The organism is Comamonas flocculans (assembly GCF_007954405.1).
GTDB classification, from domain to species: Bacteria; Pseudomonadota; Gammaproteobacteria; order Burkholderiales; family Burkholderiaceae_C; genus Comamonas_C; species Comamonas_C flocculans.
Genome location: NZ_CP042344.1, coordinates 2,226,581 through 2,339,200, shown reverse-complemented (window position 1 = coordinate 2,339,200; position 112,620 = coordinate 2,226,581). Strand labels below are relative to the sequence as shown.

The 112,620-nt window shown below is 67.1% G+C and carries 101 protein-coding genes, 1 tRNA gene, 4 pseudogenes and 1 other annotated feature (2 of these 107 only partly in view); of the genes and pseudogenes, 58 read left to right on the top strand and 48 right to left on the bottom strand.

Annotation, left to right across the window (positions count from 1 at the left end; all coding sequences use genetic code 11):
• Positions 1 to 150, top strand: the 3' portion of a protein-coding gene (locus FOZ74_RS11230) for an energy-coupling factor ABC transporter ATP-binding protein (RefSeq protein ID WP_146913148.1). It extends 588 nt beyond the left edge of the window; only the last 150 of its 738 coding nucleotides appear in the window; its start codon lies beyond the left edge, outside the window; its stop codon occupies positions 148 to 150.
• Positions 151 to 152: 2 nt separating this feature from the next.
• Positions 153 to 749 carry a CbiQ family ECF transporter T component gene (locus tag FOZ74_RS11225; RefSeq protein ID WP_146913147.1) on the top strand — a complete coding sequence of 199 codons (597 nt, stop codon included), beginning with the start codon at positions 153 to 155 and terminating at the stop codon, positions 747 to 749.
• Between the two features lie 25 nt (positions 750 to 774).
• Here FOZ74_RS11225 and msrA read toward each other — a convergent pair whose 3' ends face one another.
• On the bottom strand, positions 775 to 1,335 hold the full coding sequence (gene msrA, locus FOZ74_RS11220; protein WP_146913146.1) for a peptide-methionine (S)-S-oxide reductase MsrA: 561 nt from the start codon (positions 1,333 to 1,335) through the stop codon (positions 775 to 777).
• Positions 1,336 to 1,439: 104 nt separating this feature from the next.
• On the opposite strand from msrA, the gene FOZ74_RS11215 reads away from it, so the two are divergent.
• The 11 genes and pseudogenes from FOZ74_RS11215 to FOZ74_RS11170 form a co-directional block, all read left to right on the top strand.
• Complete coding sequence (locus FOZ74_RS11215) at positions 1,440 to 2,147, top strand: protein-L-isoaspartate O-methyltransferase family protein (protein WP_146913145.1); 708 nt, start codon at positions 1,440 to 1,442, stop codon at positions 2,145 to 2,147.
• 17 nt (positions 2,148 to 2,164) lie between these two features.
• Complete coding sequence (locus tag FOZ74_RS11210; protein WP_146913144.1) at positions 2,165 to 2,503, top strand: rhodanese-like domain-containing protein; 339 nt, start codon at positions 2,165 to 2,167, stop codon at positions 2,501 to 2,503.
• 227 nt (positions 2,504 to 2,730) lie between these two features.
• Positions 2,731 to 3,993: a tyrosine-type recombinase/integrase gene (locus FOZ74_RS11205; protein WP_146913143.1), complete on the top strand. Its 1,263-nt coding sequence runs from the start codon at positions 2,731 to 2,733 to the stop codon at positions 3,991 to 3,993.
• 1,378 nt (positions 3,994 to 5,371) lie between these two features.
• Positions 5,372 to 5,998, top strand: a complete 627-nt coding sequence (locus FOZ74_RS11200; RefSeq protein WP_146913142.1) for a hypothetical protein — start codon at positions 5,372 to 5,374, stop codon at positions 5,996 to 5,998.
• 151 nt (positions 5,999 to 6,149) lie between these two features.
• Positions 6,150 to 7,133: an IS5 family transposase gene (locus tag FOZ74_RS11195; protein ID WP_146911817.1), complete on the top strand. Its 984-nt coding sequence runs from the start codon at positions 6,150 to 6,152 to the stop codon at positions 7,131 to 7,133.
• Positions 7,134 to 8,065: 932 nt separating this feature from the next.
• Positions 8,066 to 8,140: pseudogene (locus FOZ74_RS16565) on the top strand (hypothetical protein); the annotation flags it as partial.
• Between the two features lie 417 nt (positions 8,141 to 8,557).
• Positions 8,558 to 10,306, top strand: coding sequence for a type I restriction-modification system subunit M (locus FOZ74_RS11190; RefSeq protein WP_255437577.1), 1,749 nt, complete (start codon positions 8,558 to 8,560; stop codon positions 10,304 to 10,306).
• A complete protein-coding gene (locus FOZ74_RS11185; protein WP_146913140.1) occupies positions 10,303 to 11,718 on the top strand; it encodes a restriction endonuclease subunit S in 1,416 nt (471 codons plus the stop codon). The genes FOZ74_RS11190 and FOZ74_RS11185 overlap by 4 nt, the downstream gene beginning before the upstream one ends.
• Before the next feature lie 64 nt (positions 11,719 to 11,782).
• Positions 11,783 to 12,412, top strand: a complete 630-nt coding sequence (locus FOZ74_RS11180; protein ID WP_146913139.1) for a nucleotidyltransferase domain-containing protein — start codon at positions 11,783 to 11,785, stop codon at positions 12,410 to 12,412.
• The gene (locus tag FOZ74_RS11175) at positions 12,360 to 12,806 is read left to right on the top strand and encodes a DNA-binding protein (protein ID WP_186764583.1); all 447 of its coding nucleotides are present in this window, start codon (positions 12,360 to 12,362) and stop codon (positions 12,804 to 12,806) included. The genes FOZ74_RS11180 and FOZ74_RS11175 overlap by 53 nt, the downstream gene beginning before the upstream one ends.
• A gap of 86 nt (positions 12,807 to 12,892) precedes the next feature.
• Positions 12,893 to 15,325 (top strand): annotated as a pseudogene (locus FOZ74_RS11170) (type I restriction endonuclease subunit R); the annotation flags it as partial.
• Between the two features lie 21 nt (positions 15,326 to 15,346).
• On the opposite strand, the gene FOZ74_RS11165 reads toward FOZ74_RS11170, so the two are convergent.
• Positions 15,347 to 16,587, bottom strand: a protein-coding gene (locus FOZ74_RS11165; protein WP_432417458.1) for an IS3 family transposase whose coding sequence is annotated in 2 segments (ribosomal slippage) — positions 15,347 to 16,296 and positions 16,296 to 16,587 — 1,242 coding nt in all. Because the reading frame shifts where the segments join, the coding sequence is not laid out codon by codon here.
• Positions 16,196 to 16,309, bottom strand: a sequence feature (AL1L pseudoknot). (Overlaps the previous gene by 114 nt.)
• Here FOZ74_RS11165 and FOZ74_RS11160 point away from each other — a divergent pair.
• Positions 16,586 to 17,332: a hypothetical protein gene (locus FOZ74_RS11160; protein ID WP_146913136.1), complete on the top strand. Its 747-nt coding sequence runs from the start codon at positions 16,586 to 16,588 to the stop codon at positions 17,330 to 17,332. The genes FOZ74_RS11165 and FOZ74_RS11160 overlap by 2 nt on opposite strands.
• A gap of 592 nt (positions 17,333 to 17,924) precedes the next feature.
• On the opposite strand, the gene FOZ74_RS11155 is transcribed toward FOZ74_RS11160, so the two are convergent.
• Positions 17,925 to 19,613: a hypothetical protein gene (locus tag FOZ74_RS11155; RefSeq protein ID WP_146913135.1), complete on the bottom strand. Its 1,689-nt coding sequence runs from the start codon at positions 19,611 to 19,613 to the stop codon at positions 17,925 to 17,927.
• 83 nt (positions 19,614 to 19,696) lie between these two features.
• Between FOZ74_RS11155 and FOZ74_RS11150 the strand changes: the two genes are divergently transcribed.
• Entirely contained in the window at positions 19,697 to 20,680 is a 984-nt protein-coding gene (locus tag FOZ74_RS11150; RefSeq protein WP_146911817.1) for an IS5 family transposase, read from the top strand.
• A gap of 101 nt (positions 20,681 to 20,781) precedes the next feature.
• On the opposite strand, the gene FOZ74_RS11145 is transcribed toward FOZ74_RS11150, so the two are convergent.
• The 3 genes from FOZ74_RS11145 to FOZ74_RS11135 all read right to left on the bottom strand — a co-directional run bounded on the left by FOZ74_RS11145 (position 20,782) and on the right by FOZ74_RS11135 (position 25,546).
• Positions 20,782 to 23,274: a HigA family addiction module antitoxin gene (locus FOZ74_RS11145; protein WP_222434167.1), complete on the bottom strand. Its 2,493-nt coding sequence runs from the start codon at positions 23,272 to 23,274 to the stop codon at positions 20,782 to 20,784.
• A 577-nt stretch (positions 23,275 to 23,851) separates the two neighbouring features.
• Positions 23,852 to 24,265: a hypothetical protein gene (locus FOZ74_RS11140; RefSeq protein ID WP_146913134.1), complete on the bottom strand. Its 414-nt coding sequence runs from the start codon at positions 24,263 to 24,265 to the stop codon at positions 23,852 to 23,854.
• A gap of 15 nt (positions 24,266 to 24,280) precedes the next feature.
• A complete protein-coding gene (locus tag FOZ74_RS11135) occupies positions 24,281 to 25,546 on the bottom strand; it encodes an IS256 family transposase (RefSeq protein WP_146914178.1) in 1,266 nt (421 codons plus the stop codon).
• Positions 25,547 to 25,660: 114 nt separating this feature from the next.
• Between FOZ74_RS11135 and FOZ74_RS11130 the strand changes: the two are divergent.
• A pseudogene (locus tag FOZ74_RS11130) lies at positions 25,661 to 25,873 on the top strand (transposase); the annotation flags it as partial.
• Between the two features lie 69 nt (positions 25,874 to 25,942).
• Here the strand turns inward: FOZ74_RS11130 and FOZ74_RS16560 are convergent.
• The 11 genes and pseudogenes from FOZ74_RS16560 to cysS all read right to left on the bottom strand — a co-directional run bounded on the left by FOZ74_RS16560 (position 25,943) and on the right by cysS (position 35,197).
• Positions 25,943 to 26,854, bottom strand: coding sequence for a replication initiation protein (locus FOZ74_RS16560; RefSeq protein ID WP_489884448.1), 912 nt, complete (start codon positions 26,852 to 26,854; stop codon positions 25,943 to 25,945).
• A 95-nt stretch (positions 26,855 to 26,949) separates the two neighbouring features.
• A complete protein-coding gene (locus FOZ74_RS11120; protein WP_146913132.1) occupies positions 26,950 to 27,171 on the bottom strand; it encodes a helix-turn-helix transcriptional regulator in 222 nt (73 codons plus the stop codon).
• Positions 27,172 to 27,400: 229 nt separating this feature from the next.
• Positions 27,401 to 28,263 (bottom strand): annotated as a pseudogene (locus tag FOZ74_RS11115) (group II intron maturase-specific domain-containing protein).
• Between the two features lie 13 nt (positions 28,264 to 28,276).
• On the bottom strand, positions 28,277 to 28,594 hold the full coding sequence (locus tag FOZ74_RS11110; RefSeq protein ID WP_146913131.1) for a helix-turn-helix domain-containing protein: 318 nt from the start codon (positions 28,592 to 28,594) through the stop codon (positions 28,277 to 28,279).
• Positions 28,591 to 28,962 (bottom strand): type II toxin-antitoxin system RelE/ParE family toxin, encoded by a 372-nt coding sequence (locus FOZ74_RS11105; RefSeq protein WP_146913130.1) that lies wholly within the window; start codon positions 28,960 to 28,962, stop codon positions 28,591 to 28,593. Before FOZ74_RS11105 ends, FOZ74_RS11110 begins: the two co-directional genes overlap by 4 nt.
• Before the next feature lie 69 nt (positions 28,963 to 29,031).
• Entirely contained in the window at positions 29,032 to 29,457 is a 426-nt protein-coding gene (locus tag FOZ74_RS16365; protein ID WP_349291070.1) for a DEAD/DEAH box helicase, read from the bottom strand.
• A 754-nt stretch (positions 29,458 to 30,211) separates the two neighbouring features.
• A tRNA-Ser gene (locus tag FOZ74_RS11090) sits at positions 30,212 to 30,304 on the bottom strand.
• Between the two features lie 57 nt (positions 30,305 to 30,361).
• The gene (locus tag FOZ74_RS11085; protein WP_146913129.1) at positions 30,362 to 31,621 is read right to left on the bottom strand and encodes an aspartate kinase; all 1,260 of its coding nucleotides are present in this window, start codon (positions 31,619 to 31,621) and stop codon (positions 30,362 to 30,364) included.
• 55 nt (positions 31,622 to 31,676) lie between these two features.
• On the bottom strand, positions 31,677 to 32,636 hold the full coding sequence (gene tilS, locus FOZ74_RS11080) for a tRNA lysidine(34) synthetase TilS (RefSeq protein WP_146913128.1): 960 nt from the start codon (positions 32,634 to 32,636) through the stop codon (positions 31,677 to 31,679).
• Positions 32,637 to 32,687: 51 nt separating this feature from the next.
• Positions 32,688 to 33,665: an acetyl-CoA carboxylase carboxyltransferase subunit alpha gene (locus FOZ74_RS11075; protein ID WP_146913127.1), complete on the bottom strand. Its 978-nt coding sequence runs from the start codon at positions 33,663 to 33,665 to the stop codon at positions 32,688 to 32,690.
• A gap of 155 nt (positions 33,666 to 33,820) precedes the next feature.
• A complete protein-coding gene (cysS, locus tag FOZ74_RS11070) occupies positions 33,821 to 35,197 on the bottom strand; it encodes a cysteine--tRNA ligase (protein WP_146913126.1) in 1,377 nt (458 codons plus the stop codon).
• A 126-nt stretch (positions 35,198 to 35,323) separates the two neighbouring features.
• Between cysS and FOZ74_RS11065 the strand changes: the two genes are divergently transcribed.
• From FOZ74_RS11065 to FOZ74_RS11040, 6 genes are read left to right on the top strand one after another with little or no spacing between them, the layout of a single operon-like run.
• Complete coding sequence (locus tag FOZ74_RS11065) at positions 35,324 to 36,292, top strand: nuclear transport factor 2 family protein (RefSeq protein WP_146913125.1); 969 nt, start codon at positions 35,324 to 35,326, stop codon at positions 36,290 to 36,292.
• 52 nt (positions 36,293 to 36,344) lie between these two features.
• Positions 36,345 to 37,628, top strand: a complete 1,284-nt coding sequence (locus tag FOZ74_RS11060; RefSeq protein ID WP_186764582.1) for a L,D-transpeptidase family protein — start codon at positions 36,345 to 36,347, stop codon at positions 37,626 to 37,628.
• Complete coding sequence (locus tag FOZ74_RS11055) at positions 37,625 to 38,197, top strand: peptidylprolyl isomerase (protein WP_146913123.1); 573 nt, start codon at positions 37,625 to 37,627, stop codon at positions 38,195 to 38,197. Before FOZ74_RS11060 ends, FOZ74_RS11055 begins: the two co-directional genes overlap by 4 nt.
• Positions 38,198 to 38,206: 9 nt before the next feature.
• Positions 38,207 to 38,734 carry a peptidylprolyl isomerase gene (locus tag FOZ74_RS11050; protein WP_146913122.1) on the top strand — a complete coding sequence of 176 codons (528 nt, stop codon included), beginning with the start codon at positions 38,207 to 38,209 and terminating at the stop codon, positions 38,732 to 38,734.
• A gap of 2 nt (positions 38,735 to 38,736) precedes the next feature.
• The gene (locus tag FOZ74_RS11045; protein ID WP_146913121.1) at positions 38,737 to 39,516 is read left to right on the top strand and encodes a UDP-2,3-diacylglucosamine diphosphatase; all 780 of its coding nucleotides are present in this window, start codon (positions 38,737 to 38,739) and stop codon (positions 39,514 to 39,516) included.
• Positions 39,516 to 40,334: a M90 family metallopeptidase gene (locus FOZ74_RS11040; protein WP_146913120.1), complete on the top strand. Its 819-nt coding sequence runs from the start codon at positions 39,516 to 39,518 to the stop codon at positions 40,332 to 40,334. The genes FOZ74_RS11045 and FOZ74_RS11040 overlap by 1 nt, the downstream gene beginning before the upstream one ends.
• Here FOZ74_RS11040 and otnI read toward each other — a convergent pair.
• The 5 genes from otnI to hemN form a co-directional block, all read right to left on the bottom strand.
• A complete protein-coding gene (gene otnI / locus FOZ74_RS11035) occupies positions 40,300 to 41,121 on the bottom strand; it encodes a 2-oxo-tetronate isomerase (RefSeq protein WP_146913119.1) in 822 nt (273 codons plus the stop codon). The two genes, FOZ74_RS11040 and otnI, sit on opposite strands and share 35 nt — an antisense overlap.
• 4 nt (positions 41,122 to 41,125) lie before the next feature.
• On the bottom strand, positions 41,126 to 42,040 hold the full coding sequence (locus FOZ74_RS11030) for a DUF3014 domain-containing protein (RefSeq protein WP_146913118.1): 915 nt from the start codon (positions 42,038 to 42,040) through the stop codon (positions 41,126 to 41,128).
• 84 nt (positions 42,041 to 42,124) lie between these two features.
• A complete protein-coding gene (locus FOZ74_RS11025; RefSeq protein WP_146913117.1) occupies positions 42,125 to 42,835 on the bottom strand; it encodes a uracil-DNA glycosylase in 711 nt (236 codons plus the stop codon).
• Between the two features lie 65 nt (positions 42,836 to 42,900).
• Complete coding sequence (locus FOZ74_RS11020) at positions 42,901 to 45,552, bottom strand: diguanylate cyclase domain-containing protein (protein ID WP_186764581.1); 2,652 nt, start codon at positions 45,550 to 45,552, stop codon at positions 42,901 to 42,903.
• Positions 45,553 to 45,721: 169 nt separating this feature from the next.
• Positions 45,722 to 47,107 (bottom strand): oxygen-independent coproporphyrinogen III oxidase, encoded by a 1,386-nt coding sequence (gene hemN, locus FOZ74_RS11015; protein WP_146913115.1) that lies wholly within the window; start codon positions 47,105 to 47,107, stop codon positions 45,722 to 45,724.
• Positions 47,108 to 47,250: 143 nt separating this feature from the next.
• Between hemN and fnr the strand changes: the two genes are divergently transcribed.
• Positions 47,251 to 47,973 (top strand): fumarate/nitrate reduction transcriptional regulator Fnr, encoded by a 723-nt coding sequence (gene fnr / locus FOZ74_RS11010; RefSeq protein WP_146913114.1) that lies wholly within the window; start codon positions 47,251 to 47,253, stop codon positions 47,971 to 47,973.
• A gap of 61 nt (positions 47,974 to 48,034) precedes the next feature.
• On the opposite strand, the gene arfB is transcribed toward fnr, so the two are convergent.
• Positions 48,035 to 48,439, bottom strand: coding sequence for an alternative ribosome rescue aminoacyl-tRNA hydrolase ArfB (gene arfB / locus FOZ74_RS11005; protein WP_146913113.1), 405 nt, complete (start codon positions 48,437 to 48,439; stop codon positions 48,035 to 48,037).
• Between the two features lie 34 nt (positions 48,440 to 48,473).
• On the opposite strand from arfB, the gene FOZ74_RS11000 reads away from it, so the two are divergent.
• Positions 48,474 to 49,352, top strand: coding sequence for a DMT family transporter (locus FOZ74_RS11000; RefSeq protein WP_146913112.1), 879 nt, complete (start codon positions 48,474 to 48,476; stop codon positions 49,350 to 49,352).
• Between the two features lie 161 nt (positions 49,353 to 49,513).
• Here FOZ74_RS11000 and FOZ74_RS10995 read toward each other — a convergent pair whose 3' ends face one another.
• From FOZ74_RS10995 to FOZ74_RS10985, 3 genes are read right to left on the bottom strand one after another with little or no spacing between them, the layout of a single operon-like run.
• Positions 49,514 to 50,380 carry an alpha/beta fold hydrolase gene (locus FOZ74_RS10995; RefSeq protein WP_146913111.1) on the bottom strand — a complete coding sequence of 289 codons (867 nt, stop codon included), beginning with the start codon at positions 50,378 to 50,380 and terminating at the stop codon, positions 49,514 to 49,516.
• Positions 50,374 to 50,820 (bottom strand): type II 3-dehydroquinate dehydratase, encoded by a 447-nt coding sequence (gene aroQ, locus FOZ74_RS10990; protein WP_146913110.1) that lies wholly within the window; start codon positions 50,818 to 50,820, stop codon positions 50,374 to 50,376. Before aroQ ends, FOZ74_RS10995 begins: the two co-directional genes overlap by 7 nt.
• A gap of 60 nt (positions 50,821 to 50,880) precedes the next feature.
• Entirely contained in the window at positions 50,881 to 51,222 is a 342-nt protein-coding gene (locus FOZ74_RS10985; protein ID WP_146913109.1) for a hypothetical protein, read from the bottom strand.
• A 162-nt stretch (positions 51,223 to 51,384) separates the two neighbouring features.
• On the opposite strand from FOZ74_RS10985, the gene FOZ74_RS10980 reads away from it, so the two are divergent.
• Entirely contained in the window at positions 51,385 to 53,175 is a 1,791-nt protein-coding gene (locus FOZ74_RS10980; RefSeq protein WP_146913108.1) for a glutamine--tRNA ligase/YqeY domain fusion protein, read from the top strand.
• 28 nt (positions 53,176 to 53,203) lie between these two features.
• Here the strand turns inward: FOZ74_RS10980 and FOZ74_RS10975 are convergent, their stop codons facing one another.
• From FOZ74_RS10975 to FOZ74_RS10955, 5 genes are all read right to left on the bottom strand, one after another.
• The gene (locus tag FOZ74_RS10975) at positions 53,204 to 54,229 is read right to left on the bottom strand and encodes a serine/threonine protein kinase (protein ID WP_146913107.1); all 1,026 of its coding nucleotides are present in this window, start codon (positions 54,227 to 54,229) and stop codon (positions 53,204 to 53,206) included.
• Complete coding sequence (locus FOZ74_RS10970) at positions 54,222 to 54,680, bottom strand: hemerythrin domain-containing protein (protein ID WP_146913106.1); 459 nt, start codon at positions 54,678 to 54,680, stop codon at positions 54,222 to 54,224. The genes FOZ74_RS10975 and FOZ74_RS10970 overlap by 8 nt, the downstream gene beginning before the upstream one ends.
• Before the next feature lie 79 nt (positions 54,681 to 54,759).
• Positions 54,760 to 55,179 carry an organic hydroperoxide resistance protein gene (locus tag FOZ74_RS10965; RefSeq protein WP_146913105.1) on the bottom strand — a complete coding sequence of 140 codons (420 nt, stop codon included), beginning with the start codon at positions 55,177 to 55,179 and terminating at the stop codon, positions 54,760 to 54,762.
• A gap of 54 nt (positions 55,180 to 55,233) precedes the next feature.
• Positions 55,234 to 55,698, bottom strand: coding sequence for a MarR family winged helix-turn-helix transcriptional regulator (locus FOZ74_RS10960; RefSeq protein WP_146913104.1), 465 nt, complete (start codon positions 55,696 to 55,698; stop codon positions 55,234 to 55,236).
• 272 nt (positions 55,699 to 55,970) lie between these two features.
• On the bottom strand, positions 55,971 to 56,819 hold the full coding sequence (locus FOZ74_RS10955) for a 3-hydroxybutyryl-CoA dehydrogenase (RefSeq protein WP_146913103.1): 849 nt from the start codon (positions 56,817 to 56,819) through the stop codon (positions 55,971 to 55,973).
• Positions 56,820 to 56,918: 99 nt separating this feature from the next.
• Between FOZ74_RS10955 and FOZ74_RS10950 the strand changes: the two genes are divergently transcribed.
• On the top strand, positions 56,919 to 58,499 hold the full coding sequence (locus tag FOZ74_RS10950) for a GMC family oxidoreductase (RefSeq protein WP_146913102.1): 1,581 nt from the start codon (positions 56,919 to 56,921) through the stop codon (positions 58,497 to 58,499).
• Between the two features lie 100 nt (positions 58,500 to 58,599).
• Here FOZ74_RS10950 and FOZ74_RS10945 read toward each other — a convergent pair whose 3' ends face one another.
• The 4 genes from FOZ74_RS10945 to FOZ74_RS10930 form a co-directional block, all read right to left on the bottom strand.
• Positions 58,600 to 60,081 (bottom strand): AMP nucleosidase, encoded by a 1,482-nt coding sequence (locus FOZ74_RS10945; protein WP_146913101.1) that lies wholly within the window; start codon positions 60,079 to 60,081, stop codon positions 58,600 to 58,602.
• A gap of 109 nt (positions 60,082 to 60,190) precedes the next feature.
• Entirely contained in the window at positions 60,191 to 60,829 is a 639-nt protein-coding gene (locus FOZ74_RS10940; RefSeq protein WP_146913100.1) for a 3-oxoacid CoA-transferase subunit B, read from the bottom strand.
• Position 60,830: 1 nt separating this feature from the next.
• On the bottom strand, positions 60,831 to 61,538 hold the full coding sequence (locus FOZ74_RS10935; protein ID WP_146913099.1) for a CoA transferase subunit A: 708 nt from the start codon (positions 61,536 to 61,538) through the stop codon (positions 60,831 to 60,833).
• A gap of 121 nt (positions 61,539 to 61,659) precedes the next feature.
• A complete protein-coding gene (locus tag FOZ74_RS10930) occupies positions 61,660 to 63,084 on the bottom strand; it encodes a short-chain fatty acyl-CoA regulator family protein (RefSeq protein ID WP_146913098.1) in 1,425 nt (474 codons plus the stop codon).
• A gap of 160 nt (positions 63,085 to 63,244) precedes the next feature.
• Here FOZ74_RS10930 and prpC point away from each other — a divergent pair, with 160 nt between their 5' ends.
• The 4 genes from prpC to FOZ74_RS10910 all read left to right on the top strand — a co-directional run bounded on the left by prpC (position 63,245) and on the right by FOZ74_RS10910 (position 68,226).
• A complete protein-coding gene (gene prpC, locus FOZ74_RS10925) occupies positions 63,245 to 64,414 on the top strand; it encodes a bifunctional 2-methylcitrate synthase/citrate synthase (RefSeq protein ID WP_146913097.1) in 1,170 nt (389 codons plus the stop codon).
• Positions 64,415 to 64,572: 158 nt separating this feature from the next.
• Positions 64,573 to 66,024, top strand: a complete 1,452-nt coding sequence (locus FOZ74_RS10920; protein WP_146913096.1) for a bifunctional 2-methylcitrate dehydratase/aconitate hydratase — start codon at positions 64,573 to 64,575, stop codon at positions 66,022 to 66,024.
• A 4-nt stretch (positions 66,025 to 66,028) separates the two neighbouring features.
• Positions 66,029 to 66,892, top strand: coding sequence for an isocitrate lyase/PEP mutase family protein (locus tag FOZ74_RS10915; RefSeq protein WP_146913095.1), 864 nt, complete (start codon positions 66,029 to 66,031; stop codon positions 66,890 to 66,892).
• Positions 66,893 to 67,092: 200 nt separating this feature from the next.
• Entirely contained in the window at positions 67,093 to 68,226 is a 1,134-nt protein-coding gene (locus FOZ74_RS10910) for a GGDEF domain-containing protein (protein ID WP_186764580.1), read from the top strand.
• A 13-nt stretch (positions 68,227 to 68,239) separates the two neighbouring features.
• On the opposite strand, the gene FOZ74_RS10905 is transcribed toward FOZ74_RS10910, so the two are convergent.
• Positions 68,240 to 69,073: a TatD family hydrolase gene (locus FOZ74_RS10905; RefSeq protein WP_146913093.1), complete on the bottom strand. Its 834-nt coding sequence runs from the start codon at positions 69,071 to 69,073 to the stop codon at positions 68,240 to 68,242.
• A complete protein-coding gene (locus tag FOZ74_RS10900) occupies positions 69,070 to 69,771 on the bottom strand; it encodes an SDR family NAD(P)-dependent oxidoreductase (RefSeq protein ID WP_146913092.1) in 702 nt (233 codons plus the stop codon). Before FOZ74_RS10900 ends, FOZ74_RS10905 begins: the two co-directional genes overlap by 4 nt.
• Before the next feature lie 101 nt (positions 69,772 to 69,872).
• Here FOZ74_RS10900 and FOZ74_RS10895 point away from each other — a divergent pair, with 101 nt between their 5' ends.
• Both FOZ74_RS10895 and FOZ74_RS10890 read left to right on the top strand, forming a co-directional pair.
• Positions 69,873 to 70,241, top strand: coding sequence for a carboxymuconolactone decarboxylase family protein (locus FOZ74_RS10895; protein ID WP_146913091.1), 369 nt, complete (start codon positions 69,873 to 69,875; stop codon positions 70,239 to 70,241).
• Positions 70,242 to 70,246: 5 nt separating this feature from the next.
• Positions 70,247 to 71,221 carry a Bug family tripartite tricarboxylate transporter substrate binding protein gene (locus FOZ74_RS10890; protein WP_146913090.1) on the top strand — a complete coding sequence of 325 codons (975 nt, stop codon included), beginning with the start codon at positions 70,247 to 70,249 and terminating at the stop codon, positions 71,219 to 71,221.
• Positions 71,222 to 71,252: 31 nt separating this feature from the next.
• Here the strand turns inward: FOZ74_RS10890 and FOZ74_RS10885 are convergent, their stop codons facing one another.
• From FOZ74_RS10885 to FOZ74_RS10875, 3 genes are read right to left on the bottom strand one after another with little or no spacing between them, the layout of a single operon-like run.
• On the bottom strand, positions 71,253 to 71,843 hold the full coding sequence (locus FOZ74_RS10885; RefSeq protein WP_146913089.1) for a putative pterin-binding protein: 591 nt from the start codon (positions 71,841 to 71,843) through the stop codon (positions 71,253 to 71,255).
• Between the two features lie 53 nt (positions 71,844 to 71,896).
• Positions 71,897 to 72,571, bottom strand: a complete 675-nt coding sequence (locus FOZ74_RS10880; RefSeq protein WP_146913088.1) for an ABC transporter ATP-binding protein — start codon at positions 72,569 to 72,571, stop codon at positions 71,897 to 71,899.
• A complete protein-coding gene (locus tag FOZ74_RS10875) occupies positions 72,564 to 73,817 on the bottom strand; it encodes a lipoprotein-releasing ABC transporter permease subunit (RefSeq protein WP_146913087.1) in 1,254 nt (417 codons plus the stop codon). The genes FOZ74_RS10880 and FOZ74_RS10875 overlap by 8 nt, the downstream gene beginning before the upstream one ends.
• Before the next feature lie 62 nt (positions 73,818 to 73,879).
• On the opposite strand from FOZ74_RS10875, the gene FOZ74_RS10870 reads away from it, so the two are divergent.
• The 4 genes from FOZ74_RS10870 (at position 73,880) to FOZ74_RS10855 (ending at position 78,137) form a co-directional block, all read left to right on the top strand.
• Positions 73,880 to 74,806, top strand: coding sequence for a phosphoglycerate mutase (locus FOZ74_RS10870; protein ID WP_146913086.1), 927 nt, complete (start codon positions 73,880 to 73,882; stop codon positions 74,804 to 74,806).
• Complete coding sequence (gene recJ, locus FOZ74_RS10865) at positions 74,803 to 76,524, top strand: single-stranded-DNA-specific exonuclease RecJ (protein WP_146913085.1); 1,722 nt, start codon at positions 74,803 to 74,805, stop codon at positions 76,522 to 76,524. The genes FOZ74_RS10870 and recJ overlap by 4 nt, the downstream gene beginning before the upstream one ends.
• A gap of 94 nt (positions 76,525 to 76,618) precedes the next feature.
• Complete coding sequence (locus tag FOZ74_RS10860) at positions 76,619 to 77,482, top strand: 3',5'-nucleoside bisphosphate phosphatase (RefSeq protein WP_146913084.1); 864 nt, start codon at positions 76,619 to 76,621, stop codon at positions 77,480 to 77,482.
• 19 nt (positions 77,483 to 77,501) lie between these two features.
• The gene (locus FOZ74_RS10855; RefSeq protein WP_146913083.1) at positions 77,502 to 78,137 is read left to right on the top strand and encodes an L-threonylcarbamoyladenylate synthase; all 636 of its coding nucleotides are present in this window, start codon (positions 77,502 to 77,504) and stop codon (positions 78,135 to 78,137) included.
• A gap of 12 nt (positions 78,138 to 78,149) precedes the next feature.
• Here FOZ74_RS10855 and FOZ74_RS10850 read toward each other — a convergent pair whose 3' ends face one another.
• Entirely contained in the window at positions 78,150 to 78,617 is a 468-nt protein-coding gene (locus FOZ74_RS10850; RefSeq protein ID WP_146913082.1) for an Lrp/AsnC family transcriptional regulator, read from the bottom strand.
• 123 nt (positions 78,618 to 78,740) lie between these two features.
• On the opposite strand from FOZ74_RS10850, the gene FOZ74_RS10845 reads away from it, so the two are divergent.
• The 15 genes from FOZ74_RS10845 (at position 78,741) to FOZ74_RS10775 (ending at position 97,449) form a co-directional block, all read left to right on the top strand.
• Positions 78,741 to 79,988, top strand: a complete 1,248-nt coding sequence (locus FOZ74_RS10845; RefSeq protein WP_146913081.1) for a methionine gamma-lyase — start codon at positions 78,741 to 78,743, stop codon at positions 79,986 to 79,988.
• A 60-nt stretch (positions 79,989 to 80,048) separates the two neighbouring features.
• Entirely contained in the window at positions 80,049 to 80,969 is a 921-nt protein-coding gene (locus tag FOZ74_RS10840; protein ID WP_146913080.1) for a M14 family metallopeptidase, read from the top strand.
• 39 nt (positions 80,970 to 81,008) lie between these two features.
• Positions 81,009 to 83,675, top strand: a complete 2,667-nt coding sequence (gene mdeB, locus FOZ74_RS10835) for an alpha-ketoglutarate dehydrogenase (RefSeq protein ID WP_146913079.1) — start codon at positions 81,009 to 81,011, stop codon at positions 83,673 to 83,675.
• A 145-nt stretch (positions 83,676 to 83,820) separates the two neighbouring features.
• Positions 83,821 to 84,861 carry a phosphate ABC transporter substrate-binding protein PstS gene (gene pstS, locus FOZ74_RS10830; RefSeq protein ID WP_146913078.1) on the top strand — a complete coding sequence of 347 codons (1,041 nt, stop codon included), beginning with the start codon at positions 83,821 to 83,823 and terminating at the stop codon, positions 84,859 to 84,861.
• A complete protein-coding gene (pstC, locus tag FOZ74_RS10825) occupies positions 84,861 to 85,811 on the top strand; it encodes a phosphate ABC transporter permease subunit PstC (RefSeq protein ID WP_146914177.1) in 951 nt (316 codons plus the stop codon). Before pstS ends, pstC begins: the two co-directional genes overlap by 1 nt.
• 142 nt (positions 85,812 to 85,953) lie before the next feature.
• On the top strand, positions 85,954 to 86,826 hold the full coding sequence (gene pstA / locus FOZ74_RS10820; RefSeq protein WP_146913077.1) for a phosphate ABC transporter permease PstA: 873 nt from the start codon (positions 85,954 to 85,956) through the stop codon (positions 86,824 to 86,826).
• A gap of 5 nt (positions 86,827 to 86,831) precedes the next feature.
• On the top strand, positions 86,832 to 87,617 hold the full coding sequence (gene pstB, locus FOZ74_RS10815) for a phosphate ABC transporter ATP-binding protein PstB (protein ID WP_146913076.1): 786 nt from the start codon (positions 86,832 to 86,834) through the stop codon (positions 87,615 to 87,617).
• A 144-nt stretch (positions 87,618 to 87,761) separates the two neighbouring features.
• Complete coding sequence (gene phoU, locus FOZ74_RS10810) at positions 87,762 to 88,463, top strand: phosphate signaling complex protein PhoU (RefSeq protein ID WP_146913075.1); 702 nt, start codon at positions 87,762 to 87,764, stop codon at positions 88,461 to 88,463.
• On the top strand, positions 88,460 to 89,182 hold the full coding sequence (phoB, locus tag FOZ74_RS10805; protein ID WP_146913074.1) for a phosphate regulon transcriptional regulator PhoB: 723 nt from the start codon (positions 88,460 to 88,462) through the stop codon (positions 89,180 to 89,182). The genes phoU and phoB overlap by 4 nt, the downstream gene beginning before the upstream one ends.
• 27 nt (positions 89,183 to 89,209) lie before the next feature.
• On the top strand, positions 89,210 to 90,556 hold the full coding sequence (gene phoR / locus FOZ74_RS10800; RefSeq protein ID WP_146913073.1) for a phosphate regulon sensor histidine kinase PhoR: 1,347 nt from the start codon (positions 89,210 to 89,212) through the stop codon (positions 90,554 to 90,556).
• 43 nt (positions 90,557 to 90,599) lie between these two features.
• A complete protein-coding gene (locus FOZ74_RS10795; RefSeq protein ID WP_146913072.1) occupies positions 90,600 to 91,265 on the top strand; it encodes a site-2 protease family protein in 666 nt (221 codons plus the stop codon).
• A 10-nt stretch (positions 91,266 to 91,275) separates the two neighbouring features.
• The gene (locus FOZ74_RS10790) at positions 91,276 to 92,571 is read left to right on the top strand and encodes a tryptophan--tRNA ligase (protein WP_146913071.1); all 1,296 of its coding nucleotides are present in this window, start codon (positions 91,276 to 91,278) and stop codon (positions 92,569 to 92,571) included.
• 89 nt (positions 92,572 to 92,660) lie between these two features.
• Positions 92,661 to 93,374, top strand: a complete 714-nt coding sequence (locus FOZ74_RS10785; protein WP_146913070.1) for a response regulator transcription factor — start codon at positions 92,661 to 92,663, stop codon at positions 93,372 to 93,374.
• Between the two features lie 34 nt (positions 93,375 to 93,408).
• Complete coding sequence (locus FOZ74_RS10780) at positions 93,409 to 95,109, top strand: FecR family protein (RefSeq protein ID WP_146913069.1); 1,701 nt, start codon at positions 93,409 to 93,411, stop codon at positions 95,107 to 95,109.
• Between the two features lie 21 nt (positions 95,110 to 95,130).
• On the top strand, positions 95,131 to 97,449 hold the full coding sequence (locus FOZ74_RS10775) for a CHASE2 domain-containing protein (RefSeq protein ID WP_146913068.1): 2,319 nt from the start codon (positions 95,131 to 95,133) through the stop codon (positions 97,447 to 97,449).
• Here the strand turns inward: FOZ74_RS10775 and FOZ74_RS10770 are convergent.
• The gene (locus FOZ74_RS10770; RefSeq protein ID WP_146913067.1) at positions 97,439 to 98,017 is read right to left on the bottom strand and encodes a peroxidase-related enzyme; all 579 of its coding nucleotides are present in this window, start codon (positions 98,015 to 98,017) and stop codon (positions 97,439 to 97,441) included. The two genes, FOZ74_RS10775 and FOZ74_RS10770, sit on opposite strands and share 11 nt — an antisense overlap.
• A 276-nt stretch (positions 98,018 to 98,293) precedes the next feature.
• On the opposite strand from FOZ74_RS10770, the gene FOZ74_RS10765 reads away from it, so the two are divergent.
• The 6 genes from FOZ74_RS10765 to FOZ74_RS10740 all read left to right on the top strand — a co-directional run bounded on the left by FOZ74_RS10765 (position 98,294) and on the right by FOZ74_RS10740 (position 105,050).
• Positions 98,294 to 99,022: an ABC transporter ATP-binding protein gene (locus FOZ74_RS10765; RefSeq protein ID WP_255437569.1), complete on the top strand. Its 729-nt coding sequence runs from the start codon at positions 98,294 to 98,296 to the stop codon at positions 99,020 to 99,022.
• Positions 99,012 to 100,970, top strand: a complete 1,959-nt coding sequence (locus tag FOZ74_RS10760) for an AMP-dependent synthetase/ligase (protein ID WP_146913065.1) — start codon at positions 99,012 to 99,014, stop codon at positions 100,968 to 100,970. Before FOZ74_RS10765 ends, FOZ74_RS10760 begins: the two co-directional genes overlap by 11 nt.
• Entirely contained in the window at positions 100,967 to 101,845 is an 879-nt protein-coding gene (locus FOZ74_RS10755) for a branched-chain amino acid ABC transporter permease (RefSeq protein WP_146913064.1), read from the top strand. Before FOZ74_RS10760 ends, FOZ74_RS10755 begins: the two co-directional genes overlap by 4 nt.
• A gap of 13 nt (positions 101,846 to 101,858) precedes the next feature.
• Positions 101,859 to 102,932, top strand: a complete 1,074-nt coding sequence (locus tag FOZ74_RS10750) for a branched-chain amino acid ABC transporter permease (protein ID WP_146913063.1) — start codon at positions 101,859 to 101,861, stop codon at positions 102,930 to 102,932.
• Between the two features lie 64 nt (positions 102,933 to 102,996).
• The gene (locus tag FOZ74_RS10745; RefSeq protein WP_146913062.1) at positions 102,997 to 104,262 is read left to right on the top strand and encodes an ABC transporter substrate-binding protein; all 1,266 of its coding nucleotides are present in this window, start codon (positions 102,997 to 102,999) and stop codon (positions 104,260 to 104,262) included.
• Positions 104,259 to 105,050 carry an ABC transporter ATP-binding protein gene (locus tag FOZ74_RS10740; RefSeq protein ID WP_146913061.1) on the top strand — a complete coding sequence of 264 codons (792 nt, stop codon included), beginning with the start codon at positions 104,259 to 104,261 and terminating at the stop codon, positions 105,048 to 105,050. The genes FOZ74_RS10745 and FOZ74_RS10740 overlap by 4 nt, the downstream gene beginning before the upstream one ends.
• A 46-nt stretch (positions 105,051 to 105,096) precedes the next feature.
• Here the strand turns inward: FOZ74_RS10740 and FOZ74_RS10735 are convergent, their stop codons facing one another.
• The gene (locus FOZ74_RS10735; protein WP_146913060.1) at positions 105,097 to 106,224 is read right to left on the bottom strand and encodes an alcohol dehydrogenase catalytic domain-containing protein; all 1,128 of its coding nucleotides are present in this window, start codon (positions 106,222 to 106,224) and stop codon (positions 105,097 to 105,099) included.
• A gap of 158 nt (positions 106,225 to 106,382) precedes the next feature.
• Here FOZ74_RS10735 and FOZ74_RS10730 point away from each other — a divergent pair, with 158 nt between their 5' ends.
• Positions 106,383 to 107,855, top strand: coding sequence for an NAD-dependent succinate-semialdehyde dehydrogenase (locus FOZ74_RS10730; RefSeq protein ID WP_146913059.1), 1,473 nt, complete (start codon positions 106,383 to 106,385; stop codon positions 107,853 to 107,855).
• Positions 107,856 to 107,898: 43 nt separating this feature from the next.
• Here the strand turns inward: FOZ74_RS10730 and FOZ74_RS10725 are convergent, their stop codons facing one another.
• The 5 genes in view from FOZ74_RS10725 to hpaH are tightly spaced (at most 58 nt apart) and all read right to left on the bottom strand, a layout consistent with a single transcriptional unit that may run on beyond the window.
• On the bottom strand, positions 107,899 to 108,906 hold the full coding sequence (locus tag FOZ74_RS10725; RefSeq protein WP_146913058.1) for a 2-dehydropantoate 2-reductase: 1,008 nt from the start codon (positions 108,904 to 108,906) through the stop codon (positions 107,899 to 107,901).
• 6 nt (positions 108,907 to 108,912) lie between these two features.
• Entirely contained in the window at positions 108,913 to 110,550 is a 1,638-nt protein-coding gene (locus FOZ74_RS10720; protein ID WP_146913057.1) for a thiamine pyrophosphate-binding protein, read from the bottom strand.
• A gap of 58 nt (positions 110,551 to 110,608) precedes the next feature.
• On the bottom strand, positions 110,609 to 111,394 hold the full coding sequence (locus tag FOZ74_RS10715) for a class II aldolase/adducin family protein (protein WP_146913056.1): 786 nt from the start codon (positions 111,392 to 111,394) through the stop codon (positions 110,609 to 110,611).
• Positions 111,391 to 112,185, bottom strand: coding sequence for an aldolase/citrate lyase family protein (locus FOZ74_RS10710; protein WP_146913055.1), 795 nt, complete (start codon positions 112,183 to 112,185; stop codon positions 111,391 to 111,393). Before FOZ74_RS10710 ends, FOZ74_RS10715 begins: the two co-directional genes overlap by 4 nt.
• A 6-nt stretch (positions 112,186 to 112,191) precedes the next feature.
• Positions 112,192 to 112,620 carry the 3' portion of a 2-oxo-hept-4-ene-1,7-dioate hydratase gene (gene hpaH, locus FOZ74_RS10705; protein ID WP_146913054.1) on the bottom strand. 387 nt of this gene lie beyond the right edge of the window, so only the last 429 of its 816 coding nucleotides appear in the window; the start codon falls outside the window, past its right edge; its stop codon occupies positions 112,192 to 112,194.

The window sequence follows — 112,620 nt, the reverse complement described above, 5'->3', positions numbered from 1 at the left end:
ACCCATGTGCTGCATCCCGTGCGCGACTTTGCGCGCGTGATCTGGCTGGAGGATGGCCGGGTACGGGCCGACGGCCCTGGCCGGGAAGTCTGCCCGGCCTATGAAGCAGAGGCCCGGCGCAACTTTGCCAACGCAACCGGCGACGGGTGACCATGGGCAGTCTCTACAGCGAATACACCACCTGGCTGCACCATGGGAGCGCTGGAGCCAAGCTGCTGGCGCTGTCCCTGGCAGGCATGTTGTTGTTTGCCACCAGCCAGCCCGGTGCCCTGGCCGCCGCTTCCCTGCTGTGCGCGGCGCTCTACGCGAGCCTCGGGCAGGCCACGCTGGGCTCGCGGCGCCTGCTTGGGTCGGTCACCGCCGCCGCAGCGCTGGTCGCTGCGTTTCACGCCTGGATGGGCACCTGGCAGACGGGGCTGGCCAGTGCCTTGCGCCTGGCCAGCGTCTGCATGCTCGGCATCGCCTTCACCGTCACCACACGCAGCAGCGATATCGTCGAGGTGCTGCAGCGCCTGCTCGAGCCACTGCGCCCGCTCGGCGTCCAGCCCGAACAGCTGTCGCTGCAGCTGGCCTTGATGCTGCGCTTTACCGAGCATTTCTTCATCCAGTGGAAAAAGCTTGACGAGGCGCACCGCGTGCGCACCGGCCGCGCCGGCGGCTTGCGGCTGGTTGCGCCTCTCACGGTGCAGATGCTCAAGACCATGCGCAGCGCAGGCGACGCACTCTACGTGCGCCTGGGGCGGGACTGAAGCTGCGCGCAATGCCGCGTGAGCGCTACGCGCCTTCCTTCAGATGGGTGGCAAAGGCCTTGCGAAATTTCGCCACCTTGGGTCCCACCACGAAGCTGCAGTACGCCTGGTCGGGGTTGTTGCGGTAGTACTCCTGGTGGTAGGTTTCTGCCGGCCAGAAGGCGGCAAGCGGCACGATCTCGGTCACCACGGGCGCGGTGAATATGCCCTCGGCCTGCAGCTCGCGCACCATCTCGCGCGCAATCTGACCGTGCTCGGGCTCGCTGTAGTAGATGCCGCTGCGGTATTGCGTACCCACATCGTTGCCCTGGCGGTCAAGCTGGGTCGGGTCGTGCGTGGCAAAGAAGATCTCCAGCACGCTCTGCAGGCTGATCTGCGACGGATCAAAGCGCAGCTGCACCACCTCGACGCAGCCGGTGCTGCCCGAGCAGACCTCTTCGTAGCTGGGCGCACGCTCCACCCGACCATTGGCGTAGCCACTTTGCAGCGCGGTGATGCCGCGCACCCGCTCGAAAACCGCCTCCGTGCACCAAAAGCAACCGCCGCCCAGTGTGATGACTTGTTCATTCGCCACAATGCACTCCATGAAAACCGGTTGCGCCAGAGCGGATACAAGCGCCGCTGCGGCAACCGTACTGCCTAAAATAGCAGGTTTGCCACCGTGCCGTGGTCTGCCTTCGGAGTAACTGCATGAATCTGCCCTTGAACACGCTCGCCGACCCCAGCGATCGCCTCGAGCAGGCGCGCTACAACATGATCGAGCAACAGGTGCGCCCCTGGGACGTCTCCGACGCTCAAGTGCTGGAAGTGATGCAGCGTCTGCACCGGGAAGACTTTGTGCCCGCGCCCTACCGCGACATGGCGTTCACGGACATGGAGATCCCGCTGCACGACGATCCGGTCGAGGCCATCCGGCTGGGCCAGATCATGCTGGCGCCACGTGTCGAAGCGCGCATGCTGCAGGACCTCAAACTCAAGGCCAGCGACCGCGTCCTCGAGGTCGGCGCGGGCTCGGGCTTCATGGCCGCGATGCTGGCAAGCCTGACGGCGGACGTCACCTCACTCGAAATCGAAGAACGGCTGGCGCGCATGGCCGGCGCCAACCTGGCCCGGGCCGGCATCACCAACGCGCGCGTGCTGCATGCGAACGCCGCCGAAGCAATCGCGGGTGGCCCCTACGACGTGATCGTTCTCAGCGGTTCGGTCGCACAGGTGCCCCAAGCCTTGCTGGACCTGCTGGCACCGGACGGCCGGCTCGGCGCCATCGTCGGTTTCAAGCCGATGATGCGCGCGACCTTCATGGAGCGCAGCGGCAACGGGTTTTCCACCACCGAGCCGTGGGATGTGGTCACCGCACGGCTGCGCCACTTCCCGCAGCCGTCGCAGTTCAAGTTCTGAAAGCACGCCCGTCTGCCATGGTCCCGCAGGTACGCCCTCGCGATCTCGAGGCCTGGCTGGCCGCGCGCAGCGAGCGCGGTCCACTGCTGCTGGACGTGCGAGAACCCTGGGAGCTGAAGCTCGCGCACGTCGCCCCGCGCGGCCTGGAATGCATCAGCATCCCCATGGCAACACTGCCCGCCCGCCTGGAAGAGCTGGACAAGACCCGCCCGCTGGCCTGCCTGTGCCACCTGGGCGGGCGCAGCATGCAGGTGGCGCTCTATTTGCAGCAGCAAGGCTTCGAGGATGTCGCCAACGTGGCGGGCGGCATCCACGCATGGTCGCTCGAGCTCGATCCAGACATTCCCTGCTACTGAGCCGCAGGCGCGCAAGGCAAAAAAACGCACCACGAGGGTGCGTTCTTTGTCTTGGCGGAGACGAAGTCCGCCATAATGGGTTCTCAAGCATCGTCATGTGGCATCGTAAGTCGCTGATTTATATGAATAATATGAAAAATATCTTCCCGTGAGTTCCCGCGCATTTTCGCGCGTTCCAATGTTTTATGTGGGCGGGATGTGGTAATGTTGAGTTTGGCGGAGACTTCATGCCACGCATCGCAAAACAACTTTCTGAACGTGCAGTAGCTGCCATCAAGCAGCCGGGGCGCCGGGCCGTCGGCGGCGTTCAAGGATTGCATTTGCTCGTGTCGCCGACCGGCTGGCGGTCGTGGGTGCTGCGCGTCGTCGTCGCTGGCACGCGGAAAGATTGGGGGCTCGGAGCGTACCCCGGAGTCAGCCTCGCTGCAGCACGCGACGCTGCGCGCGCGGTGCATGACAGTATCCGCGCCGGCGAAGTGCCCGAGCCCGCGACGAGCAAGCGCAAGCGGCTTGCCGCCGAGCAGCTCGCAAACACAGAAAAAACGTTTGATTTTTGCGTTGAGCGATTTTTGGACGCGAAGGGCGTCGAATGGCGCAACGCGAAGCATCGTGCGCAGTGGCGCAGCACGCTCGCGCAGTACGCCTCTCCGGTGTTGGGAGCGCTGCCTGTTAGCGAGATCGAGCGCCGGCACGTTCTCGCTGTGCTGACTCAGCCGGTCGGCGGCGAGTCAACACTGTGGCTCGCAAAAAACGAGACAGCGTCTCGACTACGCGGTCGCATCGAGCGCGTGCTTGATTGGGCGGCAGCGAGCGGCTACCGCCGCAGCGGCGAGAACCCCGCGGCCTGGCGCGGGCATCTTGACGCGCTGCTGCCGGCCCCGGGCAAGATTCAAAAGACCGAGCACCACAGGGCGCTACCGTATGCTGACATCCCGGCATTCATTGCCGCATTGCGCAAGCGCGACGGCGCAGCAGCGCGAGCGCTTGAATTCGCGATTCTCACCGCTGCACGGAGCGGCGAAGTGCGAGGTGCGACATGGGATGAGCTCGACTTCGAAAATCGACTTTGGACTATCCCTGCGGGCCGCATGAAAGCTGGGCGCGAACATCGCGTGCCGCTCTCCGCAGCGGCGGTCACGCTTCTCAAAAAGCTGCCCGGCGTTGCCGACTCTCCCTACGTTTTTCCAGGCGCTCGGGGCCCGCTGTCGGACATGAGCTTAACGGCGGTGCTGCGCCGAATGAACGTCGATTGCGTGCCACATGGGTTTCGTTCGTCGTTTAGAGACTGGGCTGCAGCCGGCAATTGGCCGCGAGAGCTCGCCGAACTCAGCCTAGCGCATGTCACCAAGGGCAAAGTTGAAGCTGCGTACTGGCGCGCAGATGCACTTGACAAGCGTCGCGAATTGATGCAGGCGTGGGCAGAATACTGCCAAACGCACGAAGAAACGCCCCCGAAAAAAGGGGGCGTGAATCAAGCGAAAAAGACCTGACTGCGTGAAGAACGCAGTCGCCGAGCCATGCCGACGGGTGCCAAAAAAAAATAAGGATTTTTGGCATGGTCTTCGGCTGTATCGTCAATCTATCGCTCGCCCTCGATTCGTCAAAATCGAGTTCTTCGCCCCTGTGCTGCCAAGCACGTCGGGGCTATCACTGCAATGAGCTGCCACGCTCAAAACGCTCTCGCTTGCGAGAGCGCACACGCTTTTCAACCGCTGCCAGCTTTCGCCTGCATCTGCACGGGAATGCAGACGCTCGCTCACCCCTTGTTTGGTTAAAACTCGGAGGTCGCTCGAAGGCTAATCACCAGCGCTCCCTCTCTTGTGCTTGCGTCCCACGGACGCTGCGCGGTGCCACACGCGCTAGCCGTCAGAGATTCCCACGTTAGCTCAAATCGTCAAACCCGCCGCCAGCTTTTCACTGGCGATTTGGGGATACGGAGTCTCGAAGTAGCGACATCGCATACGCTTCGCGGCTTGCGCCGCTTTCGGCCTACGATGTTCCGTAGCTAGGCTTACCCGCCGCTACTTGTCTTCAACTCACCAAGCTTTCTGCAGCTCGTACCCAAGGGTTTTGACTCAGATGGGGGACTCACACCCCCACTTACAGGCTTAAGCTATCCAGAGACCTGCGCTTTCGCGCAGTGCCGAGCAGTCCAGGTTTCCCCTCATGCCCCTGCCGCATTTCTGCGGCCTCATCAGCCCACCTGCTGAGTCCGGGTTGCGCCGTTCGTCTTCCGAACGCCCCCCGGCGCGGATTCGCCACATCGTGGCCCACCGCTTCGATTTGAACAGGGACTGTCTGCAGTGCCGTCGCTCTCCCGAGCGCGCATCTGTGCAGACAGTATCAGTGCATTACTGCACCTCCCGTTTCCGTGTCGCCCAACAATCGATGCACAACAGCGTTGTGCAGAGAGATTGGGTCGAGGGGAGACTGTCGTCTCCCGGCGCCCGACTCAGCCGCACCAGCCAGCGTTACCCGGCATGCAGCTAAAGCGGTTTGCTCTCCCTGGCAAGGAAGAGCGTGGGGTTTCCCCCGCGTGTGTTTTGCAGTTGGCAGTCTGCCCGCTGTACCCGTCCGCGCCCGAGTACGGGTACAGGGGGCAGACTGCGCGCTGCGTGCGTGCGCGTCACATTTCTGTGTCGCGCGTCGCTCACTCGGCCCTGCCTCGTGTAGCGATTGATTGATGCCGCCGGCTGGCGGCATCAAGGAACATCTTTAAATGCAAGCTTGCTTACGCAAATCACATAACAACCACGCGCGCTAGCGCGGAAGTAAAGCGCTAACGCGCCTCACATTGCACGCGTCCGCTCGCAATGTGATTGGGTTGTCGCTAGACGGGTCATCAGCTCAAAAAAAAAGGATGTCGCGATGCCCGCATCGACCCCCATTTCTCGCTCGAAAACCGCGGCGCTCACGCGCGTTCTTGACGCCGCGGGTCGCGGCTATACGCGCTACGTGACTGGAAAAGTCGATGCAAAGAAAGTCGAGCGCGTCATCAAGAAGCTGCACGAGCGACACGCGATTGGCGCAACGCCAGCCCAGCGGCTGACCAGAAAGCAGCATGGTCAGGCAAATGCGATTCTTGCGCTGTACTGGCCAAAGGAAGAGGTGGAGGCCGACTGGGCGCTACTGTTCACCCCCGGCGAGCTCAGCGCGTCCGAGAAGCTAGAGGACGTGGCGAGCAAAAAGCGTCTTGTGTTTTTGGGCTACGAACTTGTGCGGCACGCCGCTCGCGGGCGCGCCGCGTGGACCTGGCGACGGCCGAAGGCGGAGATGAAGGAGCACTATGCGATGCTCGGCGACGCGAGACACCGGCGGCGTCCTGACGAACTCGCGGCGCACTTGCAGCGCCTGGCAAATCAGCCGGGATTTCACGGCGTGCGCGAGCAGTCAAAGACGCTGTTGGAATACGCGCGTCGGCACGGCTATGCAGGCGAGCTGCCGGCGCTTTACTACCTGCGCAAAGTTGCACACGGTGAGTGTTTCGCGCTGTAGCCTCCCCCTCTCTTGGGGGGGGCTGTGCCCCCTCGCTTCGCGAGCCTCCCCCCACCTCGACAAGGCGCTGTTACCTGATATGGCTTCGTGGGACACTTAAGGAAAGGTCTGCAAAAGTCCACCACCTGAGCCCCTCGGACGTTGAACACCCATGAAGCAAATGAGCCTTGCCACAAGCGGATTTGAACTTTCCCCCAAGAGGACGCGCAAGCGTGCATTCCTCGATGAGATGGATGCCGTCATCCCATGGCCTGATCTTCTGGCGCTGATTGCACCGCACGCGCCTGCAGGCAAGACGGGGCGCCCTCCCTTTGCGCTGGAGACGATGCTGCGCATTCACCTGCTGCAGCAATTCTTCGGGCACTCCGACCCGGCGATGGAAGAAGCCTTGCACGACGTTCCCCTGTACCGAGAGTTCGCCCACTTGGACGCGGGCATCACCCGCCTGCCCGACGAAAGCACCATCCTGCGCTTTCGACACCTCTTGGAGAGGAACGAGCTGGCAGCTCAAATCCTTGCCACCGTCAATGCCCAACTGGCCGCCCGTGGTCTGCTGCTCAAGAGCGGCACCGTGGTCGATGCCACCTTGATTGCCGCACCCAGTTCCACCAAGAACAAGGATGGGCAGCGCGACCCTGAGATGCACCAAACCAAGAAGGGCAACCAATGGCACTTCGGTATGAAGGCGCACATTGGCGTGGATGCCGATTCGGGCTTGGTGCACACCGTCACCACCACGGCCGCCAACGCCCACGACATCACGCAGGCAGCGGCGCTGTTGCACGGCGAGGAAACACAAGTCTTTGCAGATTCGGGCTACCGAGGTGTTGACAAGCGTGGCGAAGTACAGGATCAACACCCCGATACCCGTTGGCACATCGCCATGATGCCGGGCAAGCGCAAGAAGCTCGACAAGAACCGCCCCCTGGATGTGTTGCTCGATCAGATGGAGACCGTCAAGGCGCGTATCCGCGCCAAGGTCGAGCACCAGTTCCGAGTTCTCAAGTGCCAGTTTGGCCACCGCAAGGTGCGCTACAAGGGCCTGGCCAAGAACACCAGCCAGCTTCTGGTGCTGTTTGCGCTGTCCAATCTGTGGATGGTGCGCAAGCGCATTTTGCAGGGAGCGCGGGCATGAGTGCGCCTGCAGCACGGGCGAGAGCCCGCAATACGGCTGAAATTGGCCGAAAGAGCGGGAAATCTGACGCAAATTCGGCTTCGGTTTCACCATGTGAATGTTCACGCGTCAGCTTGCGCCATGAGGCGGGTTGTGCAGACCTTCCTAAGGCAATGCTGATTAAGGTCCACGGTCAGCGAGTGTGAGACGTTAGTTGGTAAAGAGAACTGAATTTCTTGATCCGTCGACGATGTGCGACGTGTCATCCAAGTTGGTCGGGGCAAGGCGATCACCGTGGCAGTGGGCCTCGTGGCTTCGTCTTTGCGCGCCCGCGTAGTCTCTTCGATTTTTACCTTGGGCTTATTCGATCTTTCCTTTTGGTAGGGTGTTATTTAGACGTTGTGCGGCTAGTGGGGCGCTGTCGCAGGGCGAAGCTCCCCCAAGGCTGCGGAGCGTGCCGTAGCCTCGAGCGCAGCCCGTGACGTTTGTCAGGGGCGCCGGTTGCGACGCATGCACCGGCGCTCGGTCAGACTGTTTCTCAAGGAAATTCGCATCCCTTGACGATCGTCTCGGGGCGGTTCAACCTGCTGTTTGCGCGGAATGCTGACGAGCCACCGTAGGCCGGACAGCGCACGCCGCTGCAGCAGTGACGAGCCAGAACATATAAAACTCCGCGCTATACACCCCACCAGCATCTACCTGATGCGGGTGGGCATTCGTGTGGCGGGGGCTGGCTCGCTCGTGTGCTCTACCTACCACCAGCGCAAGGTTCAACACCATGCATTTCAATCAAGCTAACTCCGCGCGAAAGGAGCTGCTGCAAACGGTCTGCACAAGCGACATTCTTGTGTCACCCGAGCCTCCCGTACGCTACGTTTGGGAAGGTCGCTGCCCTCGCGGCGTGGTCACGCTGTGGGGCGCATGGTGGTACTGGGAAGAGCCTGGTGGCTTTGATGCTCTCGGTCGCCGCCGCGACCGGGCGCCCACTGTTTGGCGTGCCCACTGAACGCACCTACGTGTTTTTCGCTTCGTTCGAGGATGCCACTCCTGTACTGCGCAGGCGTTTGGCAAACATTTGCCGCGCATGGCGGATTACCTCAGGGGCGCGATCGCGCCTGACGTCAGGTGTCCTGAGATGCGCGAGCGCTCTGCGTGGTCCTGCAGTCCCGAGACAGGCCGCTGCTGTAGGGCCCGCCGACTTCGCTCCCTCGCTTGCTATGCAGGCAAGACGTTTCTTTTTGCCGTGCGCTCGAAAGGTTTATCCGAGCACAGGCACCTCAGCACAGTGCGTTCGACTGGCTGATCCTGAGGATGGATGGCACCTCGATCCCCTGCCCTTCATCCTGGCTGCATTCGGGGTCTTGCGCCTCCCGCGAGGATGTAGCTTGATTGGTGGCGCTCCACTGCACCCTACGCATTCGAAATGCATCGATACACTCAATCACATGCCTCCTCAACCCGCGCTTTCCTCCTTCATCTGGTCCGTTGCCGATCTGCTGCGTGGTGACTACAAACAGTCGGATTACGGTAAGGTCATCCTCCCTTTCACCGTGCTGCGCCGCCTGGACTGCGTGCTCTTGCCTACCAAGGACGCCGTGCTGGCTGAACTGGCCGCCAAAGAAAAACTGGGCGTCAACCCCGCGCCATTTCTCAAGCGCAAGACCGGGCTGCCCTTCTTCAACCAGTCGCCGCTTGATCTGAACAAGCTGTTGGGCGACCCGTCCAACGTGGCGCAGAACCTGTTCGCCTACATCCAGGGCTTCGGGCCCGAAGTGCGCGACATCTTTGAGCACTTCGAGTTCCAGGCCCAGATCGAACGCCTGTCCAAGGCCGGGCTGCTCTACCAGGTTACCGAGAAGTTCTGCCAGGTGGACCTGCACCCCAGCCGCGTGAGCAACGCTGACATGGGGACGGTGTTCGAAGAGCTGATCCGCAAGTTCGCTGAACTCTCCAACGAAACCGCTGGCGAGCACTTCACCCCGCGCGAAATCATCCGCCTGATGGTCAACCTGCTGTACACCGAAGACGGCGATGCGCTGTCCAAACCCGGTGTGGTGCGCACCCTGTACGACCCGACTGCCGGCACCGGCGGCATGCTCAGCGTGGCGGGCGAATACTTGGCCGAACTCAACCCCAAGGCCAGCCTGAACGTCTACGGGCAGGAGCTCAACCCCGAGTCCTTCGCCATCTGCAAGGCGGACATGCTGATCAAGGGCCAAAACGTGGACAACATCGTCTTCGGCAACACGCTGAGCGATGACGGCCACCCCGGCGAGCACTTCGACTACATGCTCTCCAATCCGCCGTTTGGCGTGGAATGGAAGAAGGTCGAGAAGGAAGTGCGCCGTGAACACGAGACCCAGGGCTTCTCCGGGCGCTTCGGTCCCGGCCTGCCGCGCGTCTCAGACGGTTCGATGCTGTTCCTGCTGCACCTGATCAGCAAGATGCGACCCACGGGTGAAGGCGGCAGCCGCTTCGGCATCGTGCTCAACGGCTCGCCGCTGTTCACCGGCGGCGCGGGCTCGGGCGAATCGGAAATCCGCCGCTATGTGCTGGAGAACGACCTGCTTGAAGCCATCGTCGGCCTGCCCACCGACATGTTCTACAACACCGGCATCAGCACCTACGTCTGGATCATCAGCAACCGCAAGCCCGCAGCGCGCAAGGGCAAGGTGCAGCTGATTGACGCGTCAGGCATGTGGCAGAAGATGCGCAAGAGCCTCGGGTCAAAGCGCAAGGAACTGAGCGACGCGCACATCGACCGCATCACCCGCCTGTTTGGCGATTTTGTCGAGGCGCAGGAAGACGACGGCACCCCCATCAGCCGCATCTTCGACAACGAAGCCTTTGGCTACCACAGCATCACCGTCGAGCGCCCGCTGCGCGATGAAGCGGGCAACATCGTGCTGGGCCAGAAAGGCAAGCAAAAAGGCAAACCCCAGCCCGACGCCAGCCTGCGCGACACAGAGAACGTGCCCTACACCGAAGACGTGGGCGAATACTTCAAGCGCGAGGTGCTGCCCCACGCGCCCGACGCCTGGATCGACCCCGACAAGACCAAGGTGGGCTACGAAATTCCGTTCAACCGGCACTTCTACGTGTTCAAGCCGCCGCGCCCGCTGGCGAAGATTGACGCCGAGCTGAAGCAGACCACCGACCGCATCCTGGACATGATCAAGGGGCTGTCGGCATGAGTTTTCCGCGATACCCGGAGTACAAGGACAGTGGGGTGGAGTGGCTGGGGGAAGTGCCGGCGCATTGGGAGGTTGAACGAATTAAGCGTCGCTGCGAGGTTTTCCCAAGCAACGTAGACAAGAAGATGCATGAAGGCGAAAAGCCTGTGCTTCTCTGTAACTACACCGACGTGTACTACAACGACCTCATCGTCGCCGGATTGGATTTCATGGCGGCCTCGGCGACTGATGAGCAGATTGTTCGCTTCACGCTACAGCGTGGCGACACCATCATCACCAAGGATTCGGAGACAGCAGACGACATAGGCATTTCGGCTTTCGTGCCAGATGACCTTCCGGGTGTTGTCTGCGGTTACCACCTAACGATGATTCGACCGAGCGTTGGAATCGATGGCGCATTCGTGAAGCGCTTGTTCGATGCGCACTCAACGAAAGCGCATCTTGAGGTATCAGCCAACGGTTTGACACGCGTAGGGCTTGGGCAATATGCGTTGGACAACCTGACCTTTGCTTGGCCTCCGCTGAATGAGCAGAGGAACATCGCCACCTTCCTCGACCGCGAAACCGCCAAGATCGACGCGCTGGTGGCCGAGCAGGAAAAGCTGATCGCCCTGCTGCAGGAAAAGCGCCAGGCCGTCATCTTCCACGCCGTGACCAAGGGGCTGGACCCGAACGTGCCGATGAAGGACTCGGGCGTGGAGTGGCTGGGGGAGGTGCCAATTCACTGGGAGGTCAGTCCATTCAAATGGCTACTTGATCGAAATGATGGCGGTGTCTGGGGAGACGATCCAGATGGCACTGATGACACCTTGGTACTTCGATCAACCGAACAAACCGTAGACGGTCAATGGCGGCTGGAAAACGCTGCGACGCGCAAACTATCGGCAACGGAACGAGCGGCAGCTCTACTGGAATCGGGCGACCTCGTCGTCACCAAGTCAAGCGGAAGTTCATTGCACATTGGCAAGACCACCCTTGTCACAGATGAAATCGCGCAACTCGGCTGTTGCTATTCCAACTTCATGCAACGCTTGCGAATGAAGCCGTCGTTTAGCCCATTACTCGCTTGGTACATCCTGAACAACGACATTGCCCGACTTCAATTTGATCTGCTATCCAACTCCACGACCGGGCTTGCCAATTTGAACGGCACCATGATCGGCCAGATGATGTTGGCGATCCCACCCGGTGAGGAACAAACCGCCATCGCCACCTTCCTCGACCGCGAAACCGCCAAGCTCGACACCCTGATGACCGAAGCCCGCTCCGCCATCACCCTCCTGCAAGAACGCCGCACTGCCCTGATCTCCGCCGCCGTCACCGGCCAGATCGACGTGCGCGGGCTGGCGGGCGGCGCAATTGCTCCTAATTCAATAGCTGCCAGCGCTTATCCAGCAAGCGATGGTGGCTGATTTTGCTTCAAATTCACCTCTTTCCCTTGCCCCATGAAGCCTTAAAGGCAACAATCGTCGCCTTATGAGCAACACACAGGACGCCATGAACCTGCTGTTCCCCGCCAACCGTCAACAAGTGCTGGCGGCGCTGCTGCTGCAGCCGGGGCACAGCCTGCACCTGCGCGAACTGGCGCGGCTGACGGGCAGCCATGCGGGCACCCTGGGGCGCGAGCTGGGCAAGCTGGCCCAGGCGGGGCTGCTGCTGCGCAGCGACCAGGGCAACCAGGCGCGCTACAGCGCCAATGTGCAGCACCCGCTGTTCCCCGAGCTCTCCGCCATGTTCCGCAAAACGCATGGCGTGGTGCCCGCGCTGCGCACCGCGCTGGAGCCGCTGGCGGGGCAGATTGCGCTGGTGTTTGTCTATGGTTCGCTGGCCAGCGGCAGTGCCACCGAGCACAGCGATGTGGATGTGCTGCTGGTGGGCAGCGTGGATTTTGTGGCGGTGGTGCAGGCGCTGTACCCGCTGCACGAGCAACTGGGGCGCGAGGTGAACCCGGTGGTCTGGGCGCCGCAGGAGCTGGCCGACAAGGCCCGGGCGGGCGATGCCTTTGTGCGCGACGTGCTGCGCAAACCCAAACTGTGGATCAAGGGAGACGACCATGAGCTTGAGCAACTTGCAGGCCATTGGCCGCCTGCAGGCGCAGCCGCCTGACCCGCCCGCCATGGCCAAGCTGCTGCAGGCAGCGCGGCAGAACCTGGCCGATGCGCGGGTGCAGCAGATCAGCGCCAGCAATCGCTTTGACGCGGCCTACAAATGCATCATGCAGTGCGCCATGCTGGGCCTGTGGGCCAACGGCTGGCGCACCTCCACCAGCCAGCCCGGCCACCACCAGACGGCCATCCAGACGCTGGACCAGACCCTGGGCGTGCCCAAGCCCGACCTGATCGTGCTGGACGCCCTGCGCCGCCAGCGCAATGTGAACGACTATGAGGGCGACCCCATTGCCGACGCCACCCTGCACGCCTGCCTGGCGGCCGCAGACAAGCTGCTGGGGCATACGCTGCGCTGGCTGCAGGCCCAGCACCCGGAATGGGGCTTGGTGTGAGCTGCGGTACTGCGTTTTACTATCAATTGAATAGCTGTTTGCGCTTGTATGGCAAGCACTAAAGCTCTGTTTTATTCAAAATTGCCATGGCCCTGCACAACGAAATCGCGTTCGAGACCGACATCTGCAACCACCTGGCGCAGCACGGCTGGCTTTATGCCCCGCCAGGCACCGAGGGTGACGCCAGCGGCTACGACACCCCGCGCGCCCTGTACCCCGCCGACCTGCTGGCCTGGGTACAGGCCACGCAGCCACAAGCATGGGAAGCCCTCACCAAAAACCACGGCAGCGCTGCCGAGGCCATGCTGCTGGATCGCCTGCGCAAGGCGCTGGATAGCCAGGGCACGCTGGAGGTGCTGCGTCACGGCTTCGATGTGCTGGGCCTGAAGGCGCCGCTGCGCATGGCGCAGTTTCGCCCCGCGCTGGGGATGAACGCCGAGCTTGAGGCCCGCTACGCCGCCAACCGCCTGCGCGTGCTGCGCCAGGTGCGCACGAACCACGACGACGTGATCGACCTGGTGCTGCTGCTCAACGGCATCCCGGTCGCCACGGCCGAGCTCAAGACCGACTTCACGCAGGACGTGAACCGGGCCATCGACCAATACCGCTTCGACCGGATGCCGAGGCCCAAGGGTCGCGGCACCACCGAGCCGCTGCTGGACTTCCCGCGTGGCGCGCTGGTGCACTTTGCCGTCAGCAACCGCGACGTGCACATGACCACACGCCTGCTCGGCCCCGCCACGCAGTTCCTGCCCTTCAACCTCGGCGATGCCGGCGGCGCAGGCAACCCGCCGTATGCGGCGGGCCACCGCACCCACTACCTGTGGGAGCAAGTCTGGCAGCGCGATTCATGGCTGGAGATCATCGAGCGCTACCTGGTGACGCTGCGCGACGACAAAAAGCGCATCCAGGCCATCGTCTTCCCGCGCTACCACCAGCTCGACGCCACGCGCCGTCTGGTGCAGGCGGTGCGCACCGAAGGACCGGGTGGGCGCTACCTGATCCAGCACAGCGCGGGCTCAGGCAAGACCAACTCGATTGCCTGGACGGCGCACTTCCTCTCTGACCTGCATGGTAGCGAGAACCGCAAGGTCTTCTCCAGCGTGCTGGTGGTGAGCGACCGCAACGTGCTGGACGCGCAGTTGCAGGATGCCATCTTCGACTTCCAGCGCGTCACCGGCGTGGTGCAGGCCATCACCGGCAACGACGCCAGCAAGAGCAAGCAGCTGGCTGCGGCGCTGTCGAGTGGCAAGAAGATCATCGTCTGCACCATCCAGACCTTTCCGGCGCTGCTGAACACGGCGCGTGAGCTGGCCCACACGCAGGGCAAACGCTTTGCCGTGATTGCCGACGAGGCGCATTCCAGCCAGACCGGCGAAGCGGCGGCCAAGCTGAAGGAACTGCTGAGCGCAGATGAGCTGAAGGAGTTGGCGGACGGTGGCGAGGTCAGCAACGAAGACATCATGGCCGCGCAGATGAGCGCCCGCGCCGGGGCGGACGCGGGAATCACCTACATTGCCTTCACCGCCACACCCAAGGCCAAGACGCTGGAGCTGTTCGGCCGCAGGCCTGATCCCGCCCAACCGGCAGGACCCACCAACCTGCCGCAGGCCTTCCACGTCTATTCCATGCGCCAGGCCATCGAGGAAGACTTCATCCTGGATGTGCTCAAGAACTACACCCCATACAAGCTGGCCTTCAAGCTGACCCACGATGGCCAGGATTGGGACGAGGCCAAGGTGGAGCAAAGCAGCGCCGTCAAGGGCCTGATGCGCTGGGTGCGTCTGCACCCCTACAACATCAGCCAGAAGGTGGCCATCATCGTTGAGCACTTCATCGACAACGTGCAGCCGCTGCTGGGTGGCCACGCCAAGGCCATGGTGGTGACGGCCAGCCGCCTGGAGGCGGTGCGCTTCAAGCGCGCCATCGACCAGTACATCCGGGAGCAGCGCTACGACATCGGCACTTTGGCGGCCTTCTCGGGTGAGGTAATGGATGAGCACAGTGGCGATCCGGTGACCGAGCGCTCGGCCAGCCTGAACCCGGGCCTGAACGGCAAGGACATGCGCGAGGCCTTTGCCACCGAAGCGTTCCAGATTCTGCTGGTGGCCAACAAATTTCAGACCGGGTTTGACCAGCCGCTGCTGTGCGGCATGTATGTGGACAAACGCCTGGCGGGCATCCAGGCGGTGCAGACCCTGAGCCGCCTGAACCGGGCTTACAACGGCCCGTATGGCCTGAAGGACACCACCTATGTGCTGGACTTCGTCAACGACCCGAACGAGGTGCTGGCCGCATTCCAGACCTATTACGAAACCGCGGAGCTGGCGGGCGTGACCGACCCGAACCTGATTCTGGACCTGAAAGCCAAGCTGGACGCGAGCGGCCATTACGACGAGTTCGAGGTCGATCGGGTGGTAAACGCCGAGATGAATCCCAAGGCCACCCAGGCCATGCTGGTGGCGGCCATCGAGCCGGTGGCGGATCGCTTGCTCAAGCAGTACAACGCCGCCAGTGAATCGCCCCAGGTTTCGAGGAGGCTACGTGGTTAAAGTGGCCGCCTCTTCCGAAGCGTGTTTGATTGCCAAGTTACTGAAGTATTTTGCTTCAGCTTCTACTGGTGGAATGTTACCGATGGGTTCAAGCAGTCGTTCGGTGTTGAACCAGTGGACCCAGCGCAGTGTGGCCAGCGCCAGTTGCTCACGAGATCTCCACGGCCCCAGTCGCTTGATCACCTCGGTCTTGTACAGGCCATTGATCGTCTCGGCCAAGGCGTTGTCGTAGGCGTCACCCACGGAGCCCACCGAGGCGGCAACGCCAGCGTCGACCAGGCGCTCGCTGTAGCGCCAGGACAGATACTGTGAGCCTCTGTCCCCGTGATGCGTGAGCGCGCCCTTGTCCGGCTGACGCGCGTGCAATGCCTGCTCCAGGGCGTCCAGCACGAAATCGGTGTTCATGCACGTGCTTGTCTGCCAGCCCACGATACGGCGGGCAAAGACGTCGGTGACGAAGGCCACGTACAGCCATCCCTGCCAGGTGGACACGTACGTGAAGTCGACCACCCATAGCTGGTTGGGTCGCTCGGCGGTGAAGTTGCGATTGACCCGATCGAGCGGGCACGGCTGGGCGGCATCGGCCATAGTGGTGCGCACGCGCCTGCCACGGCGTGCACCTTCGATGCCCAGGTGCTTCATCAGCCGAGCCACGGTACAGCGAGCCACGGCAATACCCTCACGCTGCAACTGGTGCCAGAGCTTGCGCACGCCATAGACCTGCCAGTTGGCGTTGTACACACGCTCAATCTCTACGGCCAGCACCTCATCGCGTTTGGCTCGCTCGCTACGCAGTTCAGGATCGCGCTGACAAGCAGCGTGACGCCAGTACGCCGACGGGGCGACCTGCAACGTCCTGCAGATCGGCTCGACCCCATGCACTTCGCGGTGCCTGTCGATGAACGCGTTCACTTGAATTTGCGGTCGAGCTCCGCCTGGGCGAAAAAAGCGCTGGCAAGGCGCAATATCTCGTTGGCGCGCCGCAACTCCTTGACCTCACGCTGCAGCGCCTTGATCTCATCGCGCTCGTGCGTGGTGACGCCGGGCCGCTGCCCGCCATCAACCTGGGCGCGCTTGACCCAGCTCAGCAAGGTTGTGGGTGTGCAGCCGATCTTGGGGGCAATCGCCGCCACGGCCTTCCACAGGGAGGGATACTCGCCCCGTCCCTCCTGCACCATCCGCACTGCGCGTTCGCGCACCTCTGCGGAAAACTTCGTTGCATTGTTCATGGCTCAATCCTCTCAAAGATTTGAGCCTCCTCGGAAACCGGGGCGATTCACCAGAGACAAGCTGGGCGCCGCCAAGCCAGATAGGGCCGAAGCACAGGCCGCCAAGGACGAACTGGATGCACTGCTCTTGTTCAAGCGCGACCTGGGCACCTATGTGCGCGTGTACGCCTTCCTGGGCCAGCTCTTTGACTACGGCAACACTGCCATCGAGAAGCGCGCCATCTTCTTCAAGCGTCTGCTGCCCCTGCTGGACTTCGGTCGCGAGCGCGAGGGCATTGATCTGTCCAAGGTGGTGCTGACGCATCACAAGCTGAAAGACCAGGGCCAGCGTGCACTGGTGCTGAACGATAGCGGTGGTGAGCACAAGCTCCAGCCCATGACCGAGACCGGCGGCGGGAAGATGCAGGACAAGGAAAAGCTGCTGCTGTCGGAAATCCTGGCCAAGCTCAACGACCTGTTCGAAGGTGATCTGAGCGAGGGCGACCAGCTGAGCTACGTGAACACCCTCAAGGCCAAGCTTGATGAATCGGAAGTGCTGGTGCAACAGGCCAGGAACAACGAGAAGCCGCAGTTCGAGGCCTCGCCTGACCTCGATGCCGAACTGGAAAACGCCATCATTGATGCTTTCGAGGCGCATCAAGTGATGAGTCGCCAGGCGTTGAATTCAACGGTGGTACGCGCTGGACTCAAGGCAATTTTGCTGGGGCCGGCGGGGTTGTATGAGGCGCTGAAAAGCCAGGGCTGATCCTTGGATCTCGGGGTTTGGGGAGAGATGTCTGCCATATGAGCGAAGGAACGCGCGATTCGTCAGTTCAAGGTGGGGATTTCGGCTTAACGCGGCCATCATGGGGCCAATGTCAGCGGCTGGTAGGCAGCGGTTGGAGCCGGTCGCGGATCTGATCCGGCTTCATGATGCCGGGCACCAAGCTGTCATCGGTTCACCAAGCAGCGCGGCCGCGACAATGACCGGTATCGAGGGAACTTCGGTCCTCCGGGGTAGTGGGCTGCACGTCTCCTAGCCAGCTCACTGCCGAATGTCCGCTGTTCGCGGGAGCCAACTCACGCTCTCGACCCAAAGCCGCCGAATCAGTCTCTCGTGCTCCATGGGCAGGTGTTTAAGTGGAGCAGCCGTCCGAGCACAAGGGTCGCGGACAGAGCCTCTCCACAGCTGTCGCTCTAACCCGTGTAATGGAAGGGTGTGGATTACGGTCGCGTTGAGCTGCCGCGGTCTGCATTGATCTCATCGAGTACATCGTGCGGGTTTTGATCATGAACTCTTGCGGGTCTCGGTTAGGCGATCCCTTCTTCGTGGCGCTCAACCCGCACCCTGCAGTCAGCTAGCGTAATCTCTGGTTGATTCTCGCTTCAGTATCCTCCCGAGCAGCTTCCCGCTCGTAGGTATCTGTCAGCTTCATAAGCAGTTCGGAAGCCACGTACGGCGATGACATCCGGAGCTGCTGGGCCCACTTTCTGTATTTCTCGGCCAGTTGGCGTTCCTGATCCCCGCCGGGACCTCGAGTATGAACCCCTCGTGAGTTGTACACGCCAGTATGCGCTCCGCGCATCATATCCTCGGACTGGAGATCTTCCATCACGGTTCTCACCGCCTCACAAGGCCAGGCGCCGTCCTTGCCGATCTGCGCCGAGGCAAGCAGTTCTCCAATTACGACATCAGCGATTCCGATGCGCGACAGCTCCGCGCAGGACTTGCGCACGGTTTCGGTCCACTTTGCCAGGCGCTCAGCATCAATGCTCCCTTGTTCGTCGCTTCCAGGGATTCTTTTCATTGCTTGTATGAGCTTGTATCCCCGTTCAGCCATTGGTCTGGCTTTTTCTGCTTCAACTCTGAATTCAGGAGGGTCCTCCGCTCGGTCACTGCGTTTGTACGTCCATACGATGGCTTGGACCAGTACTTCAGGGTGATCCTCGACGTAGCGCTCGAGGTTCGGAATTGCGGACTTGGCACGCCGGTCCCATCCGCGGTCAAGCACTTCTAGATACGCGAATTCAAGGCCGGCCTTCTGTTCGAGTGACAGTTCGGAAGTCTTGTTGATGCATTCGAAGGCCCTTTCGACGTGGTAGTGCTCAAGCAGGTATTCGCCCGCCTTGTCGTCGCCGTCCTGTGCCATGACCGTGAGAAGTTGGAAGAGCGTGTGGACCGGCAGCTTTTCGGGGTGATACTTCGCGAGTGCAAACGCTGCGCGTGGTCGCCTAGCCTTCATGAGCATGTCGACCGCCTTGGCGATCTCCGCAGGGGAGTCCCGCATCCAGCCGGGAACGACCTCCTTCCAGTACCGCGTTTCAACCTCCTCTCCATATGAGGAGACCAGCGACCAAGTGCCTTCGCCGAAGGGCGCGAGCGCCAGGAAGCGGGCCGCGTTGTCGGGACCAATCGCTGTAATGGCAGAGCTTAAGAATGCTTCGCGTTTTTTGTCGTTGGGCATCACGCCTAAAGCGCCTTGGATCAGCCATTCCGATGCTCGGGTCGCAGACTCACTCTCGCTCCTTTTCTGGAAGGCTTGGGTCGCCAGGGCGAGCAGCTCTTCCTCGTCCAGCACTCGCTCGGCCACAAGGGCGCCGATGATTCCCGATGCTCCGCTACGGATTGCCGTATCGAGCAAGCCGGCGACGCCATACTGCCCGTGGATTTCTTTCAGCGCATCGGACCGCTGCTTCCGGATCCGCGCCTCGCGCTCTTCATAGTCAATATTTTCTAGGTCTTCGAGCTCGCCGGCAGACTCTTCGATCCAAGTGCCCTTGAAAAGCCACGCGTGCTTGTCGAGGAGATTGCTCGGTTCAAGCGCGGTATGGATGTGCTTTGCAGCAGCCGCTACACGGGATTGCTTGCTGCTTTTCCTCGCGCGCAGAGTTGCGCGACGGGACAACGTCGAGACTCGAATTTTTTCGCGCAACGCAATCTTGTCGCTGTCGCTTGCGGTCTTCGCCCATGCCTCGACCAGCGCCCATGCGCGATCCTGATCAGCATCCGCCAGGTCGTGGAGGCGGTCGATTAGGTCGGACAGCATCGACACCGAGTAGCGTGGCTGCGATAAGGCTAGGAAAGGTCTGCAAAAGTCCACCACCTGAGCCCCTCGGACGTTGAACACCCATGAAGCAAATGAGCCTTGCCACAAGCGGATTTGAACTTTCCCCCAAGAGGACGCGCAAGCGTGCATTCCTCGATGAGATGGATGCCGTCATCCCATGGCCTGATCTTCTGGCGCTGATTGCACCGCACGCGCCTGCAGGCAAGACGGGGCGCCCTCCCTTTGCGCTGGAGACGATGCTGCGCATTCACCTGCTGCAGCAATTCTTCGGGCACTCCGACCCGGCGATGGAAGAAGCCTTGCACGACGTTCCCCTGTACCGAGAGTTCGCCCACTTGGACGCGGGCATCACCCGCCTGCCCGACGAAAGCACCATCCTGCGCTTTCGACACCTCTTGGAGAGGAACGAGCTGGCAGCTCAAATCCTTGCCACCGTCAATGCCCAACTGGCCGCCCGTGGTCTGCTGCTCAAGAGCGGCACCGTGGTCGATGCCACCTTGATTGCCGCACCCAGTTCCACCAAGAACAAGGATGGGCAGCGCGACCCTGAGATGCACCAAACCAAGAAGGGCAACCAATGGCACTTCGGTATGAAGGCGCACATTGGCGTGGATGCCGATTCGGGCTTGGTGCACACCGTCACCACCACGGCCGCCAACGCCCACGACATCACGCAGGCAGCGGCGCTGTTGCACGGCGAGGAAACACAAGTCTTTGCAGATTCGGGCTACCGAGGTGTTGACAAGCGTGGCGAAGTACAGGATCAACACCCCGATACCCGTTGGCACATCGCCATGATGCCGGGCAAGCGCAAGAAGCTCGACAAGAACCGCCCCCTGGATGTGTTGCTCGATCAGATGGAGACCGTCAAGGCGCGTATCCGCGCCAAGGTCGAGCACCAGTTCCGAGTTCTCAAGTGCCAGTTTGGCCACCGCAAGGTGCGCTACAAGGGCCTGGCCAAGAACACCAGCCAGCTTCTGGTGCTGTTTGCGCTGTCCAATCTGTGGATGGTGCGCAAGCGCATTTTGCAGGGAGCGCGGGCATGAGTGCGCCTGCAGCACGGGCGAGAGCCCGCAATACGGCTGAAATTGGCCGAAAGAGCGGGAAATCTGACGCAAATTCGGCTTCGGTTTCACCATGTGAATGTTCACGCGTCAGCTTGCGCCATGAGGCGGGTTGTGCAGACCTTCCCTAGCTCTATCATTTTGCCCGCGAACTCTAATATCGGCCCCCACGTCGGAAACGGCTCACCGTGGCCGTATCCGTCCGGGCGCCAAGTCGGCTTGTGGCTGTAGTCCCCGACTTGGTGGTGGTTGCCGAATTGCGCGACGCAAAGCGTCCAGGCGACATCCGGGAACCTGTTGAACAGGACTTTTACCAGCGCCAAGCGCTCGTCATTATTGGCTGCAGTCTGGGGCATCCATGATCGGAATATCGCTGCCAGCGAATGCGCCGGTTTGTTGACCCAGTTGTCGTTGATCTCTATCTGCGCGAGACGTGCGAGAATCATCACCGTACGAGGAAGCGTCTCCGGATTCCATGCGAGCCCTTCCAACGCCCAGAGCAGTCCAGTGCGGCTGGGACTGCCGAATATGCCGGACCCAGCGGGACGAAGGAGGCCGAAAACTGCGGGACTGCTCGTTTTCAGGTCGCGCTCGATGATCGAGAGAAATTCGGTCGGCGCTGCTTCAGCGTAGAGGGGCAGGTCGCGGTCGTTGGCTTCGAGGGTGCGCGTGGTGAGGGGATCGCTAAGTAGGTCGCGCACTACCAGGGCGGCCTCGACCTCCGTATCTATCCCCAAGCGTGCCTTGAAAAGGCCCACCCCGTGAACGGCTAGGAGTACGAGCGTTTCCGAAATGCCCTGACGGAACGCTGGAGAAAATTCCCGAGTCTTGCCGTGAATGGACGCGGCCCATCGCTGGTCTTCGGCGAGATCAAGAGAGGGATCATCCTCGCCCAGCACCATCCGAGCGACGTCGAAATACCGCTTCAGGTCATCGCGGGTCACGTAGCGAGCAATGGCGTAGAGTAGGTCGATCTTCGAGACGACCCCGCGATATGTCCCGATGGACCAAAGCGGTGAGTCGTTCAGTTGGATCAGGCGTTGGAAGTCCTTTTCCAGTGCTTCGTACGCGCGGTCGCCTGCCAGCAGGGACAGTCCTGCCATGTCGGTTTCGTTGAGCGCGTGCCACGCGCCTACCAGCATGAAGGCGATTAGGTTCTCCGGGGCCTGTTGCTGTGTCGCCCAAAGTGGCATTCGTACGGCCTCGACGGTCGCGAGCCGGCGGCGCAGGACGGTAAGTGAGCGTCCCGACTCGTTTGCTAGGCTCTTGATCTCATCCCGGTTCTTGCCAATGCCTTTAAGCGCGGAATCGAATGTTTCGAAACTGACGGGTTCGAGAACGATATCCGGCTCTGCGTTGACGGAGTTCCTTGGATACACCACGATGGAGTGCAATTGTTCAGCGTACGGCGCGAGTTCAAGTTCGACTTCGCGCGAGTGCACTACTGGAATGATCGGCCTCGTTCCGCCTGCAAGTTTCGGTAGGACACCAGCTTTATCGAAAACCAGGATCTGGTACCGATAAGGTTCCAGTTCGGCACTTCCTTCGGGGCCAAAGCACTGGGCAACAAAGGCCAGCGCTTCGTTGGTGGAGTCCGCTGCGACCACGATTGGACCTTTGGGCCCCTTCGCGAGGCGGGAAGCGAGCTTGCGCTTCGCGTCCTCGATGGCCGAACTGAACAGCGAGCCGGGCAGCGGTGGAGTTGCCACGTTCGCCCAGTCTGTCCAGCACTTGTCGAGCGAGCGGACGCTCTGCGTCGGGGATCCTGTCTCGTTGGCAAACCATACTTGGCCGGGCAGAGACTGATCCACCCACTGCTCAAGGTCGCTGGAGTCATAGGCCCGGACGTCTTTCCAGGAACCTTCTTTCTTCTTTTCAGTAACCCAAGCGTTTTTGCCAGCCCATCTGCGAGGAGTGACGAAAACGAATTCCATCGATGCCCTGTCATTTGCATCAGTTGCAGCTACGCTTTTCTTGTAATCTTTGTCCGCTTTCGTCTTAGGATCCTCGTTGGTGCCAAACTCCCAACCCGAGTGGCCAGCCGGCACCCAAGCAGTTCCCTCGTTCGCCACGATTCGACCGTCCCAGCCGGCACGCTGGGAGTCGTCGTTACCCGGGAAGTCGACTTCCGTGAGTCCGCTCCCTGTCGAATGGACCAAAGTCCTCAGGAATACCGCGAACCTGCTGCGAGCGACGATGTTGTGCGAAGCCCAACTCTCTATGTCGTTGGCTTTGATTGCCAGGAACGGGGGGACATACGCTTTCGCGTTCGTCGGGATACTCTTCTGTTTAGCCTTGAAGGCGTCGTACTGAGCCTGCATTTCGAGCAGATCTTTCCTGGGGAATCCGAATGCCTTCTCGATGCGAGTCGCCATATCTGCAGTGAGGGACGCTTTCCCGTTAAGCAGGTTGGAAAGTGCCGGACGTCCGACGCCAATAAGCTCGGCGGCTTTAGTCACGGACATATTCGCCGGGAAAACCTCTGCCTTGATGCGTTCGCCAGGATGACGGACTTCGCTGGTGTCCATATGCTTCCAATCGCTAACTGTTGGCTGTGAATCGATGGCAGCGACCATACTGCATGGTGTAGCGCGACACAATACAGTATTCATCGAATTTGGCGTTGGTCGACCAGCGTCGGGCGAACAACTTGGCTGAATAGTCAGTCGCAAGCATGAACCATCGGTGGTTGCGCTAATCGGCAGGCGGCCGGGCCTGCCGCCGGAGCTTGTGAGTGTCCGCTTAGGCCGCGAGGACTCGTAGCCCGTGCGGCAGGTTTCGCGGTGGACCGGTCTTCTGGGTGTCTGCTCAAGCGGGAAACCGAGCGTCGGCAGTTGGCCGAGAGGACCCGTTCACACACGTTGGAAGCCGCCATTCCCGGAAGTCTCACAAGTCTCCTCCCGCCAAGTGACCGGTTCAAGTGGTAGACCGGTCTCTTGCGGTACTGACCGATGAAATCTCTGCTGTGGCACTTTGAACATGGCACGACGCCGAAGTCGAGCGGCAGCAACCAGCCTGTAAATGCCATTCAGTTATACGTGTGTTGATTTCCCGTCAAACGTGACCCACCGGGGGCAGTGGGTCACGTTTGACGGGAAATCAACAAGCTGGGCTCGGCGCGATCAGACCAATGCGATTTCTCAGAGGCATCGATCAACCGTGATTGAGCCAGAACTTTGCGCTGCGATTGTTCAATCCGCGTGAGTAGGAGTCGAGCTTCACATGAAAGATATCCGGTATTTTTGCTCCGCTACCGCCTTCCTTGAAATAGTCCCGGACGGAAAACAGCGCCTGGTCCTTGAGGTGCTCCCATTCGCTGCAAAGCCGCTCGCGACGCTCTTCTGCAAGCTTCGCGGCGCTCGGTTTGCGGGAGGTCGGCGGCCGGGTGTAAGCGGTTCGCAAATCTACGTCGTAGAGAAAAGTGATGCCTCCGGAGACCCACGCCTCGGGAGTGTCAGGATTTTTGTGTTCGAGGCGGTTAGTTGATTTGCTCTCGACTAATTTCTCCCATTTCTTCAGGCCCCTGCCAGGCCGCCGGAGGCGTCCCTGGTTGAGCCATGTATTCATGGTTCTACCTCCTGCCTAGTTGGCGCCGTGGGCCGGCTGCGTGAAGCGGTCCTCGTAGAGTATCGCGAACTGGTTCATCGCCTCCTTCCAGTCCTTGGCGGCTCGCCCCCAGTCGGCCGTGATGTTGCGCAGCGCCAGCCAGATCAGTTTGGAGGCCGCATCGTCACTGGGGAAGTGCCCGCGCGTCTTGATGATCTTGCGCAACCGCGCGTTGATGCTCTCGATGGCGTTGGTCGTGTAGATGACCCGGCGAATCGAAGGCGGAAACGCGAAGAACGGAATCACGCGGTCCCACGCCCGACGCCAGGCCGCCACCACGGTGGGGAACTTGGTGCCCCACGGGCCTTGTTCGAAGGCCTCCAATTCGACCTGTGCCGCCTCGGCGCTCGTGGCCGTATAGATCGGCCGGATGGCCGCCGCCAGTAGCTTGCGATCCTTCCAGCTGGCGTAGTCCAGCGAGTTGCGTATCAGGTGCACGATGCACGTTTGCAGCGTGGTGGCTGGGTACACCGCCGCCAGCGCCTCAGGCATGCCCTTCAAGCCGTCGGTGACGGCAATGAGAATGTCATTGACGCCGCGAGTCTTCAGGTCGTTGAACACCTTCATCCAGAACTTGGCGCCCTCGGTGCCCTCGATCCACAGCCCCAGAATGTCGCGTGTGCCGTCGGGCAGCACCCCAAGGGCCAGGTAAATGGCTTTGTTGCGCACCACCGCGTCTTCCTTGATCTTCACGCGCAAGGCGTCGAAGAAGACCACTGGGTACATCGGCTCCAATGGCCGCGCCTGCCAGGCGCTGACCTCGGCCATGACGGCATCGGTGACCGAGCTGATGAACTCGGGCGAAACCTCCACCGCGTAGCTCTCCAGCAGGAAGCCCTGGATCTCGCGCATGGTCATGCCGCGCGCGTACATGGCCACGATCTTGTCGTCGAAGCCGGTGAAGCGGCGTTCGTGCTTGGGGATGAGCACCGGCTCGAAGCTGCCGGCACGGTCGCGCGGCACTTCGATGCGAAGCGGCCCATCGTCGGTCAGCACGGTCTTGGCGCTGCGGCCGTTGCGTTGGTTGGCAGTGCCGGCCTCGGGCTTGCTCGCGCCATTGGGGTAGCCCAGATGGTGCGACATCTCGGCACCCAGGGCGCGCTCGATCAGCGCCTTCTTGAATGCCACTGTCGCCGCGTTCACGGCATCGCTGGTCATGGGGCCCGAGACGAACTGCTCAATCAGTTCCTTGGGGATTGCCGGCAGCGCGGCCATCTTCGCGGCAATCGCCGCGTTCTTCATCTTCGTCTTGCTCGTCGGCATACATGCTCCTGGTCGTCATGCTATGCCTCGCACACAAAATTCCGGACAGGCTCGCCCTACATCGGCAGCGCTTGAATTCTCGATTGCCGTGCCACCGCCGTGGACGCCAGCATCATTGATGCGCCCAGCTCGACCAAGAGCGCGAACAAGGCGCGCGACCCCGAGATGCACCAGACCCGCAAGGGTCAGCAATGGTATTTCGGCATGAAGCTGCACATTGGTGCAGGCAGCCAAAGCAGCCTAGCGCACAGCGCCGTGGTCACGCCTGCCAACGTGCATGACAAACACCCACTGGAGACCTGCTTGCCCAAAATTGCGCTGTGCTCAAACCGAATGGGCGCTTTGGCGGCACTTGTTGAGCATTGCCTTAAACACTCATGCAATCCATCTGGCGACGGAGGACTTCGGAGCGCAGAGTTCGGCAGCTATCGCACGCACAGACATGCCGGCAGCTCGTATCAAGCGGGCGCTCGCTCGCTTATCTTCACTTGCCGCAGCGCGCACACGAGCTGACGCAACGCCTCCTTTCTTACCGCGTGCGGCTTGCACAGCGCGAAACCCCGCTGGCGTGAACTTCCCCCATACGTACTTCGCAACACTACGCGCAATTGCCCGGACTTCTGCCAGCGGCAGTGGCTCGGCAAAAGTATTGAGCGAAGCGGCACGGCGCTCGCAAGCATTGCGCCATGCTTTTTCCCCGGTAGGTCGCCAGAAGTCGCGCACTGCGCTGTAAGCCCACATGCGCAGGCTATCGAAGAGATCGCAGTTGCGCCCCAGCCCGACGGGGCGCGGGCGCAGTGGCAGCAGCTTGACAAACTCAGCGAGATAGCTCAGCTCGTAGACCTGCATGCCCGCAGGCTCCCACACGCGCCAGCGCTCGTGCAGGGGGTTCTTTGCGAGTGGGCCACGGAACGCGCCGTCAGCCCCTGCTGCGTCGATATACGCTTGTGAGACGCTCGCGAGATAACGTAGTGGCAGCAGCCTCGCCGCCTGTGTCGTGCAAACCGGCGACGCAAGAGCGTAGCCAATGTGGGCATGGCCGTTTTCGCGGTTCGCAGCAACGTAGGTTGGTGGCGGCAAGCTGCCGCGCTCCCATGCGAGAGCGCCACCCAAACGATCAATGTCGAGCACAAGCCACGCCCACGCGGCGGGCGGGTTGAGCTGCATGTAAGGCGCCAGCAGCGCAGTGGCTAGCGGGCGTACACGTGCGCCGGATTTCGTTTCGGCGCACCAGGGGCGGTGCGGCGCTCGCTCTTCGACGAGCTTTGCGAGTGCTGCGGAAGGCACGGGACACGTTCAAAACGTGCCGCGTCAGTGATGAAAAAATGTCTTTGAGTAGAGTGCTGAAGTGGTGTCCTTGGTCGCTGACGCGGCGCAGTGCATCACGCAGCCGCACGCTGCTCCGAGGGGTGCCATTCGCCCCGCGCAAGGGACAAGATGTCGTCCAAGCGCCAGGCGACAGAACGCGGGCCCAGACGAATAGGCTTTGGCGCGTAGCCTTCAGTAATCATCCGATACCACGCGGACTGTGAGACTGGCAAAATTTGTAGCACAGTGCCTATGCGCACGAGTTGCTGGGCTTCGGGAATGATGAGAGTTTTCATGGCTTCTCCTCTCGCTCTGACTGAGCGCGAGGAGAAGCGAGAAACCCCTGCGCCCGGGCTCCTGCGGTGGAGACCCGAGACGTGTAGCAAGGTTTTTTATATGCCGTGAGCAGTCGGTTGCTCACGCATGCCACCGGCACCATCGGCATAGGGGGCCTCCATCATAGGAGGCACCCCTGCCACACCACCCGGCATGCGGGTCCGCACCGGGCGGTTCAAGAGTTTGAGGTCATGACAGCCTTGGCACGCCCAGCCGATCGAAGTATGCAATGGTGAGCACCGTCTTGAGCAGTCGGTCGCTGTTGCGCCACCAGCGGCGGCTGTTCACCGCCACCTGTCGCGCCACGTTTTCCTTCGCTCCCAGTGCCTTGAGTTCCCGGTAGATCGTGCGGGGCCTTCTCCAGTGCTTGAGTTGGATCGCCCGCAGGCGGTGGCGCAGCCACTCATCGAGCTCGCGCCAGATGCGTGGTGTTTGCGCCAGTCCAAAGTAAGACTTCCAACCCAACAGGTAGAGCCGCAGTTTCTCCACGACTTGCGCCATGCTGCGGCCGCCCATGCGGCCTGTGAGTTGACGTACTCGAGCCTTGAAGTTGTCCAGCGGCTTGTCGGCCACCTTGCATTTGACCTCCCGGCCCTTGCCCGCCCACAGCGCATAGCCCAGGAACTTGCGCCCGAAGGCGCTGCATTGGCCAGCAGCGGGGAGAGTGACCCGCCTTGTGGCGTGCCCAGATGACGCTCCAGCACCACCCCGCCATCCATGATCCCTGCGTTCAGGTACGCCCGCACCAGCCAGATCACGCCGACGTCGTCGATACGTCTCTTGAGCCTGTCGATCAGCGGTTGCAGCACTTGCAGCAGCGCCTGCTGGATCAGTCGATCTGTCACCGTCGGGATGCCCAGCTCGCGCTGGCTGCCGTCGGGTTTGGGAATCATCACCTTGCGCACCGGGCTGGGCCGGTACTTTCCTGCCAGCAGTGCTTGGCGGATGTCGGGCCAAGTCTGGCGTATTACCCGGGCGGCCCGCTCGATGTCGAGCCCGTCCACCCCTGCCGCACCCTTGTTGGCCTTGACCCGCTTCCACGCGGCTTGCAGGTTCTGTCTCGAATCAAAGAACCGCTTCCAGCCCCTTGCGCTCGAGGATGTCCAGCAACTTCTGCGACGGTCCGCTGGGGCGCTTGTCGCCCACCTCCCACTTACGGACGGTGGACGTGCTGGTGTTCAGCACGCTGGCCAGCACGGCCTGACTCAGGTGCAGTCGCTCGCGCAGCGCCTTGACCTTCGAGGCGTCGTAGTCCTGCACCGGCTCCAGGCACAGGGCGTCGTATTTCTGCATCTTGCGCTTGTCGATGAATCCCAGGCGATGCAGATCGCCGGCCGTTTCGTGAACGGCTTCGAGGATGCGGCTCTTGGTCTTGGTGGTCATTGGCAAATCTCCTGCAAAGCGCCGTCGGCAACGGCTTCATCCAGTTGCGGGCCTGTTCGAGCCAGCAGGTCGGCGGCGATGATCTGCAAGCCTTCGAGTTCCTCGTCGCTGATGTTCGCCCGCTCGTTCTTCTCGAAGCCGAACATGAAGAACCAGCGGTTGCCCTTGTTGGTAGCGACCAGCGTCCGCACACCGCCGCGCTTGCCGCGCCCAGCCAATCCGACGCGCTTCTTCACCACGCTGCCGCCGAGGTCAGCATCGATCAGGCCGGCTGCCATCTCCTGAACGGCCTTGCACAGGACGGCATCGGTAAGCTCAGTCTTACGCATCCATCGCTGGAAATGGCGCGTTTTGAATACTCGCGTCATCGGGCTTATTATGCCACTGAGTGGCATAGATTGTCTATCCACCCATTCCGGCCACCTGCCAAGCCGACATCACCCTACAAGATTGCCGACAAACGGCGCCCCCGAATCGACGCGATACCCCATCGCCCGATAACCACGTTGGCGCTTGTCCCACATCCGCAGCAAGGCCGGATGGCCGGTGTTCACGAAGTCGATGATGCGAACGTCGTTCTTGCTGGCGTGTTCCCGGTGCAGGCGACCGGCGTATTGCGCAAGCGTGCCCTTCCACGAGACGGGCATCGCCAGCACCAAGGTATCCAGTGGCGGATGGTCGAAACCTTCGCCAACCAGCTTGCCGGTGGCCAACAACAGGCGCGGCGCGTCCGGCGACAAGCCATCGAGCGCGGCGATCAGTACGGCGCGCTGCTTTTTTGACATTCGCCCGTGCAATACGAACGGCTCCGGCACCTGATCCGCCAACGCAGCGCGGATGGCGTCGATGTGATCGACCTTCACGAAAGCGAGGTTGACATCCCGTTCGATGCCATCACCGATTTAGCCGGCTAAATCGGTGCATCGTCGAAGCTGCAGTTGTACTGTGCCATACAGCGCTCACGGACTAGAGTGCATTAGGGAGCTCAATTTAGCCGGCTAAATCCGTGCATCGTCGAAGCCGCCGATCAAAGGCTTTTGGCGGTGGCGGGCTCGGCTGGTTTGGGCTGTAGCCCCGCCCGCCCGGATTGCTGCGGCGTCTGACGCATGGCCTTTGACATCCCCATGTCTTCGGTCACTCGCTCTCGTTCGGCCCTTCGCCCTTTTGGCTCGACCTCAGCAGCCCCCGACTCGGACTACTACGGCCTCTGCTGACTTCTCGCTCCGGCACGGGCCGTCGCCCTTTCAGGCGCGAGGCGAGATCTCCCCGGGGTAAGAACGCCCTCCTTCGCTGCACAACCGCCGGATCTACGCCGCCTCGCCTTGATCACGAGAGCTTTGCGGTTCATTGCCCGCTCGCCCTGCTCGGCACCGCCTTCTATCCGGTTCTTGTCCATCGGCTCGCAGCTTCGCTCCACGCTTCCTCCCTACAGTCGGTCGCCCTCATGCAGTTGCGCTTCGCTCGCTGTGATCAACTTACGGCGGGACTCGCACCCGCAAGAGTGCGCCCGTGCCGGGCGCACAACAAAAAAAGCGCCCGAATGAGGGCGCTTTAAGTGGTAATTTATGTGGTAAGAAAAATCAAAAGCTCTCTAAGTTGTTGATTTTATTGACTCTCTGGCGGAGACGAAGGGATTCGAACCCTTGATGAGGCTCAACACCCCATACTCCCTTAGCAGGGGAGCACCTTCGGCCACTCGGTCACGTCTCCAGAAACCGCGCATTATGCCTGAATTTGCCTGCCAATCGACGCAGGCTCAGGCGCAAATCACTGATCGAGACCGAAGGCGCGGTGCAGCGCGCGCACCGCCAGTTCGACGTATTTCTCGTCGATGACCACCGAGGTCTTGATCTCGCTGGTGGAGATCATCTTGATGTTGATGCCCTCTTCGCTCAGCGTGCGAAACATCGTGCTGGCCACGCCGACCTGGCTGCGCATGCCTATGCCGACGATGCTGACCTTGGCGATCTTGGCGTCCGTCACCAGCTGATCGGTGCCGAGCTCGGGCAGGACCTTGTCGCGCAGCAGCAGCGAGGCACGCTCCAGGTCGGCACGCGGCACCGTGAAGCTGAAGTCGGTCTTTCCGTCCTTGCTCACGTTCTGGATGATCACATCCACGTCCACCCTGGCGTCGGCCACCGCGCCCAGGATGCGGTAGGCGACCCCGGGGTGGTCGGGCACGCCCAGAATGGAGATCTTGGCCTCATCGCGCGAGAAGGCGATGCCCGAAACGATGGCTTTTTCCATTTGTTCATCTTCCTCAAGTGTGATCAGGGTGCCCGACTTGGCTTCTTCCTCGATGTCGATGTCCCAGGGCGTGAAGCTCGAGAGCACGCGCAGCGGCACCTTGTACTTGCCGGCAAACTCCACCGAACGGATCTGCAGCACCTTGCTGCCCAGGCTGGCCATTTCCAGCATTTCCTCGAAGCTCAGGGTATTGAGCCGCCGCGCCTCGGGCACGACGCGCGGGTCGGTGGTGTAGACGCCGTCCACGTCGGTGTAGATCAGGCATTCATGCGCCCGGATCGCCGCCGCGATCGCCACCGCCGAGGTGTCTGAACCGCCGCGCCCCAGCGTGGTGATGTTGTTGCCGGCGTCGATGCCCTGGAAACCGGTGACGATGACCACCTTGCCCGCGTCGAGCTCGGCTCTGACGTGCTGGTCGTCTATCGATTCGATGCGCGCCTTGGTGTAGCTGCTGTCGGTGCGCACCGGCACCTGCCAGCCGGTGAAACTTACCGCCTGCAGGCCCTCGGCCTGCAGCGCGATGGCCAGCAGCGCGGACGATGCCTGCTCGCCCGTGGCGGCCAGCTGGTCGAGCTCGCGGTGGTAGGCGTCGCCGGCCTTGCCGGGCCAGATTTCCTTGGCCAGACCCAGCAGGCGGTTGGTTTCGCCGCTCATGGCACTGGGCACCACCACCACCTGGTGGCCGGCGCGCACCCATTTGGCAACGCGGCGCGCAACATTGCGTATGCGCTCGGTGGACCCCATCGAGGTACCGCCGTACTTATGAACGTACAAGGCCATGAAGATGTCCGTGAAAAGGCGCGGCGCACGAAGGGCGGCGGCGCTCAGGCAGCGATCACAAAAGCGCGGAATTGTACCAATCGAGCACCGCGTTGTTGCGCTGCACAAAGCCACTGCCGACCTTGAGATGGATGCAATGTCCGCGCGTCGTGCAAGCCTTGATTTGCGCCAGCAAGGCCTGCAGTTGCGCGCTGCTGGGCGTGGTGGCGCAATGCTCGCGCAGCCAGTGGCGCAGCACGTTGGCCTGACGCGCCGCGCCCAATTGCTGCAGGGCGCGGATGGCGGGCGGCACGCCCACCTGGGCAAGGTCGGCCTCGGCCAATTCGCGCAGCAGCGCGGTGGCTTCGGCAGCATGGCGGCTGCTGCGCGCAAAGGTGTCGCGAAATTGCGGAAACACCTCGTCGAGCACCGGCAGCAGGCGCAGGCGGATGCGGTTGCGCGTGTAGCGCTCGTCGCGGTTGCTCGGATCCTGTATCCAGCCCACGCCCTGCTCAGCCAGCCACTGCCGCACCGCGCCGCCCGCCACCTGCAGGAGCGGACGGTGCCAGAGCAGCCCCTCGCGCTGCCAGCGCGCGGGCATGGCCGCGAGACCCGCCATGCCCGCGCCGCGCGAAAGTGCCAGCAACAAGGTTTCCACCTGGTCGTCCGCGTGGTGGGCAAGAGCAATGTTTTTGATAGCTGGTTGCCCGCTTGCAGATTGGGCTAGAGCCGAAAAAGCCTGATATCTTGCACGCCGTGCCGCGTCCTCCGGGCTCTGGCCTGGAGCATGGCGCGCATCGACGCGCGCCACCTGCAGCGGCACCTGCAGCCGATTGCACAGCGCCTCGCAGTGGCGCACGAAGTCGTCGCCCGCCTGTTGCAGTCCGTGGTGAACATGAAAGGCGTGGACCTGCCCTGGCCAGCGGCGTGCACAGGCCAGCAGCAGGGCGCTGGAGTCGGCGCCGCCGCTGAGCCCGACGGCCAGCGGCAATCCGGGGGCAAAGGCGGCAATGGCGGCTTCAAACGGCTGGGTCATGGCAAGCATTGCGGCGCCGGCGGGCCGGCGCGGGCCGCGCAGCCGCCCGCGTCAGCGGCTTTCGGCCTTGGTGTCGGTAAAGCGCCCGTAGCTGCGCAGGCGCTCGTAGCGGCGATCGAGCAGCTCCTTGAGCTTGAGATCGGCCAGCTGGCGCCAGGCATCGCCCAGCGCGCGCTTGAGATAGGCCGCCATTTGCTTGGGATCGCGGTGCGCGCCGCCCACGGGTTCGTTGACGATCTTGTCGATCACGCCCAGCGCCTTGAGACGGTGCGCGGTCACGCCCATGGCCTCGGCCGCGTCCTGCGCGCGCTCGCTGGTTTTCCAGAGGATGGACGCGCAGCCCTCGGGGCTGATCACCGAGTACACCGAGTACTGCAGCATGATGAGCTGGTCGGCCACCGAAATCGCCAGCGCGCCGCCCGAGCCGCCCTCGCCGATGATGGTGGTGATGATCGGCACCTCCAGGCGCGCCATCTCGTAGATGTTGCGCCCGATGGCCTCGGACTGGCCGCGCTCCTCGGCGTCGATGCCGGGGAAGGCGCCCGGCGTGTCGACGAAGGTGAACACCGGCAGCTTGAACCTTTCCGCCGTCTTCATCAGGCGCAGCGCCTTGCGGTAGCCCTCGGGGCGGGTCATGCCGAAGTTGCGCGCCGCGCGCTCCTTGGTGCCGCGGCCCTTCTGGTGACCGATCACCATGCAGGCATTGCCATTGAAGCGCGCGAGGCCCCCGATGATGCTCTGGTCGTCCGCGAAGTGGCGGTCGCCGTGCAGTTCGGTGAATTCGGTGAAGATCTCGGCGACGTAATCCAGCGTGTAGGGGCGGTCCGGATGCCGTGCGATCTTGGTGATCTGCCAGGGCGTCAGGTTGCTGTAGATGTCCTTGGTGAGCTGCTGGCTCTTTTTCGTGAGCTGGCCTATCTCTTCGGAAATGTCCACCGCGCTTTCGCTGTCCACATAGCGCAGTTCTTCGATTTTGGATTCAAGCTCCGCGATGGGTTGCTCGAAGTCCAGAAAGGTTTTTTTTGCCAACTTGGTCTCTCCTGGGGCAGCGCGTGTGCGCCGCGCCCGCCACTTGCCGGATCACTCGACGGGAAGCGGTTCCAAAGAACCGTCAAATATACCAACTCACCGCGGGGCTGGGCACGCCGCCGGCCGGCGGGCTCTGCATTCGGTCGATGCGCGCATCAGAGCGCTTCCCAGGTGGTGCCCTCGGGTCCGTCCTTGAGCACGATGCCCGATTCGAGCAGCTGTGCGCGGATGCGGTCGGCCGCAGCCCAGTCCCTGGCTGCCTTGGCGGCCGAGCGTGCGGCAATCTGCGCCGATATCGCCGCTTCGTCAAGCTGCCCGCCCGCCTGCAGGAAGCTCTGCGGATCGGCCTGCAGCAGCCCCAGGCAGGCGCCCAGGGCCTTGAGCAGGCCGGCGAGTGCGCCCGAGCGGCTGCGGTTGACCTCGCCCGCAAGATCGAACAGCACCGCCACGGCCTCCGGCGTGCCGAAGTCTTCGTCCATCGCCGCCTTGAAGCGGGCGGCGTGCGGTTCGCTCCAGTCGAGCTCGATGGGCTCGGGCGCCACCGCGTCCAGCGCGGTATACAGGCGCTTCAAGGCCGCGCGCGCGTCGTCCAGGTGGACATCGCTGTAGTTCAGCGGACTGCGATAGTGGCTGCGCACGATGAAGAAGCGCACCGTCTCGGCGTCATAGACCTTGAGCACGTCGCGGATGGTGAAGAAATTGCCCAGGCTCTTGGACATCTTCTCGTTGTCCACGTTGATGAAGCCGTTGTGCATCCACACCCGCGCAAACGGCTTGCCGCTGGCGCCTTCGCTCTGGGCGATCTCGTTTTCGTGGTGCGGAAAGGCCAGGTCCGCGCCGCCACCGTGGATGTCGAAGCTCTCGCCCAGCAGCGCGCAGCCCATGGCCGAGCACTCGATGTGCCAGCCCGGGCGCCCGGGACCCCAGGGGCTGGCCCATTTCACCTCTTCCGGCTCAGCCGGTTTGGCGCTCTTCCAGAGCACGAAATCGAGCGGATCGCGCTTGCCGTCCTGCACCGCCACGCGCTCGCCGGCGTTGAGCTCATCGAGCGTCTTGCCCGAGAGCCTGCCGTAGCCGGGAAAGTTGCGCACCGCAAAATTCACGTCGCCGCCCTCACCCGCCTGGTAGGCCAGGCCCCTGTCCTGCAGCCGGCCTATCAGCGTGAGCATCTGCGGCACGTAGTCGGTGGCGCGCGGCTCGTGCGTCGGGCGCTCTATGCCCAGCGCGTCGGCGTCCTCGTGCAGCGCGGCGATCATGCGGTTGGTCAGACTGCGTATGCTTTCGCCATTTTCCACCGCGCGCTGGATGATCTTGTCGTCGATGTCGGTAATGTTGCGCACGTAGGTGACGCGCCAGCCGCTGGTGCGCAGCCAGCGCTGTACCACGTCGAAGGCCACCATGGAGCGCGCATGCCCCAGGTGGCACAGGTCATAGACCGTCATGCCGCAGACATACATGCGCACATGGCCGGGCTGCATCGGGGCAAAAGGCTGCACCGCACGCCCCAGCGTGCTGTAGATACGCAAACTCATGGGTGGTTGCGGGGCTGGCCGGCAAGGCGCTGCCGCCGCGGCAGCCCCACCGGAGCGCCAGACCCCCTCGGATAGAATCCGCCGCAGTATAAATCGGCGGTCCACCCCCGCATCCGCCACATCCCCATGCTGCCTCTTCGCCACCCTCTTGCCCGGCTGCTGCAGACAGCGGCAGCCCTGCTGCTGTGCACTGCGGCGGTCCACGCCAGCGACTACGCCGACATCACCGCCCTGCTCAGGGACGGCAAGGCTTCGCAGGCGCTGGTGCAGGTGGAGCAGCGCCTGGCCGCCACGCCCAAGGACCCGCAATTGCGCTTCCTGCACGGCGTCGCGCAAAGCGAGAGCCGCCAGACCCGGGCCGCGATCGAAACCTTCACCGAGCTGACGCGCGACTACCCCGAGCTGCCCGAGCCCTACAACAACCTGGCCGTGCTCTACGCCCAGGAGAACCAGCTCGACAAGGCGCGTGCCGCGCTGGAAATGGCGATACGCACCAACCCGAGTTACGCCACCGCGCACGAGAACCTGGGCGACATCTACGCCAAGCTGGCCGGGCAGGCCTACAACAAGGCGCTGCAGCTCGACGGCTCCAGCAGCGAAAGTCTCAAGCCCAAGCTCGCGCTGATACGCGACCTGGTACCCGCGCGCCCGGTCAACACCGCCGAAGCCACCCCGGCAGCGCAGGCTTCCCCGGCGCCCGCGGCGGCACCGGCAGCCGCGACCTCTCCCGATGCGTCAGCCGCGGACGCGCAGGCGGCCGAGCAGGCCGTCGCTCACGCGGTGCAGGCCTGGGCCCGGGCCTGGTCGGACAAGGACATGCAGGCCTACCTGGGCGCCTATGCCGACGATTTTTCTCCCGCCGGGCAGCAGTCGCGCACCGCCTGGGAAAAGGACAGGCACGCGCGCATCGTCGGCAAGTCCCAGATAAGCGTGAAGCTGCACGACCTCAAGATCAAGGTTCAGGGGGAGCAGGCCAGCGCCAGCTTTCGCCAGGAATACCAGGGCGACGCACTGCGCGTGAATTCTTCCAAGACGCTGACGCTGATCAGGCAGGACGGGAACTGGAAGATCACCCGCGAATCCGTAGGCAGGTAGCGTGCGGCGCCCCCCGGAGGGGGCCGCGGCATTCCTGCACATGCAGCCTTTCATGACCGATTTCGCACGCCACCATGGCCGTTTCGCCCTCGTGGTATTGGCCCTGGCGGCGCTGCTGGCGGGCCCGGTGCCCGCCTTCGCACAGCCGGGCAGCACGGCGGCCCGCACCCACAAGAAGCCCGCCAAGGCCCGGACACCCGCGCCCGCGCAGGGGGCGGACGCCGAGGCGCGCCTGCTCGCTGTATACGCGTTGACCCGCGCCGGGCAGGCCGGCAAGGCGCTGGAACAGGCGCAGAAGCTGGTGCGCGACTACCCCAACTTCCATCTGGCCCAGCTCACACTGGGCGACCTGCTCAGCGCCCGCATGCGGCCGCTGCGCCAGCTGGGCGACGTGCCGCAGGCGCCGCCAGGCACGGCACTGCAGGAATTGCGCACCGAATCGCGCCAGCGCGTGGCGGCCCATGGACAACTGGCGCAGCGCCCGCCCGGCAGCATTCCCACGCAGTTCCTGCAGCTGGCGCCGCGCTACCGCCACGCGATTGCGGTCGATGCATCACTCTCGCGCCTGTACCTGTTCGAGAACACCGCGGCGGGGTTGCGGCTCGTGGCCGACTACTACGCCTCGGTCGGCAAGCTGGGCATAGAGAAGTCGAGCGAGGGCGACCAGCGCACGCCGCTGGGCGTGTACTTCATCACTGCGCGGCTCGACCCCGCCACGCTGCAGGACATCTACGGCATAGGGGCGCTGCCGCTGAACTACCCCAACGCGCTGGACCAGGCGCGCGGCAAGACAGGCAGCGGCATCTGGCTGCACGGCACGCCCTCGAACCAGTTTGCGCGCGCGCCGCTGGCGACCGACGGCTGCGTGGCCCTGTCCAACCCCGATCTGGCCCGGCTGCTGCAGAGGGTGGAGCCGCGCACCACGCCCGTGGTGATCGCCGGCGCGCTGCAATGGCAGGCGCCGGCGGCGCAGCAAAGCGAGCGCGAGCGCCGCGAATTCCAGGCCGTGCTGGAGGACTGGAGCCGCGCCAAGACCCGGGGCAACCTGCAGCAGTTGATAAGCTACTACGCGCCGGACTTCAGGGCGCGCAAGAACCGCGTCGAACTCGGCCTCAGCGACTGGGCGCTCGAGCTGCAGAACGAAACCACCGCGCTGGCCGGGCGGGTGCTGCAGCTCAAGGAGCTGAGCCTGCTGCGCTGGGTGGATACGCACGAGACCATGGTGGTCACTTTCGGTGAAGTGGCCCAGGGCGAGCGCACGGGCCCGGTGCGCCGCCAGTACTGGACGCGCCAGGGCACGCAATGGCGCATTTTCTACGAAGGAATCATAGGATGACTTCTCGCCGCAGTGCCTGCTTGGCCTTGCTCGTGACTGCAGCCGCGCTGCCCGCGCACGCCGCAGACGACAGCCAGCCCAAGGTGAAACTCGCCACCAGCCTGGGTGACATCGTGGTGCAACTGGACTGCGCCAAGGCTCCCAAGACGGTGGACAACTTCCTGCAGTACGTGCGCGAGCAGCACTACGACGGCACCATCTTTCACCGCGTGATCAACGGCTTCATGATCCAGGGCGGCGGCTTCACCACCGACATGGTGCAAAAGCCCACGCGCGCGCCGGTGCCGCTCGAAGCCGACAATGGTCTGAAGAACGACGCCTACACGATCGCGATGGCGCGCACCGCCAACCCGAACTCGGCCACCGCGCAGTTCTTCATCAACGTCAAGGACAACGACGGCCTGAATGCACCCAAGCCCGATGGCCATGGCTACGCCGTCTTCGGCAAGGTGATCGAGGGCAAGGAAGTGGTCGACAAGATCAAGACCGTGGCCACCGGCAACCGCGGGCCGCACCAGAACGTACCCACCACGCCCGTGGTGATCGAATCCGCCACCATCGTCCCTTAAGGAACCACCATGAGCCATCCGCAAGTACAACTGAACCTGACCCTGAACACCGCCGACGGCGCCAAACCCGGGGTCATCGTGCTGGAGCTGGACAGCGACAAGGCGCCCGAATCAAGCGCCAACTTCCTCGCCTACGTGAACAAGGGCCATTACGACGGCACCATCTTTCACCGGGTGATCAAGAACTTCATGATCCAGGGCGGGGGCTTTACCGCCGACATGCAGCAAAAACCCACCGACGCGCCGATCAAGAACGAGGCGGCCAACGGCCTGAAGAACGACAAGTACACAGTCGCCATGGCGCGCACGGGCGACCCGCACAGCGCCACCGCGCAGTTCTTCATCAACGTGGTGGACAACGACTTCCTCAACCACACCGCACCCAGCGGCCAGGGCTGGGGCTATGCGGTATTCGGCAAGGTGGTGCAGGGTCAGGACGTGGTCGACGAGATCCGCAAGGTGCGCACCACGCGCAAGGGCTACCACGACGACGTACCTTCCGAGGCCGTGGTGATCGACAAGGCCGTCGCGCTCTGAGCATGCCCGCAGCCACCCCGCCCATCGCCCGCCTGGACGTGCCGGCGCAGTGGCGGGCGGTGGACTGCATCTCCGACCTGCACCTGGACGCCGCGCACCCCGCGACGCTCGCGGCGCTGCTCGACTACCTGGCCACCACCCCGGCCGATGCGGTATGCATCCTGGGCGACCTGTTCGAAGTCTGGGTCGGCGACGACGTGCTGCAGGATGCAGCCAGCTTCGAAGCCCGGGCCTGCGCCCTGCTGCGCCAGGCGCGCGAGCGCCTGCCGATCTGGTTCATGCACGGCAACCGGGACTTTCTGATTGGCGCCGGCTTTGCCCGGGCAACGGGCATCGCGCTGCTTGAGGACCCGACGCTGCTGCAACTGGGCGAGCAGCGCTGGCTGCTGAGCCACGGCGACGCGCTGTGCCTGGAAGACACGCCCTACCAGCAGTTTCGCGCCATGGTGCGCGCGCCCGACTGGCAGTCGCGCTGGCTCTCGCAGAGCCTGACGCAGCGCCAGGCCCAGGCCAGGGCCATGCGCGGCGAAAGCGAAGCGCGCAAGCACGCGCAAGCGCTTTGGGCCGATGTGGATGCCGCCGCCGCCGGCGCCTGGCTGCAGGCCGCTGGCGCGCAGACCCTGGTGCATGGGCACACGCACCGGCCGGCCGAGCATGCGCTGGCCGCGGGGCGCAGGCGCCTGGTGCTGAGCGACTGGGACCTGGACCATGCACCCCGGCGCGCCCAGGCGCTGCGCCTGGGCACCACGGGCGCGCAGCGCATCGAACTGGCGGGCGGCTGATGCGCCGCGCCGTGGCCCGCCTGCTGCAGCGCCTCGTGGCCATGGTGGCACCGGTGCGGCCCATCAGCGACGCACTTTGGCTGCCCACCATCGCCCACTACGGCTTCCTGCGCGCGCTCAGTCTGCAGGAGCAGGCCAAGCTGCGGGTGCTGGCGGCACTGTTCCTGCGGCGCAAGGAATTTACCGGCGCGCACGGCCTGGAGGTGAGCGACGCCATGGCCGTAGCCATTGCCGCCCAGGCCTGCCTGCCACTGCTGCACTGGGGCGAACCACGCCAGGCGCTGGCCTGGTACGACGACTTCGTCGGCATCGTGGTGCACCCGACCGAGGCGCTGGCGCTGCGCAGCTCCATGGACGCCGCGGGCGTGGTGCACCACTACCACGAGGTGCTGCTGGGCGAGGCCATGGAGCACGGCCCCATCATGCTGGTCTGGCCGGCGGTGCACGAGGCCGGCCAGCGCCACAGCAGCGTGGTGATACACGAGTTCATGCACAAGATCGACATGAAGGCGGGGCGCGCCGACGGCTGTCCGCCGCTGCCGCCGGGTTTCATGGGCATGGATTCGGTGCGTGAGGCGCGGCGCTTGTGGCGGCGCGTCTGGAGCGCGGCCTACGTGGACTTTCGCGACCGGGTGCGCATGGCCGAGCGCTTCGGCGAGCCCTGGCCCTGGCTCGACGCCTACGGCGCCAGCGCGCCGGGCGAATTCTTCGCCGTGGCCTGCGAGGCCTGGTTCGTCGACCCGCCGCGCTTTGCCGAGGAATTTCCCGCGCTCGTGCCCTTGCTCAAGGCATTCTTTCAGCCGGTGCAGCCGGGCTGAGCGCGCGCCGCCACGCCAGGCCCGCACTGGTGGCGGCGCGCGGGCGGTATTCGCAGCCCACCCAGCCACGCCAGCCGCACTGCGCGGCCACATCGTCGAGCACTGCGAACAGGTAGCGGTAGTCGAGCTCGCCCTCGTCGGGCTCGTGGCGCGCGGGCACGCCGGCAATCTGCAGATGCGCCACCCTGCCCGTGGGCAGGTAGCGGCGGATCTTCATTGCCACGTCGCCCTCGGTGATCTGGCAGTGGTACAGGTCCATCTGCACCTTGAGGTTGGCCAGGCCGAGCTCCTGCACCAGTGCGTGGGCCTGCGCCTGGTGGGTGAGGAAGTAGCCCGGAAAGTCGCGCGCATTGAGCGGCTCGATCAGCAGCTGCACGCCCGCCGGCGCCGCCTGCCGCGCGGCCCAGTGCAGGTTGGCGCGATAGCAGTCGGCAAGCTGCGCGGGCGCCGCACCGGCCGGCGCAATGCCCGCCATGACGTGGATCTGCGCGCAGCCGAGCTGCGCCGCATAGTCCAGCGCCTGCAGCATGCCGGCGCGAAATTCGGCCTCGCGCCCCGGCAGGCAGGCCAGGCCGCGCTCGCCCGCCTCCCAATCGCCCGGCGGCGCGTTGAACAGCACCTGGGTGAGGCCCGCATCCCGCAGGCGCTGCGACAGCTCGGGCGCGGCCCAGGCGTAGGGAAAGAGGTATTCCACCCCCTCGAAGCCGTCGGCCGCGGCCGCGGCAAAGCGTTGCAGAAAGCCATGCTCGCCATAGAGCATGGAGAGGTTGGCGGCAAAGCGCGGCATCCGGCTACTGTCCCGCTTTGGGGGGAGCGGCCTTGGCCACCTGGGCGCGCAGTCCGGCGAGCACGCGCTTGAGGCGGCGCTCCTTGTCCAGCCCCACGCGCACCATGATCTTCTGGCCGGCCGACAGCTGCTGCAGTTGCGGGTCGAGGAACTCGTAGCGCACCCAGGGTTGCAGCGACTGCACCTGCCCGGCCACGCTCACCAGATGCACCGCCGGCGGTTCGGCCGGCTCGGGGCTGGCCATCAGGTGGTCGATCACCGCCACCAGGCGGTCGTTGAAGTACTTGCCGGGGTAGCCCAGCTCTTCGTAAGCCACCTGAAACAGCGGGTACAAGCGCGCATACAGCTGCGCCGCCGCGGCAGCGGGCACGCTCTCGGCCAACGCGACGAAGGCTTCGTAGCGCGCGGAATTTTCCGCGGCGATGCGCTGCGCCCCACCCTGTTCGTGCACCGTGAAGCGCCCGGGCATAGGGTGTACCGGCCACATGCGCGCCGGGGCCTGCTCGCGCGCCAGGTTGTCCACCGTGGCGACGGCGCGGCGCACGAAGGCGTCCAGCTGCAAAAAGGCACCGGCACGCTGTCCGCCCAGCAATTGCGCGAGCTCCTTGCCCACGTCGACGTCGGACTCGTCCAGCGCCGGCAGCACGGCCTGCTCGCCCAGCGGCTCTTCGATGGGGTTCTGGATCTCGCCCTCCTGCGGCTCGGCGCCGGGCGCAGCGTCCGTGGGCGCCGGCTGCTGCACCGCGGCCTGCTGGGTGTCCGTGGCGCCCGGCGCTGCCGCACCGCTGGCGCTGCTGCGCACATTCCATGCATACCAGCCTATGCCCGCCGCCAGCAGCACCAGCAACAGCAGCCATCCCGGGCCGCGGCGGCTGCGGGGGCGCGGCGGGCGCAGTTCGGTGGGGTCTGACTGTGGCATGGCGGCTCCGGTGGTGGCAAGGCTGGCGCCGAACGACGCGGCCCCGGAACGGGCGGCGCTCAGGCGCAGCGCTAGCTTAGCGCCTCAACCGCCATGCTCCAACCGGAAGGCGCGGGCCTGGCTGAAATGACCACAGCCGATGAAGGGCCTGGGCGGGCGCAGCGCCGACAGCGGCGAAGGGTGGTTGGCGCAGAGCACGAGATGGCCACGATCCTGGGGAATCAGCGCCCGCTTGGCCTGCGCATGGCTGCCCCAGAGCATGAAAACCAGCGGCCGCTCACCCCCGGCCACCTGGCGGATGACCGCGTCGCTCAGCTGCTCCCAACCCTTGCCGGCGTGGCTCGCGGGCTGGCCCTCTTCCACCGTCAGACAGGTGTTGAGCAGCAGCACCCCATGGCGCGCCCAGCGCACCAGCGAGCCGCCGGGGTCCGGGAAAGCCGGCCAGGGCGTGCCCAGATCGCGTTGCAATTCCTTGAAGATGTTGCGCAATGAAGGCGGGAGCGGCACACCGGGCGCAACCGAAAAGGCCAAGCCCTCCGCCTGCCCGCGGCCGTGGTAGGGGTCTTGTCCGAGGATGACCACGCGCACCGCTTCGGGCGCGGTCAGCTCCAGCGCACGCAGCGGCCGGGGCGGAAAGACGCTGGCGCCGGCGGCCAGGCGCTGGCGCAGGAAGTCCAGCAGGGCCAGCCCGCGCGGGCTGGCAAAGAACTGCGCCACCAGGGGCGCCCAACCGGGCGCGACGGGCCAGGCTGCGGGGTCCGCCACCTGCAATTGGCTTGGTTCCTGCATGCTCATGGGTCAAGAATTATTGGTCAAAATGGGCCTCAGCGCCCGCCCACATTGCGCTTCCAGCTCTCTTTTCAGGGGTCACTGCGGCCGTCGCTGACGCGGTTGCGCCCGGTAAGTTTGGCCCGGTACAGGTGCACGTCCGCCAGTTCGGTCAGCGTCGCCGGGTCGCGCTGCAGGTCGGGGATGGCGCAGGCCACGCCCACGCTGATGGTTACGCAGGGCGCCGCGGACGAGCCCTCGTGCACCAGAGCCTGGCCGAAGACCGCGCCGCACAGGCGCTCGGCGACCACGCGCGCGCCCTCCAGGTCGCATTGCGGCAGCAGGCAGACGAACTCTTCGCCACCATAGCGCGCCAGCAGGTCGTGCGGGCGGGCCATGCTCTCGCTCAGCGTACGCGCCACGGTTTGCAGGCAGGCGTCACCCTTCTGGTGGCCGTACAAGTCGTTGTAGGCCTTGAAGTGGTCGATGTCTATCATCAATACCGACAGCGGCAGCCCCGCGCGGGCGCAGCGGCTCCATTCGGCGGCCAGCGCCTCGTCGAAGCTGCGCCGGTTGGCTATGCCCGTGAGGCCATCGACATAGGCCAGCTTGCGCAGCCATTCATTCTGTGCCAGGTGGGCGGTGTGGTCCTGGAAGGTGATGAGCAGCTTGTCGCCAAAGATCAGCCCGGCGACGTCCATCACATGGTGCGCGCCGTCGCGCGAGACGATGCGGTAGGACTGCGCCGCAATCTGGCCGTTTACCGCCTCGGCTTTGGCCTGCTTCCAGCGCGCGGCGACCTCGGCGCGGTAGTCGGCGTCGGGATAGGCCTTGAGCGCCCATTCACGCAGCGTGGGCACGGCGTGTTCGTCGTAGCCGAGCTGGTCGAGAAAGCGCTGGTTGCGAAAGTACATGTGGTGCCGGGCGTCGACCATGCACAGCCCCACGGGCATCTCGCTCATGAGCTGCTGCAGCACGCGCTCGGTGGCCTGCAGGCGCAGGCTCTGCTCCTTGGCCTCGGTCACGTCGCTGATGTAGCCGTTCCAGAGCGTGGCGCCGCTGGGCAGGCGCTGCGGCCGCGCATGTCCGGACAGCCAGCGCGGGCCGCGCCCCGGAATCTCGTAGCGGTATTCGGCAGTCCATTCGCTCAGCTCGCGCGCCGAACGGCGCACGCCCTCGGCCACCCGCTGCAGGTCGCCGGGGCGGATGTGCGCGAACAGCGGCTCGGCGTCGTGCTTGAGCTCTTGCGCGCTGAAGCCGTAGATGTTCACCACGCCCGGGCTGGCGTAGGGGAAATGGTGGTGGCCATCGGGGTCGAGCTGGTACTGGTAGAGCACGCCGGGCAGGTTTTCCGTCAGGCGCTGCAGCATCTCTTCCTGCTGGCGCCGCTCGGAAACGTCCGAGAGCGTGCCGAACACCCGCTCGGGCAGGCCCCGTGCGTCCTGCGCCGTCACGCGCCCCTGGCAGGCGAACCAGCGATAGCTGCCGTCGGCGCAGCGCAGGCGGTGCGTGGCCTCGAAATGCTCTTTTTCACCGCTCAGCAGCTGCTGCCATTCCTGCGCCACCTTGGCGCGGTCGTCCGGATGGGTGAGGTCTTCCCAGGTCTGGCCGTCGCGCTCGAAGGCCTCTTGCACGTAGCCCAGCAGCCCATACCACTGCGGCGAATGGCTGACCTTGCCGCTGGCGGCGTCGTAGTCCCACAAACCCTGGCGGGTGGCCGACAGTACCACGTCCCAGTGCGCCTGGTTTTCTGCCTCGCGCGCGGCGCGCTCGGCCTGCTCGCGCTGCAGCTGGCGGCGCTTGCGCTGCATCCGCGCCAGCGTGCCGGCAGCCAGCACGCCGGCAGCCAGCCACAGCAGCAGGCTCCAGCGGGCGTCACGGCGCCAGGCGGCGAAGACGGCTGCTTGATCGCGCCCGACGGCCAGCACCAGCGGCTTGTCCATGTGCAGCTCGGGTGGCTGCAGCGTACGCAGCGCCACCATCTGCAGCTTGGCCTCGCCCGGGCGCATGGGCGCGCGCAGGAAGCTGGCGCGCTGGCCGCTGTCGTGGTGGCGCAACCAGGCACTACCGGCCACGCGCAGGTCCACGCCCTCGGCCTCGCCTTCGCGGCCCAGCGCCAGAAAGCGCAGGCCGTCGCCGTGCGACAGGCTCACCAGCATGTCCGGCGCCTGGCCCAGCGGGCGCATCAGCAGGCGAAAGTAATCGGCGTCCACCGCCGCCACCAGCACGCCGGCAAAGCGCCCGTCGGCGGAACGCACCTGGCGCGCCAGCACCATCAACCAGCCGCCCAGGGCGCCGCGAAATGGCGGCGACACCACCAGCGTCTGCGGCGACGCCGCGGCCCGCGCCGCCGCGAAATAGTCACGCTGGCCGGAGTTCTTGCCGACCAGGTTGGGGTCGCTGCTGACAGTGATGTTGCCCTCGGCGTCGAGCAGGCTCAGGTACTGCACCACCGGCATGGCGTCGGCATAGGCGCGCAGCCGCACGGTGAGTTGGGCCGGGCCGTCGCCCAGGGCCTGCAAGTCCGGCAGTTCGGCCAGCAGGCTGTGCAGCGCGTCGTTGGTGGCGTCGAGCTGCAGCGCCAGGTTGTCGTGCAGTCCTGCGGCCTGCAGGCTCAGCTGCTGGCGCGCGCGCTCGGCCGTGGCGCGGTGCTCCTGCCAGCCGTTGAGCACCAGCACCAGGCCCGCCGCCAACCATGCCAGCCCCAGCCACCACCATGGGCTGCGCGCATGCGATGGCTGCAAGGAAGGTGTGGCTGACAAAAAGGACTCCGTCGATCACCCGGGCAGCCGCCACTGTATACGAAGGCCCCCGCACGTCGCGCCGGCCGCGGTGGCGGCGTCATTCGGCCTTGCATTGCAGCGCAGGCCCGGGGCATTGCATGCAGTTGCCACCCTGGAAGGCGACGCCGCGTCAGAGGATCTTGGAATACTGCGCGCGGCTCTCGCGCGCCTGCAGGTACTTGTCGAACACCATGGCGATGCCGCGCACGAAGAACCAGCCCATGGGGGTGACGTCGATGGCGTTGGCGCTCAGATGCACCAGGCCGTCGTCGTGCATGGCGCGCAGACGCGCGAGCTCGCTGGCGAAGGTGGCGCGAAAGTCGATCAGGTGCGCCGCCTCCACCGACTCGAACTGCACGCGGCCCTGGCACATCAGCGCGTTGATGACGGCGCGGCGCAACACGTCGTCATGGCTCAGGGCCACGCCGCGCACGATGGGCAGGTGCCCGTGGTCGAGCATGTCCTGGTATTGCAGCAGGTCCTTGGCGTTCTGGCTGTAGGTGGCGCCGACCTTGCCTATGGCCGAGATGCCCAGCGAGATCAGGTCGCAGTCGGGCTGGGTGCTGTAGCCCTGGAAGTTGCGGTGCAGCCGCCCCTGGCGCTTGGCCACGGCGAGCGAGTCGTCCGGGAGCGCGAAATGGTCCATGCCGATGTAGACGTAGCCCACCTCCTCGAAGGCCGCTATCGAGTGCGACAGCATGGCCACCTTGTGATTGGCCACCGGAATGTCGGCGGTCTTGATGTGGCGCTGCGACTTCACGCGCGCGGGCAGGTGGGCGTAGGCGTAGAGCGCGATGCGGTCGGGCCGCAGCTCGGCCATCTGCGCGATGGTGCGCGCGAACGATTCGGGCGTCTGCTTGGGCAGGCCGTAGATCAGGTCGGCGTTGATGGAATCAAAGCCGATGCGCCGCGCGGCCGCGACCAGCTCGAACACCTGCTCGGCCGGCTGCACGCGGTGCACCGCCTTCTGCACCTCGGGGTCGAAGTCCTGCACGCCGAAGCTCAGGCGGTTGAAGCCCAGCTCGCGGATCACCTGCAGGCGTTCGGCGCTGATGGTGCGCGGGTCTATCTCTATCGAGTATTCACCCTTGGGCGCAAAGGCAAAGCGCTTGCGCAGCATGGCCATCAGGTCGGCCAGTTCCTCGTCGTTCAGGAAGGTGGGCGTGCCGCCGCCAAAGTGCAGCTGGCTCACGCTCTGGCCGGGCCCGCCCAGGTGCTTGACGTGCAGGTCGAGCTCGCGCTCGACGTAGGCAAGATAGGGCGCGGCGCGCTCGTGGTGCTTGGTGATGATCTTGTTGCAGGCGCAGTAGTAGCACAGCGATTCGCAGAACGGCAAGTGCACGTACAGCGACAGCGGCTGCGCCGCCAGGCTCGTGCCGAGCTGGCGCTGGGCGAGCGCATGGCGGTAGTCTTCTTCGCCGAAGGCTTCGACGAAGCGGTCGGCCGTCGGGTAGGAGGTGTAGCGCGGCCCCGGCACGTCGAAGCGGGAGATGAGCTCTGGGGTAATCGTGGGCATGGCAGTCCTGAATGGCAATGCGGCCATCCGATGCAAACGCAGAACTGTCGCCGTCGCTGCTGCCGCTGTCTTTGATCGCCATCAAGGAATCGGGGCGGGCCATCCTAGAATCACCCATCCCTGCCCCAGAGGACAAGCCAGCCATGCCCCACCGCGCCCTCCAGATCGCCTGTTCGCGCTGCAGCCTGCGCGAACTGTGCATGCCCGTGGACATCAGCGCGGCCGACATGGAGCGCCTCGATACGCTGGTGACCACGCGCCGGCGCGTCAAGCGCGGCAAGCCGCTGTATTCGCGCGGCGACCGTTTCAGCGCGCTGTACGCGATCCGCTCGGGCTTCTTCAAGACGCGCGTGACCGCCAGCGACGGGCGCGAGCAGGTCACGGGCTTTCAGATGGCCGGCGAGATCATGGGGCTCGACGGCATCGTCTCGGACGAGCACACCTGCGACGCGCTGGCGCTGGAAGACGCCGAGGTCTGCGAAATGCCCTACGACCGCATCGAGTCGCTGTCGCGCGAGGTGCCGGCGCTGCAGACCCATGTGCACAAGATCATGAGCCGCGAGATCGTGCGCGACCATGGCGTGATGCTGCTGCTGGGCAGCATGCGCGCCGAAGAGCGCGTCGCCTCCTTCCTGATGAATCTGCTGCAGCGCCTGCACGTGCGCGGCTTCTCCGAGGCCGAGCTGGTGCTGCGCATGACGCGCGAGGAAATCGGCAGCTACCTGGGGCTGACGCTGGAGACGGTGAGCCGCACCTTCTCGCGCTTTGCCGACGAGGGGCTGATCGAGGTCAAGCACCGCCAGGTGCGCATTCTGGACGGCGCCGGCCTGCAGACCATCGTGGACAGCGCCGGAAGCCGGCGTTGAGAACTCTGTTTTACATAGCTTGATGCGCTGGATGGGCGGGCGTTTCAGCCGGATTTCATTCTCAATCTCGGGGCTGGCCGCGCAAGGCTTTCACGGCCCCGCGCAGGCGCTTGGCCTGCAGGCGCCGCTCCCGCGAGGCGCGCGTGGGCCGCGTCGCCTTGCGTGGCAGGACGGGGCGCGCCGCCTGCTCCACCAGCTCCCGCAGGCGCGCCAGCGCGTCGCGCCGGTTGGCCTGCTGCGTGCGGTAGCGCTGCGCCTTGATGAGCACCTGGCCCTCGGTGGTGACGCGGGCGTCGGACAACGCCAGGATGCGCTGCTTGAGCTCGGCGGGCAGGGCGGAGGCGGCCACGTCAAAGCGCAGGTGCACCGCGCTCGAGACCTTGTTCACGTTCTGCCCGCCCGCGCCCTGCGCGCGGATCGCGGTGATCTGCGCCTCGCGCTCGAGCAGCGCTGCCGTGGTTACCATCCCCGCCCCTTCTAGCCCTCGCCGATTGCCCCCAATGTCCCTGCTCTCGCGCCGACAAACGGTCGGCCTCGTCCTGCTGGTGCTTGCCTGGGGCATCAACTGGCCGGTCATGAAGGTGACGCTGCGCGAGATGGGGCCCCTGCATTTTCGCGCGTTGACCATGTTCGGCGGCGCGCTGGTGCTGGCGCTGTATTTTCGCTCGCGCGGCCTGCGCCTGCTGCCGCACGGCTGGGCCGAATGGCGCGCGGTGGTGGTGCTGGGGCTGCCCAACATTCTGGGCTGGCACGCCCTGTCCATCATCGGCGTGGCGCAACTGCCTGCGGGACGCGCGGCCACGCTGGGCTTCACCATGCCGGTCTGGACGGTGCTGCTGTCGGTGCTGTTCTACCGCGAAAAGCTCACCGGACGGCTGCTGGTGGGCGTGCTGGCGGTCCTGGCGGGCATCACGCTGCTGCTGTGGAACGAGCTGGCCCAGATTGCCGGGCGTCCGGCCGGCATCGCCTGGATGCAGGGCGCGGCCTTCAGCTGGGCGCTGGGCACCATCTGGATGCGCCGCGCCCACCTGAGCATGCCGGCCGAAACCCTGGTGGTCTGGATGATGGTGCTGGCCTCCCTGGCGCTGTGGCCGCTGGCCATCTGGCTGGAGCCGCCGCAGCAGTGGCATTTCAGCGCCCCGGTCTGGGCCAGCCTGGTGTGGAGCGTGTTCATCAACTACGGGCTGGCCCAGGTGATCTGGTTTGCGCTGGTGCGCGTGCTGCCGCCCACCACCAGCGCGATGAGCGTGATGGCCGTGCCCATGGTCGGCATCCTGAGCGCACCCTTCGTGATCGGTGAATGGCCGCACTGGCAAGACCTCGCGGCCATGGTCTGCGTGGTCGTCGCCATCGGCGCGGTGCTGCTCAGGCGCGATTAGGGCGACGCTGAACAAGTTCCCGCGATGGCGCGCGCCCAGCCTGGGGATGGGCTGCAAGGCGCAAACCGCAGCGACAGCCGTAGCTATCGCGAGGATTTGCAACGCCGCAGACCGCAGCAAGCCGGGATGCGCGGCGCGCGAGGGACTTGTTCAGCGTCGCCTCAGGGCGCAGGCGCGTCCAGCAGCTGCAGCAGCAGCTGGTTGAAGGCCGGCGCCTGCTCATAGGGCGCCCAGTGCCCGACGCCCTCCAGCAGGTGCAGGCCGCGAAAATCGCGGGCGCTGGCGGCCCAGGCCGCGCGCAGCTCGGCAAAGCGCCCGCGGTAGAGCGCGTCGTGCTCGCCATAGATGGCATGCACCGGGCAGGCGACCCGCTCCAGCGCACGCGCAAGGATGTCGGTATTGGACAGACGCCGGCGCGTCAGGCGGTCGCGCTCGGCATTGCGCGCGTGCAGCTGCAGCGCCGCCTCGTCGATGCGCGCCGCATCGGCAAACATCATGGCCGCGAGGTTGTGCCGGTGCACCGCCAGCTGTGCGGACAGCTCCGGCAGATGGCGCCAGCCACGCAGGTCCACGCGGTTCGGCCGCGTCGTCGTCATGCCGGGCGCGCCCACCAGCACCAGGCTGCGGGCCAGCCCGGGCCGGGCGGCCTGCAGCAACCCGGCCGCCATGGCCCCGAAAGAAAAGCCCACCAGATCGCAGGGCGCGCCCGGAACCACGCTGCGCAGCGAGGCCAGCAGCGCGGGCAGCAGTGCATCCACGTCCTGCGCGCCGGGCACCGCGGCCGAATCGCCGAAGCCCGGAAGGTCCACCGCCCAGACCTCGCGCCCGCTGGACGCCAAGGCTTCGATATTGCGCAGCCAGTGCGTCCAGCTGCCGCTGCCGCCATGCAGCAGCACCAGCGGGGCATGGCCGCCCCGGCGATCGGCCCAGACGTGCCAGACGATGGCGCCGCCCGAGCCCGCCAGCGGGCTGCGCACGCAGCGCGCCTGCGCCTGCAGGCGCACCACCGCCTCGGGCTGCCCTACCACCGGGCGATGGCATCTATGGCCAGAGCGTAGCCCTGCACCCCCAGCCCGCAAATGAGACCGCGCGCGACCGGCGAAATCCAGGAATGGTGGCGAAAGGCCTCGCGTGCGAAGACGTTGCTGATGTGCAGCTCGATCAACGCCACCCCGGTGCCCTTGATGGCGTCGGGCAGCGCCACGCTGGTGTGGGTGTAGGCCCCGGCGTTGAGCACCACGCCGGCCAGCCGTCCGGCCGCATGCTCGCGTCCGGCTTCGTGGATGCTGTCCACCAGCGCGCCCTCATGGTTGCTCTGGCGAAATACCAGCTCCAGGCCGTGGCGCTCGCAGGCTTGGCGGCACAGCTGCTGCACGTCGGCCAGGGTCTGCGCGCCATAGACCTCGGGCTCGCGCGTGCCGAGCAGATTCAGGTTGGGACCGTTGAGAACGTAGACGAGTTGCGGCATGGCGGCGGACGCGGGGCGACAGAGCCGCGATTATGCGGCCCGCCCCGCCCGCAACGCGCCTCAGCGCCGGTCGCGCCGATGGCCGCGGTGCTCCCAGCCCCGATGGTGGCCGCGCCAGTGCGGGCGCGGGGCGTAGTACACCGGCGGCGCATAGACCACCGGCGGCGGTGCGTAATACACCGGCGCGGGTACGCGGTAGACGGGCGGCGGCGTGTAGTACACCGGCGCCGGCGCGTAATAGCCCACGCCCGCGTTGGAAGCGCCGACCACCACGCCAGGCACGCCTATGCCCACCGACCAGCTCACGTCACTGCGCGCCTGGGCGCTGCCCGCAGCCAGCACCAGCGTGAAGACCAGGCCCGCCGAGGCAATGGCCGAAAACCAGGAACGACGAACCAACATTGTTTGCTCCTTGAAAACGCGGCCCATGCCGCTAGACGTGCAACCAACGCACGAGGGAAGCCTCAGGATGGCACAGGAAGGTGTTTTTCTTGTGTCCGAACGTTGTGCTCCGCGTGTCAGAAGGTAAATGGCGGCGCATGCCCGCCGCCTAAAATCACGGCCATGAGTACGTCCGCCCAACCTGTCCCGCCACCCACGAACTTCCTGCGCCAGATCATCGAGGCCGACCTGGCCCAGGGCACGCACGCGCAAAAGCGCTGGGCCGGCAGCCCGGGCGATGCCGCGCACCAGGCGGGCGGCGCGGTGGACACGGCGCGCATCCGCACGCGCTTTCCGCCGGAACCCAATGGTTACCTGCATGTGGGCCACGCCAAGAGCATCTGCCTGAACTTCGGCCTTGCGCGCAACTATGGCGGGGTCTGCCACCTGCGTTTTGACGACACCAACCCCGAGAAGGAAGAGCAGGAGTACGTCGACGGCATCATCGACGCGGTGCGCTGGCTGGGCTTCGACTGGCGCGACACCAACGGCCGGGAGAACCTGTACTGGGCCAGCAGCTATTTCGACTTCATGTACCGGGCGGCCGAATACCTGATCGAAGCCGGGCTTGCCTACGTGGACGAACAGACGGCCGAAGAGATGCGCGCAAGCCGCGGCGACTTTGGCAAACCCGGCGTGAACAGCCCGTTTCGCGAGCGCAGCCCGGTAGAGAACCTGCGGCGCTTTCACGAGATGCGCGCCGGCCTGCATGCCGATGGCGCGATGGTCCTGCGCGCCAAGATCGACATGGCCTCGCCCAACATCAACCTGCGCGACCCGGCCATCTACCGCATCAAGCATGCGGAGCACCACGCCACCGGCAACCGGTGGTGCATCTACCCGATGTACACCTTCGCGCACCCGATCGAGGACGCGCTCGAGTGCATCACCCACAGCATCTGCACGCTGGAGTTCGAGGACCAGCGCCCGTTCTACGACTGGCTGCTCGACCATCTGGCCGACGGCGGCCTGATCGCCCGGCCCCAGCCGCGCCAGTACGAGTTCGCACGGCTGAACCTGACCTACGTGCTCACCAGCAAGCGCAAGCTCAAGCACCTGGTGGACAGCGGCACCGTCAGCGGCTGGGACGACCCGCGCATGCCCACCATCGTCGGGCTGCGCCGGCGCGGCTACACGCCCGCCTCCATCCGCGCGTTCTGCGAGCGCATCGGCGTGACCAAGGACTACGCCTGGATCGACTACGCGACGCTGGACGGCTGCCTGCGCGAGGACCTGGAGGCGCAAGCGCCCCGCGCGATGGCGGTGCTGGAGCCGCTCAAACTGGTGCTGACCAACTGGGACGAGGTGATGGGCGCCGGCCACCTCGAGCCCTGCGAGCTGCCCGCCCTGCCCCACGCCACCGAAGGCGCGGCGCCGCCCGTGCGCCGCTTCCTGCTCGGGCGCGAAGCGTGGATCGAGCGCGAAGACTTCGCCGAAGCACCACCCAAGGGCTACAAGCGCCTGTTCGTGGGCAACCGGGTGCGCCTCAAGGGCGGCTACGTGATCGAATGCACCGGTGCTGCCCGCGACGCCACCGGCGCCGTGACCGAAGTGCACGCCGTGGTCCTGGCCGATACCAAGAGCGGCACGCCCGGCGCCGACAGCGTCAAGGCCAGGGCGGCCATCACCTGGGTGGGCGTGCACGACGGCCTGGCTGCCGAGGTGCGCCTGTACGACCGGCTGTTCACCGACCCGCAGCCCGACGCGGGCGGCAAGGACTACCTGGCGCTGCTGAACCCCGACAGCCTCAAGACCGTGAGGGCCTGGGTCGAGCCTTCGCTGGCTGCGGCCCGGCCCGACGACAAGTTCCAGTTCGAGCGCCACGGCTACTTCGTGGCCGACCGCCAGGACCACGCGGCGGGGCGGCTGGTGTTCAACCGCATCACTGCGCTCAAGGACTCCTGGGGCAAGTGAGGCGCGGCGGCCCGGCGCCGCGCACGCGTCAGGCCATCAGCGGCGGCTCGCGCAGGGCCTGCACCTGCTCGCGCAGCAGCGCCACCTGGCCGCGCCAGTAGTCGCCCGAGCCGAACCACGGAAAGTGGATGGGGAAGGTCGGGTCGCCCCAGCGCCGCGCCAGCCAGGCGCTGTAGTGGATCAGGCGCAGGGTGCGCAGCGGCTCGATCAGCGCCAGCTCGCGCCGGTCGAAGGCGCGCACCTGCTCGTAGCCGTCGAGCAGCGCCGACAGCTGCAGCGTGCGCTGGCGCCGCTCGCCCGAGAGCAGCATCCACAGGTCCTGCACCGCCGGGCCCATGCGCGCGTCGTCCAGGTCCACGAAGTGCGGGCCGCCCTCGGCCTCCTCCACCGGCGTCCAGAGCACATTGCCGGGGTGGCAGTCGCCATGCACCCGCAGCAACTGCGCATCTTGCAAGCCAAATCTGGCTGCAACACCCGTACCGCCTGCGCCAGCAGCTATCTCTTCAATAGCTTCTTCGACCACCTCGCGCCATGCACCGCGCACCTCGGGCGCGACGGCCTCGTGCGCCAGCAGCCAGTCGCGCGGCTCCAGGGCGAAGCTCTGAAGGTCCAGTCGCGGGCGCTGCGTGAAGGGCCGGCGCTCGCCCACCAGGTGCAGCCGGGCGATGAAGCGGCCCAGCCATTCGAGCACCTCGAAGTCGTCGAGCTCCGGCATGCGCCCGCCGCGCCAGGGGCTGACCGAAAAGGCGAAGCCCGCATGCTGGTGCAGGGTCTGCCCGGCCAGCGCCAGCGGCGCGACCATGGGCACTTCGGCCGCGGCGAGCTCCCCGGCGAAGGCGTGCTCCTCGCCTATCTGCGCGGCGCTCCAGCGCCCCGGGCGGTAGAACTTGGCGACCACGCGGCTGCCATCGTCCAGGCCGACCTGGTAGACGCGGTTCTCGTAGGAACCGAGCGCCATCAGGCGCCCATCGCCCTGCAGGCCGCAGGCGGCCAGCGCGTCGAGCACCACGTCGGGCGTGAGCGCCGCGTAGGCGTGGGCGCCGGCTTCAGCCATGCGCGCCCCACGCCCGCGCCTGCAGCTCCTGCGCCAGCTCCAGCGCCAGCGTGCCCTCCTCGCGCTGGTGGTGGTGTTCCAGCACGTGGCGCAGCGGATGCGCGGCGTCGATCAGCCACAGCGCCGCGCGGCGCTGCGGCGCGCCCTCCCCGGGCGGGCTGGCCAGCACCTGCGCCAGACGCGCTGCATGCTCCTGCGCCAGCAGCGCGATGCGCTCATGCTCGGCGACGTACACCTTGGCCGCCCAGCGCGCCCGGGCGGGCAGATGCGGCAGCAGCTCGCGCTCTTCAATCGCGATGTGCGCGGCAAGCGCGCTGCGCCAGCGTGCGAACGTTTCCCCGGCACGCGCGAAATCGCCGCCGATCAGCTCCAGCAGATGCGCCTGCAGCAGCGCGTCCAGCCGCGCATGCTGGCGCACGAAATGGCTGGCGGGATCGATGCCCGGCGTCATGCGGTCCAAAGGGCCTGCAAGGCTTTACAGGCAAGCGCCTTGCGCTCCTGCTTGTGCAGCATGCGCGGCAGGACAGCGCTCATTCGGCGACCGTGAGCGTCACGTCGATGTTGCCCCGCGTCGCATTGGAGTAGGGGCAGACCTTGTGCGCGGCGGCAACCAGGGACTCGGCCTGGCTGCGCTCCATGCCCGGCAGGTGTATCTGCATGCGCACGGCGATGCCGTAGCCCCCGGGGATGGGCCCGAGGTCCACCTCGGCATCCACCGCCACGTCCGCGGGAATGGCGGTTTTCTGCTTTTCGCCCACGGCCTTGAGCGCGCCGATGAAGCAGGCCGAATAGCCGGCGGCAAACAGCTGCTCGGGGTTGGTGCCGCTCGCCGAGGAGCCGGGCGAGGACATCTGCACGTCCAGACGCCCGTCGTCGGAACGGGCTGCGCCGTCGCGCCCGCCGGTGGTGTGGGCGCGGGCGGTGTAGAGGACTTTGTCGAGCTTGGTCATGGTGCTTTCTCCTTTGCGAGGTGCCCTGTGCGGGCGGGGTGGAACCGATGGGCTTCAGGCCTGGCCGAGCCGGGCGCGCAAGCCCTGCAGCTGGCGCGTGAGCGCCTGCAGCTCAGCCAGGGTGGATTGGCTGGCGCGCAGCATGCAGGCGGGCACGCGCTCGGCGCTGGCCTGCAGTGCGCGGCCCTGCGGCGTGAGCGAGACGCGCACGCGCCGCTCGTCGCGCGCGTCGCGCTGACGCGCCACGAGGCCGGCGGCCTCCAGGCGCTTGAGCAAGGGGGTCAGCGTGCCGGAATCGAGGAACAGGCGCTCGCCGAGCTCGGAGACGGCCCTGGCGTCCTGCTCCCACAGCACCAGCATCACGAGGTACTGCGGATAGGTCAGGCCGAGGGCGTCGAGCAGCGGCTTGTACAGCCGGGTCACCGCCAGCGAGGTCGAATACAGCGCAAAACACAGCTGGTTGTCCAGCTGCAGCAGCGGCGGACTGCAGGGCCTGGCGGCGGCTTCGGTGGCGGGCATGGGGCGTATTGTTGCTCACAATTGAATTGTGTACAATTGAATAAGCGGCAGGGCAAACGTACCTCAGACGGTGCAAGATGCTCCTGGAAAGAGAGCCTCCGGCGCATGCCAGGCAGCCCTCTCAGGCCGCCTCGATGGCCAAAAATGGGCAATGGCCCGGATGGGACCGCCCGGCCGTCACAGCGCGGCTACGCGGCTACGCGGCAACCCCGCTGTCCGGATCGCGGCCGCTGGCGGGACCCGCCGGTCCGCCCCGGCGCCGCCCCGTGCCCTCAGTACCGGTACACGCCCTGCCCGCTCTTGCGCCCCAGGCGCCCGGCGGCCACGTATTCCTTGAGCAGCGGGCAGGGACGGTACTTGCTGTCGCCGAATTCCTTGAGATAGACCTCCATCACCGCAAGGCACACGTCCAGGCCCACCATGTCGGCCAGCGCCAGCGGGCCTATCGGCTGGTTGCAGCCGAGCTTCATGCCGGCGTCGATGTCCTCGGGCGTGGCCAGGCCTTCGGCCAGCACGAAGAAGGCTTCGTTGATCATGGGCACGAGGATGCGGTTGACCACGAAGCCGGGCGCGTTCTTCACGGTGATCGGCGTCTTGCCCAGGCGTTCGGCCAGCGCCTTGACCGCGTCGTGCGTGGCGTCCGAGGTCTGCAGGCCGCGGATGATCTCCACCAGCGCCATCATGGGCACAGGGTTGAAGAAGTGCATGCCGACGAAGCGGTCCGCGCGCCCGGTGGCGGCTGCCAGCTGGGTGATCGAGATCGACGAGGTGTTGGTGGCGATGATGACCTCGGGCGCCAGCAGGGCGTCGAGCTGCCCCAGGATCTTGTTCTTGAGCTCGTGGTTCTCGGTCGCCGCCTCGATCACCAGTTGGGCGCTCTGGAGGTCCTCGTAACGGGTCGAACCTTTGATGCGCGCCAGCGCCGCGGCCTTGTCCGCCTCGGTGATCTTTTCCTTGGCCAGCAGCCGCTCCAGGCTTTTGGCGACGGTGGCCAGGCCCTTGTCCACCGCGCCCTGGGCGATGTCGATCATGACGACCTCGATGCCCGAGACCGCGCAAGCCTGCGCGATGCCGTTGCCCATGGTGCCCGCGCCCACGACGCCGACGGTGTGGATGTGCATAGTGTTCTCCTGATGGTGCAAAACCCGCAATCGGCCGATATTAGCGGTGCGCCGCGACCCTCCAGGCTGCGGGCGAGACAGACGACAGGAGAACTCTGCATGGACTATGTGATCGTGGGCGCCGGCTCGGCCGGCTGCGTGCTGGCCGCCCGATTGAGCGAAGACCCCGGCGTGCAGGTCACGCTGCTCGAAGCCGGCCCGGTGGACAAGAGCGTGCTGCTGCACTGCCCCGCGGGCCTGGCCCTGCTGGCCCGGCTGGGCTCGGCCAACTGGGGCTTTCAGACGGTGCCGCAGGCCGGGCTGGGAGGACGGCGCGGCTACCAGCCGCGCGGCAAGGTGCTGGGCGGTTCGAGCTCGGTCAACGCCATGATCTACATGCGCGGCGCGCCCGAGGACTACGACGCCTGGGCCGCCGAGGGCAATGCCGGCTGGGGCTGGGACGAAGTGCTGCCGGTCTTCAGGCGCGGCGAAGACAACCTGCGCGGCGCCGACGCCTGGCACGGCACGGGCGGGCCGCTGCACGTGATGGACCTGTGCGACCCCAACCCCTATGCGCACGCCTTCGTGCAGGCGGGCGTGCAGGCGGGCCATGCGCACAACCCGGACTTCAATGGCGCCAGCCAGGAGGGTGTGGGGCTGTACCAGGTCACGCACAAGGCGGGCGAGCGCTTTTCCGCCGCCAAGGCCTACCTCGCGCCCCACCGGCAGCGGCCCAACCTGCACGTGATCACCGGCGCCCATGCCACGCGCGTGCTGCTGCAGGGCCAGCGCGCCGTGGGCGTGGCCTACCGCCATGGCGGGCAGGAAAGGACGCTGCACGCCGAGCGCGAGGTCGTCCTGAGCGCCGGTGCGTTCCAGTCCCCGCAGCTGCTGATGCTCTCGGGCATAGGGCCGGGCGCGCACCTGCGCGAGCATGGCCTGCCCGTGGCCCTGGACCTGCCCGGCGTGGGCGCGCACCTGCACGACCACCCGGACGTGGTGCAGGTCTGGGACGTGCCGGGCGCGCGCGAGCTCTTCGGCCTGTCGCCCGCCGGGGCCTGGCGCACCGTGGGCGACATCCGGCGCTGGCGGCGCGAGCGCCGCGGTCCGCTGACCACCAACTTCGCCGAGGCCGGCGGCTTCATCAGGAGCGAGCCGGGCGAGCCGCGGCCCGACCTGCAACTGCACTTCGTCGTCGGCAAGCTGGTGAACCACGGTCGCACCGCGGTGCCCGGCCACGGCTTTTCCTGCCATGTCTGCGTGCTGCGCCCGCGCAGCCGCGGCAGCGTGCGCCTGGCCAGCAGCAATCCGCTGGCCGCCCCGCTGATCGATCCGGCCTTCCTGCAGGAGCCCGACGACCTGCGCCGCCTGGTGGCCGGCTTCAAGCGCATGCGCGAGCTGCTGAGCCAGCCGGCGCTGACCGGGCGCGGCGCGCGCGAAACCTCGGCGGGGGTGCGCAGCGACGCCGAGATCCAGGCCTTCATCCGCCAGCATGCGGACACCATCTACCACCCGGTGGGGAGCTGCCGCATGGGCAGCGGCGCGATGGACGTGGTGGACAGCCGCCTGCGCGTGCACGGCATCGAGCGGCTGCGCGTGGTGGACGCTTCCGTCATGCCCAGCGTGGTCAGCGGCAACACCAACGCGCCCACCCTGATGATTGCCGAGCGCGCTGCGGCGTGGATGAAAGAGGCTGCGTGAAGCGCCGGCGGCTGCCTGCTGCCGAAACGCAAAAATCAGCAACAAATCCGGCCCTGACGCCTGCCCAGCAAGCGCTGGCAGCTATGCTTTCAGGAATTTTTTACTGGAATGCGACTTCGGCGAAGCTGCGCAGCTTGCGGCTGTGCAGGCGCGCCGCGCCGCCGGCCTGCAAGAGCTCGATGGCGCGCATGCCGATCAAGAGGTGCTGCTGTACGCGCTCGCGGTAGAAGTGGTTGGCCATGCCGGGCAGCTTGATCTCGCCGTGCAGCGGCTTGTCGGAGACGCACAGGAGCGTGCCGTAGGGCACGCGAAAGCGAAAGCCGTTGGCCGCGATGGTGGCGCTCTCCATGTCCAGCGCGACCGCGCGGCTCTGGCTGAAGCGCCGCTGCGGGGTGTTGTCGGGCAGCAGCTCCCAGTTGCGGTTGTCGGTGCTGGCCACGGTGCCGGTGCGCATGATGCGCTTGAGCTGGTCTTCGGGCATCTGCGCCACGTCGGCCACCGCCTGCTGCAGCGCGACCTGGATTTCCGCCAGCGCCGGCAGCGGCACCCACAGCGGCAGCTCTTCGTCGAGCACGTGGTCCTCGCGCACGTAGGCGTGGGCCAGCACGTAGTCGCCCAGCTGCTGGCTGGTTCTGAGCCCGGCGCAGTGGCCCAGCATCAGCCAGGCGTGCGGTCGCAGCACGGCCACGTGGTCGGTGATGGTCTTGGCGTTGGCCGGCCCAACGCCGATGTTCACCATGGTGATGCCGCCATGGCCTTCGCGCACCAGGTGGTAGGCGGGCATCTGCGGCAGGCGCTCGGGCAGCGCGCCCTGCGCGTCGGCCGGCTGCGCCGCCAGACCCATGCGGCGCGTGAGCACGTTGCCCGGCTCGACGAAGGCCTCGTAGCGGCTGGCGGGGTCTTGCATCTGCGCGCGGCCCAGGCGCACGAACTCGTCGATGTAGAACTGGTAGTTGGTGAACAGCACGAAGTTCTGGAACCACTCGGGGCGCGTGCCGGTGTAGTGGCGCAGGCGCTGCAGCGAATAGTCCACGCGCGGCGCGGTGAACAGCGAGAGCGGCTGCGGCTCGCCCGCGCGCGGGCGCCAGGTGCCGTTGGCAATGCCGTCGTCCATGGCGTTGAGGTCGGGCAGATCGAACAGGTCGCGCAGCAGCAGGCGCCGCTGCTGGTCGAGCGAGCCTTCCAGCGCGTCGTCCGCATCGAGCGCGAAATACACCGGTATCGGCTGGTTGCTGGTGCCCACCTCCAGCTCCACGCCGTGGTTGTGCTGCAGCAGCGAGAGCTGCTCCAGGTAGTAGTGGGCGAACAGGTCCGGGCGGGTCAGCGTGGTCTCGTAGTGCCCCGGCCCCTGCACGAAGCCGAAGGCCAGGCGCGAGGGCGCGCGCGCCACGGTGTCGGTGCGCAGGCGCACATAGGGGTAGCAGGCGCGCACCGGCTGGCCGGGCGTGTCCCCGGCGACGAAGCGCTGCATGGCCTCGCGCAGGTGGCTGGTCTGGCGCTGGTAGATCTGCTGGATGTGGGCCAGCGCCGCGGCAGCGTCACGGTGGCGGGTAGGGGCGATGTATTCGGGTGTCAAAGGCATGGCGCTATTGTCCGTGGCGCAGGCCGCACCGCGCAGGCGGGCGGCATGGCCGCAGACAAAAAAAAACCGGGCACAGGGCCCGGTTGCATGGCGCAGCGCCGTCCACGCGCTACTGCAGCAGCTTGACGCCGGTCTTGGACTGGATCTCGTCAAAGCTCACGTCGGGCGCCAGTTCCTTGAGCTTCAGGCCCTGGGACGTGACTTCCATCACGCCCAGGTCGGTGATGATCTCGTGCACCACGCCCACGCCCGTGAGCGGCAGCGTGCACTGCGGCAGGATCTTCAGGTCGGTGCTGCCGTCCTTCTTGCGCGCCACGTGCTCCATCAGCACGATGACCTTCGGAACACCTCCCACCAGGTCCATGGCGCCGCCCATGCCCTTGACCATCTTGCCCGGGATCATCCAGTTGGCCAGGTCGCCCTTCTCGCTGACCTGCATCGCACCGAGGATGGCCAGGTTGATCTTGCCGCCGCGGATCATCGCGAAGCTGTCGTGGCTGCCGAAGATGGCCGAGCCGGGCAGCGTGGTCACGGTCTGCTTGCCGGCGTTGATCAGGTCGGCATCGACCTGGTCCTCGGTCGGGAAGGGGCCGATGCCCAGCAGCCCGTTTTCCGATTGCAGCCAGACCTCCTTGTCGCCGGTGTAGTTGGCCACCAGCGTGGGGATGCCTATGCCCAGGTTCACGTAGAACCCGTCCTGCAACTCCTGCGCGGCGCGCGCCGCCATCTGTTCCTTGGTCCACGGCATGTCAGGCTCCTGCTTTCTCGGTGATGGTGCGTTTTTCGATCTGCTTGGTCGGGTGGGCGTTGAGTACGATGCGGTGCACGTAGATGCCCGGCAGATGGATGTCGTCGGGCGCGAGCTCGCCCGGCTGCACGATCTTTTCCACCTCGACGACGCAGATCTTGCCGGCCATGGCCACGGCCGGGTTGAAGTTGCGCGCCGTCAGGTTGAAGCGCAGGTTGCCGGTGGTGTCGGCCACGGCCGCATGCACCAGCGACACGTCGGGCAGCAGCGAGCGCTCCATCAGGTAGGTGTGGCCGTCGAACTCGCGCGTTTCCTTGCCTTCGGCGACGATGGTGCCCACGCCCGTGCGGGTGAAGAAGGCCGGAATGCCGGCGCCGCCGGCGCGCAGCTTCTCGGCCAGCGTGCCCTGGGGGGTGAACTCCAGCTCCAGCTCGCCCGCCAGGTACTGGCGCTCGAATTCCTTGTTCTCGCCCACGTAGGAGCTGATCATCTTCTTGATCTGGCGCGTGTTGAGCAGCTTGCCCAGCCCCACGCCGTCGATGCCCGCGTTGTTGGACACCGCGGTGAGGTTCTTCACCCCGGCGGCGCACAAGGCTTCGATCAGCGCCTCCGGGATGCCACACAGGCCGAAGCCGCCCACGGCGATCATCTGGCCATCGTGCACGATCCCCTTGAGCGCCTCTGCGGCGGAGGGATAAATCTTGTTCACGAGTCTTCTCCTGAATCGGTATTGAACGTTTTACGATACTACGCAGGCGATTTTGTTGCGCCGCACAATCAGTGTCAACACGGCCGCGGCGGGGTTATCCCTGAGCCGGGCCCAGCCGCACTCAGGCCGCGCCGGGCCTTGCTGCGCCGCCATAAGGGACGAAGCGGCTGCGGTTCTCGTCCACCTCCAGCGGGCGGCCGATGTAGGGAAAGGCGCGCTGCGGGCAGTTGGCGCGCTCGCACACCTTGCAGCCCATGCCTATGGGCGTGGGCGCCTCGGGGTCGCGCAGGTTAAGACCGCTGGAATACACCAGGCGCGGCGCATGGCGCACGTCGCAGCCCAGGCCGATGGAGAAGGTGCGCGCCGGCGTGCCCCAGCCGCCGCGGTGGCTGGTGACGGTGCGCGCGATCCACAGGTAGGCGCGCCCGTCGGGCATGCGCGCCAGCTGCGTGAGGATGCGCCCCGGCTGGGCAAAGGCTTCGTATACCTTCCACAGTGGGCAGGTGCCGCCGGTGCGGCTGAAGTGAAAGTGCGTGGCCGACTGGCGCTTGCTGATGTTGCCCGCCCGGTCCACGCGGATGAAGAAAAACGGTACCCCCGGCGCGCCCGGCCGCTGCAGGGTGGAGAGGCGATGGCACACGGTCTCGAAGCCCACGCCGAACTGCTGGCCCAGCAGGTCGATGTCATGGCGCAGGCGCTCGGCCGCCGCCAGAAAGGGCGCGTAGGGCAGCAGCAGCGCCCCGGCAAAATAGTTGGCCAGGCCAATGCGCGCCAAGCGGCGCGAGGCCGCGTCCTCCCGCAGCGGCGGCGCTTCGGTCAGCGCATCGAGCAGCGGCGCGTGCTCGATCAGCGCCAGTTGCGTGGCCAGCTGAAACACCTGCTGCGCCGCCGCCAGCCCCGGCGCCAGCCGCAGCAGGCGCCGCGCGGGATCGTAGGCGCGCTTGTCCTCGCCCTCCTGCGCCTGCTCCACCTGCACGCCGTGGCGCGCCTGCAGCCGCCGCACCAGCCACGGCGCCAGCAGATCGGTGCCGACGCCGGCCTCGCTGGCCAGGGCTTCGGCGCGCCGGTCGACTTCGTCGAAGTAGTTGCGGTGCTCGAAGAAGAAATCACGCACCACCTCGAACGGCATGGCGCGCGCCACCGGCGTGCCGCCACGGTCGTCCCCCAGGCGCAGCGCCATCGCCTCCAGCTGCGCCTGCGCCTGCAGCGTGCGCTGGTGCAGGCCCACCAGCGCGCGGCCCAGCTCGGGCATGTGCGCGGCCACCTCGCGCAGTTCAGGCAGGGAGACGGGCGCGGCCGCATCCACCAGCGCCTCGCGCATCGCGGCGGCCAGGCGCTCTTCTTCATCTTCCGAGAACTGCTGCACGTCCACGCCCAGCGCACTGTGGATCTTCAGCAGCACCGCCACCGTCAGCGGCCGCTGGTTCTGTTCCAGCTGGTTCAGGTAGCTGGGCGACAGGCCGAGCAACTGCGCCATGGCCACCTGCGTCAGGCCGCGCTCACCGCGCAGACGGCGCAGGCGCACGCCCATGAAGGTCTTCTTCATCGCTGCCTCGCCGGGGCGCAGTGATTTGCAAAATTTGCAATTTTCAGGTTTTTGCTTCGCAAGATTTCGCCTTTTCAGTGCTGGGCAGAGCTTGCGATTTTGCGTAAATTGCGAATCAACACAAGCCTTTCTTTTCCCGAACACCGCACCAGGAAGCCGCATGAGCATGACCACCCAAGCCCCCGCTCCAACCACCACCCCCAAGGCCAAGAAGGCCGTCGCCCTTTCGGGCGTGGCGGCGGGCAACACCGCGCTGTGCACCGTGGGGCGCTCCGGCAACGACCTGCATTACCGCGGCTACGACATCCTGGACATCGCCGAGGTCTGCGAGTTCGAGGAGATCGCCTACCTGCTGGTGCACGGCAAGCTGCCCACGCGCGCCGAGCTCAAGGGCTACAAAGCCAAGCTGCTGGCGCTGCGCGGCCTGCCCGGCAGCGTCAAGGCGGCACTGGAGCAACTGCCCGCCGCCAGCCACCCCATGGACGTGATGCGCACCGGCGTCTCCGCCCTGGGCTGCGCCCTGCCCGAAAAGGACGACCACAACCTGGCCGGCAGCAGAGACATCGCCGACCGGCTGCTGGCCTCGCTCGGCTCCATGCTGCTGTACTGGTACCACTACAGCAACTCGGGCCGGCGCATCGAGGTGGAAACCGACGACGACACCATCGGCGGGCACTTCCTGCACCTGCTGCACGGCAAGCGGCCCGGCGCGGGCTGGGTGCATGCCATGCACACCTCGCTGAACCTGTACGCCGAGCACGAATTCAACGCCTCCACCTTCACCGCGCGCGTGATTGCCGGCACGGGCAGCGACATGTATTCCAGCATCGCCGGTGCCATCGGTGCGCTGCGCGGCCCCAAGCATGGCGGCGCCAACGAGGCGGCCTTCGAGATCCAGAAACGCTACGACACGCCCGACGAGGCCGAGGCCGACATCCGCCGCCGCGTGGAGAGCAAGGAGGTGGTGATCGGCTTTGGCCATCCGGTCTATACCGTGAGCGACCCGCGCAACACCATCATCAAGGGCGTGGCCCGGCGCCTGTCGCAAGAGGCCGGGTCCACCCGGATGTTCGACATCGCCGAGCGCCTGGAGGCCGTGATGTGGGACGTGAAGAAGATGTTCCCCAACCTGGACTGGTTCAGCGCCGTGAGCTACCACATGATGCAGGTGCCCACCGTCCTGTTCACGCCGATCTTCGTCATCGCCCGCACCAGCGGCTGGGCCGCGCACGTGATCGAGCAGCGCCAGGACAACAAGATCATTCGCCCCAGCGCCCACTACACCGGGCCCGAGGACCAGGCCTTCATCCCGATTGCCGAGCGCGCCTGAAGACCAACCCACCACTCCTTCCCCCTATGGGGGAAGGCCGGGATGGGGGCCTTGCGCCACACGAACGCCGTCTGCGCCGCTGGCCCCCACCCCCGCTCTCCCCCAGAGGGGGAGGGAGTAAAAGCAACCCAAACCTTCCATCCAAGCAGAGCCTTTTCATGTCTTCCCCCATCTCCAACATCCGCCCCGACTACGACCAGGTCATCCAGGACATCGTCGACTACGCACTGGGCTACGAGGTCACGTCGGAGCTCGCCATCGAAACCGCCCGCCACATCCTCATCGACACCCTGGGTTGCGGCCTGGAGGCGCTCTCCTACCCGGCGGCCTGCAAGCTGCTCGGCCCGGTGGTCAAGGGCACGGTGGTGCCGCACGGCGCGCGCGTGCCGGGCACGCAGTTTGAGCTGGACCCGGTGCAGGCGGCGTTCAACATCGGCACGCTGATTCGCTGGCTGGACTTCAACGACACCTGGCTGGCGGCCGAATGGGGCCACCCCAGCGACAACCTGGGCGCCATCCTGGCCGTGGCCGACTGGCTCAGCCGCAACGCCGTGGCCGCGGGCAAGCCGCCACTGACCATGAACGAGGTGCTGCACGCCATCGTCAAGGCGCACGAAATCCAGGGCGTGATCGCGCTGGAAAACTCCTTCAACCAGGTAGGTCTGGACCACGTACTGCTGGTCAAGGTGGCCTCCACCGCCGTGGTCAGCCGCCTGCTGGGTCTCACCCGGGACGAAGCGCTGGCCGCCGTCTCGCTCGCCTGGGTGGACGGGCAAAGCCTGCGCACCTACCGCCACGCACCCAACGCTGGCAGCCGCAAGAGCTGGGCCGCGGGCGACGCCACCAGCCGCGCGGTGCGCCTGGCGCTGATGGCGCAAACCGGCGAGATGGGCTACCCCAGCGCGCTCACCGCCAGGACCTGGGGCTTCTACGACGTGCTGTTCAAGGGCCAGCCGTTCAAGTTCCAGCGCTCCTACGGCAGCTATGTGAGCGAGAACGTGCTGTTCAAGATCAGCTTCCCGGCCGAATTCCACAGCCAGACCGCGGTGGAGGCGGCCGTCACGCTGCACCAGCAGCTCAAGGATGCGGGCAAGCGCGTGCAAGACATCGAGAAGATCACCATCCGCACGCATGAGGCCTGCATCCGCATCATCGACAAGCAGGGGCCGCTCAACAACCCGGCCGACCGCGACCATTGCATTCAGTACATGGTGGCCGTGCCGCTCATCAAGGGCAACCTGACGGCCGCCGACTACGAAGACGCCGCCGCGGCCGACCCGCGCATCGACGCGCTGCGCGCACGCATTCAGTGCGAGGAAGACCCGCAATACACGCGCGACTACCACGACCCGGACAAGCGCAGCATCGCCAACGCGCTCACCGTGCAGTTCAAGGACGGCAGCCGCCTGCCCGAGGTGGCGGTGGAGTACCCCATAGGCCACCGGCGCCGCCGCGCCGAAGGCATCCCGCTGCTTCAGGCCAAGTTCCGCACCAACCTGGCACGGCGCTTTCCGCAAAAGCAGCAGGACGCCATCCTTGCCGCGTCACTCGACACCCCCGCGCTGGCGGCGATGCCCGTGCATGAGTACGTCGATCTGTACGTGATCTGACGCCATGAGCAACACCAAGCAGACCCTCAAGACCCTGGCCCAGGCCAGGCGCGGCGCGCTCGTGCCCGGCGCCTTCAATGCGCTCTCGGCCAGGGTCATCGAAGACCTGGGCTTCGAAGCCATCTACGTGACCGGTGCAGGGGTGACCAACATGCACTTCGCCCTGCCCGACCAGGGCTTCATGGGCTTGCATGAGATCGCCGAGCACACCGCGCGCATCCGCGATGCGGTAGAGCTGCCCTTGATCGTCGATGCCGATACCGGCTTTGGCAACGCACTGAACGTGCACCACACGGTGCGCGTGCTCGAACGCGCCGGGGCGGACTGCATCCAGCTTGAAGACCAGGTGGCGCCCAAGCGCTGCGGCCACTTCAGCGGCAAGGCGGTGATCAGCGCCGAAGAAGCCGTGGACAAGATCAAGGCCGCCGTCGACGCCCGGCACGACGATGATTTGCTCATCATGGCGCGCACCGACGCTGCCGCCACCCTGGGCTTTGAAGCCGCGGTGGAGCGCGCGCAGCAGATGGCCGAGGCGGGCGCGGACATTCTCTTCGTCGAAGCCGTCACCCAGGCCGAGCAGGTGCGCGCCCTGCCCCGGCGCCTGGCCGCGCCCCAGCTGATGAACATGGTGATAGGCGGCAAAACCCCCATCTTCAACGCCGAGCAGCTGGCCACGCTGGGTTTTGGTCTGGTGCTCTACGCCAATGCCGCGCTGCAGGGCGCGGTCATGGGCATGCAAAAGGCCTTGCGCGTGCTGCGCGACGAGCGCGAGTTGCAGGAGACCAGCGGCCTGGTCACGCCCTTTGCCGAGCGCCAGCGGCTGGTGGGCAAACCGGCCTGGGATGCGCTGGAGCAGCGCTACCGCTGATCTGATTCTCTATTGATAGCTGCAAGCGCTTGCCAGGCAAGGGTTTGCGGCACAAAACATCCAAATTCCGGCTTGAACCCAGCCGCGTGCTCGGCCGGGCGCGGCCGCGCCGGCGGCGGGGCTGCTTGCCTGCGCGGCCCGCATGCCCCACCATGGCGGCCTGCGGCAGGCGCTGCCAGCCTGCACGGGAAGCATGCGCCATGTCCAAGCTGTTGCTCAGAATCGGGCTGTGGGGCGTTCAGGAACGCTCCCCGCGGCGCGTGCGCCAGATCCTGCTGGTCAACCTTGCGGCTCTGGGCGCGGCCGTGGTCACGGTCAGCTACCAGCTCTTCTACCTCGCCTATGGCCTGGCGCCCTTCGCGCAGGTCGTCGTGCTCAATGGCTGCTGCCTGGCCGCCTATCTGCTGTGCCTGTGGCTCAACCGCCGGGGCCGCTACCAGCTGGCGCGCGACGGCCTCGTCGCGACCACCAGCGTGCACCTGTACCTGGTGGACCTGCTGGCCGGCATCGAGGTGCACCTGTTTTACTTCACCCTGCTGTTCATGCTGCCGCTGCTCTACCACCGCCAGGGCGCGCGGCGCCTGGCGGTGCTGGGCGCCGTGGTGCTGCTGCTGTTCGTGCTCGCACATTTCGGCCGGACACCGGCGATGCTGCCCGAACCCATCCTCCGGGTGATGTACGTGGCCAACGCCGCCGGTGCGATGGGCATGATCGGCGTGATCGCCTACCTGTTCAATGCCGAGATCATCCGCATGGAAAACACGCTGGCGCGCAACAACCGCAGCCTGCGCCGGCAGAGCCTGACCGACGAGCTCACCGGCCTGATGAACCGGCGCAGCCTGATGCAGTTCCTCAAGCGCGAATGGTCGCGCATGCAGCGCGAACAGGGCAGCCTGAGCATCCTGATGTGCGACATCGACGACTTCAAGAGCTACAACGACCATTACGGCCACCCGGCCGGTGACCAGGTGCTGCGCAGGATCGCGCTGCCGCTGGCCACGGCTGCGCAGCGCCCCACCGACATGGTGGCACGCTACGGTGGCGAGGAATTCACCATCGTGCTGTCCAATACGCCCGCCAGCGAGGCACTGCACCTGGCCCGGCGCCTGCTGGCCGAGGTGCGCGCACTGCAGATCGCGCATGCCCACTCGCGCGCCGCTGCGGTGGTCACCATGAGCGTGGGCATGGCCAGCACCACGGTGCAGGCGCCGGGCGGCTTTCAGGAGCTGCTGCAGCAGGCCGACCAGGCGCTGTACGAGGCCAAGAAGGCCGGGCGCAACCGCGTCGCCGTCCATCGCCGCGGCGCGGCCGAGGAACACCTGAGCGTGGTCTGACGCGCCCCTGCCCTCAGGGCGCTGAGCGCAGCAGCGGCGCCAGGCGCGGCAGCGCGGCCAGCGCGTTGCGCGTGCAGGCCTGGGCCAGCGCCTCGGGCTCGATGCCGCGCAGCGCCGCCAGTTCGCGCGCGATGCGCGGCAGCTCCGCCGGGCTGTTGCGCCCCTGGGGCGCGCCGGCCGCCCGCTCGGCCCGGCTGCGGTAGAGCCACTGCGGCGGGATGTCGGGCGCGTCGGTTTCCAGCACCAGCGCATCGAGCGGCAGTTCCGCGGCCAGGCGGCGCAGGTGGCGCGCGCGCTCGAAGGTCAGTGCGCCGCCGAAGCCCAGCCTGAAGCCCATGTCGATGAAGGTTTGCGCCTGCTGCGCGCTGCCGTTGAATGCGTGCGCAATGCCGCCGGCCACGGGCAGCTCGCGCAAGGCCTTGTGCACGCGGTCCACGCTCTTGCGCACATGCAGCAGCACCGGCAGATCGAAGCGCCGCGCGAGCCTGAGTTGCGCGCGCAGCATGGCCTCCTGGTGCGCACTGTCCAGCCCCGGTGCAAAGTAGTCCAGCCCGATCTCGCCCAGCGCCACCAGCCGCTCGTCGCCGCAGTGCTGCTCGAGCAGCGCGGCAAGCGCCTGCAGGTCCGCGTCCTGCGCCCCGGGCGTACACAGCGGGTGTATGCCCAGCGCATAGCTGTCGCCCCAGCCATGCGCCAGCGCGCGCACCGCTTCCCAGTTGCCGCGGTCCACCGCCGGAATCACGCAGTGCGCCACCCCGGCCGAGCGCGCGGCTGCGCGCATGGCGTCGCGGTCGGGCGCGAACTCGGGCGCGTCCAGATGGCAATGGGTGTCGATGAAGAGGCTCACACGCGCCCGAGCACCGGCAGCAGCGCGCCATGCACCGCGCGCGCCGCGTCCGAAGCCAGAAAGCCGATCACCTCGGCCAGCGCCTCGGGCGCGACCCAGCGCGAGAAATCGGCATCGGGCATGGCGCTGCGGTTGGGCGGCGTGTCGATGATCGAGGGCAGCACCGCGTTGACGTTGATGTCCTCGTCGCGCAGCTCGGCCGACATCGATTCCACCAGCCGCATCAGCGCGCTCTTGGACGCGGCATAGGCCCCCGCCGCCGCGCCGCCCTTGAGTCCGCCGGCGGCGCCCACCGCAACGATGCTCCCGCGCCGCTGGCGGCGCATCTGCGGCACCACCGCCGCCGCCATGTGGATGAAGCTGCGGGCGTTCAGGTCCATCATGAAGTCCCAGGCCCGGGCGGGCGTCTCGTGCACCGGCTCGCCCATGTGAAAGCCGCCCGCCAGGTGGCACAGCGCGTCGATGCGCTGCACGTGCGCCAGCGCTCCTTCGATGGCGGCGCGCACCGCGTCCGGCGCCAGCAGGTCGACCGGCACCAGCAGCGCGCCCGCAAGCGCGCCGCAGCGGCGCTGCAGTTCGTCCTGATTGCGGTCCAGCAACACCAGGCGCGCGCCGCGCTGCCCGAACCATGCGGCCACCGCAGCGCCCAGATTGCCCGCGGCGCCGGTGATGCACACCGTGCTTGTGTCCTTGTCCATGAGAAAACTCCGAATGCGATGCGGCCATCATAAAAGCGCCCGCCGCGGCGCGTTTGTCCGCTACGCTAGCGTTTTCTGGCATCCCAACCCAAGGAAATCCGATGAGCGCAGCGCTGACCACCACCGACTACAAGCAACTGACCACCGCCATCTCCGGCAACATGCGCAAGCTCAAGGCGGGCGTGCCCGAGGTCATCGCCGGCTTCAACGCCATGGGCAAGGCGGCGCTGGCCCCGGGCGTGCTGGACGCCAAGACCAAGGAGCTGATTGCGCTGGCCATCGGCGTGGCGGCGCGCTGCGACGGCTGCCTGGGCTTTCACACCCAGGCGCTGGCCCGCCTGGGCGCCACGCGCGAAGAAGTCAACGAGATGCTGGGCGTGGCGGTCTACATGGGCGGCGGCCCCTCGCTGATGTACGCCGCCAACGCCGTCGCCGCGTTCGACGAAGCCCTCGGAGCCCAAGCCCAATGAAGCGCATGCAACGCCGACATTTCACCCTGGCCGCCGCCGCGCTGGCCGGTGCCGCCACCCTGCCCGCAGCCATGGCCCGCGAGGCCGCGTGGCCGAACAAGCCCGTGCGCCTGCTGGTGGGCTTCCCGGGCGGCTCCACGCCCGACATGGTGGCGCGCGACCTGGCCGAGCCGCTGGCCGCGCTGCTCGGCCAGCCCGTGGTGGTGGAAAACAGGCCCGGCGCCAGCGGCAACATCGCCACCGCCCAGGTGGCCAAGGCCACGGACGACCACACCCTGGGGATCGTCATCAACGGCAACCTGACCTCCTCGCCGCTGCTGTATTCCTCGCTGCCCTACGACGCCGCGCGCGACTTCTGTCTGCTCAGCCTGCTGAGCACCGCGCCGCTCATCCTGGTCACGCCCGCCAGCCTGCCCGAAGGCCGGGCCTTCTTCGCCGAGGCCGCGCGCCAGGGCGACCGCTGGAACTACGGCTCGGTCGGCGCGGGCTCGGTCGCACACCTCGGCATGGAGCTGCTCAAGCAGCGCGTGAGCGGCCTGAAGCCGGTGCACGTGCCCTACAGCGGCAATCCGGCGGTCGTTACCGCCCTGATCACCGGCGAGGTGCAGATGGCGCTCGTGCCTCCGGGCCTGGCCATGCCCCAGGTCAAGGCCGGCAAGCTGCATGCGGTGGGCGTGAGCAGCGCGGGGCGCAGCACGCTGGTGCCCGAGCTCGAACCGCTGAGCGCGCTGGGCGTGAAGGACTTCAACCTCGAGGTCTGGACCGCGCTGGTCGGCCCGGCCAGCCTGCCGGCCACCGTGCAGGCGCGCCTGGCCAGCGCGGTCACCGACATCCTGAAGAGCGCGCCGGTGCGCCAGCAGTTGCTGCAGCAGGGCTGGCAGGCGGTGGGCACCTCGCCCGAAGGGCTGGCCCTGCGCGTGCGCCAGGAAAGCGCGCTGCTGGGCGGCATCATCAAGGCCCAGGGCATACGGCTGAACTGAGCGGACAGCCGCCGCCCGGGCGCGCGGCGCCTCAGCCGCGGCCGACCTCGATGCTGTACAGCCCCCAGGGGCAGGCGGCAAAGCGCTCGGCCAGCGGCTTGTCCCTGAATTCGGCCAGCTGGTCGGCGTCGTACACCGCCCACTGCGGGCCCAGGCCCCCGAGCGCCAGCGGCTTGCCGTCCATCTCCAGCGCCACCAGCATGTTCCACTGGCGCACCTGCCGCAGGCTCACCGGCGCACGGTAGCCGTCGACCGCGCGCAGGCCCAGTTGCACGCCCTCGGCGTCGCGCACGCCGGCCACCATCAGCACGTCGCTCAGGCGCGGACCGAGCAGCGTGTGCTTCTTGCCGTCGTATTCCAGCGTGGTGCGGATGGATTGCGCGGCCAGCTTGCGCAGCGCCAGCGCATCGAACGACCAGGCGCGCTGGAACTGGATGCCGTGCTTGAACATCATCTGGTCCATCACCGGATCCAGCGGCCCGCGGTTGGAGCGGGCGATGTCGCCGCTGACCGTGAGCAGCGTGGGGTTGGCCGGCGTCGTGCCCGGCGCCGGCGCGGCCCGGCTGGCCAGCGGCAAGAGCGCACCAGCCGCGGCGGCCGTGAGAAAACCACGTTTTTGCATGAACGACTCCTTCCTTTGCAACAGGGCAGACAGCTTGCGGGGCGACGCGAGCCTCAGGCGAGCACGCCGCCCGTCAGGCGCAGCATGCGGTCGCACTGGCGCGCGAGCTGCTCGTCGTGCGTGACCAGCACGAAGGCCGTGCCCCGTTCACGCGCCAGACGCAGCATCAGGGCGAACACGTTCTGCGCGGTACTGCGGTCCAGGTTGCCCGTGGGCTCGTCGGCCAGCACGCAGGCCGGGCGCGTCACCAGCGCCCGCGCAATCGCCACGCGCTGGCGCTCGCCGCCCGAAAGCTCGGCCGGGCGGTGCGCCAGGCGCGCGCCCAGGCCCACCTGGGCGAGCATGGCCGCGGCCTGCTCCAGGCACTGCGCGGCCGGCAGGCGGCGAATGGACAGCGGCATGGCGACGTTTTCCTGCGCGCTGAATTCGGGCAGCAAATGATGAAACTGGTAGATGAAGCCCAGCTCGGCATTGCGCAGCCGACCGAGCGCCGCCGGCGACAGCCGGGCCAGCGCCTGGCCCTTGAGCGCCACGCTGCCCTCGGTGGGCGCGTCCAGGCCACCGAGCAGGTGCAAGAGCGTGCTCTTGCCCGAGCCCGAGGCGCCGACGATGGCCAGCGTCTCGCCCGCCTGCACGGCAAGGTCCACGCCCGAGAGCACCGGCACATCGAGCGGGCCTTCGCTGTAGCGCCTGGCCAGGCCGCTGGCCTCAAGTACCACTTCACTCATAGCGCAGCGCCTGTGCGGGGTTGACGCGGCTGGCGCGCCAGCTCGGGTAGAGCGTGGCGGCAAACGCCAGCAGCAGGGAGATGACGCCGATCGGCGCGATGTCGCTCGCCTGCGGGTCGCTGGGCATGCGGCTGATCAGGTAGATGTCCTTGGGCAGGAAGCTCACGCCCAGCAGGTGCTCTATGGCCGGCACGATCACGTCGATGTTGAAGGCCACCAGCAGCCCCAGCAGCAGCCCGGCGAGCGTCCCTATCACGCCCACCGCCGCGCCCTGCACCACGAACACGCCCATGATGCTCGCGGGGCTTGCGCCCAGGGTGCGCAGGATGGCGATGTCGGCGCGCTTGTCCTGCACCGTCATCACCAGCGTGCTGACCAGGTTGAACGCGGCCACCGCGACGATGAGCGTCAGGATGATGAACATCATGCGCTTTTCCACCTGCACCGCGGCAAACCAGGTTCGGTTCTGCTGCGTCCAGTCGCGCAGCAGCAGGTTGCCCGAGAGCGTGCCCGCCAGCTGCTGCGTGACCCGCGGCGCATCGTGCAGATTTCGTAGCTTGACACGCACGCCCGTCGGGCCCTCGAGCCGGAAAATGCGCTCGGCGTCTTCATGGTGCAGCAGCACCAGCGCGGAGTCGTATTCATAGTGGCCCGAGTGGAACATGCCCGAGACCGTCATCTGCTTGAGCCGCGGCACCACGCCCGCGGGCGTGACCTGGCCGCTGGGGGCCACCAGCGTTACCTTGTCGCCCACGCCCACGCCCAGCGCGCGCGCCAGGTCCGAGCCCAGCACCACGTTGAAGCTGCCCGGTGCCAGGGTATCGACGGCGCGGCGGTTGGCATCTTGCAGCTCGGTCACCTGGCCCTCCTGCGCCGGGTCTATGCCGCGCACCAGCACGCCCTTCATGTCCTCGCCGCGCGCCAGCAGCGCCTGGGCGGAGACGAAGGGCGCCGCGCCCACCACCTCGGGGTTGGCGCGCACCTCGGCCAGGGTGCGGTCCAGATCGGGCAGCGCCGCGCCGCCGGGCGCGAACACCTCGATGTGCGCGACCACGCTGAGCATGCGGTCGCGCACCTCTTTCTGGAAGCCGTTCATCACCGACAGCACGATGATCAGCGCCGCCACGCCCAGCGCGATGCCCAGCATGGACACGCCCGAGATGAAGGAGATGAAGCCATTGCGCCGCGTGGCGCGGCCGGCGCGGGTATAGCGCCAGCCCAGCGCCAGTTCAAAGGGAATTTGCATGGTAGGAGCACAGCCACCCTGAGCGGGTGGGGGCGATTGTGGCATCCCGGACAATAGGCGCCATGCCTTCAGCGCGCCATCTACTGATTCCCATGGCCGCGGCCGATCTGCCCGGCTGCACCCAGGCGCTGCAAAGCCTGCGCCTGCCCGGGCTGGAGCGCCTGCTCGCCCGCCTGAGCCTGCAAGGCGCCGACGCCGGCCGCGAAACCGACTACGCCCCGCCGCACGAACGGGCGCTGGCCCGCACCCTGGGCCTGCCCGCCGAGGCCACCCCCTGGGCCGCCTGGCAGACCCGCACCGTGGGCGAGCCCTGCGCCTGGGTCAGCCCCTGCCACTGGCAGATCGGCGCCGACCACGTGGTGCTGTTGCCGCCCGAGCACCTGGGCCTGAGCGCCGAGGACGGCCGGGCACTGGTGGACATCCTCGCCCCCTGGCTGGCGCAGGACGGCATCCGCCTGAGCTACCACGAACCCACGCGCTGGCTGGTGCAAGGCCCGCCGTTTGCCGGGCTGCAGTGCGCGCCGCTGCAGCGCGTGCTGGGGCGCGACGTGCGCCCCTGGCTGCCGCGCGGCCCCCAGGCCACGCGGCTGCAACGCCTGCACAGCGAGCTGCAGATGCTGCTCTACACCCACCCCTGGAGCGAGGCGCGCGCCGCCCGTGGCCTGCCGGCGGTGAACGCGCTGTGGTTCCATGGCGCGGGCATGCTCGCCCGCCTGCCCGAACACCGGCCCGAACCACGGATGCCGATGGCGCTGCTGCAGGCCGCCCAGCGCCAGGACTGGGCCGCCTGGGCCGCCGCCTGGCAACAGCTGGACGCCACCGAAGTGGCCGCGCTGGCGCAAGAGCTGGCCGGCGGCGAGACGGTGGAGCTGACGCTGTGCGGCGAGCGCAGCAGCCTGCACTTCAGCAGCACCCATCGCGGCCTGGGCGCAAGGATTACAAGCATTTTCCAGCGCAAACGCTTGTCTGACCTGCGCGAACAGCTATGAAAATAGTGGTTCGTGACGTACCGCCCCGCAGCGCCTGGGCGCTGGAGCAGGCGGGCGTGCACCCGCTGCTGGCGCGCCTGTACGCCGCGCGCGGCGTGCGCAGCGCGGGCGAGCTGGACGACGCCCTGGCCCGGCTGCTGCCACCCGCCACGCTCAAGGGTGCGCAGCCGGCGGCGCAGCTGCTGGCCGACGCCATCGCGCGCCAGGCCCGCATCTGCATCGTGGCCGACTACGACTGCGACGGTGCCACCGCCTGCGCCGTCGGCCTGCGCGGCCTGCGCCTGCTGGGCGCGCGGCACGTGGACTACCTCGTGCCCAACCGCGTGGTGGACGGCTACGGCCTGACCGCACCCATCGCCGAGCGCGTGGCCGCGGCCGGGGCCGAGCTGCTCATCACCGTGGACAACGGCATCGCCAGCGTGCAGGGCGTGCGGCGCGCGCGCGAACTCGGCCTGCAAGTCGTCGTCACCGACCACCACCTGCCCGGCGGCGAATTGCCGGCGGCGCACGCCATCGTCAACCCCAACCAGCCCGGCTGCAGCTTTGCCAGCAAATGCCTGGCCGGCGTGGGCGTGATGTTCTACGTCTTGACGGCCCTGCGCGCCGAACTGCGCGCGCGCGGCAGCTTCGACGCCGCCCGCCAGCCGCGCCTGGAGCCCCTGCTGCCGCTGGTGGCCCTGGGCACCGTGGCCGACGTGGTGCCGCTGGACGCGAACAACCGCCGCCTGGTGGCCCAGGGCCTCAAGCGCGTGCGCGCCGGGCAGATGCCGCCGGGCATGGCCGCGCTCTTTGCCGCCGCCGGGCGCAGGGCGGCGCAGGCCAGCAGCTTTGACTTCGGCTTTGCGCTGGGCCCGCGCATCAACGCCGCCGGGCGGCTGGCCGACATGACCCTGGGCATAGAGTGCCTGGCCACCGACGACACCGGCCGCGCGCAGGAGCTCGCGCGCCAGCTCGACGCCATCAACCGCGAACGCCGCGAGATCGAAGGCGGCATGCGCGAGCAGGCGCTGGCCACCATCGACGCGCAACTGGATGCAGCAGCCGACCCGCCGCCCGCGATGGCGGTGTTCGACGCGAGCTTTCACGAAGGCGTGGTCGGCATCGTCGCCTCGCGCATCAAGGACAGGCTGCACCGCCCCACCTTCGTCTTTGCCCGCAGCGGCGCGCCGGGCCACGCGCACGAGCTCAAGGGCTCGGGGCGCTCCATTCCCGGCTTTCACCTGCGCGACGCGCTGGACCTCATCGCCAAGCGCCACCCCGGCGTGCTGCTGCGCTTTGGCGGCCACGCCATGGCCGCCGGCTGCACCGTGGAGCGCACGCAACTGGCCACCTTCGAGCAGGCCTTTGCCCAGGTGGCCAGCGAATGGCTGGACGCTGCCACGCTCACGCGCCGCGTGGAAACCGACGGTCCCCTGGCCCCCGAATACCTGCGCACCGACCTGGTGGACCTGCTCGCGCTGGAAGTCTGGGGCCAGGGCTTTGCCGCGCCCACCTTCAGCGACCAGGTGCAGGTGCTCAGCCAGCGCCTGGTGGGCGAGGCGCACAACCACCTGCAGCTCAAGCTGCGCTATCTGGGCCAGGAGGTGGACGCGATCTGGTTCTCGCGCACCGAACCCGTGCCCGCACAGGCGCTGCTGGCCTTCCGGCTGGACGTGAACGAATGGCGCGGCCAGCGGCGGGTGCAGTTGCTGGTGCAAGGGATGCAGGAGAGGGCCTGAACCCAGGCAGCCGGGCGCGGAGCCACGCGGGCGCCGCGCCTGCCGGGCGCCGAATGCCGGGGCGCCTTGCGCCATGCCTCCTAAAATGACCGGCATGTCCTGCCCATCGCGCGCCGATCTGCACTGCCATTCCACCATCTCCGACGGCACCCTCAGCCCCGAAGATGTCGCCGCGCGCGCGCACGCCAATGGCGTCACGCTCTGGGCGCTGACCGACCACGACGAGGTCGCCGGCCAGCAGCGCGCGGCCGCGAAGGCAGCGGCGCTGGGCATGGATTACCTCACGGGGGTGGAGATCTCGGTCACCTTTGCCGACACCACGGTGCACATCGTCGGCCTGGGCTTCGACCCCGAAGACGCCCAGCTCATGCGGGGCCTGGCCGCCACGCGCGGCGGACGCGATGCCCGCGGGCGCGAAATGGCCGAACAGCTGGCCAAGGCGGGCATCCCGGGCGCCTACGAGGGCGCCATGCGCTACGCCGGCAACCCCGCCCTGCTGGCGCGACCGCACTTTGCGCGCTACATCGTCGAGCGCGGCATCTGCACCGAGGTGAGCGAGGTGTTTCGCAAATACCTCACCGAAGGCAAGCCCGGCTACGTGCCGCACCGCTGGGCGCGCCTGGGCGATGCGGTGCGCTGGATCACGCAGGCAGGCGGCATGGCGGTGGTCGCCCACCCGGGACGCTACCGTTTCACGCCCAATGAGGAATACGCGCTGTTCACCGAATTCATGGCGCACGGCGGGCAGGCCGTGGAGGTGGTGACGGGCAGCCACACCCGGGGGGAATACGCCACCTACGCCAGGACGGCGCTGGAGTTCGGGCTGTATGCCTCCACCGGCAGCGACTTTCACAGCCCCACGGAATCGCACGCCGATCTGGGCGCGCTGCCACCGCTGCCCGAGGAACTGACCCCCGTGTGGCAGCCGCTGGCCGAGCGCATCCGGCGCGCCCACTGAACCGCCAACGAAGCTGCACATGGCCCAATACTTCGAGGTCCACCCCGACAACCCCCAGCCGCGCCTGCTCAAGCAGGCTGCGGCGCTGCTGGCCGATGGCGGCATCCTGGCCGTGCCCACCGATTCGAGCTACGCCCTCGTCTGCCAGCTCGACGACAAGGCCGCAGCAGACCGCCTGCGCCGCATCCGCCAGGTCGACGAGAAGCACCACCTCACGCTCTTGTGCCGCGACCTGTCCGAGCTCAGCAGCTACGCGCACGTGGACAACCGCCAGTACCGCCTGCTCAAGCTTGCGACGCCAGGCCCCTACACCTTCATCCTCGACGCGACCAAGGAAGTGCCGCGGCGCCTGAGCCATCCGCAAAGGAAGACCATCGGCCTGCGCGTGCCCACGCGCAGCACCACGCTGATGCTGCTGGAGCTGCACGGAGCGCCGCTGCTCTCGACCACCCTGATCCCGCCGGGCGAGAGCGAGCCGCTGAACGATCCCGAGGAAATCCGCGAGCACTTCGAGAAGCTGATCGACGGCATCGTCGATTCGGGCGCCTGCCCGCTGCAGCCCACCACGGTGCTGGACCTCACGCCCATGGGCACAGGAGGCGCGGCCGTCGTGCTGCGCGAAGGCGCGGGATCGCTCGCTGCGCTGGGCCTGTAGCGCCGCGCGGCGCTACAGCGGCAGCACGTGCGTGCGCTTGATTTCCTTGAGCACGAAATTGGTTGAAATCTCGCGCACGCCGGGCAGCGAGCGCAGCGTGGTGCGCACGTAGTCGGAAAACGCCTGCAGATCGGGCGCCACCACCTCCAGCTGGTAGTCGAAGCGTCCCGACAGGTTGTGGCAGGCCAGCACCTGGGGGGCCGCGGCAATCTCGCGCTCGAATGCCGCCATGGTCGCCGGGGTGTGCTCGTGCAGGGTCAGGTGCACGAAGCCGAGCACGCCAAAGCCCACGGCCTCGCGGTCCAGGTGGGCGTGGTAGCCGGCGATGACGCCACCCGATTCCAGCTGGCGCACGCGCCGCCAGCACGGCGAGGTGGAAAGCGACACCGCATCCGCGAGTTCGCCCACCGTGGCGCGCCCGTCGCGCTGCAGCCGCCCCAACAGCTCGCGGTCTACCGCATCCAAGTTGATCTTGCTCATGACCTCGCTCACCAGAGGCAATTTTTGCCGATAAAGATATTTTGCTTGATAAATAGAGCTGAATTTGCCCCGGTACTGGCGCAACAATGGGCGCAGGCACCCGCCCCTCAAGGAGATACCGCCATGCGCACCCCCGCCACCCACACCGGCTTTTCCACCCGCGCCATCCACCACGGCTACAACCCGGCCGAAAACCAGGGCGCGCTGGTGCCGCCCATCCACACCTCGGCCACCTGGGTGTTCCCCGACACCGCCTACGGCGCGCGCTGCTTTGCCGGCGAAGAGCAGGGCTACATCTACACGCGCATTTCCAACCCCACGCTGGCGCTGCTCGAAGCGCGCCTGGCCAGCCTGGAGCAGGGCGCGGGCGCGGTGGTCTTCGGCTCGGGCATGGGGGCGATCACCGCGACGCTCTGGTCGATGCTGGAGCCGGGCGACGAGATCCTGACCGACCAGACGCTGTATGGCTGCACCTTCGCCTTTCTGCACCACGGCATCGGGCATTTCGGCGTGCAGGTGCGCCACGTGGACATGACCGACCCGGCCAACGTGGCGGCGGCCCTCAGCGACAAGACGCGCGTGCTCTACCTGGAGTCGCCCGCCAACCCCAACATGCGCCTGGCCGACATTGCAGCGATCGCTGAACTGGCCCACGCCAGGGGCGCCAGGCTGGTGGTGGACAACACCTATTGCTCGCCCTACCTGCAGCAGCCGCTCACGCTGGGCGCGGACGTGAGCGTGCATTCCATGACCAAGTACCTGAGCGGCCACGGCGACGTGACCGCCGGCGCGGCCATCTTTGCCGACGCCGAACTGGCGCAGCGCGTGCGCCTGTACGGCCTCAAGGACATGACGGGCGCGGTGATGTCGCCGCAGGACGCGCACCTGGTGATGCGCGGCATGAAGACCCTGGCGCTGCGCATGGACCGGCATTGCGAGAACGCGCAAAAGGTGGCGAAATTCATCGAAATCCACCCTACCACCGCACGGGTGTTCTACCCGGGTCTGGCGAGCTTCCCCCAGCATCAGCTAGCACGCCGGCAGATGCGCCAGATGGGCGGCATGATGGCCTTCGAGCTGCACGGTGGCCTGCAGGCGGGCATCTGCTTCATGGATGCGCTGCAGCTCGTGGCGCGCGCGGTCAGCCTGGGCGACGCCGAATCCCTGGCCCAGCACCCGGCGAGCATGACGCACTCCACCTACAGCCCCGAAGAGCGCGCGGCGCACGGCATCTCCGAAGGGCTGGTGCGCCTGTCGGTCGGACTGGAAGACGTGGAAGACATCCTGGCCGACATCGGCCAGGCGCTGGACCGGGTGCACGCCGCCCATGCGGCGCGCATCCCGCCGCAACCCTGCACCGAGCCGGCCTGAGCCGCGCCGGGCGGCGGACAATCGGCCTCGATCAAAACCAAGCACGTCCCGAGACCCACGATGACCGCCCTGGCCTCCTCGTATCCCCTGGGCAGCCCCGGCCAGCCCTGGGGCCCCGCTGAAATCCATGCATGGCGCACCCGCCAGCGGCGCCAGCGCAGCTACGCCGAGGACGTGCTGCGCGAGGTGCTGCGCCCGCGTGCCGGCCTCGCATGCCTGCCCTATGGCGAGCTCGTCTACGGCCAGGACCGCTACCCGGTGCATGCGCTGGCCAGCAGCGACTGGCAGGCGGGCCGCCCCACGCTGCTCGTCACCGGCGGCGTGCACGGCTACGAGACCAGCGGCGTGCTCGGCGCGCTGGCCTTTGCCGACGCGCATGCGCCACGCTACGCGGGCCGCGCCAACCTGCTCATCGCGCCCTGCGTCAGCCCCTGGGGCTGGGAGCACGTGCAGCGCTGGAATCATGATGCGGTCGATCCCAACCGGTCCTTCCGCGCGGACAGCCCGGCGCAGGAAGCGCGCGCGCTGCAAGCGCTGGTGGCCCGATACGCGGGCCAGTTCAGCGCCCACATCGACCTGCACGAAACCACCGACAGCGACGAAACCGAATTTCGCCCGGCGCTGGCCGCACGCGACGGCAAGGCCTTCGAGCCCGGCACCATCCCCGACGGCTTTTACGTGGTCGACGACACCGAAGCCCCCTGCCCCGCGTTGCAGCGGGCGGTGATCGAGGCCGTCTCGCGCGTCACGCACATCGCCCCGGCCGACGACAAGGGCGAAATCATCGGCTGCCCGGTGGTGGCGCCCGGCGTCATCCGCTACCCGCTGCGCGCATGGGGCTTGTGCACCAGCGTGAGCGCTGCCCGCGCCACCTGCACCACCGAGGTCTACCCCGACAGCGCGCGCACCACCCCCGCCGAATGCGTGGCCGCGCAGGTCGCGGCGGCGAATGCGGCGCTTGAATTCATCCTGGCGGCGTAGCACGATGGTGCGCCGCCCGCCCTGCTCCAAGGCCTTGCCATGACACTCGATCCGCCACCCGCCACCGACATCGATCCACAGGAAACCGCCGAATGGCGCGACGGCTTTCTGGCCTTGATGGCGACGCACGGCCCGGAGCGCGCGCGCTTCATCCTCGACGCGCTGGTGCGCAGCGCGCACGCCCGGCAGATCGGCTGGCAACCCGACCTGAACACGCCCTACGTCAACACCATCGCCGCGCAGGAGCAACCTGCCTTCCCCGGCGACCTGGCGGTGGAAGAGCGCCTGGGCTCGCTGATGCGCTGGAATGCCCTGGCCATGGTGGTGCGCGCCAACAAGGCCTATGGGGAGCTTGGCGGGCACATCGCCAGCTACGCCAGCGCGGCCGACCTGTTCGAGGTCGGCTTCAACCACTTCTTCCATGCGCGCGAGGGCCTGGGCGCGGGCCAGCACCGGGGCGACCTGGTGTTCTTCCAGCCGCACAGCGCACCCGGCGTGTACGCGCGCGCCTTCCTCGAAGGCTTTTTGAGCGAGGACGACCTGCTGCACTTTCGCCAGGAGATCACCGCGCCCAGCGAAGGCGCGCGCGGGCTGTGCAGCTACCCGCACCCCTGGTCCATGCCGGACTTCTGGCAGTTCCCCACGGGCTCCATGGGCCTGGGGCCGATCAGCAGCATCTACCACGCGCGCTTCATGCACTACCTGAGCGACCGCGGCTTGCTGGACTGCGGTGGCCGCAACGCCGCCACGGGACGCACCGCGACGCGGCGCGTGTGGGGCGTGTTCGGCGACGGCGAGATGGACGAGCCCGAGAGCACCAGCGCACTCACGCTCGCCTCGCGCGAACGCCTGGACAACCTCGTGTGGGTGGTCAACTGCAACCTGCAGCGCCTGGACGGCCCGGTGCGTGGCAACGGGCGCATCGTCGACGAACTGGAGCGCCTGTTTACCGGCAGCGGCTGGAACGTCATCAAGCTGATGTGGGGCAGCGACTGGGACGGGCTGTTTGCGCGCGACCTCACCGGCACGCTGGTGCGCACCCTGGGCGAGACGGTGGACGGCCAGATGCAGACCTTCGCCGCCAAGGACGGGCGCTACAACCGCGAGCACTTCTTCGGCCAGCACCCCGAGCTCCAGGCCCTGGCGCAGGGCATGACGGACGAGCAGATCGACCGCCTCAAGCGCGGCGGCCACGACCTGGTGAAGATCCACGCCGCCTACGCTGCCGCCTGCGCGCACAAAGGCCAGCCCACCGTCATCCTGGCACTGACCAAGAAGGGCTACGGCATGGGCACGGCGGGCCAGGGCAAGATGACCACGCACAGCCAGAAGAAGCTGGACGAGGCCGCGCTGATCGAATTTCGCAACCGCTTCAACCTGCCTTTGAGCGACGAGGAAGCGGTGAACCTGCGCTTTCTCAAGCCCGCAGACGACAGCCCCGAGATGCGCTACCTGCGCGAGCACCGCGAAAAGCTCGGCGGTCATCTGCCCCGGCGCCAGACGGCGTGCGAGCCGCTGCCCGTACCGCCCGTCGACCAGTGGGCCAGGTTCGCCCTGAACGCCCAGGGCAAGGAGATGAGCACCACCATGGCCTTCGTGCGCATGCTCGGCGCCTTGCTCAAGGACGCGCAGCTCGGCCAGCGCGTGGTGCCCATCGTGGCCGACGAGGCCCGCACCTTCGGCATGGCCAATCTGTTCAAGCAGGTGGGCATCTACAGCGACGTGGGCCAGCGCTATGCGCCCGAGGACATCGGCTCCATCCTGAGCTACCGCGAGGCGCGCGATGGCCAGATCCTGGAAGAAGGCATCAGCGAAGCCGGAGCGCTCGCAAGCTGGACGGCCGCCGCCACCAGCTACAGCGTGCACGGTCTGGCCATGCTGCCCTTCTACATCTACTACTCCATGTTCGGCTTCCAGCGCGTGGGCGACCTGATCTGGGCCGCCGCCGACCAGCGCGCGCGCGGCTTTTTGCTCGGCGCCACCAGCGGGCGCACCACGCTGGCGGGCGAAGGCCTGCAGCACCAGGACGGCAGCAGTCACCTGGTGGCCAGCACGGTGCCCAACTGCAAGGCCTATGACCCGGCGTTCGCCGGCGAGCTCGCCGTGATCGTGCAGCACGGCATGCAGGAGATGCTGGCCGAGCAGCGCGACGTTTTCTACTACGTCACGCTGATGAACGAGAACTACGCCCAGCCCGATCTGCCCGACGAGGCCCGCGAAGGCGTGGTGCGTGGCTGCTATTTGTTCCAGAGCTCTCAGCGCTTGCTGGACGGGCGTGAAAGCCGGATTTCATTCACAAAACATGCCACACTCATGGCCTCGGGCGCGATCCTGCCCGAGGCGCTCCAGGCGGCCGAGCTGCTGGCGCAAGACGGCATTGCGGCCGACGTGCTCAGCGTCACGAGCTGGAGTGAACTCGCACGCGACGGCCGCGCCTGCCTGGCCAGCGGCGCCGCGCCCTGGCTCGCCCAGGTGCTGGCGCAGACGCAAGGCCCCATCGTCGCCGCCAGCGACTACGTGAGCAGCGTGGCCGAGAGCGTGCGCGCCCACCTCCCCGCCGGGCGCGGCTACCGCACGCTGGGCACCGACGGCTTTGGCCGCAGCGACACCCGCGCCGCGCTGCGCGCGCACTTCGGCGTCGATGCCGCCCACATGGCTGATGCGGCGCGCCAAATGCTCTTGGATCAAGAGCTGGCAGCGCAATAGCCACGGGCGCCAGAGCCATTTTTTGCATCCAAAAACAACGTCGGCGCCAAGCTTCGCCAGATCGTCCCATCCTGTCACGCCACTGTCACATGGCGCCTGCATCATCGGCCGCGTCAACCACACCGCCTGCTGAAGGCCCAAGCTGATGAACGCATCGATCAAACATCTCCTCCTGAGCGCCCTGCTGTGCGCCGCGGCGGCCACCCCGGTCCTGGCGCAACAGGAAGCCACCGGCGCCGGGGCCAGTTTCCCCGCGCCGCTCTACGCCAAGTGGGCCGCCGACTACCACAAGGCAACCGGCGTCAGGATCAACTTCCAGTCGGTCGGCTCCGGCGCCGGGCTGCGCCAGATCGAGGCGAAGACGGTGGACTTCGGCGCCTCGGACGCGCCGCTCACCGACGCCGACCTGAACAGCAAAGGCCTGGTGCAATTCCCCACCGTGGTCGGCGGCGTGGTGCCCGTGGTCAACCTCAAGGGCGTCGCGCCCGGCGCGCTGCGCTTGACGGGCCAGGTGCTGGGCGACATCTACCTGGGCAAGATCGCGCGCTGGGACGACCCGGCCGTCAAGGCGCTCAACCCCGACCTCGCCCTGCCCGACGCCGCGATCACCGTGGTGCGCCGCGCCGACGGCTCGGGCACCAGTTTCATCTTCACCAACTATCTCTCCAAGGTGAATGCCGACTGGAAGGCCAAGGTCGGCGAGGGCACGGCGGTGAACTGGCCCACGGGCGCGGGCGGCAAGGGCAACGAGGGCGTCGCGGCCTTCGTGGCTCGCCTGCCCCACGCCATCGGCTACGTGGAATACGCCTACGTCAAGCAGAACAAGATGGCTTGGGTAAGCATGCAAAACGCCGCCGGCGCCTGGGTGGCGCCGAAAGACGAGGCCTTCAAGGCGGCTGCCGCCTCGGCGGACTGGAGCCAGAGCTTCCACCAGATACTGACCAACCAGCCGGGGCCGGGTGCATGGCCGCTGACCGGCGCAACTTTCATCCTGATGCACCGGACGCAGGACCAACCGGCACAAGCCGCCACGGTGCTGCAATTCTTCGACTGGGCCTACCGTCAGGGCGACCCCTCGGCGGCGGCGCTGGACTACGTGCCCATGCCCGATGCGGTCAAGGGCGTGATCCGGCAATCCTGGAGCCGGATCACCGACGCCGCGGGCAAGGCGATCGCGCTTCCGTGATGCAGCGGCTGCCGCGCCTGCAGACCCTGGCAGACCGGTGCTTCGCCGCCGCCGCGCGCGCGGCGGCGCTGCTCACGCTGGCGCTGCTGCTGGGCATCCTCGCCTCGCTCGTGGTCGGCGCCTGGCCGGCGATCGAGCGCTACGGCCTGTCGTTTCTCACGCGCAGCCAGTGGGACCCGGTGGCGGGCGAGTTCGGCGGCCTGGCGATGATCCATGGCACGCTGGCCACCTCCTTCATCGCGCTCGCGATCGCCGTGCCGGTGAGCTTCGGCATCGCGCTCTTCCTGACCGAACTCGCACCCGCCTGGCTCAGGCGGCCCCTCGGCACGGCCATCGAACTGCTGGCCGCCGTGCCCTCCATCGTCTACGGCATGTGGGGCCTGATGGTCTTCGGCCCCATCCTCGCCGCCTGGGTGCAGCAGCCGCTGCAAGCGCTGTTCAACGGCGTGCCCGTGCTGGGCGCGCTGGTGGCGGGGCCGCCCGTGGGCATAGGCATCCTGTCGGCCGGCATCATCCTGGCGATCATGATCATTCCGTTCATCGCCTCGGTCATGCGCGACGTGTTCGAGCTCACGCCCACCCTGCTCAAGGAATCGGCCTATGGCCTGGGCGCGACCACCTGGGAGGTGGTGTGGAAAGTGGTGCTGCCCCATACCAGGGTCGGCGTGCTCGGCGGCGTGATGCTGGGCCTGGGCCGCGCGCTGGGCGAGACGATGGCGGTCACTTTCGTGATCGGCAACATGAACCAGTTCCAGTCGTTCTCCCTGTTCGAGGCGGCCAACTCCATCACCTCGGCATTGGCCAACGAATTCGCCGAGGCTGGCGAAGGCCTGCACCAGGCTTCGCTGATCTACCTGGGCCTGGTGCTGTTCTTCATCACCTTCGTCGTGCTGGCGCTCTCAAGGCTGCTGCTCAACCGCCTGCAAAAAGGCGAAGGAGCGCGCGCATGAAGGCTTCCGGTTTCTGCTCCTTCCCCCTCTGGGGGAAGGTGGGGATGGGGGCCCGCCCCGACCTGCGCGAACGCCACGCCAAAGCGCTGGCCCCCACCCCTGCCCTCCCCCAAAGGGGGAGGGAGCATCAACGCACAACCGCATGACCAGCGCCGTGAATACCAACGAACTGGCCCGCCTGCGCCAGGCCAGCTTCGCGCTCCGCCGCCGCGTCAACCGCATCGCCCTCGGCCTGTCGCTGGCGGCGATGGCCTTCGGTCTGTTCTGGCTCGCCTGGCTGCTCTGGGAGACGCTGCGCCTGGGCCTGGGTGGGCTGTCCCTGCAGCTTTTCACGCAAATGACGCCACCGCCCAACGAGGCCGGGGGGCTGGCCAACGCCATCGCGGGCTCGGCGCTGATGGTGGGCCTGGCGACGGCCATCGGCGCGCCGGTGGGCGTGATGGCCGGGGTCTACCTGGCCGAATACGGCGGCAAGAGCTGGCTGGCGAGCGCAGTGCGCTTCGTCAACGACATCCTGCTGTCGGCACCCTCCATCGTCATCGGCCTGTTCGTTTACGCGGTGGTGGTCGCGCGCTTCAAGAGCTTCTCCGGCTGGGCCGGGATCATGGCGCTGGCGCTGATCGTGATTCCGGTGGTCATCCGCACGACGGAAAACATGTTGAGCCTGGTCCCCGCCGCCTTGCGCGAGGCCGCCTACGCCCTGGGCGCCCCCAAGTGGCAGGTGATCGGCCGCATCACGCTGCGCGCGGCCGCCAGCGGCGTCGTCACCGGCGTGCTGCTGGCGCTGGCGCGCATCGCGGGCGAGACCGCGCCGCTGCTGTTCACCTCGCTGAACAACCAGTTCTGGAGTACCGACCTGTCCAGGCCGACGGCCAGCCTCACGGTGACGATCTTCAAGTTCGCGATGAGTCCTTACGAAAACTGGCAGCAACTCGCCTGGGCGGCCGTGCTCCTGATCACCCTGGCCGTGCTGGCGCTCAACATCCTCGCCCGCGTGCTGACGCGAAGGAAATGATTTCCATGTCCAAGCCCTCTGCCGCGCAGTCGCCCCAAAACGCCAAGCTGGCGGTGCGCAACCTGCGCTTTCACTACGGCCAGTTCGAGGCCCTCAAGGGCATCAATCTGGACGTGCCGCCCAAGCAGGTCACCGCCTTCATCGGCCCGTCGGGTTGCGGCAAGTCCACTTTGCTGCGCACCTTCAACCGCATGTTCGAGCTCTACCCCGAGCAGCGCGCCAGCGGCCAGGTGCTGCTCGACGGCGAAGACCTGCTCACCAGCCGGCAGGACGTCGCGCTGCTGCGCGCCAGGGTCGGCATGGTGTTCCAGAAGCCGACGCCGTTTCCGATGTCGATCCGCGACAACATCGCCTTCGGCGTGAAGCTTTTCGAACGCCTGAACGCCGCCGACATGGACGAGCGCGTCGAGCGGGCGCTGAGGAAGGCGGCGCTCTGGGACGAGGTCAAGGACAAGCTCGGCCAGAGCGGCGCGGGCCTGTCGGGCGGCCAGCAGCAGCGCCTGTGCATTGCGCGCGCCATCGCCGCGCAACCCGAGGTGCTGCTGCTCGACGAACCCTGTTCGGCGCTCGATCCGATATCGACTGCCAGGATCGAGGAACTGATCGCCGAGCTCAAGAACGACTACACCGTGGTCATCGTCACGCACAACATGCAGCAGGCCGCGCGCGTGAGCGACTACACCGCATACATGTACCTGGGCGAAGTGGTGGAGTTCGGCGCCACCGAGCGAATGTTCTTCAAGCCCGAGCGCAAGGAAACCGAGGACTACATCACCGGAAGATTTGGCTGATTCTTTGACTCCCTCCCCCTTTGGGGAGGGCAGGGGCGGGGGCCAGCGGCGCTGGCTTGGCGCCCCCGCCATGCATGGCCAGCCCCCATCCCCGCCTTCCTCCAAAGGGGGAAGGAGCAGATACCGCAACACTCTGGACGCACCATGACCGACAAACACCTTTCCACCCAGTTCGACAGCGAACTCAGTACCGTCTCCACCCGCGTGATGGAGCTGGGGGGCCTGGTGGAGGAACAGATCCGCCAGGCCATCCTGGCGCTGTCGCAGTTCAGCCTGGAGGCGGTCGCCCAGGTGCAGGCGATCGAGCAGCGCGTCAACGCGATGGAGGTGCAGATCGACCACGAGCTGATCACCATCATCGCGCGGCGCCAGCCCACGGCGCGCGATCTGCGCCTGTTGATGGCCTTCTCCAAGGCCACCGCCAACCTGGAACGCATGGGCGACGAGGCCGAGCGGATGGCGCGCATGGTGCGCTCCATCATCGAGGCCGGTTCGGCGCGCGCGCTGCCTACCAGCGACCTGCGCCTGGCCGCGGATCTCGCCTCCGGGCTGCTGCGCAAGGCGCTGGACGCCTTCGCCCGCCTGGACACGCAGGTCGCACTGGCGATCCTGAAGGAGGACGACCTGATCGACCGTGAATTCGACGGCTTCGTGCGCAAGCTCATCACCTACATGATGGAAGATCCGCGCACGATCTCGGCGAGCCTGGATCTGCTCTTCCTGGCCAAGGCGATCGAGCGCATCGGCGACCACTCCAAGAACATCGCCGAGCTCATCATCTACCTGGTCCAGGGCAAGGACGTGCGCCACACCGCTCTGCAGGACATTGAATCGGCACTGAAATGAAACCGTTCACACGCGTCCTGGTGGCCGAGGATGAACCGGCGATCGCCGAACTCATCGCGGTGCACCTTCGCCACCACGGCTTCGAGCCGGTCATCGCCGCCGACGGGCTCGCGGCGCGGCGCGAGGTGGACGCCGCCCTGCCCGACGTCATCCTGCTGGACTGGATGCTGCCCGGCGAGGACGGTCTGCGGCTCACGCGCCGCTGGCGTCAAGATGCGCGCACCCGCCTCGTGCCCATCCTGATGCTCACCGCGCGCGGCGACGAGGCGGACAAGGTCGCCGGACTGGAAGCGGGCGCGGACGACTACATCGTCAAGCCCTTCTCCCCCGCCGAGCTGCTGGCACGCATCCGCGCGGTGCTGCGCAGGCGCGCGCCCGAGCACGCGGGCGAGCCCCTCGTCCTCGGCGCCTTGCGCCTGGACAGCGGCACGCGCCAGGCCAGCCTGTCGGGCGCGCCGCTCAAGCTCGGCCCGACCGAATTCAGGCTGCTGCTCTACCTGATGGGCCGCGCCGAGCGCGTGCACAGCCGCGCGCAGCTGCTCGACGGCGTCTGGGGCGATCAGGTGTACATCGAGGAGCGCACGGTGGACGTGCACGTCAAGCGCCTGCGCGAGGCCCTGGGCGACGCTGCCTGCATGCTGCAAACCGTGCGCGGCAGCGGCTACCGGCTGACGGCGCAGCCGCCAACACCGGCTGCGGAAGCTGGCGCCGCGCCCTGACCGCACGCTGGCCCCTCTCCTTGCATCATGACCGGGCGCTTTTTCCTTTTCCTTGGATCGCTGTCGATGGGTGCGCTGATCGGCGCCTGGCTGGGCGGCCCCTGGGTGGCGCTCATCGCCGTCATGGCATTGGCCTGCGGCTGGTTCGTGCGGGATGCATGGCGCGCCACCCGGGCGCTGGCGTGGCTGCGCCAGGGCGAAGGCGCGCCCGGCACGCGCCTCGGCGGCGCATGGGGCGAAGCGCTCGATCGCGTGCGCCGCCTCCTGCACGAGAAAGCGCGTGAACGCGCCGCCAGCGAGCAACGCCTGCACACCTTCCTCGCCGCGCTGCAAGCCTCGCCCAACGGCGTGCTGCTGCTCGACGCGACAGGGCACATACAGTGGTGCAACCAGATGGCGGCGCAGCACTTCGGCCTCGATGCCCAGCGCGACCACATGCAGTCCATCGCCAACCTGCTGCGCGACCCGGCCTTCGGCGGCTACCTGGCGACGGGCGACTTCACGGGCGACGTGGTGCTGAATGGACGCGAGAGCACGCCCGCGCACCCGGTACGGCTGTCGGTGCATCTGTACCCCTACGGCGACGGCCAGCGGCTGATGCTCTCGCGCGACATCACCGCACTGGAGCAGGCGGAGGCCATGCGCCGGGACTTCGTCGCCAACGTCTCGCACGAAATCCGCACCCCGCTCACGGTGCTCGCGGGCTTTGTTGAAACCTTGCAGACCCTGGCGCTGCAGCCCCCCGAGCGCGCACGTTACCTCGATCTGATGGCCGGGCAGGCGCGGCGCATGCGCGACCTGGTGCAAGACCTGCTCACGCTCTCGCGCCTGGAAGCGGACACGCCGCCGCCGCTGGACCACTGGACGCCGGTGGACGAGCTGCTCACGCGCTGCGGCCAGGAAGCCCGCGCCTTGTCGCGCCAGTTGCTGCCCGCGGACCAGGCGCCCCATCGCTGGCGCTTTCCCGCGCCCGAACAGCTCGTCGATGCCGGCGCCATCGCGGGCGCGCCCAGCGAGCTGCACAGCGCCCTGTCCAATCTCTTGGCCAATGCCGTGCGCCATACGCCAGCGGGCGGCTGTATCGCGATGAGCTGGGAAAGACAAGCCGATGGCAGCGCGCGCCTGGCGGTATGCGACGACGGCCCCGGCATCGCCCCCGAGCACCTGCAGCGCCTGACCGAGCGCTTCTACCGCATCGATCGCGACCGTTCCCGCGAGCACGGCGGCACCGGCCTGGGCCTGGCCATCGTCAAGCACGTGGCGCAGCGCCACGGCGCCCAACTGCAAATCAGCAGTACGCTCGGCGAAGGATCGCAATTCGCTCTGGTGTTTCCCTCGGAGCGCCTGGTCTCCGGCACGAGCTCCGGATCCTGATCGGCCCCAGGGTACGGGGCCGCGTCTGAGACAATCGCGCCCCGTGAACGCCGACACCATCCAGACCATCCTCATCTACGCCCTGCCCGTGCTGCTGTCCATCACGGTGCACGAGGCAGCCCACGGCTACGCCGCGCGCCACTTCGGCGACCACACCGCCGAGAGGATGGGGCGCATCACGCTCAATCCGCTCAAGCACATCGACCCGATCGGCACCATCGCGATGCCGCTGTTCCTGTATTTCGCCACCGCCGGCAGCTTTCTCTTTGGCTACGCCAAGCCGGTGCCGGTCAACTTCGGCGCGCTGAGGAACCCCAAGCGCGACATGGTCTGGGTAGCGCTGGCCGGCCCCGCATCCAACCTGGCGCAGGCCATAGGCTGGGCGCTGCTGCTGGTGCTCTACGCGGCGCTGGGCGTGAGCGAGGTCTTCTTCGTCAAGATGGCTCAGGGCGGCATCCTCGCCAACCTCGTCATGTGGGCCTTCAACCTGTTTCCGTTGCCCCCGCTCGACGGCGGGCGCGTGCTCGTGGGGCTGCTGCCCTGGCGCCAGGCGCAGATGGTGGCGCGTCTGGAGCCCTACGGCTTCTTCATCGTCATGGCGCTGGTCCTGGTGGGCGTGGTCGGCACCTGGTGGCTGATGCCGTTGATGCAGTTCGGCTACGCGCTCATCCACTGGCTCATCACACCCATCGTAGCCCTGCTCAACTGACTTTTTTCGCATGTCCATCACCCGTTTTCTCACCGGCATCACGCCCTCGGGCACGCCGCACCTGGGCAATTTCGTCGGCTCCATCCGTCCCTCGGTGGCCGCCAGCCGAAACCCGGCGGTGCAGAGCTTCTATTTCCTCGCCGACTACCACGCGCTCATCAAGTGCCAGGAGCCCGAGCGCGTGAACCACTCCACGCTGGAGATCGCCGCCAGCTGGCTCGCCGCCGGCCTGGACCCCGAGCACGTCACCTTCTACCGCCAGAGCGACATCCCGGAAATCCCCGAGCTGCACTGGCTGCTCACCTGCGTGGCGGGCAAGGGGCTGCTCAACCGTGCCCACGCCTACAAGGCGGCGCAGGACAAGAACCGCGAGGCCGGGCGCGAGATCGACGACGGCGTGAGCGCCGGCCTGTTCATGTACCCGGTGCTGATGGCCGCCGACATCCTGATGTTCAACGCGCACAAGGTACCCGTGGGGCGCGACCAGGTGCAGCACATCGAGATGGCGCGCGACATGGCGGCGAGCTTCAACCACCTCTACGGCGAGCACTTCACGCTGCCCGAGGCGGCCATCGAAGAAAACGTGGCCACGCTCGCGGGGCTCGACGGCCGCAAGATGAGCAAGAGCTACGACAACACCATCCCGCTGTTTGCCACGCGCGCCGAACTCAAGAAGCTGATCGCCACCATCGTCACCGACTCGCGCGCGCCGGGCGAACCCAAGCAGGTGCAAGGCTCGGCGCTGTTCCAGATCTACCAGGCCTTCGCCACGCCCGAAGAAACCGAGGCCATGCGCCGCGCCTACGCCGAAGGCATCGCCTGGGGCGAGGCCAAGCAGCTGCTGTTCGAGCGCGTGGACAAGGAACTGACCCCGATGCGCGCACGCTACGAAGACCTCATGGCCCACCCCGAGCAGGTGGAAGCGGTGCTGCGCGCCGGTGGCGAACGCGCACGCGCGCTCTCCCACCCCTTCCTGCTGCGCCTGCGCAGCGCCGTCGGCCTGCGTCCGCTGCAAGCCGCCCCGCGCTCGGCGACGGCAAAACCCAAAGCGGCCACCGCCGAGCTGCCGCAGTTCAAGCAATACCGCGAGAAGGATGGCAGGTTCTACTTCAAGCTGGTTGCGCCCGATGGTGCGCTGCTGCTGCAAAGCGAGGGTTTCGCGGCGCCGCGCGACGCCGCCCGCCTGATCGCCCAGCTGCGCCAGGATGCGGGCTCGCTCACCGCCCTGCCGGCCGGCGCAGCGGCGGCCCCCGGGGTGGCGCTTGCTACCATCGCGGCTGCCCTTGAAGCGCTGGTGGTGGATTGAACCCATAGAATCGCTCTTCATTCCATAGCTGTAAGCACAGTCAGGACAAGCGCCAGAGGCATAAAACACTCTAATCAGGAGATGCCAGCATGCGCATTGCTGCGGTGGACGACGACCCGCTACAGCTCGAGTTCTATGCCAAGGCGCTTGGCGCGCAAAACCATGGCTTCCACGGTTTTGCCGACGCCGAGGCGCTGCGCCGCCATCTGCGCCGCGAGACCTTCGACCTGCTCATCGTCGACTGGCAGCTGCCCGATGCCGACGGCCCCGACCTGGTGCGCGAGATCCGCACGCAGTACGGGGCCGACATGCCCATCCTCTTCGTCACCCTGCGCGACAGCGAGGCCGACCTGGTTCGCGGTCTGGCCAGCGGCGGCGACGACTACATGACCAAGCCGGTACGCCTGGCCGAGTTCAACGCCCGCCTGAACGCCCTGCTGCGCCGGGCCTGGCCCCACAGCCAGGAATCGACGCTGGAATTTGGCCGCTACCGCTTTCACGCCGACCGGCGCCGCCTGGAGATGGATGGCCAGCCCCTGGCCCTGAGCGAACGCGAATACGACATCGCGCTGCTGCTGTTCACCAACATGGGCCGCCTGCTTTCGCGCGACCATCTGCGCGAGGCCGTCTGGGGTTACAGCGCCGGAGTGATCTCGCGCTCGCTCGACACCCACATCTCGCGCCTGCGCGCGCTGCTGGACCTGCAGCCGGCCAGCGGCCTGGTGATCACCGCCGTCTACGGCATAGGCTACCGGCTCGAGCGCGTGCCGGACCCCGAGCCGGCGTGCGCCGCCCAACCCTAGCGGTCCGGCCCCGGCGCTGCACCACGGAGAGAACATGAGCACAAGGACGCGACCCCCACGCAAGGCGCTGGCCGCCTGGCCGGCGCTGGCGGCGCTGACGTGGGCTCTGCCCCAGGCGTTGGCGGCGCAGACGCTGGCCGGCGCGCAGGACCTCACCCACCAGGTGGTACGCGGCGACACCCTGCATGCGCTGGCCGCGCGCTACCTGGACGACGCCGCGCAGTGGCCCGCGCTGGCGCAGGCCAATCGCATCGCCAACCCGCGGCGCCTGCAGCCGGGCAGCGTGCTGCACATTCCACGGACCCTGCAGCCCTGGGCCAGCGCGAGAGTGCAGTACGTGCGCGGCGACGCCCAGGCCGCGCTTCCCGGCAAGGAGAGCACCAGCCCCGTCGCGGCGGACGCCGAACTGCCCGAAGGCACGCGGCTGCAGCTGGGGCCGGACGCCTACCTGAGCATACGGCTCAGCGACGGCAGCATCGTGCGCGTGCACGCCGACTCCGATCTGCAGCTGCAGCGCCTGCGCAAGCGCGCGCGCCCAGGCAGCGCACGTTCGGTTCTGGAGCTGCAGCGCGGCAGGCTCGAGCCCAGCGTCACCCCCGATCCGGCCGGGCAGCAGCAACTGGACATCCACACGCCCCATGCCACCGCCAGCGTGCGCGGGACCCGGTTTTCGGTTCAGACGGATGCGGCGGGCCGCACGCTCACCGCGGTCTCCGAGGGCATGGTCGCGGTGCGAGGCGGTGAACGCGCAGGCGGCGAAGCGCTGCTGCAGCACGGCTGGGGTGCGGTGGTCGATGCCAGCGGCCGGGCCGCGGCGCCCGTGGCCTTGCTCGCGGCGCCCGATGCGCGCGCCCTGCCCAGCCATGCCCACGACGCTGACTTCCTGCGCCTGAAGCTGCCCCCGGTGCAAGGCGCCCGGGCCTACCAGGTACAGCTTGCCCGCGACCCCGAGTTGACCGAGGTGGTGCGCGCTGCCACCGCGCCGGGGCCCGAGCTCAGCCTGCCGGCGGTGGCGGACGGCAACTACCACCTGGCGGTGCGCGCCATCGACACCCACGGGTTGCCCGGCCAGGGAGCGCAAGCCGAGTTCACCGTGAAGGCGCACCCGATCGCACCGCTCTACCAGAGCCCGCAGCGGGACGCGCACCTCACTGGCCCGACGGTGCAACTGCAATGCACGCGCGTCGCCGAAGCGGCGCGCTATCGCATTCAGCTGGCCACCAACGCCGACTTCGACGCGCCCCTGTTCGACGCCACCAGCGACGGCGACTGCCAGGCGCTCACGCCGACGCTGGCGCCGGGGCGCTACCTGTGGCGCATGGCCAGTCTGCGCGCTCTGGACGATGGCCGCTGGGACCAGGGGCCCTACGCCGAGCCGCAGGGCTTCACCCTGTTGCCCGAGGCGCCATCCGCAGACGCGCTGCGCAGCAGGCAGTCCGCCGACGCGGCTACCGTGCTGAGCTGGCCGGCCCGGCCAGGTCAGCGCTACCGGCTGCAACTGGCCCGCGAGGCCGGCTTCGCCACCCTGCTGGTCGACGAGACACTGGAGCAGGCCACCTGGTCCGCCGCGGCCCTGCCCGCCGGCCATTATTTCGTGCGGCTGCGCAGCATCGACGCCTCGGGCCTGGAGAGCGCGTTCTCCGCCCCCCATGTGCTGAGCGTGATCGCGCCGCTGCGCAGCTCCGCGGGCCAGGCCATCACCAGCGGCGATGGCACTGCGGTACAGCGCCCCTGAGGCACGCGCCAGCGCACGGCCATGACCAGGGCGCTGCCACGCCGGCTGGCCTACCTGCGCGAATGGCTGCTGCTGGCCGCGGTGCTGCTGGGTCTGACCGCGCTGGTAAGCAGCCGCGCCAGCCTGCCGCGGCTGGACTATCTGGTGCAGGACCTCGGCACCCGGCTGCTGGCGCCGCCGGCCCGCACCGACATCGTGCTGGTGGCCATCGACGACCGCAGCATCGCCGCCATAGGCCGCTGGCCCTGGCGGCGCGCGCTGCATGCCGAGCTGATCGGCCGCATCTCGGCGCAGCGGCCGCGCGCCATCGGCCTGGACGTGCTACTGGGCGAGGAAGACCCCGAATACCCGCAGGACGACCTGCTGCTCGCACGCGCGATCGCGCGCAGCGCGCACCTGGTGCTGCCGGTGGCGCGCCGCGGCCCGGGCGGCCTGACCGTGCCCGACCTGCCGCTGCCGATTTTTGCCGCGGCGGCGGCCGAGCTCGGGCATGTCCAGGTGCAGATCGGCAGCGATGGCGTCGCTCGCGGCATCTACGAACTTGAGGGTCCGGCCGACGCCGCCTGGCCGCACCTGAGCAGGGCACTGCGCTGCGCCGCCGGCGAGGCAGACCCCGCCTGCCGCGGCCATGCCGAAGCCGGCAAGGGCCCCTGGACGCGGCTGCAGCCGCGCCAGCTCGTCTTCGCCCGCGGCGACCCGGCGTTTGCAAGCCATTCCTACATCGACGTACTGACCGGTCGCATCCCCGCCGACGCCTTCGCCGGCAAATACGTGCTCATCGGCGCGACCGCAACCGGCCTGGGCGACCACTACGCCATCCCGGCCGGCATCGGAGCCAGCCGCATCGCCGGGGTGCAGTTGCTCGCCCACGCCCTCAATACGGAACTTTCGGGGCAAGGCATCGCCAGCGCCGGCACCGGGGCCACGCTGGCGCTCAACCTGGCTGCCGTCGCGGCGGCGCTGATGGGGCTCTGGCTGTTCGGTCCGCTGGGCAGCCTGCTGGCCTGCATCGGACTGGCACTGCTCACGCTGACACTGGCCTTGCTCGCGCCCGCGCTCTGGGGCTTGCAATGGAGCCCCTCGGGCGCGCTGGTCGGCATCGCCGCCGCCTACCCGCTGTGGAGCTGGCGGCGCCTGAGCTTTGCGGCGCGCTTCCTGCAGCGTGAACTGGCCGCGCTGCACCGGGAGGGCCTGGCCGGGCCGGCCGAGGACACGGCGCGCCGCCTGGGCGCAGACCGGCTCGGCCAGCGCATCCATGCGGTGGAAGCGGCGACGCGCCAGCTGCGCAGCCTGCACCACTACATCGCCGACAGCCTGAAACACCTGCCATCGCCGACCTTCGTTTGCGACGCGGCCGGGCGCATCACTCTGGCCACGCAGGCCGCCGACGTCTTTGCCGATGCGGCCCGGCCGCTGCTGCGCGAGACGCTCCCGCAGGTGCTGGCAGGGCTGGTGCACCCGGCCAGCGGCGCGCCCCTGCTGGCCAGCTGGCCACCGGGCACCGAGCACCTGCACAAGCCCCAGGAAGGCCGCGACGCCCAGGGCCGGCGCTGGCTGATGCTGACCAGCACCTTTGCGCAGGCCGAGCAGCAGCACTGGCTGATCACGCTGGTGGACCTGACCGAGATGCGCCAGGCGCAGGAGCAGCGCGACCAGGCCCTGCGTTTCATATCGCACGACCTGCGCAGCCCCGCCAGCGCCATCCTGACGCTGCTGGAGATGCAACACAGCCTGCCGCAGCCGCTGGCCGAAGCGCAACTGCGGGCGCGCATCGCGCGCCACGCCCGCTCGCTGCTCACCATGGCCCAGGACTTCACCGAGCTGGCCAGCGCGCAGACGCAGAGCCTGCGCCGCGAGGCGCTGGACCTGGTGGCGCTGCTGCACGAAGCGGTGCAGCAAAGCTGGGCGCAGGCGCAGGCGCGCGGGGTGCAGGTGCGCATTGTCCGGGCCCCGGCGCAAGCCCCGTTCGAGGGCGACCGCCAGATGCTCACGCGCGCCATCGCCAATCTGCTGAACAACGCCATCAAGTTCACGAACGCACGCACGGACATCGAATGCTCCCTCACCGCGGTGCAGGGCTGCTGGCAGATCGGTGTGCGCGACCACGGCCCGGGCATCGCGCCCGAGCAGCAGCAGCGCATCTTCAACGTCTTCGAACGCCTGCCCTCGCCCGGGCCCAGCCAGCCCGAAGGCTTCGGCCTGGGCCTGGCTTTCGTGCAGGAAGCCATGCGCCGGCACGCCGGCGCGGCCCGGGTGCGCAGCGACGGCGAGAGCGGCAGCGAATTCCTGCTGTTGCTGCCCGCGGCGCCGGCATCGGGCGCGGAAAGGTTCAGCGGTTGAGCCCGTGGTACTCGAGGTTGGGCATCATGCTCACGCCGGTAGACATGCGATTGGTCATGTTGTAGAAGCCCGTGGCGGACACGATGTCCCAGATGTCGCGATCGGAAAAGCCGGCGTCGCGCAGCGCCTGGCGGTCCTCCTCCTGCACCTTGGCCGGCGTCTCGGTGAGCTTGGTCGCGAAGTCCAGCATCGCACGCTCGCGCGGCGACAGCTTGGCGCTGCGGTAGTTCATCACCAGCAGCTCGCCGAGCGTCGGGTCGCCCGAGAGCTTGCGCACCGCCTGCCCATGCGAGACCAGGCAGTAATAGCAGTGGTTGATGGATGAGATCACCACCGCGATCATTTCGCGCTCCAGGCGCGACAGGCCCGAATCGCCCAGCATCACCTCGTTGTAGAAGTTGGCGAAGTTGCGCAGCTTGTCCTGGTTGAAGGACAGCGCGCGCAGCACGTTGGGCACCATGCCGAGCTTTTCCTGGCAGACTTCGAAGTAGCGGCGCATGTCCTCATCGAGCTCGGACGTTGCCGGCACCGGAAGGTCAAGCGCGGTGAGGTAGTCGGGCTGGTGCATGGCGCTTCTCCTGAGGGTTGGTTGGCGTGGGGCTCAAGTATCGAACCTTACCCAGCGACCTCGCGCGAGACTGTCGCCCGCCAGACATTTCCCGGGGTTTACACCCACACACCCGCGCGGCAATTGACGCTAACGTAAGCCCCCATGGACATTGCGGCGCCCCGGTCCCCGTGGCGCGTTCAGCCAACGGAGACAGATTTGGGCCATCCAGCACCTACGCCATCGCCGGGCCAGCCGGTTCTGCGCTGCGAAAACATCAGCCGCTGGTTCGGCGGCGTGCGCGCCCTCACCGATGTGTCGCTGGCGGTCGATCAGGGAGAGATTTTCGGCCTCGTCGGGCCCAACGGCTCGGGCAAGACCACGCTGGTCAATTCCATCACCGGCTTCTACCCGCCGCAGCAGGGCAGCATCCATTTCGAAGGCCAGAAGATCAACGGCGTGCGCCCGCACCGCATCGCCTCGCTGGGCATCGCGCGCACCTTCCAGAACGTGGCGCTGTTCAAGGGCATGAGCGTGCTGGACAACATCCTCATGGGGCGCCACGCCTTCATGCACCCGAGCGCCCTGGCCTCGCTGTTCTACTGGTGGTGGGCCGAGAAGGAAGAGATCCGCAACCGCGACAAGGTCGAGGAGATCATCGACCTGCTGCAGCTCGAAAGCGTGCGTGACGAACCGGTGGAAGTCATCCCCCTGGGCATGCAAAAGCGCGTGGAGCTGGCCCGCGCGCTGGCCGCCGAGCCGCGCATGCTGATCCTGGACGAGCCCATGGCCGGCATGAACCAGGAAGAGAAGGAATACATCGTGCGCTTCATCCTGGACGCCAAGGAAGCGCTGAACCTCACCATCCTCATCATCGAACACCACATGGACGTGATCACCGCCATCTGCAACCGCGCGCTGGTGCTCAACAACGGCAGCATGATCGCGCAGGGGCCGGTGCGCGAAGCGGTGAACCATCCGGCCGTGATCGCGGCCTACATCGGAGGGGTGAGCGATGCGGCATGAGCAGCCATCCAACCCCGCGCCGGGCGCGGCCGGCGACCAGAACGATCACCTGATCGCCATCCTCGCAGCCAACGCCAGGGCGCATGGCGCAGAGGTGGCCATGCGCGAGCGCGACCGCGGCATCTGGCAGGAGACCAGCTGGCAGGCCTACCTGCAGCAGGTGCTGGAAGCGGCGGCCGGCCTGGAGCAGCTGGGCGTGGCCGAACACGAAAAAGTGCTGGTCGTGGGCGACAACCGGCCGGCGCTGTATTTCGGCATGCTCGGCGCCATCGCGCTGCGCGCCATTGCCTCGCCCGCCTACCCCGACTTCACGCCCGAACAGCTGCTCGGCCAGCTTGCGCGCGAGGGGGTGCGCTTTGCCATTGCCGAAGACCAGGAACAGGTGGACAAGCTGGTCGCGCTGCGCCAGCAGCATGCTCAGCTCGAATGGATCATCTACGACGACCCGCGCGGCCTGGTCGGTCACGAGCCCGAGGGCGTGATGGCCTTCACCGAGCTGCTGCGTCGCGGCAGAGAGCGCCTGGCGGCCGAACCGACGCTTGCCAACGCGCTGCAGAACCGCCCGCGCGCCGACGACGTGGCCATCCTGCTGCACTCTTCGGGCACCACGGGTGCGCCCAAGGGCATACCGCTCAAGCACCGCCACGTGCTGTTCGCGGTGCGCAGCGCGGCCGCCGCCGGCTATTTCGACCGCGGCGAAACGCACATGGCCTACATGCCGATCGCCTGGGTCGGCGACTTCATCTTCACCATCGCCGCCGCGCTGGCGCTTCAGTTTTCGGTCAACATCCCGGAAAAGCAGGAGACGGTGCAGCGCGACCTGCGCGAGATCGCGCCCACGGTGTACTTCACCTCGCCGCGCGCATGGTCCACCATGCTCACCCGCGTGCAGGTGGGCATCGCCGAATCCACCGCGCTCAAGCGCTGGCTCTACGGGCGCTTCATGCCGCTGGCCATCGAAATCGAGCGCGCGCGCCTGAAGGGGCGCGAACCCAGTGCCGGCCAGCGTTTGATGCGGGCGCTGGGTGAGCTGCTGGTCTATGGGCCGATCAAGGACCAGCTCGGCCTGGCGCGCGCCCACCATGCCTATACCGCGGGCGAGGCCATAGGCGAAGAGATCTTCCTGTTTTTTCGTGCGCTCGGCCTGCCGCTGCGCCAGTTCTACGGCCAGACGGAGAACTCCGCGCTGTGCGCCGCACAGGCCCTGGATACCGTCAAGCTGCACACCGTGGGCAAGCCCTTCCCGGGCATGGAACTCAAGATCAGCGACAGCGGCGAGATCCTGGTGCGCGGCGGCAACGTGTTCGACGGCTACTTCGACGACGAGGCCGCCACCGCCGAATCGCTCAAGGACGGCTGGCTGCACACCGGCGACGCCGGCTACCTGGAGGACGACGGTCAGCTCGTGGTACTGGGACGCGTCTCCGAGGTGGTGTACACCAGGGCACGCGATCGCTTCATCCCCACCTTCATCGAGAACCAGCTCAAGTTCAGCCCTTACATCAAGGACGTCTGCGTGCTGGGCGACGGACGCGACTACCTTGCGGCCCTGGTGGCCATCGACTGGGAGGCCGTCGGCCACTGGGCACAGGAGCACGGCGTGGCCTACACCTCGTTCGCCGACTTGTCGCAGCAAAGCGGCGTCTACGACCTGCTGGCCGGGCTCATGGCCTCGGTCAATGCCAGGCTGCCCCAGGGCACGCGCATACACCGCTTCGTCAACCTGCACAAGGAGTTCGATCCGGACGACGGCGAAGTCACGCGCACGCGCAAGCTGCGCCGCGGAGTGATCGCCGAGCACTATGCCGACATCATCGAAGCCATTTACGCAGGCCAGAGCAGCGTGGAATCGATAGCAACCATCACATACGAGACGGGCGAATCGGGTGTCATCAAGCGTCAGCTGGCGATCCGTGACGTGCCGGCCGGCAGCGGGGTGAACGCATGAGCTACTTTCTCGAACTGCTGGTCAACGGGGCGCTCACCGGGCTGATGTACAGCATGGTGGCGCTGGGCATCGTGCTGATCTACAAGTCCTCGGGCGTACTCAATTTCTCGCAGGGGGCGCTGGTGATGATGGGCGGCTACGCGGTGTGGCAGCTCACCGAATGGGGCCTGCCGATCTGGCTCGCCGCGATGGCGGCGCTGGTGGTGATGTTCGTCTTCGGCCTGCTGATAGAGCGGGTGCTGCTGCGCACCATGGTCGGGCAGCCCATCATCATGATCGTGATGCTGACCCTCGGGCTGGACGTCTTCCTGCGCGGCTTCGGCCCCGGCCTGCTCGGGACCGAGCCCAAGCAGCTTGACATCGGCGTCGGCCTGGCGCCACTCATCATGGGCGACATCCTGGCCAACCGCACCTATGCCGTGGGTGCGCTGATCGCGCTGGCGCTGGTGGTGCTGGCACTGCTGTTTTTCCGCACCCGCCTCGGAACCAAGCTGCGCGCCGTCTCGGACGATCACGTCTCCAGCTGGTCGGTGGGCATCTCCGTGGAGCGCGCGGTAGCCATCTCCTGGGGCCTGGCCGGCCTGTGCGCGGTCGCGGGCGGCACCATGTGGGGCGCTGCCCAGGGCGTGGACTGGTCGCTCACCGCCCTGCTCTTTCCGGCCGTGGCAGTGGTCATCCTGGGCGGCATCGACAGCATCGTCGGCGCGCTGCTGGGTGGCCTGATCATCGGCATCCTGGGCAGCGTGATCCCGGGCTACGTGGACTCCATGGTGGGTGGCAGCACGCGCGACGTGGTGACCTCGCTGGTGATCCTGCTCACCATCCTGATCCGGCCCTACGGCATGTTCGGCCGCGAAGACATCGAACGCATCTGACCGAGACCCCGCCATGTTCTATCGCCTCTCCGGTGTCCACCACACGCGCTACAGCCAGACGCGCCAGCTCTGGCCGATTCCGGCCGACCGCTGGCAGGTCGGCATCCTGCTGGTGCTGGCGCTCGCCGCGCCGCTGTACATGTCGCAGCTGTACCTGTCGAGCTACATGCTGCCCTGGCTGATCTTCAGCACCGCCACGCTCTCGCTCACGCTGCTCATGGGCATGGCCGGGCAGCTGCACTTCGGCTTTGCCGCGGTCATGGCCATCGGCGCCTACACCAGCATCCACCTGACGCGCTTCGGCGTACCGCTGGAGCTGGCGCTGTTGTGCGCCGGGCTGATGTCCGCCGTCATCGGCTGCCTGTTTGGCGCGGCCGCGCTGCGCGTCAAGGGCCTGTATCTGGTGATGGCCACGCTGGCCATGCAATTTCTGGTGGATTGGGTCATCGTCAACGTCACCGCCATCTCGGGCGGGGCCGTGGCCACGCTGCAGACGCCCAAGGTGCGCTTTCTGTTCGTCCCGCTGGAGAGCCTCGCGGCACGCTACTACCTGGCGCTGGCGTGGATGGTGGTGGTCACGCTGCTGATCCTGAACATCAAGCGCACCAGCCTGGGGCGCGCGCTGGTGGCCGTGCGCGACAAGGACTTCGCCGCCGCAGTGATCGGCGTGAACATCTTCCGCTACAAGCTGCTGGCCTTTTTCGTCAGCAGCTTCCTCGGCGGCGTGACCGGCGCCATCCTGGCGTTCTGCTTCTACAAGGCGGTCACGCCCTCGCAATTCAACTTCGACGTGACTATCCAGCTCGTGGCCATGGCGCTCGTGGGCGGACTGGGCAGCGTCATCGGGGGCTTTCTCGGCGCGGGCTTCGTGCTGCTCGTGCCCATCGTGCTGCTCAACCTGATCGCCTGGCTGGCGGGCACCGGCTGGCTGAGCATTTCCACCTCGATGATGGCCCACATCCCGCTCATGCTCTACGGCGCCATGATCATCGGCTTCCTGCTGTTCGAGCCGCTGGGGCTGGCCAAGATCTACGACAACGCGCGCAAATACCTGCTGGTCTGGCCTTTCCGCCACACCCAGAGCTGAAGCGCCGCGCCCGGCACTCCGTTTCGAGTTCATTCACGCCAACCACCCTAAGGAGACATACGCGATGAAACACACCGACCTGGCGCTTAGCCGCCGCACCGTGCTCGGGGCCGCTGCCGCAGCGGGCCTGGGCGCCACCCTGCCCGTCTGGGCCCAGGGCAAGGACCCGATCCAGTTCGCCACGCTGCTGGACTTCACCCGCGTCTACACCTTCCTGACGGACGAATACAGCCAGGGCCAGCAGGACTACATCAAGCTGGTGAACCTGGAGGGCGGCGTGGACGGCCACCCGATCAAGCTCATCATCAAGGACCACGCCAGCTACCCCGAGCGCGGCATTGCCCAGTACAACGAAGCCAAGGCGGCCGGAGCCGTGTTCTTCGACTTCCTGAGCTCGCCCGTGGCCAACGCGCTGATGCCGCGCGTGGACGAAGACCACCTGCCGATGATCGCCTTCGCCCACGGCCGCGCCGACGCTGCCGACGGCCAGGCCTTCCCCTACGTATTCCCCTCCGCGGCCATCTACCGCTCGCAGGCGGCGCTGCTGCTCAAGTACATCGACGAGCACGAAGGGGGCCTCAAGGGCAAGAAGATCGCCTTCGTGCACATCGACTCGGCCTTCGGCAAGGAGCCCATCGAGTTGCTCGAGCGCGTGGCCAAGACCAAGGGTTTCGAACTCAAGCTCTACCCCTACCCCGTGCCCGGCACCGAACAGGCGGCCACCTGGAGCGAGGTGCGCAAGAACCGCCCTGACAAGATCATCATCTGGGGCGCCGGCCCGGGTCAGGCGGTGTCGATCCGCGGCGCCGTGACCAACGGCATTTCGCCCAAGGACATCCACTCCGTGCTCTGGCTGTCGGAGAGCGACATGTCGGCCTTCAAGGGCAACGAGGTTGTCGGCGTCAAGCGCGTGACGCTGGTGAATACCGGCAGCGACAACCCCATCCTCAAGCGCATCATCGAGAAGGTGATCACCCCCGGCAACGGCAGCGGCGACAAGAAGCGCGTGGGCTGGAGCGGCTACAACATCGGCGTGGCCAGCATGGCGATCGCGGTGGAGGCGGCCACGCTCGCCCTGAAGAACGGCGGCGGGCCGCTCACGGGCGAGAAGCTCAAGGCCGGTTTCGAGATGATCAAGGGCTATACCGCCGACGGCCTGATGCCGCCGCTGACCATCACGGCGCAAGACCACCAGGGCGGCGGCCAGGGCCTGATCTCCGAATGGGACGGCAAGCGCTGGGCGCCCAAGTCCGAATGGGGCAGCGCCTACCAGGACGTGGTCTGGGATCTGATCAAGGAAGACCAGGCCAAGGCCAAGGAAAAGAAATGAGCCTGCTCTCCCTGAACAACGTCGAGGTCGCCTACGACCGGGTGTTTCTCGCCATCAAAGGCGTCTCGCTGGAAGTTCAGGAGGGCTCGATGGTGGCCCTGCTCGGTGCCAATGGCGCCGGCAAGTCCACCACGCTCAAGACCATCAGCGGGCTGCTCGCGCCCGAGCGCGGCGAAGTGCGCCGCGGCGAGGTGCAATTCATGGGCCAGGACATCCTGAGCCTGTCCCCGCCCGAGCGCGTGCGCATGGGTCTGGTGCACGTGATGGAAGGCCGGCGCATCTTCGAGCATCTCACGCCCGACGAGAACCTGCTGGCCGCCTACCGCGGTCCCGGCGCGAAGAAGAGCTTCGACGAGCTGCGCGAGCAGGCCTACCGCTATTTCCCGCGGCTGAAGGAGCGCATCCGCAGCAAGGCCGGCTACCTCTCGGGCGGTGAGCAGCAGATGCTGGCGATCGCCCGCGCCCTGGTGACCGAGCCCAAGCTCATCATGCTCGACGAGCCCTCGCTGGGCCTGGCGCCCGTGCTGGTCAAGGAGATCTTCGCGATCATCCGCGAGATCAACCAGAACCAGGGCGTGAGCGTGCTGCTGGTGGAGCAGAACGCCACCGCCGCGCTGAACGTGGCCGACCACGCCTACCTGATCGAAAACGGCAACATCGTGATGAGCGGTGAAGCGGCCGTGCTCAAGCAGAACCCCGACATCCAGGAGTTCTACCTGGGCGGCGGCGAGCGCGTGGACTACCACAACGTCAAGCACTACCGTCGGCGCAAGCGCTGGCTGGCATGAGCCGACGAAGGGCCTTCAGGCCCTTTTTTGTTGGTGATCGAACCGCTCAATCCATCACGATGCAGTCGCGCAGGCCCGCACCGCTGGCCAAGTGGTCGAAGCCCTCGTTCACCTGGTCGAGCGTGAAAGCTTCACCCAGCAGCCTGTCCACCGGCAGGCGCCCGGCGCGATACAGGTCGATATAGCGCGGGATGTCCACCGCCGGCACGCCCGAGCCCAGATAGCTGCCGCGGATTTCGCGCTCTTCGCCGACCAGCTGCGAAATCGGCAATGCAAAGGTGGTCTGGGGGTGGGGCAGGCCCGAAGTGATGGTCATGCCGCCACGGCGCGTGAGCGCATGCGCCGATTCAAAGGCGGCGAGCACGCCCGCGGTGTCGTAGCCGACGTCCACCGGGCCCTCGGCCGCCGCCAGCAGCTGCGCCTTGTCCTTGACGGCGCGCGGATCTATCGCGCGGGTGGCACCCAAAGACAGTGCTAGCGTGCGTTTGCGCTCGTCCGGCTCGACGGCGACGACGCGCCGCGCTCCCGCCACCACCGCCGCCAGCAGCGCGCTCAGGCCCACGCCGCCCAGTCCGACGATGGCAATGCTGTCGCCTGCCTTCAGACGCGCCCGGTGGATCACCGCACCGGCGCCGGTCAGCACCGCGCAGCCGAACAGCGCCGCCTCACGGTGGCTCAGGCCCTCTGCCACCTTGACGCAGGAACGGCTGGAAACCACGGCGTATTCGGCAAAACAGGACACGCCCAGATGGTGGTTGAGCTCCCCGCCTTCCGTGTGCAGGCGCCGCCCGCCGCCCAGCAGCAGCCCTTGGGTGTTGGCCTGCGCACCCGGCTCGCACAGGGCCGGGCGCCCGGACATGCAAGGCCCGCAGCCGCCGCAACTGGGCACGAAGACGGTCACCACGTGGTCGCCCACGCGCAGGTCCTTCACACCCGCTCCGACTTCGACCACCTCGCCCGAAGACTCGTGCCCCAGCGCCAGCGGCATGACGCGCGGCCGGTCGCCGTTGATGACCGAGAGGTCGGAGTGGCACAGGCCCGCCACCCGGATCTTGAGCAGCACCTCGCCGGCGCCGGGCGCGTCCAGCTGCACTTCTTCAACCTGCACCGGGCGGCTCAGGGCATAGGGCGCGGGCAGGCCCATCTGCCGCAATACCGCAGCACGCATCTTCATCTTTGGTCTCCTTTTCCTGCCGATGGCGCCAGGGCCGGGCGCGCGAGCCGCTGCGCAAACACCCTCAACGCACTACAGTTGTCCACGAGTATGCGCGCGCCGTCGCGCATGCGGCAGACACCGACAGGACACTTCGCGAACGCGCAGGAGATTCAGACATGGACACACGCACCTCCCCCCTGGCCGACCTGGCCGACCCCAGCCTCCTCATCACCGACGGTCTGATCAATGGCCGCTGGCTCAAGGGCCGCCAGCGCTTTGACGTGCTGGACCCGGCCAGCGGCCACAAGCTCGCCGACGTGGCCGACCTGGGCGCCAGGGAGACGCGCACGGCCATCGAGGCGGCCAACGCCGCCTGGGGCCCCTGGCGCAGCAAGAGCGCCAAGGAGCGCTTTGCCGTCCTGATGCGCTGGTATGAGCTGCTCATGCAGCACCAGGAGGATCTGGCGCGCCTGATGACGGCCGAGCAGGGCAAGCCCCTGGCCGAGGCACGCGCCGAGGTGGCCTATGGCGCCAGCTTCGTGCAGTGGTTTGCCGAGGAGGCCAAGCGTGTGAGCGGCCAGACGCTGGCCACCTACGATGCCAACAAGCGCTATCTGGTGCTCAAGCAGCCCATAGGGGTGTGCGCGGCGATCACGCCGTGGAATTTCCCGCTGGCGATGATCACGCGCAAGGTGGCTCCGGCGCTGGCGGCAGGCTGCACCGTGGTGATCAAGCCGGCCGAGCTCACGCCGCTCACGGCGCTGGCGGCGGCCGAGCTGGCCCAGCGTGCGGGCTTCCCCGCAGGGGTGGTCAATGTGGTGACGGGCACGGATGCGCCGGCCATCGGCCAGGCGCTGTGCGAGAGTGCCGTGGTGCGCCATCTGTCGTTTACCGGCTCCACCGAGGTGGGGCGCATTTTGATGGCGCAGTGCGCCCCCACGGTCAAGAAGCTCTCGCTGGAGCTGGGGGGCAATGCGCCTTTCATCGTGTTCGATGATGCCGATCTGGATTCGGCGGTGGAGGGGGCGCTGGCGAGCAAGTACCGCAATGCGGGTCAGACTTGCGTGTGCGCCAACCGGCTGTATGTGCAAGACGGTGTCTATGAGGTGTTTGTCAAGAAGCTGGCTGCGCGCGTGAAGGCGATGAAGGTGGGCAATGGCTTTGAGGAGGGGGTGAGTGTGGGGCCCTTGATCGAGCCGGCGGCGCTGGCCAAGGTGGACAAGCATGTGAAGGATGCGCTCAAGAAGGGCGCGCGCATTGTCACGGGGGGCAAGAGGCTCAGGGGGCAGTTTTTCGAGCCGACGGTGCTTGCCGATGCGTCGGACAAGATGCTGGTGGCGCGTGAGGAGACGTTCGGGCCGCTGGCGCCAGTGTTTCGCTTTCACACGGAGCAGGAGGCGATTGCCGCGGCCAATGCCACGGAGTTCGGCCTGGCGAGCTATTTCTATGCGCGCGACGTGGGGCGCATCACGCGCGTGAGCGAGCAGCTGGAGTACGGCATGGTGGGCATCAACACCGGGCTCATCTCCACCGAGCATGTGCCCTTTGGCGGCGTCAAGCAGTCGGGCCTGGGGCGCGAGGGCTCGGTGCACGGGATAGAGGAGTACTTGGAGATGAAATACCTGTGCATTGCCGACGTGAGCCGCTAGCGCCTGCGCGCAGGCAGCGCCGGCCGGCGGCCGGCCCCGAGGCTCAGGCGGGCGGATACAGGCCAAGCTGGCGCGCGTGCAGCCGCGCCAGGCCCAGCAGGGCGTCGGTGAACGGCGTCTGCAGGCCCAGCAGCTGGCCGATCTCGCGCACCGAGGCGAGCAGCGCGTCGATTTCCAGCGCCTTGCCCGCGCGCACGTCCTGCAGCATGGAAGGGCTGAAGTCGCCCAGCGCCTGGGTGACGCGGTGCCGGTCCTCGGGCGACTCGCTCAGGGGCACGCCGATGCGCTGACCGATCTCGCGCGCCTCCAGCATCACGCGGCTGGCAAAGTCGCGCACCAGCGGGTCGCTGAGTACCGGCGAGCTGCTTGCGCCGGTGAGCGCGCAGATCGGGTTCATGGTCATGTTGCCCCAGAGCTTGTACCAGATGTCCTTCTGGATGCTCGCCGAGCGCGTGGCTGCCAGGCCCGCCTGCTGCAGCAGCGCCTGCAAGGCGCGCACGCGTTCAGTGTCCGCGCCCGAGGGCTCGCCGAGGATGAGCTCGTTGCCAAAATGGTGGCGCACCACGCCGTCGGCCTGCACCGAACAGCTCGCGTGCACCACGCAGCCCAGTACCCTGGCGAGCGGGATGCCGCGCTCGATCGCGCCGTCCGGGTCGACGCTTTGCAGCCGCCGCCCTGCCACCGGTCCGCCAAAGCCCTGCAGAAACCACCATGGCACGCCGTTCATCGCGGTGAGCACCACGGTGTGCGGCGCAAGCAGCGGGGCGACGTGCGCCGCGACCTCGACCAACGCCGGCGCCTTGACCACGACAACCACCAGGTCCTGCACGCCCAGCAGCGCGGGCTCGTCGCTCGCCCGCACCACATGGCGGCTTTCCTGCGGCGTGCCGTGCGCACCGGTCTCGACCAGGCGCAGGCCCTCGGCGCGCAACGCCTGCAGGCGCGCGCCGCGCGCCACCACGCTGACGCTCAGGCCGGGCTGGGCAGCCAGGCGCGCGCCCAGCCAGCCGCCGACCGCGCCCGCTCCGTAGATGCAGATCTTGCGCAACATGGCCCTTCAGAAGGTGCGCGGCATGGTTCGGGGGTCGAGCTTGAGGTCGATCAGCAGCGGCCGGTCGCGGCGGCGCTCGCGTATCGCCTGCTGCGCCGCGGGCAGGTCGGCGCGCGTGCGCAGCACCAGACTCTGGCCGCCCATGGTCTGCGCGATCTCGGAAAACTCGGGCCAGTCGAACAGCGCCAGCGAGGGGTCCATGTCGCGGTCGGTGAAATGCAGGTATTCGGCGCCATAGCCGCCATCGTTGCACAGTACGACGATGAAATCGAGCTTTTCGCGCACGGCGGTGTGGAATTCCGTCAGCCCGCCCAGCATGAAGCCGCCGTCGCCCACCACCGCCACCGTCGGCATGCCGCGCTCGGCCACCGCCGCGCCGATCGCATAGCCTATGCCGGTGCCGATGGCGCCGAACAGGTTGCCGGCGATGAAGTGGCGCGGCTGCCGCACGCGCATGAGCTGCCAGGGCTGGCGCATGAAGCGCCCGCCGTCCGTGACCAGCAGGCGCTCGGGCTCGACCGCATGCTCGATCGCGATCAAGGCCTCCTGAATGGTGACGGGCGCGTCCAGCGGCTCGGCCAGCGGCGCCTCGTAGGCCTGCGCGATCGCGGCCACCGCGCCCGTGACCACCTCTTCCGAAGCGAACTGCGAGGGTGCGATCTCCGCCTCCTCGATCCAGTAGAGCATGCGCTCGGCCACCGCACCCGGCTCGCCGAGCACGGTGGCATCGGCCGCCATGGTGCGGCCTACTTCGCCACGCTCGGACACCACCATCACCAGGCGCTTCTTGTTCAGCAGCGTGCCGTTGGCGGTAGTGAACATGTGCAGGCTCGCGCCGAAAGAGACGATGCAGTCGCTCAAGGCCACCGCTTCGGTGACCTCCTCGCGCCCGGAAATCCCCAGCACCCCGAGGTTGGCCGGCTCGCCGCGGAACAGGTCCTTGGCGCGCAGCGTGGTCATGAGCGGCGCGTCCAGCCGCCGCGCCAGGCGCGCCACCGCCTCGGCCTGGCCGCTGGTGACCACGCCGTAGCCGGCCAGTACGATGGGGCGGCGCGCCGTCGCGAGGATGCCCACGGCCAGCTCCAGCGCTTCGCTGTCGAGTTCGGCGCAGTGGCGCTCGGGATAGCTCACGCGCGGCGCCTGGTATTCGCCCACGTCTTCCCATTGCAGGTCGTAGGAAGGGAAGTTGACGACCACGGGCCGGCGCTCGGCCCAGGCGCGCTGGAAGGCATAGGCCAGGTCGCGCGCCACGTCCTCGACGCGCGCCGGCGCCTCGTAGGCCGCGCCCGTGGCCAGCACGAACTCGCGGTGCGAGGCGCTTTGCGGGTGGTACTTGAACCGGGCGAGGCTGTCGCCGGTGATGATCACCATGGGCACATGGCCCTTGACCGCCTCGACGATGGGCGTGAGCGAATTGACCAGGCCCGGCCCGCAGGTCACGGTGGCCACGCCGGTGCGCCCCGTCACCTGGGCATAGCCCGAGGCCATCAGCACCGCCGCCGATTCGGTGGTGGCGCTGGTGTAGCGCCCGCCCTCCTTCATGAAGCGGTCGACGACGAACAGGTTCACGTCGCCGATCACGCCAAACATCTGCTCCACGCCCAGGTCCTTGAGCAGGCGGGCGATGGTGTCGTTCATTTTCATCCAGCAATCCTTGGACTGTTTTATGGCTCAAACGCTTGTCCAGCAAGCGCAAGCAGCTTCATTGTTTGTAGCTGTCGTCGCCGCGCTCGAGCAAGCGCACCAGGGCGTCGAACACGTCCTGGCCGGCGCTCATGGCGGGGTCGAACTGGAAGGAGTCGCGCGTGCACTGCGCGGCAATCGCTTCGGGCACGGGCAGCGGCGCGCCCATGCTCTGCGTGGCCAGTTGCACGTCGCAGGCGCGCTGCAGCGTCCAGAGCACGGCAAAAGCCAGCGGCAGCGTCTCGCCCCAGGCCAGCAGCCCGTGGTTGCGCAGGATCACCGCCTTGCGCCGCCCTATGCTCGCGACCACGCGCGGGCCTTCGTCGGCACGGATGGTGATGCCCTCGAAGTCGTGGTAGGCCACCATGCCGTGCAGCTGGGCGCTGTAGAAATTGCTCTGGCTCAGGCCGGTGGCAAGCGAAGCCACCGCCACGCCCGCCGTGGTGTGGGTGTGCATCACGCAGTGCGCGCCCGGCACGCCCGCGTGGATGCAGCTGTGCAGCACATAGCCCGCCGGGTTGATCGGATGGGGCGAGCCGTCCAGGATCTCGCCCGCGAGGTTGATCTTGACCAGGTTGCTCGCGCACACCTCGCTGTAGTGCAGGCCGAAGGGGTTGATCAGGAACTGCATCTCGCCGCCGCTGGCGCTGTCGGGCACGCGCAGCGTGATGTGGTTGTAGATCAGCTCGGTCCAGCCGAGCATCGCGAAGATGCGGTAGCACGCCGCCAGCTGCACGCGCGCAGCCCATTCGTCGGGATGCACGCGCTCGCGCAGCGCAGCGCCGTCGTTGTGCGCGGCGCTCATGGCGCGTCCTTGAAGGTCTTGGCCAGGCGCGCGGTCTCGCGCGCCAGGGTCACGGTATCGAGCCCGACAGCCACGAAGCTCGCGCCCCACGACAGATAGCGGCGCGCCATGGCCTCGTCCACCGCCAGACTGCCCGCGGCCTTGCCGGTGGCGACGATGCGCCGCGTGGCATCTTCGAACAAGGCCTGCATCTCCGGGTGGGCCGGATTGCCCCGGTGGCCCATGGAGGCCGACAAATCGGCCGGGCCGATGAACACGCCGTCCACGCCGTCCACCGCGGCGATGGCTTCCAGGTTGTCGATGGCAGTGCGCGTCTCGGCCTGCACCAGCACGCAGATGCGCTCATTGGCCTCGTGCATATAGCGCGGGTAGCGTCCCCAGCGCGCCGCCCGGCCGCCGGCCATGCCGCGCACCCCGCCCAGGCCCCCGGCGCCGGGGTAGCGCGCCGCACGCACGATCTCGGCCGCCTGTTCGGGCGTGTCCACCATGGGCACGAGCAGGTTGCTCACGCCCAGGTCCAGGTACTGCTTGATCAGCATCTGCGCCAGCGGCCCCTGGCCCATGGGTATGCGCGCAACCGCCTGCACGCCGGGGTAGGCGGCGATGGTCTGCAGCTGGTGCAGGATGCTGCCCAGGTCGTGCGCGGTGTGCTCGCCATCGACGAGCAGCCAGTCGAAGCCGGCGCCCGCGGCGATCTCGCCCGCGACGGTGTCCCTGAGGTTGAGCCAGTAGCCGATCTGGGGGCGCTTTTCACTGAGCGCCTGCTTGAACAGGTTGTGTGGTGTTTCCATGAAAACTCAGACAAACATGAATTGCAGCCGGCCCAGCGGGCCGTAGTCTGCGTCGAAGACATCGCCGGCGCGGGCTGCGACCGGGCGCGTGAAGGAGCCGGCCAGCACGATGTGCCCGGCCTTCAGGCGCTCGCCCCAGGGTGCGAGCTTGTTGGCCAGCCAGGCGATGCCGACGGCCGGGTCGCCCTGCACGCCGGCGGCCAGGCCTGTTTCTTCCACCACGCCGTTCTGGCGCAGGATGGCGCCGACCCAGGGCCGGTCGATCGCGCGCGCGCCGCTGCGGCCCGCGCCGACCACGATGGCGGCGTTGGCGGCGTTGTCGCTGATGGTGTCCTGCACCTTGCGCATGGCGCGGCTGTGGCGGTCGAACTGCTCGATGCGCGCATCGATGATCTCGACCGCGGGCGTGACGTAGTCGGTGGCGTCGAGCACCTG

Coding starts and splice junctions, on each gene's coding strand:
- FOZ74_RS11225 (WP_146913147.1), top strand. CDS start 153: ATGGGCAGTCTCTACAGCGAATACACCACCTGGCTGCACCATGGGAGC.
- msrA (WP_146913146.1), bottom strand. CDS start 1,335: ATGGAGTGCATTGTGGCGAATGAACAAGTCATCACACTGGGCGGCGGT.
- FOZ74_RS11215 (WP_146913145.1), top strand. CDS start 1,440: ATGAATCTGCCCTTGAACACGCTCGCCGACCCCAGCGATCGCCTCGAG.
- FOZ74_RS11210 (WP_146913144.1), top strand. CDS start 2,165: ATGGTCCCGCAGGTACGCCCTCGCGATCTCGAGGCCTGGCTGGCCGCG.
- FOZ74_RS11205 (WP_146913143.1), top strand. CDS start 2,731: ATGCCACGCATCGCAAAACAACTTTCTGAACGTGCAGTAGCTGCCATC.
- FOZ74_RS11200 (WP_146913142.1), top strand. CDS start 5,372: ATGCCCGCATCGACCCCCATTTCTCGCTCGAAAACCGCGGCGCTCACG.
- FOZ74_RS11195 (WP_146911817.1), top strand. CDS start 6,150: ATGAAGCAAATGAGCCTTGCCACAAGCGGATTTGAACTTTCCCCCAAG.
- FOZ74_RS11190 (WP_255437577.1), top strand. CDS start 8,558: ATGCCTCCTCAACCCGCGCTTTCCTCCTTCATCTGGTCCGTTGCCGAT.
- FOZ74_RS11185 (WP_146913140.1), top strand. CDS start 10,303: ATGAGTTTTCCGCGATACCCGGAGTACAAGGACAGTGGGGTGGAGTGG.
- FOZ74_RS11180 (WP_146913139.1), top strand. CDS start 11,783: ATGAGCAACACACAGGACGCCATGAACCTGCTGTTCCCCGCCAACCGT.
- FOZ74_RS11175 (WP_186764583.1), top strand. CDS start 12,360: ATGAGCTTGAGCAACTTGCAGGCCATTGGCCGCCTGCAGGCGCAGCCG.
- FOZ74_RS11160 (WP_146913136.1), top strand. CDS start 16,586: ATGGCTCAATCCTCTCAAAGATTTGAGCCTCCTCGGAAACCGGGGCGA.
- FOZ74_RS11155 (WP_146913135.1), bottom strand. CDS start 19,613: ATGCTGTCCGACCTAATCGACCGCCTCCACGACCTGGCGGATGCTGAT.
- FOZ74_RS11150 (WP_146911817.1), top strand. CDS start 19,697: ATGAAGCAAATGAGCCTTGCCACAAGCGGATTTGAACTTTCCCCCAAG.
- FOZ74_RS11145 (WP_222434167.1), bottom strand. CDS start 23,274: ATGGTCGCTGCCATCGATTCACAGCCAACAGTTAGCGATTGGAAGCAT.
- FOZ74_RS11140 (WP_146913134.1), bottom strand. CDS start 24,265: ATGAATACATGGCTCAACCAGGGACGCCTCCGGCGGCCTGGCAGGGGC.
- FOZ74_RS11135 (WP_146914178.1), bottom strand. CDS start 25,546: ATGAAGAACGCGGCGATTGCCGCGAAGATGGCCGCGCTGCCGGCAATC.
- FOZ74_RS11120 (WP_146913132.1), bottom strand. CDS start 27,171: ATGAAAACTCTCATCATTCCCGAAGCCCAGCAACTCGTGCGCATAGGC.
- FOZ74_RS11110 (WP_146913131.1), bottom strand. CDS start 28,594: ATGACCACCAAGACCAAGAGCCGCATCCTCGAAGCCGTTCACGAAACG.
- FOZ74_RS11105 (WP_146913130.1), bottom strand. CDS start 28,962: ATGACGCGAGTATTCAAAACGCGCCATTTCCAGCGATGGATGCGTAAG.
- FOZ74_RS11085 (WP_146913129.1), bottom strand. CDS start 31,621: ATGGCCTTGTACGTTCATAAGTACGGCGGTACCTCGATGGGGTCCACC.
- tilS (WP_146913128.1), bottom strand. CDS start 32,636: ATGACCCAGCCGTTTGAAGCCGCCATTGCCGCCTTTGCCCCCGGATTG.
- cysS (WP_146913126.1), bottom strand. CDS start 35,197: ATGAGTTTGCGTATCTACAGCACGCTGGGGCGTGCGGTGCAGCCTTTT.
- FOZ74_RS11065 (WP_146913125.1), top strand. CDS start 35,324: ATGCTGCCTCTTCGCCACCCTCTTGCCCGGCTGCTGCAGACAGCGGCA.
- FOZ74_RS11060 (WP_186764582.1), top strand. CDS start 36,345: ATGACCGATTTCGCACGCCACCATGGCCGTTTCGCCCTCGTGGTATTG.
- FOZ74_RS11055 (WP_146913123.1), top strand. CDS start 37,625: ATGACTTCTCGCCGCAGTGCCTGCTTGGCCTTGCTCGTGACTGCAGCC.
- FOZ74_RS11050 (WP_146913122.1), top strand. CDS start 38,207: ATGAGCCATCCGCAAGTACAACTGAACCTGACCCTGAACACCGCCGAC.
- FOZ74_RS11045 (WP_146913121.1), top strand. CDS start 38,737: ATGCCCGCAGCCACCCCGCCCATCGCCCGCCTGGACGTGCCGGCGCAG.
- FOZ74_RS11040 (WP_146913120.1), top strand. CDS start 39,516: ATGCGCCGCGCCGTGGCCCGCCTGCTGCAGCGCCTCGTGGCCATGGTG.
- otnI (WP_146913119.1), bottom strand. CDS start 41,121: ATGCCGCGCTTTGCCGCCAACCTCTCCATGCTCTATGGCGAGCATGGC.
- FOZ74_RS11030 (WP_146913118.1), bottom strand. CDS start 42,040: ATGCCACAGTCAGACCCCACCGAACTGCGCCCGCCGCGCCCCCGCAGC.
- FOZ74_RS11025 (WP_146913117.1), bottom strand. CDS start 42,835: ATGAGCATGCAGGAACCAAGCCAATTGCAGGTGGCGGACCCCGCAGCC.
- hemN (WP_146913115.1), bottom strand. CDS start 47,107: ATGCCCACGATTACCCCAGAGCTCATCTCCCGCTTCGACGTGCCGGGG.
- fnr (WP_146913114.1), top strand. CDS start 47,251: ATGCCCCACCGCGCCCTCCAGATCGCCTGTTCGCGCTGCAGCCTGCGC.
- arfB (WP_146913113.1), bottom strand. CDS start 48,439: ATGGTAACCACGGCAGCGCTGCTCGAGCGCGAGGCGCAGATCACCGCG.
- FOZ74_RS11000 (WP_146913112.1), top strand. CDS start 48,474: ATGTCCCTGCTCTCGCGCCGACAAACGGTCGGCCTCGTCCTGCTGGTG.
- aroQ (WP_146913110.1), bottom strand. CDS start 50,820: ATGCCGCAACTCGTCTACGTTCTCAACGGTCCCAACCTGAATCTGCTC.
- FOZ74_RS10985 (WP_146913109.1), bottom strand. CDS start 51,222: ATGTTGGTTCGTCGTTCCTGGTTTTCGGCCATTGCCTCGGCGGGCCTG.
- FOZ74_RS10980 (WP_146913108.1), top strand. CDS start 51,385: ATGAGTACGTCCGCCCAACCTGTCCCGCCACCCACGAACTTCCTGCGC.
- FOZ74_RS10975 (WP_146913107.1), bottom strand. CDS start 54,229: ATGGCTGAAGCCGGCGCCCACGCCTACGCGGCGCTCACGCCCGACGTG.
- FOZ74_RS10970 (WP_146913106.1), bottom strand. CDS start 54,680: ATGACGCCGGGCATCGATCCCGCCAGCCATTTCGTGCGCCAGCATGCG.
- FOZ74_RS10965 (WP_146913105.1), bottom strand. CDS start 55,179: ATGACCAAGCTCGACAAAGTCCTCTACACCGCCCGCGCCCACACCACC.
- FOZ74_RS10960 (WP_146913104.1), bottom strand. CDS start 55,698: ATGCCCGCCACCGAAGCCGCCGCCAGGCCCTGCAGTCCGCCGCTGCTG.
- FOZ74_RS10955 (WP_146913103.1), bottom strand. CDS start 56,819: ATGCACATCCACACCGTCGGCGTCGTGGGCGCGGGCACCATGGGCAAC.
- FOZ74_RS10950 (WP_146913102.1), top strand. CDS start 56,919: ATGGACTATGTGATCGTGGGCGCCGGCTCGGCCGGCTGCGTGCTGGCC.
- FOZ74_RS10945 (WP_146913101.1), bottom strand. CDS start 60,081: ATGCCTTTGACACCCGAATACATCGCCCCTACCCGCCACCGTGACGCT.
- FOZ74_RS10940 (WP_146913100.1), bottom strand. CDS start 60,829: ATGCCGTGGACCAAGGAACAGATGGCGGCGCGCGCCGCGCAGGAGTTG.
- FOZ74_RS10930 (WP_146913098.1), bottom strand. CDS start 63,084: ATGAAGAAGACCTTCATGGGCGTGCGCCTGCGCCGTCTGCGCGGTGAG.
- prpC (WP_146913097.1), top strand. CDS start 63,245: ATGAGCATGACCACCCAAGCCCCCGCTCCAACCACCACCCCCAAGGCC.
- FOZ74_RS10920 (WP_146913096.1), top strand. CDS start 64,573: ATGTCTTCCCCCATCTCCAACATCCGCCCCGACTACGACCAGGTCATC.
- FOZ74_RS10915 (WP_146913095.1), top strand. CDS start 66,029: ATGAGCAACACCAAGCAGACCCTCAAGACCCTGGCCCAGGCCAGGCGC.
- FOZ74_RS10910 (WP_186764580.1), top strand. CDS start 67,093: ATGTCCAAGCTGTTGCTCAGAATCGGGCTGTGGGGCGTTCAGGAACGC.
- FOZ74_RS10900 (WP_146913092.1), bottom strand. CDS start 69,771: ATGGACAAGGACACAAGCACGGTGTGCATCACCGGCGCCGCGGGCAAT.
- FOZ74_RS10895 (WP_146913091.1), top strand. CDS start 69,873: ATGAGCGCAGCGCTGACCACCACCGACTACAAGCAACTGACCACCGCC.
- FOZ74_RS10890 (WP_146913090.1), top strand. CDS start 70,247: ATGCAACGCCGACATTTCACCCTGGCCGCCGCCGCGCTGGCCGGTGCC.
- FOZ74_RS10885 (WP_146913089.1), bottom strand. CDS start 71,843: ATGCAAAAACGTGGTTTTCTCACGGCCGCCGCGGCTGGTGCGCTCTTG.
- FOZ74_RS10880 (WP_146913088.1), bottom strand. CDS start 72,571: ATGAGTGAAGTGGTACTTGAGGCCAGCGGCCTGGCCAGGCGCTACAGC.
- FOZ74_RS10875 (WP_146913087.1), bottom strand. CDS start 73,817: ATGCAAATTCCCTTTGAACTGGCGCTGGGCTGGCGCTATACCCGCGCC.
- FOZ74_RS10870 (WP_146913086.1), top strand. CDS start 73,880: ATGCCTTCAGCGCGCCATCTACTGATTCCCATGGCCGCGGCCGATCTG.
- recJ (WP_146913085.1), top strand. CDS start 74,803: ATGAAAATAGTGGTTCGTGACGTACCGCCCCGCAGCGCCTGGGCGCTG.
- FOZ74_RS10860 (WP_146913084.1), top strand. CDS start 76,619: ATGTCCTGCCCATCGCGCGCCGATCTGCACTGCCATTCCACCATCTCC.
- FOZ74_RS10855 (WP_146913083.1), top strand. CDS start 77,502: ATGGCCCAATACTTCGAGGTCCACCCCGACAACCCCCAGCCGCGCCTG.
- FOZ74_RS10850 (WP_146913082.1), bottom strand. CDS start 78,617: ATGAGCAAGATCAACTTGGATGCGGTAGACCGCGAGCTGTTGGGGCGG.
- FOZ74_RS10845 (WP_146913081.1), top strand. CDS start 78,741: ATGCGCACCCCCGCCACCCACACCGGCTTTTCCACCCGCGCCATCCAC.
- FOZ74_RS10840 (WP_146913080.1), top strand. CDS start 80,049: ATGACCGCCCTGGCCTCCTCGTATCCCCTGGGCAGCCCCGGCCAGCCC.
- mdeB (WP_146913079.1), top strand. CDS start 81,009: ATGACACTCGATCCGCCACCCGCCACCGACATCGATCCACAGGAAACC.
- pstS (WP_146913078.1), top strand. CDS start 83,821: ATGAACGCATCGATCAAACATCTCCTCCTGAGCGCCCTGCTGTGCGCC.
- pstC (WP_146914177.1), top strand. CDS start 84,861: ATGCAGCGGCTGCCGCGCCTGCAGACCCTGGCAGACCGGTGCTTCGCC.
- pstA (WP_146913077.1), top strand. CDS start 85,954: ATGACCAGCGCCGTGAATACCAACGAACTGGCCCGCCTGCGCCAGGCC.
- pstB (WP_146913076.1), top strand. CDS start 86,832: ATGTCCAAGCCCTCTGCCGCGCAGTCGCCCCAAAACGCCAAGCTGGCG.
- phoU (WP_146913075.1), top strand. CDS start 87,762: ATGACCGACAAACACCTTTCCACCCAGTTCGACAGCGAACTCAGTACC.
- phoB (WP_146913074.1), top strand. CDS start 88,460: ATGAAACCGTTCACACGCGTCCTGGTGGCCGAGGATGAACCGGCGATC.
- phoR (WP_146913073.1), top strand. CDS start 89,210: ATGACCGGGCGCTTTTTCCTTTTCCTTGGATCGCTGTCGATGGGTGCG.
- FOZ74_RS10790 (WP_146913071.1), top strand. CDS start 91,276: ATGTCCATCACCCGTTTTCTCACCGGCATCACGCCCTCGGGCACGCCG.
- FOZ74_RS10785 (WP_146913070.1), top strand. CDS start 92,661: ATGCGCATTGCTGCGGTGGACGACGACCCGCTACAGCTCGAGTTCTAT.
- FOZ74_RS10780 (WP_146913069.1), top strand. CDS start 93,409: ATGAGCACAAGGACGCGACCCCCACGCAAGGCGCTGGCCGCCTGGCCG.
- FOZ74_RS10775 (WP_146913068.1), top strand. CDS start 95,131: ATGACCAGGGCGCTGCCACGCCGGCTGGCCTACCTGCGCGAATGGCTG.
- FOZ74_RS10770 (WP_146913067.1), bottom strand. CDS start 98,017: ATGCACCAGCCCGACTACCTCACCGCGCTTGACCTTCCGGTGCCGGCA.
- FOZ74_RS10760 (WP_146913065.1), top strand. CDS start 99,012: ATGCGGCATGAGCAGCCATCCAACCCCGCGCCGGGCGCGGCCGGCGAC.
- FOZ74_RS10755 (WP_146913064.1), top strand. CDS start 100,967: ATGAGCTACTTTCTCGAACTGCTGGTCAACGGGGCGCTCACCGGGCTG.
- FOZ74_RS10750 (WP_146913063.1), top strand. CDS start 101,859: ATGTTCTATCGCCTCTCCGGTGTCCACCACACGCGCTACAGCCAGACG.
- FOZ74_RS10745 (WP_146913062.1), top strand. CDS start 102,997: ATGAAACACACCGACCTGGCGCTTAGCCGCCGCACCGTGCTCGGGGCC.
- FOZ74_RS10740 (WP_146913061.1), top strand. CDS start 104,259: ATGAGCCTGCTCTCCCTGAACAACGTCGAGGTCGCCTACGACCGGGTG.
- FOZ74_RS10735 (WP_146913060.1), bottom strand. CDS start 106,224: ATGAAGATGCGTGCTGCGGTATTGCGGCAGATGGGCCTGCCCGCGCCC.
- FOZ74_RS10730 (WP_146913059.1), top strand. CDS start 106,383: ATGGACACACGCACCTCCCCCCTGGCCGACCTGGCCGACCCCAGCCTC.
- FOZ74_RS10725 (WP_146913058.1), bottom strand. CDS start 108,906: ATGTTGCGCAAGATCTGCATCTACGGAGCGGGCGCGGTCGGCGGCTGG.
- FOZ74_RS10720 (WP_146913057.1), bottom strand. CDS start 110,550: ATGAAAATGAACGACACCATCGCCCGCCTGCTCAAGGACCTGGGCGTG.
- FOZ74_RS10715 (WP_146913056.1), bottom strand. CDS start 111,394: ATGAGCGCCGCGCACAACGACGGCGCTGCGCTGCGCGAGCGCGTGCAT.
- FOZ74_RS10710 (WP_146913055.1), bottom strand. CDS start 112,185: ATGGAAACACCACACAACCTGTTCAAGCAGGCGCTCAGTGAAAAGCGC.